General features: G+C 38.7%; 96 protein-coding genes (2 of these 96 running past the window's edge). 55 read left to right on the top strand and 41 right to left on the bottom strand.

All coding sequences use genetic code 11. The annotated features are described in order from the left end of the window. The 8 genes from I6F43_RS01190 to I6F43_RS01155 form a co-directional block, all read left to right on the top strand. On the top strand, nt 1-1,148 hold the 3' portion of the coding sequence (locus tag I6F43_RS01190; protein ID WP_197100551.1) for an MMPL family transporter. The gene continues 1,093 nt to the left of window position 1, outside the view; only the last 1,148 of its 2,241 coding nucleotides appear in the window; its start codon lies beyond the left edge, outside the window; it ends in the stop codon at nt 1,146-1,148. Between the two features lies 1 nt (nt 1,149). Further along, nucleotides 1,150-2,388, top strand: coding sequence for an NAD(P)/FAD-dependent oxidoreductase (locus tag I6F43_RS01185; RefSeq protein WP_165735808.1), 1,239 nt, complete (start codon nt 1,150-1,152; stop codon nt 2,386-2,388). Further along, nucleotides 2,376-2,936 carry a DUF3261 domain-containing protein gene (locus I6F43_RS01180; protein WP_024593016.1) on the top strand — a complete coding sequence of 187 codons (561 nt, stop codon included), beginning with the start codon at nt 2,376-2,378 and terminating at the stop codon, nt 2,934-2,936. Before I6F43_RS01185 ends, I6F43_RS01180 begins: the two co-directional genes overlap by 13 nt. After that, a complete protein-coding gene (locus I6F43_RS01175; protein WP_101216989.1) occupies nt 2,933-4,102 on the top strand; it encodes a beta-ketoacyl-ACP synthase in 1,170 nt (389 codons plus the stop codon). The genes I6F43_RS01180 and I6F43_RS01175 overlap by 4 nt, the downstream gene beginning before the upstream one ends. Then, nucleotides 4,095-4,550 (top strand): ApeP family dehydratase, encoded by a 456-nt coding sequence (locus I6F43_RS01170; protein WP_024591752.1) that lies wholly within the window; start codon nt 4,095-4,097, stop codon nt 4,548-4,550. The genes I6F43_RS01175 and I6F43_RS01170 overlap by 8 nt, the downstream gene beginning before the upstream one ends. Continuing rightward, a complete protein-coding gene (gene fabG, locus I6F43_RS01165) occupies nt 4,547-5,272 on the top strand; it encodes a 3-oxoacyl-ACP reductase FabG (protein WP_007580797.1) in 726 nt (241 codons plus the stop codon). Before I6F43_RS01170 ends, fabG begins: the two co-directional genes overlap by 4 nt. Further along, nucleotides 5,272-6,501: a beta-ketoacyl-ACP synthase gene (locus tag I6F43_RS01160; protein ID WP_121954600.1), complete on the top strand. Its 1,230-nt coding sequence runs from the start codon at nt 5,272-5,274 to the stop codon at nt 6,499-6,501. Before fabG ends, I6F43_RS01160 begins: the two co-directional genes overlap by 1 nt. 90 nt (nt 6,502-6,591) lie before the next feature. After that, nucleotides 6,592-7,896, top strand: a complete 1,305-nt coding sequence (locus I6F43_RS01155) for a DEAD/DEAH box helicase (RefSeq protein WP_002958629.1) — start codon at nt 6,592-6,594, stop codon at nt 7,894-7,896. Between the two features lie 31 nt (nt 7,897-7,927). Here I6F43_RS01155 and I6F43_RS01150 read toward each other — a convergent pair whose 3' ends face one another. Beyond that, nucleotides 7,928-9,427 carry an amidase family protein gene (locus tag I6F43_RS01150; protein ID WP_197100549.1) on the bottom strand — a complete coding sequence of 500 codons (1,500 nt, stop codon included), beginning with the start codon at nt 9,425-9,427 and terminating at the stop codon, nt 7,928-7,930. 95 nt (nt 9,428-9,522) lie between these two features. Continuing rightward, nucleotides 9,523-11,130, bottom strand: coding sequence for an NAD(P)/FAD-dependent oxidoreductase (locus I6F43_RS01145; protein WP_024593013.1), 1,608 nt, complete (start codon nt 11,128-11,130; stop codon nt 9,523-9,525). A gap of 194 nt (nt 11,131-11,324) precedes the next feature. Between I6F43_RS01145 and fdxA the strand changes: the two genes are divergently transcribed. From fdxA to I6F43_RS01130, 3 genes are all read left to right on the top strand, one after another. Continuing rightward, nucleotides 11,325-11,648: a ferredoxin FdxA gene (gene fdxA / locus I6F43_RS01140; protein WP_002958626.1), complete on the top strand. Its 324-nt coding sequence runs from the start codon at nt 11,325-11,327 to the stop codon at nt 11,646-11,648. 136 nt (nt 11,649-11,784) lie between these two features. Continuing rightward, nucleotides 11,785-14,028 (top strand): carbohydrate binding family 9 domain-containing protein, encoded by a 2,244-nt coding sequence (locus I6F43_RS01135; protein ID WP_007580789.1) that lies wholly within the window; start codon nt 11,785-11,787, stop codon nt 14,026-14,028. A 579-nt stretch (nt 14,029-14,607) separates the two neighbouring features. Continuing rightward, complete coding sequence (locus tag I6F43_RS01130; RefSeq protein ID WP_425595331.1) at nt 14,608-16,362, top strand: putative bifunctional diguanylate cyclase/phosphodiesterase; 1,755 nt, start codon at nt 14,608-14,610, stop codon at nt 16,360-16,362. Nucleotides 16,363-17,177: 815 nt separating this feature from the next. Here I6F43_RS01130 and I6F43_RS01125 read toward each other — a convergent pair. The 7 genes from I6F43_RS01125 to I6F43_RS01095 form a co-directional block, all read right to left on the bottom strand. Beyond that, nucleotides 17,178-17,882, bottom strand: coding sequence for a TorF family putative porin (locus I6F43_RS01125; RefSeq protein WP_197100546.1), 705 nt, complete (start codon nt 17,880-17,882; stop codon nt 17,178-17,180). A 9-nt stretch (nt 17,883-17,891) separates the two neighbouring features. Continuing rightward, entirely contained in the window at nt 17,892-19,109 is a 1,218-nt protein-coding gene (locus I6F43_RS01120; RefSeq protein WP_024592192.1) for a BCCT family transporter, read from the bottom strand. 158 nt (nt 19,110-19,267) lie between these two features. Continuing rightward, nucleotides 19,268-20,935, bottom strand: coding sequence for a choline dehydrogenase (betA, locus tag I6F43_RS01115; protein WP_101216984.1), 1,668 nt, complete (start codon nt 20,933-20,935; stop codon nt 19,268-19,270). 11 nt (nt 20,936-20,946) lie between these two features. Continuing rightward, on the bottom strand, nt 20,947-22,410 hold the full coding sequence (gene betB / locus I6F43_RS01110) for a betaine-aldehyde dehydrogenase (RefSeq protein ID WP_024591762.1): 1,464 nt from the start codon (nt 22,408-22,410) through the stop codon (nt 20,947-20,949). A gap of 1 nt (nt 22,411) precedes the next feature. Continuing rightward, nucleotides 22,412-22,987: a transcriptional regulator BetI gene (gene betI / locus I6F43_RS01105; RefSeq protein ID WP_010553010.1), complete on the bottom strand. Its 576-nt coding sequence runs from the start codon at nt 22,985-22,987 to the stop codon at nt 22,412-22,414. A gap of 409 nt (nt 22,988-23,396) precedes the next feature. Next, complete coding sequence (locus I6F43_RS01100; RefSeq protein WP_165725464.1) at nt 23,397-23,702, bottom strand: hypothetical protein; 306 nt, start codon at nt 23,700-23,702, stop codon at nt 23,397-23,399. Then, on the bottom strand, nt 23,702-23,959 hold the full coding sequence (locus I6F43_RS01095) for a DUF3081 domain-containing protein (protein ID WP_002958616.1): 258 nt from the start codon (nt 23,957-23,959) through the stop codon (nt 23,702-23,704). Before I6F43_RS01095 ends, I6F43_RS01100 begins: the two co-directional genes overlap by 1 nt. 146 nt (nt 23,960-24,105) lie before the next feature. Here I6F43_RS01095 and I6F43_RS01090 point away from each other — a divergent pair, with 146 nt between their 5' ends. Further along, the gene (locus I6F43_RS01090; protein ID WP_008169642.1) at nt 24,106-25,386 is read left to right on the top strand and encodes a flavohemoglobin expression-modulating QEGLA motif protein; all 1,281 of its coding nucleotides are present in this window, start codon (nt 24,106-24,108) and stop codon (nt 25,384-25,386) included. Nucleotides 25,387-25,456: 70 nt separating this feature from the next. Here the strand turns inward: I6F43_RS01090 and I6F43_RS01085 are convergent, their stop codons facing one another. Genes I6F43_RS01085 through I6F43_RS01070 form a run of 4 tightly spaced genes read right to left on the bottom strand, consistent with a single transcriptional unit; the run spans nt 25,457 to nt 30,060 of the window. After that, on the bottom strand, nt 25,457-26,260 hold the full coding sequence (locus I6F43_RS01085; protein ID WP_197100544.1) for a DUF1338 domain-containing protein: 804 nt from the start codon (nt 26,258-26,260) through the stop codon (nt 25,457-25,459). Nucleotides 26,261-26,295: 35 nt separating this feature from the next. Beyond that, nucleotides 26,296-27,762 carry a succinylglutamate-semialdehyde dehydrogenase gene (gene astD, locus I6F43_RS01080; RefSeq protein ID WP_197100541.1) on the bottom strand — a complete coding sequence of 489 codons (1,467 nt, stop codon included), beginning with the start codon at nt 27,760-27,762 and terminating at the stop codon, nt 26,296-26,298. 7 nt (nt 27,763-27,769) lie between these two features. Then, complete coding sequence (gene astA, locus I6F43_RS01075; RefSeq protein ID WP_007580762.1) at nt 27,770-28,804, bottom strand: arginine N-succinyltransferase; 1,035 nt, start codon at nt 28,802-28,804, stop codon at nt 27,770-27,772. A gap of 50 nt (nt 28,805-28,854) precedes the next feature. After that, the gene (locus tag I6F43_RS01070; RefSeq protein ID WP_007580760.1) at nt 28,855-30,060 is read right to left on the bottom strand and encodes an aspartate aminotransferase family protein; all 1,206 of its coding nucleotides are present in this window, start codon (nt 30,058-30,060) and stop codon (nt 28,855-28,857) included. A 194-nt stretch (nt 30,061-30,254) separates the two neighbouring features. Between I6F43_RS01070 and I6F43_RS01065 the strand changes: the two genes are divergently transcribed. Then, nucleotides 30,255-30,683 carry an Lrp/AsnC family transcriptional regulator gene (locus I6F43_RS01065; protein ID WP_002958609.1) on the top strand — a complete coding sequence of 143 codons (429 nt, stop codon included), beginning with the start codon at nt 30,255-30,257 and terminating at the stop codon, nt 30,681-30,683. A gap of 499 nt (nt 30,684-31,182) precedes the next feature. Beyond that, nucleotides 31,183-32,352: a cache domain-containing protein gene (locus I6F43_RS01060; protein ID WP_101216978.1), complete on the top strand. Its 1,170-nt coding sequence runs from the start codon at nt 31,183-31,185 to the stop codon at nt 32,350-32,352. Nucleotides 32,353-32,411: 59 nt separating this feature from the next. Here the strand turns inward: I6F43_RS01060 and I6F43_RS01055 are convergent, their stop codons facing one another. After that, complete coding sequence (locus I6F43_RS01055; protein WP_007580756.1) at nt 32,412-33,344, bottom strand: hypothetical protein; 933 nt, start codon at nt 33,342-33,344, stop codon at nt 32,412-32,414. Between the two features lie 383 nt (nt 33,345-33,727). Between I6F43_RS01055 and I6F43_RS01050 the strand changes: the two genes are divergently transcribed. The 10 genes from I6F43_RS01050 to rluF all read left to right on the top strand — a co-directional run bounded on the left by I6F43_RS01050 (nt 33,728) and on the right by rluF (nt 49,290). Next, nucleotides 33,728-34,030: an isoamylase early set domain-containing protein gene (locus I6F43_RS01050; protein WP_197100539.1), complete on the top strand. Its 303-nt coding sequence runs from the start codon at nt 33,728-33,730 to the stop codon at nt 34,028-34,030. Between the two features lie 9 nt (nt 34,031-34,039). Next, nucleotides 34,040-36,034 carry a 4-alpha-glucanotransferase gene (gene malQ / locus I6F43_RS01045; RefSeq protein ID WP_197100537.1) on the top strand — a complete coding sequence of 665 codons (1,995 nt, stop codon included), beginning with the start codon at nt 34,040-34,042 and terminating at the stop codon, nt 36,032-36,034. Further along, complete coding sequence (glgB, locus tag I6F43_RS01040) at nt 36,035-38,242, top strand: 1,4-alpha-glucan branching protein GlgB (RefSeq protein WP_197100534.1); 2,208 nt, start codon at nt 36,035-36,037, stop codon at nt 38,240-38,242. Then, the gene (gene glgX / locus I6F43_RS01035) at nt 38,235-40,298 is read left to right on the top strand and encodes a glycogen debranching protein GlgX (RefSeq protein WP_197100532.1); all 2,064 of its coding nucleotides are present in this window, start codon (nt 38,235-38,237) and stop codon (nt 40,296-40,298) included. Before glgB ends, glgX begins: the two co-directional genes overlap by 8 nt. Beyond that, nucleotides 40,291-42,828, top strand: coding sequence for a glycogen/starch/alpha-glucan phosphorylase (locus tag I6F43_RS01030; protein ID WP_197100530.1), 2,538 nt, complete (start codon nt 40,291-40,293; stop codon nt 42,826-42,828). The genes glgX and I6F43_RS01030 overlap by 8 nt, the downstream gene beginning before the upstream one ends. 14 nt (nt 42,829-42,842) lie before the next feature. Continuing rightward, nucleotides 42,843-44,144: a glucose-1-phosphate adenylyltransferase gene (gene glgC / locus I6F43_RS01025; RefSeq protein ID WP_197100528.1), complete on the top strand. Its 1,302-nt coding sequence runs from the start codon at nt 42,843-42,845 to the stop codon at nt 44,142-44,144. Between the two features lie 81 nt (nt 44,145-44,225). Then, nucleotides 44,226-45,761 carry a glycogen synthase gene (locus I6F43_RS01020; RefSeq protein ID WP_197100914.1) on the top strand — a complete coding sequence of 512 codons (1,536 nt, stop codon included), beginning with the start codon at nt 44,226-44,228 and terminating at the stop codon, nt 45,759-45,761. Between the two features lie 89 nt (nt 45,762-45,850). Then, on the top strand, nt 45,851-47,065 hold the full coding sequence (locus I6F43_RS01015) for an EAL and HDOD domain-containing protein (protein ID WP_165725473.1): 1,215 nt from the start codon (nt 45,851-45,853) through the stop codon (nt 47,063-47,065). Between the two features lie 30 nt (nt 47,066-47,095). Continuing rightward, on the top strand, nt 47,096-48,166 hold the full coding sequence (locus I6F43_RS01010; protein WP_165735818.1) for a DUF418 domain-containing protein: 1,071 nt from the start codon (nt 47,096-47,098) through the stop codon (nt 48,164-48,166). 86 nt (nt 48,167-48,252) lie between these two features. After that, entirely contained in the window at nt 48,253-49,290 is a 1,038-nt protein-coding gene (gene rluF / locus I6F43_RS01005; protein WP_033012488.1) for a 23S rRNA pseudouridine(2604) synthase RluF, read from the top strand. Between the two features lie 22 nt (nt 49,291-49,312). Here the strand turns inward: rluF and I6F43_RS01000 are convergent, their stop codons facing one another. Both I6F43_RS01000 and I6F43_RS00995 read right to left on the bottom strand, forming a co-directional pair. Beyond that, the gene (locus I6F43_RS01000) at nt 49,313-49,897 is read right to left on the bottom strand and encodes a hypothetical protein (RefSeq protein ID WP_197100525.1); all 585 of its coding nucleotides are present in this window, start codon (nt 49,895-49,897) and stop codon (nt 49,313-49,315) included. 58 nt (nt 49,898-49,955) lie between these two features. Continuing rightward, complete coding sequence (locus I6F43_RS00995; RefSeq protein WP_197100523.1) at nt 49,956-50,213, bottom strand: MetJ regulator of methionine regulon; 258 nt, start codon at nt 50,211-50,213, stop codon at nt 49,956-49,958. Nucleotides 50,214-50,455: 242 nt separating this feature from the next. Here I6F43_RS00995 and I6F43_RS00990 point away from each other — a divergent pair, with 242 nt between their 5' ends. After that, complete coding sequence (locus tag I6F43_RS00990; RefSeq protein ID WP_197100521.1) at nt 50,456-50,788, top strand: PBPRA1643 family SWIM/SEC-C metal-binding motif protein; 333 nt, start codon at nt 50,456-50,458, stop codon at nt 50,786-50,788. Between the two features lie 108 nt (nt 50,789-50,896). On the opposite strand, the gene I6F43_RS00985 is transcribed toward I6F43_RS00990, so the two are convergent. Further along, a complete protein-coding gene (locus tag I6F43_RS00985) occupies nt 50,897-53,965 on the bottom strand; it encodes an efflux RND transporter permease subunit (protein ID WP_197100519.1) in 3,069 nt (1,022 codons plus the stop codon). 2 nt (nt 53,966-53,967) lie between these two features. Beyond that, nucleotides 53,968-55,050, bottom strand: coding sequence for an efflux RND transporter periplasmic adaptor subunit (locus I6F43_RS00980; RefSeq protein ID WP_024592173.1), 1,083 nt, complete (start codon nt 55,048-55,050; stop codon nt 53,968-53,970). A gap of 122 nt (nt 55,051-55,172) precedes the next feature. Between I6F43_RS00980 and I6F43_RS00975 the strand changes: the two genes are divergently transcribed. Both I6F43_RS00975 and I6F43_RS00970 read left to right on the top strand, forming a co-directional pair. Then, a complete protein-coding gene (locus tag I6F43_RS00975; RefSeq protein ID WP_197100517.1) occupies nt 55,173-56,069 on the top strand; it encodes a LysR family transcriptional regulator in 897 nt (298 codons plus the stop codon). Next, nucleotides 56,059-56,370 carry an MGMT family protein gene (locus I6F43_RS00970; RefSeq protein ID WP_149605452.1) on the top strand — a complete coding sequence of 104 codons (312 nt, stop codon included), beginning with the start codon at nt 56,059-56,061 and terminating at the stop codon, nt 56,368-56,370. The genes I6F43_RS00975 and I6F43_RS00970 overlap by 11 nt, the downstream gene beginning before the upstream one ends. Before the next feature lie 119 nt (nt 56,371-56,489). Here the strand turns inward: I6F43_RS00970 and I6F43_RS00965 are convergent, their stop codons facing one another. Further along, nucleotides 56,490-56,693, bottom strand: a complete 204-nt coding sequence (locus tag I6F43_RS00965) for a hypothetical protein (protein ID WP_197100515.1) — start codon at nt 56,691-56,693, stop codon at nt 56,490-56,492. 683 nt (nt 56,694-57,376) lie between these two features. Here I6F43_RS00965 and I6F43_RS00960 point away from each other — a divergent pair. Further along, entirely contained in the window at nt 57,377-59,014 is a 1,638-nt protein-coding gene (locus tag I6F43_RS00960; RefSeq protein WP_197100513.1) for a DUF4365 domain-containing protein, read from the top strand. Nucleotides 59,015-59,775: 761 nt separating this feature from the next. Further along, a complete protein-coding gene (locus tag I6F43_RS00955) occupies nt 59,776-62,301 on the top strand; it encodes a metallophosphoesterase family protein (protein ID WP_197100511.1) in 2,526 nt (841 codons plus the stop codon). Between the two features lie 133 nt (nt 62,302-62,434). Here I6F43_RS00955 and trhA read toward each other — a convergent pair whose 3' ends face one another. After that, nucleotides 62,435-63,064 carry a PAQR family membrane homeostasis protein TrhA gene (gene trhA / locus I6F43_RS00950; protein ID WP_024591098.1) on the bottom strand — a complete coding sequence of 210 codons (630 nt, stop codon included), beginning with the start codon at nt 63,062-63,064 and terminating at the stop codon, nt 62,435-62,437. Between the two features lie 219 nt (nt 63,065-63,283). Here trhA and I6F43_RS00945 point away from each other — a divergent pair, with 219 nt between their 5' ends. The 3 genes from I6F43_RS00945 (at nt 63,284) to I6F43_RS00935 (ending at nt 67,959) form a co-directional block, all read left to right on the top strand. Next, nucleotides 63,284-65,635 (top strand): TonB-dependent receptor, encoded by a 2,352-nt coding sequence (locus I6F43_RS00945; RefSeq protein WP_197100509.1) that lies wholly within the window; start codon nt 63,284-63,286, stop codon nt 65,633-65,635. 88 nt (nt 65,636-65,723) lie between these two features. Further along, on the top strand, nt 65,724-66,074 hold the full coding sequence (locus I6F43_RS00940) for a hypothetical protein (protein ID WP_197100508.1): 351 nt from the start codon (nt 65,724-65,726) through the stop codon (nt 66,072-66,074). Nucleotides 66,075-66,474: 400 nt separating this feature from the next. Further along, nucleotides 66,475-67,959 (top strand): cellulase family glycosylhydrolase, encoded by a 1,485-nt coding sequence (locus tag I6F43_RS00935; RefSeq protein WP_197100506.1) that lies wholly within the window; start codon nt 66,475-66,477, stop codon nt 67,957-67,959. A gap of 64 nt (nt 67,960-68,023) precedes the next feature. Here the strand turns inward: I6F43_RS00935 and I6F43_RS00930 are convergent, their stop codons facing one another. Next, nucleotides 68,024-69,715 carry an alkaline phosphatase D family protein gene (locus tag I6F43_RS00930; protein ID WP_197100504.1) on the bottom strand — a complete coding sequence of 564 codons (1,692 nt, stop codon included), beginning with the start codon at nt 69,713-69,715 and terminating at the stop codon, nt 68,024-68,026. Nucleotides 69,716-70,013: 298 nt separating this feature from the next. On the opposite strand from I6F43_RS00930, the gene I6F43_RS00925 reads away from it, so the two are divergent. From I6F43_RS00925 to I6F43_RS00855, 15 genes are all read left to right on the top strand, one after another. Next, the gene (locus tag I6F43_RS00925) at nt 70,014-70,286 is read left to right on the top strand and encodes a hypothetical protein (protein ID WP_007580717.1); all 273 of its coding nucleotides are present in this window, start codon (nt 70,014-70,016) and stop codon (nt 70,284-70,286) included. A 235-nt stretch (nt 70,287-70,521) separates the two neighbouring features. Further along, nucleotides 70,522-71,100, top strand: coding sequence for an LON peptidase substrate-binding domain-containing protein (locus I6F43_RS00920; RefSeq protein WP_024591092.1), 579 nt, complete (start codon nt 70,522-70,524; stop codon nt 71,098-71,100). A gap of 68 nt (nt 71,101-71,168) precedes the next feature. Next, nucleotides 71,169-71,792 carry a sigma-70 family RNA polymerase sigma factor gene (locus I6F43_RS00915; RefSeq protein ID WP_010552978.1) on the top strand — a complete coding sequence of 208 codons (624 nt, stop codon included), beginning with the start codon at nt 71,169-71,171 and terminating at the stop codon, nt 71,790-71,792. Continuing rightward, nucleotides 71,785-72,465: a ChrR family anti-sigma-E factor gene (locus I6F43_RS00910; protein ID WP_197100502.1), complete on the top strand. Its 681-nt coding sequence runs from the start codon at nt 71,785-71,787 to the stop codon at nt 72,463-72,465. The genes I6F43_RS00915 and I6F43_RS00910 overlap by 8 nt, the downstream gene beginning before the upstream one ends. Before the next feature lie 8 nt (nt 72,466-72,473). Beyond that, nucleotides 72,474-73,427, top strand: a complete 954-nt coding sequence (locus tag I6F43_RS00905; RefSeq protein WP_024591090.1) for a YbgA family protein — start codon at nt 72,474-72,476, stop codon at nt 73,425-73,427. Then, the gene (gene phrB / locus I6F43_RS00900; protein WP_197100500.1) at nt 73,427-74,821 is read left to right on the top strand and encodes a deoxyribodipyrimidine photo-lyase; all 1,395 of its coding nucleotides are present in this window, start codon (nt 73,427-73,429) and stop codon (nt 74,819-74,821) included. The genes I6F43_RS00905 and phrB overlap by 1 nt, the downstream gene beginning before the upstream one ends. Before the next feature lies 1 nt (nt 74,822). Continuing rightward, the gene (locus I6F43_RS00895) at nt 74,823-75,251 is read left to right on the top strand and encodes a nuclear transport factor 2 family protein (RefSeq protein WP_197100498.1); all 429 of its coding nucleotides are present in this window, start codon (nt 74,823-74,825) and stop codon (nt 75,249-75,251) included. A gap of 2 nt (nt 75,252-75,253) precedes the next feature. Then, the gene (locus I6F43_RS00890; protein WP_197100496.1) at nt 75,254-75,964 is read left to right on the top strand and encodes an SDR family NAD(P)-dependent oxidoreductase; all 711 of its coding nucleotides are present in this window, start codon (nt 75,254-75,256) and stop codon (nt 75,962-75,964) included. Further along, nucleotides 75,961-77,217, top strand: a complete 1,257-nt coding sequence (locus I6F43_RS00885) for an NAD(P)/FAD-dependent oxidoreductase (protein WP_007580703.1) — start codon at nt 75,961-75,963, stop codon at nt 77,215-77,217. The genes I6F43_RS00890 and I6F43_RS00885 overlap by 4 nt, the downstream gene beginning before the upstream one ends. Next, complete coding sequence (locus I6F43_RS00880) at nt 77,210-77,947, top strand: DUF1365 domain-containing protein (RefSeq protein ID WP_197100494.1); 738 nt, start codon at nt 77,210-77,212, stop codon at nt 77,945-77,947. The genes I6F43_RS00885 and I6F43_RS00880 overlap by 8 nt, the downstream gene beginning before the upstream one ends. 37 nt (nt 77,948-77,984) lie before the next feature. Next, nucleotides 77,985-79,247, top strand: coding sequence for an SAM-dependent methyltransferase (locus I6F43_RS00875; protein WP_165735776.1), 1,263 nt, complete (start codon nt 77,985-77,987; stop codon nt 79,245-79,247). Next, nucleotides 79,225-79,725, top strand: a complete 501-nt coding sequence (locus tag I6F43_RS00870; RefSeq protein ID WP_007580697.1) for a DUF2878 domain-containing protein — start codon at nt 79,225-79,227, stop codon at nt 79,723-79,725. The genes I6F43_RS00875 and I6F43_RS00870 overlap by 23 nt, the downstream gene beginning before the upstream one ends. A gap of 54 nt (nt 79,726-79,779) precedes the next feature. Continuing rightward, nucleotides 79,780-80,268: a chalcone isomerase family protein gene (locus I6F43_RS00865; RefSeq protein ID WP_010552972.1), complete on the top strand. Its 489-nt coding sequence runs from the start codon at nt 79,780-79,782 to the stop codon at nt 80,266-80,268. 1 nt (nt 80,269) lies between these two features. After that, complete coding sequence (locus I6F43_RS00860) at nt 80,270-80,809, top strand: DUF3833 domain-containing protein (RefSeq protein ID WP_010552971.1); 540 nt, start codon at nt 80,270-80,272, stop codon at nt 80,807-80,809. Nucleotides 80,810-81,019: 210 nt separating this feature from the next. Then, nucleotides 81,020-81,295: an HU family DNA-binding protein gene (locus I6F43_RS00855; RefSeq protein WP_002962474.1), complete on the top strand. Its 276-nt coding sequence runs from the start codon at nt 81,020-81,022 to the stop codon at nt 81,293-81,295. A 92-nt stretch (nt 81,296-81,387) separates the two neighbouring features. Here the strand turns inward: I6F43_RS00855 and ilvN are convergent, their stop codons facing one another. After that, the gene (ilvN, locus tag I6F43_RS00850) at nt 81,388-81,885 is read right to left on the bottom strand and encodes an acetolactate synthase small subunit (RefSeq protein ID WP_007580691.1); all 498 of its coding nucleotides are present in this window, start codon (nt 81,883-81,885) and stop codon (nt 81,388-81,390) included. Next, on the bottom strand, nt 81,885-83,609 hold the full coding sequence (locus tag I6F43_RS00845; RefSeq protein ID WP_010552970.1) for an acetolactate synthase 3 large subunit: 1,725 nt from the start codon (nt 83,607-83,609) through the stop codon (nt 81,885-81,887). Before I6F43_RS00845 ends, ilvN begins: the two co-directional genes overlap by 1 nt. Before the next feature lie 490 nt (nt 83,610-84,099). On the opposite strand from I6F43_RS00845, the gene I6F43_RS00840 reads away from it, so the two are divergent. Beyond that, nucleotides 84,100-87,114, top strand: a complete 3,015-nt coding sequence (locus tag I6F43_RS00840; RefSeq protein ID WP_197100491.1) for an immune inhibitor A domain-containing protein — start codon at nt 84,100-84,102, stop codon at nt 87,112-87,114. A gap of 67 nt (nt 87,115-87,181) precedes the next feature. Here I6F43_RS00840 and I6F43_RS00835 read toward each other — a convergent pair whose 3' ends face one another. The 6 genes from I6F43_RS00835 to I6F43_RS00810 all read right to left on the bottom strand — a co-directional run bounded on the left by I6F43_RS00835 (nt 87,182) and on the right by I6F43_RS00810 (nt 94,277). Next, nucleotides 87,182-88,189: an isocitrate dehydrogenase gene (locus I6F43_RS00835; RefSeq protein ID WP_007580684.1), complete on the bottom strand. Its 1,008-nt coding sequence runs from the start codon at nt 88,187-88,189 to the stop codon at nt 87,182-87,184. A gap of 206 nt (nt 88,190-88,395) precedes the next feature. Then, nucleotides 88,396-90,084 (bottom strand): hypothetical protein, encoded by a 1,689-nt coding sequence (locus I6F43_RS00830; protein ID WP_197100489.1) that lies wholly within the window; start codon nt 90,082-90,084, stop codon nt 88,396-88,398. Between the two features lie 11 nt (nt 90,085-90,095). Further along, nucleotides 90,096-90,479: a DUF3192 domain-containing protein gene (locus tag I6F43_RS00825; RefSeq protein WP_024591078.1), complete on the bottom strand. Its 384-nt coding sequence runs from the start codon at nt 90,477-90,479 to the stop codon at nt 90,096-90,098. A 69-nt stretch (nt 90,480-90,548) separates the two neighbouring features. Next, nucleotides 90,549-91,322: a flap endonuclease Xni gene (gene xni / locus I6F43_RS00820; RefSeq protein WP_197100487.1), complete on the bottom strand. Its 774-nt coding sequence runs from the start codon at nt 91,320-91,322 to the stop codon at nt 90,549-90,551. Nucleotides 91,323-91,332: 10 nt separating this feature from the next. Beyond that, complete coding sequence (gene ppnN / locus I6F43_RS00815) at nt 91,333-92,676, bottom strand: nucleotide 5'-monophosphate nucleosidase PpnN (protein WP_007580678.1); 1,344 nt, start codon at nt 92,674-92,676, stop codon at nt 91,333-91,335. A 65-nt stretch (nt 92,677-92,741) separates the two neighbouring features. Beyond that, entirely contained in the window at nt 92,742-94,277 is a 1,536-nt protein-coding gene (locus tag I6F43_RS00810; protein WP_007580677.1) for a GGDEF domain-containing protein, read from the bottom strand. Between the two features lie 204 nt (nt 94,278-94,481). Between I6F43_RS00810 and I6F43_RS00805 the strand changes: the two genes are divergently transcribed. The 3 genes from I6F43_RS00805 (at nt 94,482) to I6F43_RS00795 (ending at nt 100,809) form a co-directional block, all read left to right on the top strand. Then, the gene (locus tag I6F43_RS00805; RefSeq protein WP_165735771.1) at nt 94,482-96,269 is read left to right on the top strand and encodes a M61 family metallopeptidase; all 1,788 of its coding nucleotides are present in this window, start codon (nt 94,482-94,484) and stop codon (nt 96,267-96,269) included. A gap of 179 nt (nt 96,270-96,448) precedes the next feature. Continuing rightward, nucleotides 96,449-98,539 (top strand): bifunctional diguanylate cyclase/phosphodiesterase, encoded by a 2,091-nt coding sequence (locus I6F43_RS00800; RefSeq protein WP_197100485.1) that lies wholly within the window; start codon nt 96,449-96,451, stop codon nt 98,537-98,539. 98 nt (nt 98,540-98,637) lie between these two features. Beyond that, the gene (locus I6F43_RS00795) at nt 98,638-100,809 is read left to right on the top strand and encodes a S46 family peptidase (protein ID WP_197100483.1); all 2,172 of its coding nucleotides are present in this window, start codon (nt 98,638-98,640) and stop codon (nt 100,807-100,809) included. 128 nt (nt 100,810-100,937) lie between these two features. Here I6F43_RS00795 and I6F43_RS00790 read toward each other — a convergent pair whose 3' ends face one another. Then, the gene (locus I6F43_RS00790) at nt 100,938-101,114 is read right to left on the bottom strand and encodes a hypothetical protein (RefSeq protein WP_165722958.1); all 177 of its coding nucleotides are present in this window, start codon (nt 101,112-101,114) and stop codon (nt 100,938-100,940) included. Between the two features lie 291 nt (nt 101,115-101,405). Here I6F43_RS00790 and I6F43_RS00785 point away from each other — a divergent pair. The 3 genes from I6F43_RS00785 to gntR all read left to right on the top strand — a co-directional run bounded on the left by I6F43_RS00785 (nt 101,406) and on the right by gntR (nt 105,389). Then, nucleotides 101,406-102,586 (top strand): IS3 family transposase gene (locus I6F43_RS00785; protein WP_197100482.1). Its coding sequence is split into 2 segments (ribosomal slippage): nt 101,406-101,664 and nt 101,664-102,586, totalling 1,182 coding nucleotides; the frame shifts between segments, so codons are not numbered across the junction. A gap of 295 nt (nt 102,587-102,881) precedes the next feature. Continuing rightward, the gene (locus I6F43_RS00780) at nt 102,882-104,153 is read left to right on the top strand and encodes an O-acetylhomoserine aminocarboxypropyltransferase/cysteine synthase family protein (protein ID WP_165722041.1); all 1,272 of its coding nucleotides are present in this window, start codon (nt 102,882-102,884) and stop codon (nt 104,151-104,153) included. 225 nt (nt 104,154-104,378) lie between these two features. After that, a complete protein-coding gene (gntR, locus tag I6F43_RS00775) occupies nt 104,379-105,389 on the top strand; it encodes a gluconate operon transcriptional repressor GntR (RefSeq protein WP_197100481.1) in 1,011 nt (336 codons plus the stop codon). Between the two features lie 95 nt (nt 105,390-105,484). On the opposite strand, the gene gntU is transcribed toward gntR, so the two are convergent. Beyond that, nucleotides 105,485-106,828 (bottom strand): gluconate transporter, encoded by a 1,344-nt coding sequence (gene gntU, locus I6F43_RS00770; RefSeq protein WP_197100480.1) that lies wholly within the window; start codon nt 106,826-106,828, stop codon nt 105,485-105,487. Nucleotides 106,829-106,978: 150 nt separating this feature from the next. Here gntU and I6F43_RS00765 point away from each other — a divergent pair, with 150 nt between their 5' ends. Next, a complete protein-coding gene (locus tag I6F43_RS00765; protein ID WP_076924707.1) occupies nt 106,979-107,512 on the top strand; it encodes a gluconokinase in 534 nt (177 codons plus the stop codon). A gap of 47 nt (nt 107,513-107,559) precedes the next feature. Here I6F43_RS00765 and I6F43_RS00760 read toward each other — a convergent pair whose 3' ends face one another. The 10 genes from I6F43_RS00760 to hisG all read right to left on the bottom strand — a co-directional run. Then, a complete protein-coding gene (locus I6F43_RS00760) occupies nt 107,560-107,748 on the bottom strand; it encodes a DUF1289 domain-containing protein (protein WP_002960277.1) in 189 nt (62 codons plus the stop codon). Nucleotides 107,749-107,750: 2 nt separating this feature from the next. After that, entirely contained in the window at nt 107,751-108,305 is a 555-nt protein-coding gene (locus I6F43_RS00755) for a hypothetical protein (protein WP_197100479.1), read from the bottom strand. A 109-nt stretch (nt 108,306-108,414) separates the two neighbouring features. Continuing rightward, nucleotides 108,415-109,029 (bottom strand): bifunctional phosphoribosyl-AMP cyclohydrolase/phosphoribosyl-ATP diphosphatase HisIE, encoded by a 615-nt coding sequence (gene hisIE, locus I6F43_RS00750; RefSeq protein ID WP_007580656.1) that lies wholly within the window; start codon nt 109,027-109,029, stop codon nt 108,415-108,417. Then, complete coding sequence (gene hisF / locus I6F43_RS00745; protein ID WP_197100478.1) at nt 109,020-109,799, bottom strand: imidazole glycerol phosphate synthase subunit HisF; 780 nt, start codon at nt 109,797-109,799, stop codon at nt 109,020-109,022. The genes hisIE and hisF overlap by 10 nt, the downstream gene beginning before the upstream one ends. After that, nucleotides 109,781-110,515 carry a 1-(5-phosphoribosyl)-5-[(5-phosphoribosylamino)methylideneamino] imidazole-4-carboxamide isomerase gene (locus tag I6F43_RS00740; protein ID WP_010552951.1) on the bottom strand — a complete coding sequence of 245 codons (735 nt, stop codon included), beginning with the start codon at nt 110,513-110,515 and terminating at the stop codon, nt 109,781-109,783. The genes hisF and I6F43_RS00740 overlap by 19 nt, the downstream gene beginning before the upstream one ends. Nucleotides 110,516-110,548: 33 nt before the next feature. Next, the gene (gene hisH, locus I6F43_RS00735) at nt 110,549-111,139 is read right to left on the bottom strand and encodes an imidazole glycerol phosphate synthase subunit HisH (protein WP_002960265.1); all 591 of its coding nucleotides are present in this window, start codon (nt 111,137-111,139) and stop codon (nt 110,549-110,551) included. Then, on the bottom strand, nt 111,136-112,197 hold the full coding sequence (gene hisB / locus I6F43_RS00730) for a bifunctional histidinol-phosphatase/imidazoleglycerol-phosphate dehydratase HisB (RefSeq protein ID WP_024611093.1): 1,062 nt from the start codon (nt 112,195-112,197) through the stop codon (nt 111,136-111,138). The genes hisH and hisB overlap by 4 nt, the downstream gene beginning before the upstream one ends. Next, nucleotides 112,194-113,303, bottom strand: coding sequence for a histidinol-phosphate transaminase (gene hisC, locus I6F43_RS00725; protein WP_197100477.1), 1,110 nt, complete (start codon nt 113,301-113,303; stop codon nt 112,194-112,196). Before hisC ends, hisB begins: the two co-directional genes overlap by 4 nt. Continuing rightward, nucleotides 113,293-114,594: a histidinol dehydrogenase gene (gene hisD, locus I6F43_RS00720; protein ID WP_165725515.1), complete on the bottom strand. Its 1,302-nt coding sequence runs from the start codon at nt 114,592-114,594 to the stop codon at nt 113,293-113,295. Before hisD ends, hisC begins: the two co-directional genes overlap by 11 nt. Before the next feature lie 5 nt (nt 114,595-114,599). Then, nucleotides 114,600-115,343: the 3' portion of an ATP phosphoribosyltransferase gene (gene hisG / locus I6F43_RS00715; RefSeq protein ID WP_007580644.1), read on the bottom strand. It continues 156 nt past the right edge of the window; only the last 744 of its 900 coding nucleotides appear in the window; its start codon lies beyond the right edge, outside the window; it ends in the stop codon at nt 114,600-114,602.

The following is a 115,343-nucleotide window of genomic DNA, read 5'->3' as shown; positions in this document are numbered from 1 at the left end:
CGGGTTTAGTGAGTGCTTGGCTATTTACAGTTTTAGTTTTGCCATTGTGGCAATCTACACTCAGGTTATCGCCTTCGAGTTTATTTATGAGTCAAAAGCTCATTAAGGTTTTTTTATACTGCAATAGTTTAAAAAAACCAATACTCATTACGTTATTAGTCCTTATAAGTGCGTTATTTTTAATAAAACCTATTAGCTTTAATGATGATGTAAAGCTATTAAATGCAAGCTCCGAACATTTAATGCTAAACGAAAAAAAGCATTTGTTATTACTTGGGCAATGGGACACCCAAATTGTTTTTATGTTTGCAGATAGCGACGAAGCGCTATTACAAAAGCAAGAACAGTTTTTAAAACGCTTAACCCAACTAAACCCTAATTTTAAACATAATAGCATTAGCCATTGGTTGCCTAGTTTACAAAAGCAGAGCGATAACCAAGCCTTGTTTGAACAGGCTAAAAACAAAGGGACTTTGGATATTGCAGAGCGCGTTACAGGGCAAGCGTTAACAAGTACAAAGGCACCGTTATTGACTTATGAAACACTCGCCACGAGTACATTTAAACCATTACTGCTTTCTCAAATGGTTGTTGAGTCAGAACAATCGATAACGTGGGTGTCTATTTCGGGTATTTCATCTGATCAACTAATTAATGAGGTTGAAAAAAACAATGGAATTTACCTTTATAATAAACCTAAACAAATTACTGCTTTATTAAGTGATTACCGTGAATATTTACTATTAAGCCTAGTGCTTGCGGGTTTTATTAGTTGGCTGCTTTTTAGTTGGCGATTTACGATTAAGATAGCGCTGCTGCAGGTGACCATTTTATCTGTTGTGGTGTTGAGCATGCTTTGGGTATGTAATGCGATTCAAGGTAGCTTGTCGTTATTTAATTTGCTCGGTGCGTTACTTGTTATTGCCTTAGCAATTGATTACCTCGTTTTTTATCAAATAAATAAGTTAGAGCCCAAAAATGTGTTGGCGATTAGCTTATCGGCTGCGTCATCAATGTGGGTATTTGGCATGTTGAGTGCATCTGATACACCCGCTATTTTTAGCTTTGGACTGAGTGTAATGGTAGGGATTTTAGCTATTTACTTTTTATCACCGCTGAGTGTTTTAAAGCCTCAAAAGGAACAATAATTTGAATAACCTTGAGCAGTACGATGTTGTTGTTATTGGCGCTGGGCCTTCTGGTGCATTGGCTAGTAGTCTTTTAGTTCAAAAAGGATGGCGGGTACTGGTACTTGAACAGCAGGCGTTTCCACGTTTTTCAATTGGTGAAAGCTTACTGCCGCAATGTATGGCGTACTTAGAAGACGCGGGCTTAATCGATACACTACATAACAATGCAGCGGCTTTAGGTTTTCAGTTTAAAGATGGCGCTGCTTTTCATCGGGCAGGGCAAAATACAACTATAAATTTCACTGAAAAATTTACTAAAGGCCCAGGCACTACGTATCAAGTGAAAAGAGCCGACTTTGACAAATTATTAGCAGACAAAGCACAAGGACAAGGCGTAGAAATCAGATATAAGCACACGGTGGTTGACTACTGTGATGAGCCAAATGGTGCATCATTAGTGGTACACAATGAGCAGCAGCAAGCTTATCGCGTTAATGCCCGATTTGTATTGGACGCAAGTGGCTTTGGGCGTGTATTACCAAAATTGTTAGATTTAGAGCTTCCTTCTAACTTTCCTGTTCGAAGCGCTTATTTTAGTCACTTTAAAGACAATATTAGTGATACAAGCTTCGATCGAAATAAAATTTTGATTACCGTACACCCTCAATATTCAGACGTGTGGTATTGGCTTATTCCCTTTAGTGATGGTACTGCGAGTATTGGGGTTGTGGCGCAGTCAGAGCGTTTTAATGATGATGAATCTAGCGATTTACTAAATCAATTTATAGAGCAAGACCCTTATTTAAAAACACTGTTAGCACAGCGTGAGTTATTAACTCCAGCAAAAAATATAAAAGGCTACTCGGCAAATGTGAGTAAGTTATATGGTAAGCACTTTGCTTTATTGGGTAATGCGGGGGAATTTTTAGACCCGGTATTTTCATCAGGTGTAACAATTGCACTCAAATCTGCAAATTTAGTTGCCCCACTTGTTGATCGCTATTTAAAAAACGAAGTCGTCGATTTTGACGCTCACTACGCACAGCCATTACAAGCTGGAGTCGATTGTTTTAGAACATTTGTAACAGGGTGGTACGATACGCGTTTTCAGGATGTGATATTTTACTCTGAACAAAATACTCAGGTGCGAGAAATGATTAGTGCTATTTTAGCGGGCTACGCATGGGATACAAATAACCCATTTGTTGCACAAAGTGAACGCCGTTTAAATGTGTTGGCTCAGTTATGTCAAAATTAATTAAGTATGCGGTGTGTAGTGTATTTATATTTGCTGTATTGAGCGCATGTACGAGCTTTACAGCATCTAAAAATAGAGTGTATCTATCACCTAATATTCAATTAAATATTAATAGCGTGCCAGCACAAATGTTTGATAAGTCTTGGCAGCATGTTTTGTATATTACGAATCAGCAAAACACACACACTGTATTTGCCCAATTAGCTATAAATGACAAAGGTGCAATTAAGTTATTGTTAATGACAGTGCAAGGCTTTCCGATTATGGAGCTTGAAAAACCTTTAAATGGCCCAGTAAAAACACGAAATATGCTGGCGGTAGAAGGGATAGACCCTCATTATATTTTAGCGGATATTGCATTAGTACATTGGCCAGTAGCATTTTTACAAAAGCAGTTAGAGGGTGCTTTAATAGAGCAGGTTGGCTCTAATCGGGAAGTATTTAACGATGAGGGTACATTTATCACCATTGACTATAGTGATGAGTCGACAACGTTGAACAATATTTTACATCAGTATCAAATAACATTTAAAAAGGTAGAACAGTGACATATTGGCTGAATGATTTAGGCATTGTGAGTGCGATGGGCATAGGCCAAGATGCAACCACAACAAGCTTAAATAAATATAACCCTGCAACTCCTTTATTAACTTTAAATAAAAGTTTAAGTGCTGAGCAAACCCCGCTGTATGTCGGGCAAGTTCAGTCTATTGCTTTATCAAATAATAAACGTATCAATACATTTATTGATCTAGCTTTAGAGCAGATTAAGCCAACCTTAGATAAACTTTCGCATATTGATAAGTCGCGTATCGCAATTGTAATGGGTACTAGTACATCAGGTATTCATGATGGCGAAAGAGCACGTAAAAGCTATGAAAGTACAAAACTCTGGCCTGATGACTTTAGTTACAGTGATCAAGAGTTAGCAACACCCGCTCATTACATTGCACATAAAATAGGGGCTCTAGGGCCTTGTTACAGTATTTCTACTGCGTGCACGTCGAGTAGCAAAGCGTTAATTAGCGCTCGAGCTTTGCTAAATGCTGATTTAGCCGATGTGGTAATTTGTGGTGGTGCGGATAGTTTGTGCCAATTAACAATTAATGGCTTTGACTCGCTCGCTTCTTTAAGCTCGGGTTTATGCCAGCCTTTTTCTAGCACCAGAGACGGCATTAATATTGGTGAAGGGGCCGCTTTATTTGTAATGACTAAAAATACGCCAATAACAAATAACGGCGTTATGTTACTAGGCAGTGGCGAAAGCTCAGATGCGCACCATATGTCAGCCCCCGATCCTAATGGGATGGGCGCCCAAGCCTCAATGGAAAAAGCACTAAAAAGCGCAAAGTTATCCTGTGGTGATATTGATTATATTAACGCTCACGGTACGGCTACTGTAAAAAATGACGAAATGGAAGCACTTGCAATTAATCGCGTGTTTGGCAACAATACCCCGCTTAGCTCAAGTAAGCATTTAACAGGGCATACTCTTGGTGCTGCAGGTGCCATTGAAGCCGGTATATGTTGGTTATTATTAAAAGACAGCGGCCAACATATGCTGCCGTATAATGCGATTAAAGAAGGCAGTGATTTGGCTGATATAAAAATAATAAAACAAGCGTTTAAGCCCGCTCTTAAATACTGCTTATCTAATTCATTTGCGTTTGGCGGTAATAATGCCAGCTTAATATTGGGAGTTAACGTTGACTAATTACCCTATAGAGCAAGTAGTCCCGCATGATGCGCCTATGATTTTAATAGATAGCCTTTTAACACACAGCGAAGATGAAGCTCAATGCGGCGTTACTATCACTGAGCAAAGCCCTTTTTTTAGTCCTGCAATTAACGGCGTACCTAGCTATATTGGTGTTGAGTACATGGCGCAGTCTATTGCCGCTTACGCTGGTGCGTTAGCGAATGATGAAAATAAACCTGTAAAAATTGGTTTTTTAATTGGCACGCGAAAGTATCAAACTTATCAACCGTGTTTTAAAAACGGCAGTAAGCTGACTATTGAAGTGAAAAAGCTATATCAAGAAGAGTCAGGTTTAAGTGTATTTGAATGCCAAATACTCGTGTGTGAAACTCTACTTTGCCAAGCAAAAATTAATGTATTTCAGCCTGAAAACCCGTTGGAATTTATAAGAGAAAATCAATGACAAAAAGAATTTTAGTTACGGGTTCAAGCCGTGGTATTGGTAAAGCTATTGCGTTAAAACTTGCTGAGCAAGGGTTTGATATTGCAGTACATTGCAGAGCGGGTGTTGAGCAAGCTCAAGCAACATGCGATGAAATTAATGCATTAGGTAGAGCCACCAGTTTATTACAATTTGATGTATGTGACAGAGAGCAGGCCAAAGCACAAATAATAGAAGATATAGCTCAGCATGGCGCTTATTATGGCGTGGTGTGTAATGCAGGTATTACTAACGATATGGCATTTCCTGCTATGCAAGGGGAAGACTGGGATTGTGTAATACGTACAGGCCTTGATGGGTTTTATAATGTAGTACACCCAACTGTAATGCCTATGGTACAAAGCCGTAAAGGTGGGCGAATAATTACAATGTCATCGGTGTCAGGTATTGCAGGTAACCGAGGACAAGTAAATTATAGTGCAGCAAAAGCCGGTATTATTGGGGCCACTAAAGCACTTGCATTAGAATTGGCAAAACGCAAAATCACAGTTAATTGTGTGGCACCTGGTTTAATAGAAACCGCGATGACTGATGAATTACCTATTGATGAAATGATGAAAATGATACCCCTTAAACGCATGGGGAGCGTTAAAGAAGTTGCGGGAACAGTCGCTTTTTTAATGTCTGATGATGCAGCTTACATAACACGCCAAGTGATTTCGGTTAATGGTGGCATGGTTTGATTAAACGCGTTGTTGTAACAGGGATGTCGGTGGTCACTGCATTGGGCGATGATTGGTCTGAATTCAAACAAGCCTTAATTAAAGGCGAAAATGCGGTTGTTACTATGCCAGAGTGGGATATAGCTGACGACCTCAATACTCGTTTAGCCGCGCCAGTTAAACACTTTGAGCGACCAAGTCATTATAAACGAAAACAAATCCGTTCAATGGGGCGAGTGTCACTTATGTCAACTCGTGCTACTGAATGCGCACTTGAACAAGCCAAACTACTCGAGCACGAAAGTCTAACAGATGGCTCTACGGGCATAGCGTATGGCTCATCTACGGGCTCTACTGAGCCATTACTCGCCTTTGCAAATATGATGGAAACGGGGTCGATGTCAGGTGTAACAGCCACGAGTTACATTAAAATGATGGCGCATACTGCCCCTGTAAATGTTGGTGTGTTTTTTGGTTTAAAAGGGCGTGTTATAACAACAAGCTCTGCTTGTACATCGGGATCTCAAGGAATAGGCTTCGCCTATGAAGCGATTAAGTTTGGCCGACAAAAAATAATGGTGGCTGGTGGAGCTGAAGAGTTATGTATTACTGAAGCCGCCGTATTTGATACGCTTTATGCAACATCTACAAAAAATGAAACACCAAAACAAACACCAAGACCTTTTGATAAAAATCGCGATGGCTTAGTGATAGGCGAAGGCGCGGGTACACTTATTTTAGAAGAATACGAACATGCAAAAGCGCGCGGAGCAACAATATTAGCTGAGGTGGTTGGTTTTGGTTGTAATTCTGATGGACAGCACGTTACTCAACCAACATCAAAAACAATGCAACTAGCGATAGAAATGGCACTGCAAGATGCCAATTTAGAACCAGAAAAAATTGGTTACGTTAATGCTCATGGTACATCAACAGATAAAGGTGATATTGCCGAGTCTCACGCAACGTTTAAAGCATTGGGCAGCAAACCTATTAGCTCGTTAAAAAGTTATTTGGGGCATACATTAGGTGCTTGTGGTGCAATAGAAGCATGGGCAAGCATTAATATGATGGCAGATAACTGGTTTGCACCAACAATTAATTTAGATAACGTTGATGACGAATGTGCTCAGCTTGATTACATAAGGCATCAAGGGCGTGAGATTAATACCGATTACGTGATGAGTAATAACTTTGCGTTTGGTGGTATTAACACCTCTTTAATATTTAAACGCTATAAAGTAGATTAAACACGTTAAAAGATAAGTTATGACTAACTGTTAGCTCGTTTTTACTGTATAATTTGCGACCCTTGATAATGTGGCCGTAGGTTATACAGCATGAATTTTAAATCTTTTAGTTTCGCTCCTGAAATCATCCAGGCGTTGGACGAACTTAACTATCACACCCTTACGCCCATTCAGCGCGCAGCAATTCCTGCTGTTCGTAAAGGTAAAGACGTTTTAGCCAGTGCACAAACTGGTACCGGCAAAACTGCCGCGTTTGCTTTACCTATCATCCAAAAATTGGTTGAGTCTGAACTCAGCACAACTAATGCACCTCATGCATTAGTACTTGCTCCAACGCGTGAACTTGCAGAACAAATTGCAAATAATTTTAGAGATTTTGCAAAGCATACATCACTTAAAGTCGTAAGTTTATTTGGTGGTGTTAGCACTGCCGGCCAAGCAAATGCTTTAAAAGAAGGTGTAGATATTGTTGTTGCAACGCCAGGTCGTTTATTTGATCATATTCGTTTAGGTAACTTAAGCCTTGCAAGTGTTAAGCACCTTGTTCTTGATGAAGCTGACCGTATGCTTGATATGGGCTTTATTGAAGATATGCAAAACGTTATTAAAAGCTGTGCAGAAGAGCGCCAGATTTTACTTTTCTCTGCTACATTCCCTGCAGCAATTAAACAATTTGCATCTAAAGTATTGAAACAAGCTGAAATAGTGCGTGTTGATCAAACTAACAGTACAGCAAGCACCGTTGAGCATGTTGTTTACCCAGTTGAAGAACGTCGTAAGCAAGAGCTACTTTCTGAATTGATTGGTAAGAAAAACTGGCAACAAGTGCTTGTCTTCGTAAACATGAAAGAAACAGCTGATGAGCTTGTTAAAGAGCTTAACCTTGATGGTATTCCGGCAGGCGTTTGCCACGGTGATAAATCTCAAGGTAACCGTCGTCGTGCTTTACGTGAATTTAAAGAAGGCAAGGTACGCGTATTAGTGGCTACAGAAGTCGCTGCTCGTGGTATTGATATTGATGGCTTACCTCGTGTAATTAATATTGATTTACCTTGGCTTGCAGAAGATTACGTTCACCGTATTGGCCGTACAGGTCGTGCTGGTCGCCAAGGTCAAGCAATCTCATTTGTTAGCCGTGAAGAAGAAAACACTTTGTTTGAAATTGAAACGCTAATCGGCCAAAAAATCAAACGTGTATATTTAGAAGGTTATGAAGTAAGTAACCGTGAAGTACTAATTGATAAAATTGGTAAAAAACCAGCGCATTTACGCCGTACACGTTCTAACAAGTTATCAGGACAAGCAACCGGTGAAGCGAGAGCAGTAAATCGCTCACGTATTTCAAGCGTTCGTAAAAGCTTAAAAGGCGAAAAACTGTCACTTAAAAAGTCATAGTTAACGCCGTTTAGTTTAAAAAAACCTGAGTTTACTCAGGTTTTTTTGTGCCTCGTGATAACACCTCATCAATAATATTTGCGTATAAATAAGCCGCTAGCTCGTCCTCTTTATTTGCTATTATGGACAAACCAACCGGTAAACCACTTACTTTTCCGACCGGTAGGGTTATGTGCGTTGTGCCAGCAATAGCAGATAACGAACTGCTACTGCCATTAAAATTATCACCATTAACTAAGTCAGTTTTCCAGGCGGGGGATACTGTAGGCGCTATAACAATATCAAGCTTGTTGTTTTTATATACATTAACAATGGCTGTCGTTGCTAAAGTGCGATAGCGTTCTTTAGTCTCCTGGTATTTTTGTTTGTTAGTTAAATCAATAGCCTGCGATTGAACTAGGATGTCTTGCTCAAAGTGGGGCATTTCTGTTTTTTTATTTTGAATATTAAAATTAATAAGTGCTTTTAGGCTTTTAACAGCCACTTGTGTTGGAGTGCTTGCGAGGTAGTGATTAATTTCGGCTTTAAAGTCGTAGAGTAAAATATAGTATTCATCAACAAATAGCGTATCTAAGTTATCAGTAATATCTACATTAATAACAGTATGCCCAGCCTGTTTTAATACTTGTAACTGCTTGGCATAAAGGCGCTGCGTTTCAACTGTAAATTTGTCGCTAGGCAGTGCACCAATAATAAGTGACGATTTTGGTTTTGTATTACCTGTTTTTAATTCAAACCCTGTAGTTGTCGCATCAAGGGAGTCTTCACCTTGCAAAACTGATAAAACCAGCAGCGCATCTTTAAGTGAATGCGCCATCGGCCCTACAGAATCTTGGCTACTTGAAAGAGGCACAACGCCTGAGCGTGATACTTGGCCCATACTCGGTTTTATTGCATACACTCCATTTACTGAGGCAGGGCACGTAATTGAACCGTCTGTTTCAGTCCCTAATGCTATAGGCGCAAAATTAAGTGCTACCGCAACAGCAGAACCTGCGCTAGAACCACATGGGTTACGTGTTACATCGTGCGCATTATGTGTTTGTCCGCCTACGGCACTCCAGCCTGAAGATGAATAGGATGAACGAAAATTTGCCCATTCACTTAAATTAGCTTTACCTAAAATTATAGCGCCTGCATTACGTAGCTGTTTAACAACAAAAGCATCATTATTAGTAACGTTATTTTTAAGTGCTAAAGAGCCAGCAGTTGTAGGAAGTGCACCTTTAGTTTCTATATTATCCTTAAGAAGTACAGGTATGCCGTGTAACGGACCTGCCCACGTGCCTTTGACGGCAAGTTCATCTAACGTTTTAGCTTGAACAATCGCTGTAGGCTCTAAACTAATAACCGCATTATAGTGTGGATTAAGTTTATTAATTCGGTCTATATAATTTTGGGTGAGTTGCTGTGCATTAATAGAATTATTTTTATATGCACTGTGAATTTCATCGATGGTTTTTAGCTCTTGTGCTTTAGCGTTAAAAATTGCTAATACACTAAGCAACGAAAAGGTAAATGTTTTGATCATTGTTGAGGTGCTTGAGGTGTTATTATTTTCTATACATTTAGCACAAAAAAGCCTCACAAAGTGAGGCTTTTCGATAAACGGCTTAAAAAAGAGGTTTAAGCGTTTTCTAACATAGACAGTGCGACCGCTTCAGCCGCTTTAATACCATCAATACCCGCTGATAAAATACCGCCCGCGTAGCCTGCGCCTTCACCTGCAGGGTAAAGCCCTTTGGTGTTAATACTTTGGAATGTTTTATCACGCTTAATACTAATAGGCGACGAAGTACGTGTTTCAACGCCGGTTAGTAAACCGTCGTTAGTTGAAAAGCCACGAATTTGTTTATTAAACGCTGGTATCGCTTCGCGAAGGGCATCAATAGCAAATTGTGGTAGCACTTTACTCAAGTCAGTTAACTTAATACCGGGTGTGTAAGAGGGTTGTACTTCACCTAAGTTTTCTGATGATTTACCTTTCAAAAAGTCGCCAATTAACTGGGCTGGTGCATCGTAGTTGCTACCACCAAGCTCATACGCTTGCTCTTCAAGTTTACGTTGTAAGTCTATTCCAGCAAGTGGATTACCTGGGAAATCTTGCTCTGGAGAAATACCTACCACAATAGCGCTGTTAGCGTTGCGCTCACTTCGTGAATATTGGCTCATACCGTTGGTAACAACGCGGCCCTTTTCAGAGGTTGCAGCGACTACTGTGCCACCTGGGCACATACAAAAGCTGTAAACTGTGCGGCCATTGTCGCAATGATGAACAAGTTTATAATCGGCAGAGCCTAAAATTGGGTTTCCTGCATTTGTGCCAAAACGACATTCATCGATCATTGATTGTTTATGTTCGATTCTAAAACCGACTGAGAATGGCTTTGCTTCAACATAAATCCCTTTTTTGTGGATCATATCAAACGTGTCACGTGCGCTGTGACCAACGGCTAATACAACATGGCGAGTGTTTAGTTGCTCGCCATTTGAAAGCGTTAAACCTGTTACTTGCCCGTCGTCTAAATGAATATCGTCAACACGTGTGCTAAAGCGAATTTCGCCGCCTAGTTCTATTATACGAGCGCGCATTTTTTCAATCATGGTGACAAGTTTAAACGTACCAATGTGTGGCTTACTTACGTATAAAATTTCATCGGGTGCGCCTGCTTCTACAAATTCAGTAATGACTTTACGACCGTAATGTTTTGGATCCTTTACTTGGCTGTATAACTTACCGTCTGAGAATGTACCTGCGCCACCTTCACCAAATTGTACATTTGATTCGGTATTAAGTGTGCGTTTACGCCAAAAGCCAAACGTGTCTTTTGTACGTTCACGTACCTCTTTACCGCGCTCTAATATAATGGGATTAAAGCCCATTTGAGCAAGTAATAAGCCTGCAAATAAACCACAAGGGCCAAAACCAATCACAACAGGGCGCTCTGTTATATTTTCGCTGGCTTGGGCTACAAATTTATAGTTTGTGTCTGGCGCTACTTTTACATGTTGGTCTTTTTCAAATGCCGCGAGTAGCTCGGCTTCGTTATCAACTTCTATATCGAGTGTATAAATCAGTAAAATAGCTGATTTTTTACGTGCATCATAACCACGCTTAAACACATTAAAACTGTGCAATTGTTCTGGTTGGATTTTTAGTTTATTTACAATTGCTTGACCAATTGCATCTTCGTCATGATCAAGTGGCAGCTTTATTTCGGTTAAACGTATCATTTATATCTCTTTTAGGTGTCATAGCGGGGTATTATTACCGCTCACAATAAGGGGATGCAGGGCACAACGGGTGTGCAAACATAAGGCGCGTATTTTACGTTAAAATAGGGTGATATGGCACTTATTTATTGTATTTTTGGAGTGGATGGGTATGATCCACAACTGTTGTTTAAAATCTTAGGTATTAAAATAGTATGGCGTTTGTAGTCACCGAAAATTGTATAAAATGTAAGTACACCGATTGCGTATCAGTGTGCCCAGCAGATGCATTTTTTGAAGGCCCTAATTTTTTAGCAATTAGCCCGATTGATTGTATCGATTGTGGTTTATGTGTCCCTGAGTGTTCAGCTGATGCTATATACCAAGAAGATGAATTACCAGAATCTCAAAAAGAGTTTACTGAATTGAATGCTGAACTTGCACTGGTCTGGCCGCGCATTACAGAGGTTAAACCTGCACCAGAGGACGCTGATGTATGGAATGGCATAGACGATAAACTTAAACTACTCGAAACATAATACGTAACAATTAGTTACTCCTTTATCATTAAATAGTTAATTTTTTATTTCAAAGTATTAACAAATGTACCTGGATAAATTACAATCCCCAGCTTAAGTTACTCCCTATGAGTAATTACAGTCTAAATGGATGTTTATGCAGTACTTTATAACTATAATAAAAAAATTTACCTTCCTATTTTTAAGTTTCGTTTTATTACTCTCAAGCCTTGATGTAGCGGCTAGTAAACAGCAAGTATCCTTATCTCGTATTGATTCAAATATCACTATTGATGGTGTTATGGATGAAGCGCACTGGCAAAATGCGACACGTATACCTCTACTCTACCAAGATGAGCCTAACGAAAAAGGCACACCTCCTGTAAAAACTGATGCCTTTATTTACGAAGATGGCACAAACTTATATGTTGCCTTTATTGCAGAGGATCCAAACCCTGAACAAATTCGTGCATCACTTCGTGACCGCGATACGCTATGGGAAGACGACGTAGTCATTCTTGTTATTGATACATTTAATGATGAACGCAGTGGTTATGAATTTCATGTAAATCCCCTTGGTGCACAAGGCGATATAAGAATGACCGATACCGATGGATGGAGCTCAGATACCTCATGGAATGCTATTTGGGATAGCGCGGGACAAATTAACGAGAAAGGTTACGTTGTTGAAATGCGTATTCCTTTTAAGGCACTGCGCTTTCCTGAAAATAAAAAAGAGCTAACGTGGGGTTTTTCAGTAATGAGAAACTACCAACGTGATGTTTTATATCAGCTATCAAATATGGGATTTGATAGAAATATAAAATGTAGCCTTTGTCAGTTTGATAAGTTAGTGGGTTTTAGCGATATTGAATCGAGTAAAAATATTCAATTAACACCTACATTGACAGCACTTCGTAACGATAATAAATCTGAATTACCGGGTAACTGGGATAATGGCGATATAGATACCGAAGTGGGCTTAGATTTGCGCTGGGGTTTAACCAAGGACGCTGTTTTAAATGCGACTATCAACCCAGATTTTTCGCAAGTAGAAACAGACTCTTTAGAGCTCGATGTAAATACAACCTTTTCTATTTATTATGCTGAAAAACGTCCTTTCTTTTTAGATGGGGCTTCTTACTTTAAAAGCAGCTTATTTGAGCTTTTATATACACGTACAATTGCAGAGCCTACTTTAGGTGCAAAATTAACGGGTAAAACGGGTGATCATAGTTATGCGTTAATGCTCGCTGATGACGACAATAGTAATATTTTACTGCCAACGAATCAGGGCTCTGGCTTTGCAAGCTTAAACGAAAAAACGAATGCTGCCGCAGGGCGTTATCAATATGACCTAGGTCAGCAGGGTACTATTGGCCTTTCAAGCACGCACAGAGAAAGTGATGACTATCACAACACTGTATTATCAGTGGATGGTAGCTACTGGTTTAATCAATCGGATACTCTTTTGTATCAAGTATCATCTGCTGATACACGTAACTCTGAATTTTTAATTCAAAATTATAACTTATCTGAAACTCAGTCAGATGAAGCATATGCCCTGGAACTTACCCGCGATAAACGTGATTACAAATTATTTGCATCTTATGAAAATATTGGGCAGGACTACCGAACTGATTTAGGTTATCAAGCTAAAGTCGATTATGAAAAAGTAGGCTTTGGTGGCGGACAAACATGGTACAGAGATGAATCTGATTTACTTACCTCATGGTCATACGAAGCTGACTGGGATAAAACGTGGGCGCAAAACGGCGACTTACTTGAAGAAGAATACGAAGGCTTTTTAAGCTTTAAAGGCCAAAAACAATCTATTTTTGAAATTGGTTTAGTGCATCGCTATGAAAACTATAACGACAATTTTTATAATCAAAATATTGGTTTTATTTATACGGGCTTTAAACCCACTAAAGATTTAAAGCTTTCGTTATATATTGAATACGCTAGCCGCATTGATTATGCAAATGAGCAATTAGGCGACGCGTTTGACACTCAAACCCAAGTGGTGTGGGACATTAACGACCATTGGCAGCTCGATGTAAAACATAACTACAGTCAATTAGATAACCCGCAAGGGGATCGCGTATTTACTGCTAACTTGGTCGACTTTAGGCTTCATTATAAATTTAGCATGCGTTCAATTCTTAAATTAATTTTACAATTTGAGGACATTGATAGAGACGAAAACGCCTACTTTTACCAAGTTAGTCAAATCAATAAAGACTATGGCAGCCAGCTTGTTTACTCATATAAAATTAATGCGCAAACACTGTTTTATTTAGGATATTCAGATAGAGGTTACCAAGACGATTCTCTTAAAAATATTGAGCGAGATCAACGTACATTTTTTACAAAAGTTAGCTATGCATGGCAGCTTTAAATATTAAAATAATAATTGTATCTGCGATAATTGTTACTTTCCTAGGTTTTTTAACAAGGCATGATGTTGAGGAATAATTTTAGGAAATATTGTATTAAAGCATCGGGAATGTCAGAAAGGATTATCAGAGACAGATACTAAAGGCTGTAATGGTGTGGCCTAGATTGACGCGGAAGGAAAAACAAAAGAGAGCTTATCGATGGTATGTATTAAATTTTAAACAATTAGAACCTTTTTGTTTATTTTTGTTAATGCCACCTATACTATATATCAAATATAATTAGTTAATCCGTTATTGTTACAATTTTTTTTATTCTAATGGCTTAGGATTATATCAATGCTTGCGTAGTACTAAATGCAAGCGATATAATCCGTTTTTGGTAATAGGTTTGATAGGAGAAGCAAAGTAGATGGATTTTTTTTATGAGTAAACTTAAGCCGCTCGGTTTTATTTTCCTAATCATAATTCTATTTTGTTTTTGCATAAACATAGAGTTAACGAATCAGATTAATCGTATAAATTTATTTAGTACCAGTATTGATATACGAAATTTCGAAATAACGAATACCACTCTTGATATGGCTCCTTGGTATAATCCGATCTTAAATGGCCACTATATAATTGAGCAGCCCACTGCTGACTTTTTGCTTATTAAAACCACTGACACCCAGTTTGTAGCTGCTGATTCAAGTAAGTTAATTATAATGACACTTGCATCACCTATTAATTTTTTACTTTTATGTATCTTAATATTTGGTTCTGGCCTGTACTTACGCAGAGAGCGTAGAAAGCGTCATTATAAAAATCAAATAGCGGAGCTTAATCTTCAAGCCAATAGCTTACTCACTGCATTTAATTTGCAAGTAAAATCGGCAGAGAACCCTTTGGGTGTAAGCAGCTTAAGCCAATCAATAAATAGTTTAAATACGCATGTGGCTAATTATGTAAAACAAACTCAAACCAGTATATGCCAAGATAAACTGACGTTATTAATTGACCGTCATGCATATATTGAACATATCGACAGACAAATTAATCATGCTAATCAAGAAGATCTCAAGTGTGCGCTCCTGTTTATAGACCTTGATGGCTTTAAACAAGTAAACGACTCGTTTGGTCACAGTTTTGGTGATGAAATATTAGTTCAAGTTGCTAGCCGACTTGCGAATGTATTACGCCACCATAAATTAAGTAACATAAATAGTGCTAACCAATTAGAGCAAAACTTATCAAGGTTAGGAGGGGATGAGTTCTCCATTTTTATAGAATTACTTGATGATAGCGACAGAGTCGTTGAAATTGCTAAGCATGTGCTAAGTGAGCTTGAAAAAGACTTTGTGCTTGGCAATAAAATAGTAAAAATTAGTGCCAGTATTGGTATTGCGGCTTACCCAGAAAGTGCATCAACGCCTCAAGCGCTTTTACAATTAGCCGATGTAGCTATGTATAGAGCTAAAAGTGATGGTAAGGGAATATTTAAAGTTTACTCGCCAGAAATGGGTAACAAAATGCGCCGTTACCATTATTTACTTGAAGAGTTGCGTTTAGCAGTCGCGTGTAAAGATTTTTACTTATCTTTCCAGCCAATTGTGCATGTTGAAGATTGTATGATTGATTATTTCGAAGCACTTACCCGATGGGACCACCCAGTTGAGGGCATGATCCCCCCTTCAGAATTTATTCCAATAGCAGAGGAGTCTAATTTAATATTAGAACTTGGCGATTGGATTATGCTTGAATCATGTAGGCAAATGGCTGCATGGCACAATGCAGGTATGCGTAAAGTAAAAATATCAGTAAATGTTTCGGGCATTCAATTAAAGCACCGTGACATTTATGATTGGATAATGAAGAAGCTCAAAAAAACCGGTTTACCCGCTACGTCTTTAATGCTTGAAATTACAGAATCAACATTCATTAAAGCCAGTCCAAGAATTATTAAAGAGCTAAGTAGGCTAAGAGAAGAGGGTATCACTATTGCTATTGATGACTTTGGTACAGGTTTTAGTTCTTTAAGTACATTAGCGGATTTACCAATAGATGTTATTAAAATTGATCGCTCGTTTATAGCTCAAGCTAATAAAAGCCAAAAATATAATGATATATTAAATACAATTAGTGAGCTTGGACAAAAGCTTGGCCTTAAAATTGTAGCTGAAGGCGTTGAAGAAATAGGGCAGTTTGAACTTGTTAAAAAAATGGGTGTGAGTTCTGTTCAGGGTTATTTAGTAAGTCGACCTGAGTCATCAGCTAATGTAGGTAATAAAGTATTACGCAATAACACCAGTAACCTTTCAGCATCGGGTACAAGTGCTTGGGATATTGTTAGTTAGTTAGTTAGTTAGTTAGTTAGTTAGTTAGTTAGTTAGTTAGTTAGTTAGTTAGTTAGTTAGTTAGTTAGTTAGTTAGTTAGTTAGTTAGTTAGTTAGTTAGTTAGTTAGTTAGTTAGTTAGTTAGTTAGTTAGTTAGTTAGTTAGTTAGTTAGTTAGTTAGTTAGTTAGTTAGTTAGTTAGTTAGTTAGTTAGTTAGTTAGTTAGTTAGTTAGTTAGTTAGTTAGTTAGTTAGTTAGTTAGTTAGTTAGTTAGTTAGTTAGTTAGTTAGTTAGTTAGTTAGTTAGTTAGTTAGTTAGTTAGTTAGTTAGTTAGTTAGTTAGTTAGTTAGTTAGTTAGTTAGTTAGTTAGTTAGTTAGTTAGTTAGTTAGTTAGTTAGTTAGTTAGTTAGTTAGTTAGTTAGTTAGTTAGTTAGTTAGTTAGTTAGTTAGTTAGTTAGTTAGTTAGTTAGTTAGTTAGTTAGTTAGTTAGTTAGTTAGTTAGTTAGTTAGTTAGTTAGTTAGTTAGTTAGTTAGTTAGTTAGTTAGTTAGTTAGTTAGTTAGTTAGTTAGTTAGTTAGTTAGTTAGTTAGTTAGTTAGTTAGTTAGTTAGTTAGTTAGTTAGTTAGTTAGTTAGTTAGTTAGTTAGTTAGTTAGTTAGTTAGTTAGTTAGTTAGTTAGTTAGTTAGTTAGTTAGTTAGTTAGTTAGTTAGTTAGTTAGTTAGTTAGTTAGTTAGTTAGTTAGTTAGTTAGTTAGTTAGTTAGTTAGTTAGTTAGTTTACAAATAAAAATGCCACTCTAAGTAGAGTGGCATTTTTTGTTTAATCAGTAATTATTGTATTAAAGATCAAATGTGCGTGAAACAGCAAGTACAATACGCTCATCAGCATAATCGTAATCTAAGCTTGTGTTTTCAGCAGCCACTTCAATACCAAAACCTTCGTAGCTTGTTTGGTATGCTAGACGGTAGTGATAATACGATTTGTCTCCCTTAGCTTGATCCCATTCAAACTTATCACCATCAAGTGAGTTTGAAATATCAAAGCTTGCACGTAGTGCATGATTAGGAGCTAGCTCATAAGTGTGAGCGATCATCGAAATAACGTGGCCTGTATCGTAACCAAAGTAGTCCCAGCTGTACCAAAAGTTAAGCTCAGTCTGGCCGTATTCACTTGCATAACCAAACTTAGTGTAAGCTTCAGCGTAGTTACCATCGCTGTTATTACCTTGATAAGTGTAATAAGCAATACCGTAGTCAACGCTAAATTGCTCATCAAGTTGTACATATTTACCTACGTAAGCATCAAGTTCAAAATCAGTGTCGTCACCAAAATCTACATTTGAAGCCCATACACCGGCGTAAACACCGCTATCAAAGGCATAGTCTAAGCTGCCTTGAATTGCAGGATCGCTATCTGTTTGTGTTACACCATTAAAAGTGTAGTCAGATGCTGCAGTGATTGTTGTTGACCAATCAGCAGCTGCGGTTGTTGATAAAACTGCAAATGGTAGTGCTACTACAAGTTGTTTTAGTTTGTTATTCATTATTAATCCCTAGTGTACTGTGTCTATTTTTGTGTAATCAATTTCGTTTGCTTTTGGTGAGCTGTCTATGTTTGTAACTGTTTTAAACTTGCTGTATCCGATAAAACCAGCACAGATAAAGAACAATCCAATAACCAATGCGCCTACCCACTGAATTTGTAAAAATTCTAATTTAAACAATAGTGTAAGTAACGATAAAGCGACAACATTTCCGATCATGTATTTCATTTTGCCAAAACGCTTTACGGTAAAGTTTAGGTTATCTGTATATAAACGCACTAACGAATCGAGTGAGTTAATTACAAATACAATACCTACAAATACCATTGCAAAGTTTTTAATGCCTTGAGTTGGAATACCCGCTTCATGGTAGTGATAAAGTACGCTAAACCAAATCGCAATAGGAATAGAAGGGAAAATCAACATAGCACCTAATACTTGGTATGTTTTAAGTCCACCAACAAAGCGTGATGTAAATTGACCAATCATTATGCTCCACGCAAACCACCAGAATAAGTAGAACTCATGGTAATCATTAAGCGGTAAAACAAATTCATTAATGTTCGCAAAGTAAGTACCAATAGAGCCTAAGTTATCTGTAAATGCTGACATTTGACTATCACCAATCACAAATGCGCCAGCCCACATAAAGGCGATTAAAGCTAAAAATAACCAGGTAGTAGAAATACTTAAAATACGTACATATTTAATATCAGTACTTGAGTACACAGCAAAACAGATAGCCGCAAACACAATCAAGTAAAACTCAGAAACTATACTTGTTCCATCACCTAGTTCGGGTAAATACCACGGTAGGTTTGTAAGCAGCAAATAAGCGGTAAATGCACATGTACCAATAATTACAACGTTATTGATAAATTTAACCCAAGGAATTTCGAAAAATTTCACTTTAGGTTCTATTACACAGAAATAAAAGCACGTAAGAAAGTAAAATCCCCAGATCAAAAATCCCCAGTAGCCAAACTCAATAGCCAGTGGATTTGCAAACGCGTATTCTGGGCTTGCTTTTATGTCTGCATAACCTGCAAACTCAGTTAAAGGAAACATGATAAGGCCAACATCCAGGCCAGAAGTAAATAGTATTGCTATAAACGTAAAGGTTCGAACTGGTGTTACACCTACTACGCGAACATTACCCCATTTAATTAAAATAGTGATAATGGCAAGTAAGGTAAAAATGATCCCTGCATTAAGCCAAATAGTCATTGTTACCCTCCAGTAATGAATAAAAATAATTCATAAGCACTCCGTATTTTATTGTTTTATTCTCGCATTAACACAACGTAACCTATTTACATCGTGTGCCACTGCAAGGCACGCATTGGTTTAGCCCGACGAGACTAAACCTAAGCATGTGGCTAAAGTTAGATCTCCGTACTACGTTGTGTTTCTTGCCAGTTTTTTGTTATGGCAACATTCACATCCGATTTCTGTAATGGGTCTTTACCTAAAATTATGTCAGCTGCTTTTTCGGCAACCATAATAGTAGGCGCATTCAAGTTTCCGTTAGGAACAGTTGGGAATATAGATGAGTCAACAACACGTAGTCCTTCAATACCATGTACTTGCGTATTTGAGTTAACAACGGCCATATCATCTTCACCCATTTTGCATGAGCAAGAAGGGTGGTAGGCACTTTCTACGGCTTGGCGTACAAAGGCATCTATTTCTTCATCTGTTTGAATATGTTTACCAGGTTGAATTTCTTCATCGCGGTATTCATCAAAGGCACTTTGTTCGATTATGTCGCGTGTTAAGCGAACGCACGCTCTAAAACCTTCAATATCGTCTTGGTGTTCAAGGTAATTAAATAAAATGGTTGGTGGTTGCTCAGGATTCGCAGAAGCAATAGTGACACTACCGCGACTTTTTGGTTTGTTATGACCAACATGTACCTGAAAACCATGACCTGCAAATGCACTTCTACCATCGTAACGCATAGCCGCTGGTAAAAAGTGATACTGAATATCTGGCCATTCAACACCTGGTTTTGAGCGAATAAACGCACACGATTCAAAATGATTCGTTGCACCTAAACCTGAACGCGTTAATAACCAGCGCGCGCCAATCAATCCTTTTGAAACAATGCCTAGTTTGCCGTTAAGCGTGATAGGTTGCTTACACTTGTATTGAAAGTAAAACTCAAGATGATCTTGTAAGTTTTGACCAACACCTGGTAGATGATGCTGTACTTCAACGCCTGCTTTTTCAAGCACTTGAGTATCACCAATACCAGAGAGTTGTAAAATATGTGGAGAGCCAATTGGCCCTGCACTTAGTACAACGTCTTTTGCAGCATGTGCAGTTTTAACGTCGCCATTTACTTTGTATTCAATGCCAGTGGCTTTTTTGCCATCTAAAATCACGCGTTGTGCTAGTGCACCGGTAATAATTGTTAAATTACTACGCGATTTAACAGGGTCTAAGTACTCACGAGAAGCAGAGCTGCGCACGCCGTCTTTTACGGTCATGTGCATTGGGCCAAAACCCTCTTGCTGCGACGCATTATAATCATCTGTAGAAGCATAACCGGCTTGTACACCTGCTTTGATAAAGGTGCGGTAAAGCGGGTTTTTCATTTCGTTGCCGTTATTAACGCCAAGCGGGCCTTTGCCACCACGGTAAGTATTTTCACCAAGGTAAAAGCTTTCTGCTTTTTGAAAATACGGTAAACACGATTGGTAATCCCAGCCGTTTGCACCGTGTTGCTGCCATTCGTCAAAATCTTTTGCGTGGCCACGTACATATACCATGCCATTAATAGATGATGAGCCGCCTAATACTTTGCCTCGAGGACAATGCATTTCACGGTTATCTAAATGAGGCTCAGGCTGCGTATGAAACTGCCATGCGTATTTGTCACTATTCATAGGAATAGATAACGCGGTTGGCATTTTTATAAAAATACTTTTATCGCTACCGCCAGTTTCAAGTAGTAACACGCGGTTACTTGAATCTTCAGATAAACGGTTTGCTAAAACACAACCGGCCGAACCCGCGCCAACAATAATATAGTCGTAATGATTACTCATAGTAGGGCGCCTTAAAATGGGCTTTCTATGTCGGCCATACCAACATAAATAGACTTAGTTTGCGTGTATTGATCAAGCGTTTGTATACCATTTTCACGGCCAATACCCGATTGCTTATAACCGCCAACTGGCATTTCAGCAGGTGAGTTACCGTATGCATTAATCCAACAAATACCGGCTTGTAACTTATGAATAACGCGGTGCGCACGTTTAATATCGCTAGTAAATACGCCTGCGGCTAAGCCTAGGTGAGTCCCGTTAGCGCGTGCAATAACATCGTCTTCGTCGTCAAAAACAAGCACGCTCATTACAGGGCCAAATATTTCTTCTTTAACGATAGTCATATCGTCATTACAATCAATAAACACAGTCGGTGCTACAAAATAGCCATTAGGTGCAGATTTAGGTGAAAGCGTTGTACCACCGGTTAATAGCGTTGCACCTTCTTCGATGCCTTTATTAACGTAGCTCATTACTAGTTCTTGGTGCTTTTTAGAAATAAGTGCGCCAAAGTTAGTATTTAAATCTTGTGGGTCGCCAGCAATAATGTTTTTCTCAGTGCGCGCTTTAAGCTCATCAATAAACTGCTGATATACATTTTTATGAACGTAAATACGTGTACAGTTAGTACAAATTTCGCCTTGCGTATAAAAGTTACCTAACATAGCAGCGCTAACCGCTTGCTCAATGTTGGCATCATCAAATACTAATAGTGGAGATTTACCACCAAGTTCCATCGTGACATCTTTTAAAGTACCGGCAGCACTTGCTACTACTTTTTTACCTGTGCCTACTTCACCCGTAAATGATACTTTATCAATATCGCTATGCTGCGTTAGCCACTGGCCTACATCGCCCGCGCCTTGAACAACATTAAACACACCTGCAGGTACGCCAGCTTCAACAAAGACTTCTGCAAGTTTAAGTGCGCCAAGTGGTGTTTCTTCAGATGGTTTGAATATAAATGCATTACCAGCTGCAAGGGCAGGGCCCGACTTCCAACACGCAATTTGTAGTGGGTAGTTCCATGCACCAATACCCGCACAAATACCTAATGGCTCTTTACGTGTGTAGTAAAAGTCATCACCAACCATTTGTTGTTGGCCTACTTGTGCTGGCGCAAGGCCTGCAAAGTATTCAATTACATCAGCGCCGGTTTCAATATCAACACAATTTGCTTCTTGCATTGGTTTACCGGTGTCAAGTACTTCTACAAGTGCCAGCTCATCGTTGCGCTCGCGTAAAATAGCCACTGCTTTTAATAAAATGCGGCTACGTTCAATGGGTGTCATTGCTGACCACTGAGCAAAACCTTGCTTTGCACTGGCAATGGCTGCGTTTTGAATAAATTCGTCGGCAATTTCTACTGCGTAAATAACCTCGCCCGTTGCTGGGTTTGTTACATCAAATGTTTTGCCGTTCTGGTTTGCAAGAAAATGGCCGTTAATAAAATTTTGATAGACAGGTGTAGTCACGCTAGGCTCCATATTGCTTGATAAGTGAAAGTACGTAGCTTTTTGCTAACTTTTCACTGTGTTTAAACTGATTATTGTCTGATTTACTCAGTACTGCTCTTAACCATAGGCCATCGATCATTGCGGCGCTAAGTTCTGCAGCTTGCTTTGCTTGCTCAATAGGCATTAATTGCTTAAAAGAAAATGCTAAATTACTTTGCAAGCGTTTACTGTTTACGTTTTGTAGTCTGTGTAATTCTTCATCATGCATCGATTGCGCCCAAAAACTTAACCACGTTCGGGTTGTATCATTACGCTGTTGTACAAGCGCAAAGTTGGCTTCGATAATAATCATTAAACGTTCAATGGCATTCGTTTGGTTATTTACTTTACTTATCAAGCCTTGTTTTAAGCTTGTTAGTAAGTATCTAACAGTGGCTTCAATTAACCCCTGCTTACCACCAAAATAATGACTAATAATGCCTGACGATAAACCGGCATTTTTACTAATGCTGTTTATAGTTGTGCCTTGTAGTCCATTAGTTGCAACTGACTCTATAGTCGCGTCAATTAGCTGCTGACGTCTGACAGGTTCCATTCCGACTTTAGGCATGATTTTTATTAATTGAACGTTCAATAAACATAAGCTTAAGGTAATAGCTCTAACAATTCAAGGCTGAAGTAAATATCTAGATGCCAAAATGTAGATTAATCATTAATAAAAGCGCAACTAATGCGATAAAGAAGATAAGGTTTTATTTTGTTTTATTTTATTTAAAACAAAGGCTTGTGAATTTTATTTTGAAATTAAATAATAGTAATGATTTGTTTACAGCAATAAATGAATAAAATGATCAATAATCATTAGTGCAGTAATAATTAGAGTACTAATAGTATTAATTTAATACAAAAGCGCACTAAACCTGCAATTGCTTAGTGCTCTAATAAATTTATATAGAGAGTAAACTTTGTGGTTTTATCGTTTTAAAGCGCTTGGTTTTGAAAGGTCAGGCATTATTAATAACGCCTTTAAAAAGTAGGGGGTAACGTCTTAGTCTATTGCCAATATAGTCATCAGCTAAAATTTGCTGGCAAATAAAGTCTATATCTTTGCTTGCTTCAAAAACCCAATCAAAGCGCTCTATAGCCAGTAAAAAACCACGCTTTAAATGAGTTTGAGCACGGTACTGTTCTAAATTTTCTTGAATAATTGAGACTTTGCTTGGATCAGCTCTAAGCTCTTCTACTACTTGGTTTATAAAAGTAGTATTGAGCTTACTGGTAGGGCGGTGTCTGCGTTTTCGTGGGTGCATTAGCTCTCGTTTGCAATGTTATATAATTTTTTCAAAAAGTCGTCTTTATGCTTTTCATGTTCGTAGTCAAGGTGGTAAGTATTATGAAAACCAAAGCGCAGTTCAACGCCGCTACCTTGTAGGTATACTGTGTAGCCATCTACGTCTGAATAAGCAGTAACACCTTGATAATGCTTGCCTTCATCAGTCATTTCACCTTTTTGAATTATACGTTCATATACGGCTAAAATCTGTTTATTGTCGATTTCGTTTTTCATGTTTTATGCCCTTCGTTTAGTAACTCATACGATACAGATATGAGGGTCGATCATCTTAAAAACAATAGCTAAAAAAGTGTGATATTGCTTTGTAATTTCGCTTTTTTAAATTATGCTCAAAGCTCATTTATTGTTGAGCTTAGAGCATGATAGACAAGGCGTTACTACTAAAAACTCGTGAGTTATCGGATCAATTAATTGCATTGCAAACTCCAATTAGGATACTCGATGCTATTAATTGGGATAAACAAACTAAAGAGGAGTTTTTTAGACAGAAATGTCAAAAAAACCCACTCATCGATCGTGCATATTATCAACAGCGCGACCTTGGTTTTGTACCTAGCGAGCTGCGCCAAGCATTTTCTACTTTGCACCGTAACATTATTAACCAATTGGGACAGTTAAATCCGATTGCTCAATATATGGGAAAAATGTGCACCGAGTATAAAACGGTATTAAGTATGCTTGAGTATCGTGGAACGCCAGAGTTTCATGACTTATCAGTGGAGTTATTTGGACACCCTAAAGATTTATTCCATGCTGGTGAGCCCTCACTTTCTGAGCTAGCTAATATGCTAGATAAACCGCTGCAAAATTTACTTATAGCCGACATACTGCCTGACGACCCTAAAAATATTGATGCTGTTGATGCTGTGCGTATTTTGTCTGAGCAAGTAAATGCCAGTATGGCAGGCATAAACGTAGAGGTAATGCTTAGCGATGGTATTGTCAGTGATGCAGCCGCAGGTGCTAATAATATAAAGCTTAATCAAGATGTTAAGTTTTCTCAGCGTGAACTTGATATTTTAGAAGTTCACGAAGGGTGGATACACGTAGGTACCACTCAAAATGGTTTAGCACAGCCGTATTTAACATGTTTGAGTAAAGGCACGCCTAGCTCTACTATTACCCAAGAAGGCCTAGCGGTATTAACCGAAATTATTACTTTAAAATCGACTCCGAGACGTTTATCTAAATTAGTGAATCGTATTCAAGCGGTTACAAAGGTAATAGATGGCGCTGAGTTTGTAGACATTTACCGTGACTATGTCGCGCAAGGTTTATCAAAAGATGACAGTTATACACTCGCGCAGCGTGTATTTAGAGGCAGTACGCCAACAGGTCTGCCTTTTACAAAAGACATTGCCTACATTAAAGGCTTTGTACTGGTATATAACTTAATTCGCGTAGCAATACAGCTAGGTCGAATCGATAGGCTTCCTTTATTACTCGTAGGTAAAATATCGATAGATGATTTTAGGTTAATATCGCAGCTTCATGATTTAGGTGTAATAGAGAGCCCACAATTTGTGCCACCACACTTTAAAGACTTACGTGGTTTGGCAACGTGGTTGAGCTTTGGCCGCTTTATTGGCGACTTATCGTTTGAAAAGTTAGAAAACGATTATAAACCGTTATTTTTATAATTAATCAACATAACTACCGACATAAAAAAAGCCCATAACGGGCTTTTAAAATAAAGTACTTTAGGTTTTATTATCGAGCGTTGGTGCTTTCAAATATTTTGTCAGCTGAGGCTGCAACAAAACCTGTATAAAGCTCGCCGTCTGCTTTAGGGTAACGAATAGCAAACTCATAAAAACAGCTAGGAATGCTCATATCACCGTCACTAAAGGTAACAGAGTATTCATCAGCAAGTGTTGACGATTGCTCTAGTAACACCTCTGGTGAGCCTTTGACCTCGCCGCCTGACGTGTTAAGCGAAAAGCCAGCGTCTTTCAGGGCTTGGTTAACATCATGAATGTTATCAAACTTAGCAAGCGTATTAATGTTTACGGTAAAGTGATTGGCACGGTAACCCCACGCCGACATCCACGCTGCATACTCGCTTTCAGCTAGCAGCTGCTTATAAGTATCGGTGCTTACTTGCCAATGCGTGCCTGAATACAAAAAGTTATCAGCTGTTACTGCACTTTCATCAATTTTGTCAACCATGTCGGTTACGATGGCTTGTAACTCAGGCGAGCATTTTTCAACTAATAGCTCAGAAATAAACACTTTTGGCTGGTTAGGATCGCTATGCTCGTAGTGCTTTGCATAGAGTTTTTTAGCTTCAAAATGGTACTCACCACATTCTTTGTAACCAATAGCTAAAAAGTGAGCAGCGAGCTTTTCAAGACCCACTTTTTCAATATTAAATGTACGCAGCGCAATATGATCGTTAATGATGTCATCTTTTTGCGTTGACCCTAAAAGGTCATGAATTTTGTCTGCCGATGGAGTTACGTTTAAGTAATTTTTCCAAAGGTTATTAAATAATGTATTTACATCAGTATGCATGTTAAGTCCTTAAATTTAAAATTTGGTTTTATTACTTATTCAATTATTAAGCCCGGCGCTAGGGTTTGCGGTAAGCTCACTTTGTCTGACTCAACAGATGCTACAGGGTATGCGCAATAATCGGCGGCATAATAGGCACTGGCTCTGTGATTACCACTGGCGCCAATACCGCCAAATGGAGCTGCACTAGAGGCACCCGTAATAGGGCGGTTCCAGTTAACAATCCCTGCACGAATGCGCTTTAAAAAGTGAGTGTAATCATCTTCACTGTCGCTAAGTAAACCTGCAGATAAACCAAAGCTTGTGTTATTGGCTTCAATGATTGCGCTGTCAAAGTCGTTGTAACGATACACTTTAATAAGCGGACCAAAATGCTCTTCATCTGGCATGTCGGTAATGTTTGTTACATCAATAATGCCTGGACTTACAAAACCTGTGCCTGATTTTAATTGCTTAAGTTCAACAAGGATTTGCGCGCCTTTTGAGACTAATTCACTTTGCGCAGCGACCATACCCAGTGCTGCTTTTTCGCTTATCATTGCACCCATAAAAGGCTGCTCTGTAGCAAAGCTGTCGTCTACAACTATATTTTTAGTCGCGCTTATTAGCTTTTCTAATATAGCATCGCCATTGAGCGATTTTTCAATAAATAAGCGGCGTGCACACGTACAGCGCTGACCTGAGGTAATAAAACCTGATTGAATAATATCGTGCACACCAGCGCTTACATCACTCACGTCCTTTACAATAAGAGGATTATTACCACCCATTTCAAGTGCTAAAATTTTGCCAGGGTGTCCTGCAAATTGCTTATGTAGTAAGTGACCTGTGTTTGAGCTACCGGTAAAAAACAATCCATCTATGTCTTTGTGAGAGGCAAGTGCTTTACCTGTTTCAATTTCACCTTGCACAAGGTTAATAACACCTGCTGGTAAGCCCGCTTTTAGCCAAAGTGAGAGCGTAAATTCTGCAACGTGCGGGGTCAGTTCTGATGGCTTAAATACCACGGTGTTGCCTGCTAAAATTGCAGGAACAATATGCCCGTTTGGTAAATGCCCCGGAAAGTTATACGGGCCAAAAATAGCCACAACGCCATGCGGTTTGTGTCTAATAAACGCTTTTGCACCTGGCATTGGGTTTTCGGTTGTACCGGTACGCTCATGGTATGCTTTTACAGATATAGCTACTTTGCCTGTCATTGCGCCTACTTCTGTGCGGGTTTCCCATAATGGTTTACCTGTTTCGCGTGCAATTATGGTCGCAAATTCTTCACTGTGTTCTTTTAATTGAGCTGCGAAGTTTTCAAGAATGGCTATACGCTCTTCAAGTGGTTTGTCTGCCCATTGTAATTGCGCAGCTCTGGCTGCTTTTATAGCTGAATTTACTTGCTGGGCGTTTGCGCCATTACCTTGCCATACCACATCGCCATTACTTGGATTGATTGACTCAAATGCTGGACCTTGCCCTGCATGCCACTGGTTATTAATTAGGTGTGTATTCATAAATAATTTACAGGCGGAAAAATCGCGCTGCATCTCCTTGACTTAAATTAAGTGCTTTAGCCACATCTTGGCTAATGACGAGAGTATGTTTTGCATGATTGTAATGTGCGTCTTTGGTAAATGTTGCTCTAAAGCCACTTACGCCTTGATTACATACAGCCAGCGTATCAGAGCTATTTTGTGATATGTGATCAAGCTCACCAATAGTAATAGGGCAAACTTGAGAGTCGCGAATGCTGCGAATATTACCAAGCTTTGCTTCAACCGTTGGGCCTGCGTCAAATAAGTCAACGTAGCCTCTGTGCTCAAAACCTTCTTTTTCTAATAATTTTAGCGCAGGTTTTGTTTTTTCATGCACATGCCCAATAACTGCTTGGGCTTTCTTGCTAAGCAAGTTCACATAAATAGGGTATTTAGGCATTAACTCGCTAATAAATACCTTATCGCCTAAGCCAACTAAGTGATCCGCTTCTGGAAATTCAATACTAAAAAAGTGCTCTTGCAGCCATTGCCAAAAAGGAGAATGGCCGTCTTCGTCGCTAACACCGCGCATTTCTGCGATAACAGTATCGGCAAAACGCTCGCTATGCTGAGCCATAAACAAAAAGCGTGAACGTGATAAAAATCGACCTGTTAAACCTTTACGGCTATTTTCGCGCAAAAATAATGTGCATATTTCAGAGCAACCTGTGTAGTCGTTACACATGCTCAAAATATCAACGGTGTTATATACATTTAAAGTAGGCGAGTGGTGTACTGTTTTACCTAAATGATAATGATATAAAGGCACCGATAAACCTACTGCGGCTTCTATAGCGGTTGTGCCAATAACGTCACCTGTTTCACTGTCCTCTAAAACAAATAAATAGCTTTCATCAAGTGGCTGGTTAATGTTTTTGGCAAAGCTTTTTTCAGCACGTTCAATTTTTTCTTTAAGCTGTGCATCGTCCACAGGTAAAGAGGTAAACCCATGACCGGATTCAATCGCTATTTGTTTAAGCGCGTCAAAATCATTGGCAGTAATAGGACGTAATACTTGCATTTATTGCTTGCTCCAATAGCACGCCTGTAGGCGTGCTAATTTAAACTATATTAACCGTTTACTACATCGCTAACGGCTTTTTCAAAGCGCGCTAAGCCTTCTTTAATATCTTCGAACGGAATAACTAAAGACGGTGTAAAGCGAATTACATTCATGCCAGCTACAAGGTTCATTAAACCATTATTAGCACTTGCTACTAAAAAGTCGCGTGCACGTCCTTCAAATTTGTCATTTAGTACTGCGCCAATTAATAAGCCTTTACCACGTACTTCGCTAAATACGTTGTATTTTTCGTTAATTGCGTTTAATCCGTCACGGAATAATTGCTCGCGCTCTTTAACACCGTTTAGTACGTCTGGTGTATTTACTGTATCAAATGCCGCTTCAGCAACAGCACAAGCAAGTGCGTTTCCGCCATAAGTAGAACCGTGAGTACCAATTTTTAAATGCTCAGCAATTGGTGTACGAGTGATCATAGCGCCAATTGGAAAACCACCACCCAATGCTTTTGCCGTTGTTAAAATGTCAGGAACAACGCCTAAACCTTCATAAGCGTATAAATCGCCTGTGCGACCAACACCCGTTTGTACTTCATCAAAAATAAGTAACGCGTTATGTTTAGTACAAAGTTCACGTACTTTTTTAGCAAATTCATCTGTTGGTGAAATAATACCGCCTTCACCTTGTAATGGTTCCATCATAACAGCACATGTTTTATCGCTGATCAGCGCTTCAAATGCTGCTATATCGTTAAAATCACAATGTACTATGTCAGCAGGTTTAGGACCAAAGCCGTCAGAATATGCAGCTTGCCCGCCCACAGTTACTGTAAAGAATGTGCGACCATGGAAACCTTTATTAAATGCAATTATTTGCGTTTTTTCAGCGCCATATACGTCCAATGCATAACGACGCGCTAACTTAAGCGCTGCTTCATTGGCTTCTGCGCCTGAGTTTGCAAAGTAAACTTTATCAGCGAATGTTGCTTCAACCATTTTTTGAGCTAAACGAAGTGCTGGCTCATTGGTCATAACATTCGATAAATGCCAAATTTTTTCGCCTTGCTCTTTTAATGCTTTAACTAATGCAGGATGACAGTGACCCAAACAGTTAACGGCAATACCACCAGCAAAATCGATAAACTCGTTATCATTTTGATCCCAAACGCGTGAACCTTCACCACGAACTGGAATGATTGCCGATGGATTATAGTTTGGTACCATTACGTCGTTAAATAAGTCTCTTGTTACTTGCATTTTTACACCTAAATTTAATGGGCTTAGATAAAAGATTAGTTGCTAACTCAAAGAAGAATATAGCCTTTATTCTTCAGCAAACACGTTATTATTTCTTGTAGAGGTCATTATCGAAGGTTAGCTATTAAAATTGCAGTGCTATTTTGTGAAAAATGATTAAAATAAAAGACAAAATAACGAAGAAAATAACCATTATGATAACTCCACAAGATGAAAAGCTACTTTCTGTACTAAAAACAAACGCTAGGGCGAGTATTTCTGATCTTGCTCGAATGCTTGACTTATCTCGTTCAACGGTACAAAGCCGTATGCTCAAACTAGAAGAAACGGGTGTAATTAAAGGCTATAGCGTTGATTATGGAGATGACTACCTCAGTAAAATGGTATCAGCTCATGTGTCTATAAAAGTAAGACAAAAACTAACAACTAAAACAAATATTGAGCTTAAGCAAATTGATGCAATTTCGCAGCTCTATGCCATAAGTGGTGAGTTTGATTTAATTGCTGTAGTACAGGCTCAAAATTTAGAGCAGCTTAGCCATTTACTTGACGATATAGGAAATCTGGATGGAGTAGAGCGCACAACATCTTCTGTTATTTTAGAAACTAAATTTAAGCGCTAGAGTCAGTGAGTTTTTGTTTTAGTCGTTAAGTGAACACTCGGTATACTTTAGGTAAGTAATAGAAAGGCTAGGGTTTGTTGATCTTTCAAGGTTGAATTTTCAGTAGCCTGTTTAGTATTCAGGCAAGGCAGAGCCTATGCAGTGTGGTTACTCCCCATAGGGTTCTTCCTAGGCGCTATTTACTCTTGGTTGCCTACATAGATGTAAGCTATTAGAACAACGCAGGAGCAGTTATCGAGCCCACTAGGTTACAAATCTCGCGCCGCGATTAAATAGCGCCTAGTTTGAACGAATTTTAATCCTCAAAGGTCAACAGACCCTAGATATAAATGCATTAATTTAAATATTTAAGTGTACTTTTTATAAGCTAATAGCAGTAGAGCATAGATTTAAATATTGAAGCCATTGATAAGATACAAAATTTTGTAAGGAGAATTTATGCTTTTTTAATATGCATGACTATACTCATTTTAATTTGTACAATATTTAGTAATGGATTATGCCTGCATATTTTTTTACCCTCTTATTGGGTTTAACTGAGCCTCTTCAGTTTGGAACAAACTTACCCACCACTGCACCTGATAATGCAGTCAACCAAGTTGAGTGTATTTTATTTGAAATGGGAGCCCCTTTTCAGCTACAAACCTTGCCATGGTTACGCGCACGTCGAGAAGTAAAGTTAGACCGCTTAGACGGTTATTTCACAACTCATTTAATGCCTGAAATGAAGGCCTATGGGCGCATATCATCCCCCATCTTTTTAGAAAGCTGGTACTGGTTTACTCATCCAGAGAGCATTAATAAACCAAAAAATAAAATGCGTTATGGTGCAGTAAGAGGGAGTTATCAGGCTAATTGGTTTAAAACTCAGAATATTATTGCTGAGGTAGAAGTAAATTCATTAGAAGAAATAGTAAATGTTATGCACCATAAGCGGATTGATAGAATTCTACTTGATTTAGACGATTTTGAATTAGCAGCCTCAAAGCTAGGCATTAATGAAGATGAGTATCAAAGAGAATTTTTTAGGTATGTACCTTTGGGATTATTTGCTTCGCATTCACTTATTAAACGCTTCCCTAAATTTATGCAGCAGTTTGATGAAAATATAAATACTTGCGCGCAGGCACCATTTTCACTATCAAAAAGTGAAGAAAAGCAAATACTTGATAGATTGTCAAGTAGTGCTAAAACCTTACTAAACTTACCTAGTTTAGTAGAACAAGTTCAAATAAGTAATGAGTCTCCCTTAAGTGAATCTGAAATTAAAAGACTAGACCAGCTATGGATAAAAGAAAGTAAACAAGTAAAGCACCCTGATGGATTAGCTATGCTTAATTTACCGTTATCTAAAGTATTTAAAAAATGGCAATCTCAATTCAAAGGTGTTGTTACTGAGCTAATATTGACTGATAACCAAGGAAAAAACATCGCTATTAGTAAGCTAACCAGTGACTACTGGCAAGGAGATGAAAATAAGTTTACTAAAACATTTAAACAGTCAAAAGATTTTAACTTTGATAGCGTCACATATGATGCATCAACACATCATTTTCAAGTTCAGCTAAGTTTTCCTGTTTTAGATGATAATAATAGTCATATTGGAGTGTTGATTTTAGGTGTTGATGTAGAAAAAGCACTTCATTCGTCAAATGAAAAGAGTAATTAACTCATTACCTTTCACATAAGTTAGCTAAGCTTTAATGCTTTAGCTTAGCTAACTAGATGCTATGGAAGTGTTTTTTCTGAAATAGGTTTTTTTCTTATAACTTCTTTTTTGGCTTTATCAAGCTTTATAAAATAAGCATTACCGCCTATGCCTTTAAACTCTTCATCTGTAAATACAATCGTGTTGTCATCAAAAAAGGTGACTGCTTCTTTTTGAGTAACAATCCCTAAATCTATTTTTGATACATCACCAGAGAAAAACTTATCACCTTCAAAGTTTTCAAATAACCAAAGACTTGTTGAATCAAGTAAGACTAATTTTTTACGATCGGGGCTGAGCGCCGCAGAGGTTATCCAGCATAGTTTTTCAAGCGTGGTACACGTTTTAAAAGAGTCAATTAGCTCAGCATCAAAATTTGCTGCATGATCGCCCACTTTATACACTTTAGTAATACCATCGAAAGGTTCTGTGCGGTTTTTAGTAAATAAATATAAATGACGACCTAGTGCTACAAATGCTTCTAAATCAAAATTTCGGTCGTTGGGTTTTATTGGACTGCCATCCATTTCAGGGTAGGTAAACTTAATTATTTCGGCTTGGGTTGTGTTTGTTTTTATATCTATAGGGTTTTCTATTTTATAAATAGTGAGCCATCTACGATCATTTTTGTTATTACCAAAATCCCCTAAAAAAAAGTGCCCAAATTTGTTTTGGGTCATGTCTTCCCAATCAATGTTTTTAGCGTTTTCAACCAAAATTTCTTTGGCAATAGAACCATCTTTGTTAAGGCGGTAAAGCTTGGGTTCGTTGCCTCCGTCGTTAATAGCCCATAGACGTTTTTGTTTATCAAATTCAATACCTGAGATTTCTTTTAATTTAGGATCAACTGAGATTTCTTTTTTACTATAAAGGGTATAGATTGAAGAACCAACAAGTGTGGCTATTATTAAAAAGATGATGGCTATAGTTATTAAAATGCTTTTTTTCAACATGAAAATTATGATATTTCAGAGTATTAAGATGCTGTGTATTATCGCTGATGAAAGTACAGAACAAAAGAATTTTATAAATTTAGGCAATACTTTTGGATTATTTAACTTTAAATTCGATTAAATAAATAATATGTGATGTACGCTTAGTTGGTTCAAATATTGCTCTGTACTACTGAGCTTTTTAAAAAAGATTGTTTATATACTAACCGCACTTTTTAAGTGCAGAAAAAATGAATTGTTGCACTGTAATAATGCGTAAATAAAGTTTTGGTTAACTTACAACGTGTTTAATGATTTTGAATGGAATCCACATCGCCTTTTTGTTTAGTTGTATGGCCTGTGGCAAAGATTAAGTACCCTTTTTGGTTTAGTTGGAGCCTGCTATGTTGAATAAACGTTTTTTTAAAACAAAAGATGAAGCTGAAGTAACCTTTGAATTTTCTCATCCAGAGGCAGAAGAAGTTTGCTTATTAGGCGAATTTAATGATTGGCAACCTGTGTCAATGAAGCTTAATAAAAAACAAGGTGTGTTTAAATTTAAGCAACGCTTACCTATCGATCAACAATTTCACTTTCGTTATTTAATAAATGGAGACATTTGGGATAACGACCACCAAGCTGATGGTTATATTGGCAATACATTTGGCACAGAAAACAGCATAGTAAATACTCAACGCATTAATTAAGGCGATTCAATGGATGCTCTTTCGCAGTTGTTTTACCTGCATGGTATTGGCTTTGAATTCACTAAGTATACAGGTGAACAGGTGTTTTTTAGCGAAGACACGCGTAAACGTGCTTTGCAATGTTGCGGTGTTGATACAAATAACGAAGCCGAAATAACTCAACTAACTTATGATTTAGATGCATCGCTTTGGCTGGATTTAGTACCCAGTGTGAGTTTGGTTGACCAAAAAAAATGCGCTTTAAAGCTTCGTATAGACGAACGTCAGCAGTATTTAGCCGCCAACATTAATGTCCCTTCTCTTGGGATGAATATAGCGGTTGAGAACCTTTATAATTTGGCAGTTACAGGTGAATATTACTTACATGGCGTTCGCTATATTGAGCTGGCACTACCCATAGATAATATGCCAATTGGCTATCATGACGCCAATGTTCAGGTAGGTGAGCAACACGCTATTACACAAATTTGGTGCGTGCCTGAGCAAGTCTATCAAGTTGAAGACACAAAGCGCACAGGGTTATCTATTCAGCTTTACACATTAAAAAATAAAGCGCATTTAGGTATTGGCGATTTTGACGATTTACTAACGCTTACAAAATTATGTAGCTCGCAAAATATGGATTACATATTACTTAATCCACTGCATTTGTTATTTGCTGATATGCCAGAGCGTGCAAGCCCTTATAGCCCTAGTAGTCGGGCTTTATTAAACCCTCTTTATATTTCTATAGTATTAAGCGAAGACGCACAAAATAACGCAGTTCTACATGACCTCATGCAACGAGACGATGTAATTACACTTATAAAAAGTAATGATCAATTTATAGATTATGAAAATGTAAGCCATATAAAGTATGCGTTATTTGAAGCGCTTTATAATCAGTTTGAATTAACGGCAAGTGATGAGCGTCGCCAAGCGTTTACTGATTTTTGTAATACTCATTCAACTACGTTAAATACCCTCGAATCAGATAACTTAACATTTGATTATTACCTGCAGTGGCAAGCGCATACGCAATTGGCACTGTGTCAACAAAGTTGTGCAGAGCGAGGTATGGCTATTGGCTTAATAAATGATTTAGCTGTTGGTTGTGCGGGTGATGGGGCCGAGTTTAAAAATCAAAAGCCACTGTTTAGCCAAGGTGCAAGTGTAGGTGCTCCACCAGATCCATGGGCCGAAGCTGGCCAAAACTGGGGGCTTCCAGCACTAAATCCTCAAAGTCTTAGTAATAATCACTACCAATTCTATCGCTCGCTCATTCGCGCAAACATGCAAAATGTAGGTGGACTTAGAATTGACCACGTAATGGCTATTAGGCGCCTATGGTGGTGCTTTGAAAGCAATGGTGAACAAGATGGCTGTTATGTTTACTACCCGTTTGAGCACTTACTCGCCATTTTAAAAATTGAATCACATATTAATCAGAGTATTGTTATTGGAGAAGATTTAGGCGTTGTGCCGCCAGAGGTAAGGCAGGCTTTGGCATCTAGCGGTATTTTTTCTAACAGCTTATTTTATTTTGAAAAACAACACAGTGGTGAGTTTTTATCGACAGATGAGCTAGCAACACAGTGTTTGTTAATGATAGCCAATCATGATGTACCGCCTTTTACAGGTTGGTGGCAGCATGCTGATTTAAATATTAAGCAACGATACAAGCTTATTACTTGCAATGAATACGAGCAATTAAAGCAACAACGAATAGAAGAGAAACATAGGATACTACGATTTATTAATCGCCATACCAATACAACCGAGCTTCTATTACATAGTAATTCAGTCGAAGTATATAACGCACTAGCATTATGTTTGGCGGGTTCTCAATCGCGTTTATTTGCAATACAAATAGATGATTTAGATGAGCAGAAGTATCCGGTTAATATCCCCGGGACAGACAAAGAATATCCTAATTGGCGACGTGTATTAACGCATACCAGTGAAGAAATTTTTACCAAAAATGCCTCACTTTTAGCTGCTATCGATTCAATAAGGAAAGGTTAAATGAGCAGTACAACTAATGAAAATAGTTACGATGCACAGGTGCATGCATTAAATACAGGACGATTTAAAGACCCATTTAGCTTTTTAGGGGCACATAAAACGGATGCTGAGGTTGAAATTCGTTTTTACTTACCTTGTGCAATAAGTGTGAGTGTTACATTAAATAATAAAAGTATTAAGGCGCAGCGCTACCAACAAAGTGACTTATTTATAGTCAAAGTTGATGCGCTGCCCACTGCGCCTTATCAATGCATTGCTCAGTACACAAATAGCAGCACTACCTTTTATGATGAATACAGCTTTGAAAGCACACTTGATGCAGAGGCAATGTATTTATTTAACGAAGGCAGCCTTGAACATGCGTACTCTCATTTTGGTGCACATTTTAGCACTCAACAAAATGTAGAGGGTGTGCGCTTTTGTGTATGGGCGCCTAATGCTGCAAGTGTCTCTATTATTGGTGAGTTTAATTTTTGGCAAGCTAATCGCCACTTTATGCGTTTTCATCCTGCAAGTGGTGTATGGGAGCTATTCGTACCAGGCCTTAAAGCCGACATGTGCTACAAATTTGCAATTACCGCTCAAAGTGGAGAAGTACTCGAAAAAGCCGACCCCTATGCATTTAAAATGCAACAAGCCCCGGGTACTGCAAGTGTACTGCAGTATAAACCAGAACCTATAACGCTCGGCGCTCAGGCACTTCAAAACCGACAAAAGCGTAATCATATTGATGCGCCAATTAGTATTTATGAAGTGCATTTAGGCTCATGGCAACGCGCTGAAAACAACCGCTATTTAAGTTACACAGAGCTTGCTGACAAACTGGTTAGCTACGCCCTTGAAATGAATTTTACCCACCTTCAACTTATGCCAATAAGTGAATACCCGTTTGATGGTTCGTGGGGGTATCAGCCTGTTGGTTTATTTGCACCTACCAGCCGTTTTGGCGATTACAACAGCTTTAAATACTTTGTAGAGCAATGCCACAAAGCTAATTTAGGTATTTTACTTGATTGGGTGCCTGGGCATTTTCCCAGCGATCCGCATGGCTTACATCGATTCGATGGCACTCATTTATACGAGCATGCCGATAAGCGCCAAGGTTTTCATCCTGATTGGAATACCTACATTTATAACTACGACCGCCCTGAAGTTAAAAGCTTTTTGATTTCAAATGCTATGTATTGGTTACATCAATTTGGTTTAGATGGTCTGCGTGTAGATGCCGTAGCCTCTATGTTGTATTTAGATTACAGCCGAAAAGAAGGCGAGTGGATTGCTAATTGTTATGGCGGGCGCGAAAACTTAGGTGCAATTGAGTGCCTAAAGCAAGTCAATATGCGCAGCTATAAAAACAACCCAGGCATTATGATGGTGGCTGAGGAGTCAACAGCGTGGCCGGGTGTAACCCAAAGTGTTGAGCACAACGGCTTAGGCTTTGGCTATAAGTGGAATATGGGTTGGATGAACGATAGTTTGCATTACATGCAGCACGACCCTTTATACCGTCAGCATCATCATCACGAAATGACTTTTTCGATGGTATACGCGTTTAGCGAAAACTATATATTGCCATTAAGCCACGATGAAGTAGTACACGGTAAAGGATCGTTAATTGAAAAAATGCCAGGCGATGATTGGCAGAAATTTGCTAATTTACGCGCTTACTACGCATTTATGTGGGCACACCCGGGTAAAAAACTCTTGTTTATGGGTGGTGAAATTGCTCAGAGAAAAGAGTGGGGGCACGATCATTCTATCGATTGGCATTTACTTGAGCACCAAAGTCATAACGGTATAAAGCAAACCGTAAAAGCGCTAAATACCGTTTATAAAAACCAACCCGCGTTGTATGAGTTAGATTCGAGTGCGGCTGGCTTTACCTGGATAGATAACAATAATAATCAGCAGAGTATTTTAAGTTTTGTCCGCTATGCTAAAAACGCAAAAGACTTTGTGGTTGTTATTGCTAATTTTACCCCCGCGTCATATGAAAACTATATTATTGGCGTACCGAGTAAAGGGCGTTACAAGGTTATCTTAAATACAGACAATACTCAGTTTTTTGGCTCTGGCGTTGAGGTAATTAAAGATTCATCGCAGATAGTTCACGCTACAAATGAATCAAATCATGGCTTTAAACACAGTATTTCAATTGCCATTGGTGGCTTAACAACTATTTACTTACAAAAGGTTGATGATGAGTAACCGATTTGATGTAGCCCCCGGTAATGTAGAACCGCTAGGCTCTAGTGTTATCAATAATGGAGTTAACTTCTCGCTTTATGCGCCAGGTGCAAGCCAAGCTTATGTGTGTTTGTTTGATAAAAGTGGCCATTCAGAAATCCTAAAAATGGCGATGAATATTAACGAAGGTGGCATTTGGAGTATTCATATTTCGCCATTAAACGCCGGCGCACTTTATGGTTTTAGAGTCGAGGGTGAATATAACCCTAAAAATGGCCAACTGTTTAACGAAAATAAGCTACTTATAGACCCATACGCAAAAGACTTATTTGGTGAGTTCACATGGAGCGAACGCCATTATGGGCAAATGCCAATTGGTACTAAAAGCACCGTAAATAATGCGATCGATATACCTAAATCAAAAGTAGCTGCTCCTACATTGTACGCGCATAAAAAGCCAAACCACCTTTGGTCAAACACGGTTATTTACGAGTGCCATGTTAAGGGAACAACGTGTCGTCATCCTAAAATACCTAAATCTCTACAAGGAAAGTTTTTAGGGTTAAGCCACCCAAGCTTTATTGAGCATTTACAAAGCTTTGGCATTACAGCAGTTGAGCTTTTACCTGTTCATTCTTTTATTAGTGAGCAATTTTTAACAGGAAAAGGGCTGCAAAACTATTGGGGTTATAACACGCTTAACTTTTTTACCCCCCATAAAGACTATTTGGTAAACGACGATATAAACGAGTTTAAGCAAATGGTGCGCGAGCTTCATGCAGCCGACATAGAAGTTATTTTAGACGTTGTTTATAACCATACAGCAGAGGCAGGGGCCGATGGCCCAATATTATCGCTAAGAGGCTTTGATAACTTAGCGTATTACCGCACAGTAGAGGGTCAGCCTAATGTATATATAAACGATACCGGCTGTGGAAATACCATAAATATTGATCACCCTAAAACGCTGCAACTTGTACTTGATAGCCTTCGTTATTGGGTTGAGGTAATGGGAGTTGATGGATTTAGGTTTGATTTAGCGACCATTTTAGGGCGCTCAAAAGCAGGCTTTAGCTCTGCACATACTTTTTTACAAGCAGTAGCCCAAGACCCTGTGCTTAATAAGGTTAAGCTAATAAGTGAACCTTGGGATATAGGCCCTGGTGGCTATCAGCTTGGGGCATTTCCGCCGCCATGGCGAGAATGGAACGATCAATACCGCGATGTAATTAGACGTTTTTGGCAAAGTGAAACGGGCATAATTGCCAACGTTGCAAAACGTTTGCATGGATCGTTTGATATTTTTGAGCACAGCCAACGTGGACCACTTAATAGCATTAACTTTATAACGAGTCATGATGGTTTCACGCTTGCCGATTTAGTGAGTTATGAAGAAAAGCATAACGAAGCCAATGGTGAGCAAAACAGAGATGGGCACAGTGCAAATCACTCGTTCAACTGTGGAGTAGAAGGCTTTACCAGTGACTCAAAAATAAACGTACTGCGTTTGCAACAACAAAAGAACTTTTTGCTTACTTTGATATTCTCAAAAGGTGTTCCCATGATTGCCGCTGGCAGCGAAATGGCGCACTCTCAAGGGGGTAATAACAATGCTTATTGCCAAAATAATCGCACTAGCTGGCTTGCCTGGAAAGATTCTCAGCTTAATCATTCGTTAACACGATTTATTGACGATGCTTTAAAAATTAGACGCGCGCACAGTGCGTTCAAACACAGTGTATTTTTAGATGATATAGACGAGCGTTTTACCGTTAAGTGGTTTACTGAACAAGGTAAAACCATGACTGACGCGCATTGGCATGAAGATACCAGGCAGTTTTTAATGTATAGCTTACTTGATAAGCAAAACAATCATGCATTACTGATGGTATTTAATGCCAGTAAAAAAACAGTTTTTTGCCAAATGCCGCCTTCGCCTATTAATGCGCCGTGGCAAATGGTTTTATCAAGTGTAAATAATGCATCTGTGAGTAGTAATGAAGATGCGATGGTTGAAATTTCAGCACAAAGTAGTTGGGTTTTTAGTGCTAATTTAGAGGATGTAAGTCATGGCTAAGCAAAGTGAACAAGTGTGTGTAGTAAAGGGCTGGCAAGAAGGTCCTGTTATAGATGAAAGTACGCTTAAAGATGACTTAACACGGCATTTTTATTATACCCTAGGTCGCGATAAGGTCGGTGAATCAAGACTGTATTTATACCATGCTTTAGCGCTGACTATTCGCGACAGACTTGTTGCCCGCTGCAGAGAAACTAATCAACAAATTAAGCAAGAGAAACGCCGCAAAACGGCTTACCTTTCTCTTGAATTTTTAATGGGACGTGCGCTAGGTAATGCAATACTAAACCTAGATTTAGACGACCAAGTTGCTGCTGCATTACAAGAATACTGCACAACAGTAGAAACGCTTGAAGATGCCGAGCACGACGCAGGCTTAGGTAACGGTGGTTTAGGCCGCCTAGCTGCTTGTTTTTTAGATAGTTGTGCAAGTCTAGCGTTACCTGTCATTGGTTATGGCCTTCGTTACGAATACGGCATGTTTAACCAATCCATTAAAGATGGTAACCAAATTGAGCAACCAGATAACTGGCTGCGCGAAGGCCACCCATGGGAGCTAAGCGCGCCAGAGCATGCAAAACGTGTGAAATTTGGCGGCTACGTGCAAACTTACACGGATAAATTTGGCCGAGAGCATCGTCAATGGATGAGTTCACAAGATGTATTAGCTGTACCTTACGATGTCCCAGTCCCAGGTTATAAAAACAATATTGTAAATACGCTACGCTTATGGAAATCAGAAGCGACAGATGAATTTAATTTGACCGAATTTAATGCAGGCAGTTACTCAGAAGCCGTCGCTCAAAAAAACCTAGCTGAACAAATTACCATGGTGCTATATCCAAACGACAGCAGCGAAAATGGTAAAGAGCTTAGATTGCGCCAACAATACTTTTTATCATCTGCGAGTATTCAAGACGTAGTTGATCAGTGGGTTTCCCAACATGGCGAGAGCTTTAGTGACTTTGCTGATTTTCATGTTTTTCAGTTAAACGACACGCACCCAAGTATTGCTGTTGCAGAGCTAATGCGTATTTTAATTGATGATTACGAATTAGATTGGAACGATGCTTGGCAAATCACAACTAAAACCATGGCCTATACAAATCATACGCTACTTCCTGAAGCGCTTGAAAAGTGGTCTGTTTCGTTGTTTTCAAAATTATTACCACGCATTTTAGAAATAGTTTACGAGATAAACGCACGCTTTTTAGCACAAGTTGCACAGCAATGGCCGGGTGATGTTAATAAACAGCGTGCATTGTCGTTGATTGAAGAGGGCGATGAGCCGCAAATTCGTATGGCTTACTTAGCCATTGTAGGTAGTTACTCGGTAAATGGCGTAGCAGCACTGCATACCGAACTGTTAAAAGCGGGTTTATTTAAAGAGTTTTACGCACTGTGGCCAGATAAGTTTAATAACAAAACAAATGGTGTTACACCAAGACGTTGGCTTGCACATTGTAATCCCGTTTTAAGTAAATTAATCAGCGAAAAAATTGGTCATGACTGGGTTAAAAACTTTTCAACAATTAGCGATCTACGTCGTTTTTACGATGACAAAGCATTTCATGGGCAATGGCAAAATGCTAAACGCGAAAACAAACAGCGTTTAGTTGATTTAGTTAAAGCGCGCTGCGATGTTGATTTTGACGTATCGATGATGTTTGACGTACAAGTAAAACGTATCCACGAATACAAACGTCAGCTATTAAACATACTTCATGTGATTCATTTATATGACCGTATTCGCCGTGGTGATACCCAAGGGCTTGTTCCTCGCTGTGTTTTATTAGGTGGTAAAGCTGCACCGGGTTATTACATGGCTAAAAAAATTATTAAGCTTATTAATAACGTGGCAGAAGTTATAAATAAAGATCCGTTAGCAGCCCCGTATTTACGCGTCGCCTTTTTACCTAATTACAACGTAACCGCTATGGAAGTTATTTGTCCTGCAACCGATTTGTCAGAGCAAGTATCTACCGCAGGCAAAGAAGCGTCGGGTACTGGCAACATGAAGTTTATGATGAATGGTGCATTGACGATCGGCACGCTGGATGGTGCAAACATTGAAATTAGAGACGCCGTTGGTGCAGACAACTTCTTTTTGTTTGGGGCACAAGCTCATCAAATTGATGATATTAAGTCACGTTACAATCCTGAGCATTTAATCGCGCAAAATAGCGATTTAAATAATGTAATGCAACTACTCGAAAGCGGCCATTTTAACTTGTTTGAACCATGCTTATTTGACGATATTACAAATGCAATTAAGAGCCCACACGATCCATGGCTTGTTGCACACGATTTTGAAAGTTATGTAGCAGCTCAAAAAGAAGTTGATAAAGCTTACGCAGATCAAACCTACTGGACACAAATGAGTATTTTAAATACGGCAGCCAGTGGTATGTTTTCAAGTGATAGAACCATAAGCCAATACAGTGAAGATATTTGGCATTTAGAACCCCTCAATATTAGTGAAACAGACTTAACGACAACTAAAAGCCATGCCACTAACAGCCTAGACTAAATGGAGAGAGTATTATGCCTAATTATGCAAATCGCTACATAAGTAGCCTAACCAGAGAAACTTACGCGTTAATACTGGCAGGTGGTCGCGGTTCTCGCCTGCATGAGTTAACCGATTGGCGAGCAAAGCCAGCAGTTTACTTTGGTGGTAAGCATCGAATTATCGATTTTCCACTATCAAACTGCATTAACTCGGGTGTGAGACGTGTTGGTATTGCTACACAATATAAATCGCATTCACTAATTCGTCACGTAAATCGCGCGTGGGGCCACTTTAAAAAAGAGCTTGGTGAGTCGGTTGAAATACTACCTGCATCTCAGCGCCAAGGTGATGATTGGTACTGTGGAACCGCAGATGCTGTTTTTCAAAACATAGATATTATTCGCCACGAGCTTCCTAAATATGTGATGATTTTGTCTGGAGATCATGTGTATCGCATGGACTATGGCGCTTTATTAGCTGAACATGTGCAAAAGGGCGCAGATATGACAGTGTGTTGTATTGAAGTGCCCGTAGAGGAAGCCGCAGATACGTTTGGTGTAATGACCGTTGATGAAGAAAACAGAGTGTGTCGTTTTGATGAAAAACCAGCAATGCCGAGCTCCGTACCCGGCAAGCCAGGTACATGTTTAGCATCAATGGGTAATTACATTTTTAATACTGAATTTTTGTTTGAGCAACTTAAAAAAGATTCTGAGAATGAAGGCTCTGGCCGAGATTTTGGTCACGATATTATTCCAGCAATTATAGAAAAGCATAATGTATTTGCTTTCCCATTTAGAGATCCAAACCAAGAAGGGCAGCCTTATTGGCGCGATGTAGGTACGCTAGATTCGTTCTGGGAGGCTAATATGGAATTGGTAATGCCAGAACCACAACTTGATTTATACGACCCAACGTGGCCAATATGGACATATCAAGAGCAACTACCACCTGCTAAGTTTATTTTTGATGACGAAGATAGGCGCGGTATGGCATTAGACTCAACTGTGTCGGGTGGGTGTATTATTTCGGGCTCTGCGGTTAGAAAGTCACTCTTGTTTTCTAATGTCCACGTTCGCTCATTTTGTACCATTGAGCAGTCGGTAATTTTACCCGGTGCGGTTATAAATCGAGGTTGTAAAATTAAGCGTGCGATTATAGATAGGAGCTGTGAAATACCGGCAGGTCTCGAAATCGGTTTTGACAAAAAAACAGATGAAGAAAACGGCTTTAGAGTATCTAAGAAAGGCATCGTTCTTGTTACTCGTGATATGCTCACTGAGCTTGCAAAAAAGTTAGAGCGCCAAGCGCGTGAGAATAAAAAGCTAGCGTAAAACACGTTAAATATTAAGCACGACAACAAAGCTTGCTCATTTATGAGCAAGCCCACACAGGTTAAAGGAAGTAGTAAATTAATGCATGTATTAATGGTTGCAGCAGAAAATGACGCGTTACCAGGCGCAAAAGTAGGCGGTGTGGCAGATGTAGTACGCGATGCCCCAAGGGCACTCGCAAAACAAGGTATAACGGTTGACGTTGTTATTCCTGACTACGGGTTTGAGCCGCTTGAGCGTATTTATATAGGTGAAGTAACCGTCGCATTTAATGCTCAACCCCATGTATTAACCATTTTTAAAGTACAACAAGCCCAAAATAATGTAAGCCAAATTGTTATTAGCCACCCGCTATTTAGTGAATCAGGCAGTGTATATTGTAACGATGCACCGGGGAGGCCTTTTGCTACCGACGCGACAAAATTTGCTTTATTTAATGCAGCTGTCTGCGAAGCATTATTACAAGGTGTATTAAAGCGCCCTACAGCGCTACATTTGCATGATTGGCACAGCGCCTGCGTTGCAGTTTTACTTAAGTTTGAGCCACGTTATAGCTCACTTAATACCTTACCCATTGCCTACACAGTGCATAATATTGCACTGCAAGGTATAAGACCTTTTAAACACGACGACTCAAGCTTAGAGGCATGGTTTCCGTCACTTAGTTATAATGGCCAGCAACTATGCGACCCGCGTTACCCTCATTGCTTTAATCCTATGCGCAGTGCAATAAATCTTTGCGATAAAATACATGTTGTATCACCAACCTACAGCCAAGAGGTTCTTGAACCTAGTAATTACGAGCATGGTTTTTTTGGTGGCGAAGGGCTTGAGCAAGATCTGCAAAATGCAGCAAGCCAAGGTAAGCTTGTCGGTATTTTAAATGGCTGCGAATATCCAAGCAATGCACTTGAAGGAGCAACTCTCGCTGATTTTTATAGCCAAGCAGAGAACACTTTATTTACTTGGATGGCAAATAGCGAGCAGTTACAAAGCGGCTACTATATTGCCCACCAACGACTACAGCAATTTAAAGCAACGATTAATAATGGCCCATTAGTCACAAGCGTTGGCCGACTTACAGAGCAAAAAGTGTTGTTATTGTGCCAGCAGGTTAATGGAGTATTAGCTATTGATAAAGTGTGCCAAGTTATTAATGAATATAACGGCAGACTCATTGTTTTAGGTTCGGGTGACAAAGAACTCGAAAGCATATTTACCAAAGCAATGGCGCGTAATTCTAATCTTTTATTTTTGAAGGGTTATGGTCAAGGTGTTGGCGATTTAATGTATCAGCTAGGTGACTTATTTTTAATGCCAAGCTCGTTTGAACCTTGTGGGATTAGCCAAATGCTAGCAATGCGTGCCGGGCAACCCTGTTTAGTACACAGTGTTGGCGGATTAAAAGATACAGTTAAACATCATGAAAATGGTTTTAGCTTTAATGGCGACACGTTAGCAACACAAACGAGTAATTTAATTAGCTGTTTAGACGAAACTCTCTTAATTAAAAAGCAGAATCCTAAAAAGTGGCATAAAATTAAGCACAGCGCAGAGCAAATGCGTTTTTCGTGGCCGCAAGTGGCAGCTGATTATATAACAACCTTATACCGGTAAATCGTTACTGTACTTTAAAGTTTAGTGACAATTGTGCCTGCTTAGGGTTTAATTACTTAGTATTATATAAAAACTAAGAAGTAGGTAATGTGTCTGTATTTGTTGCAAGGCAAGCAATATTCAATCGAAGTAAAAAAGTAGTAGCCTATGAGCTACTTTTTCGTGATAGTCCTAAAAATTATTTTCCAGACATTGCCGAAGGCCAAGCAACAGCAAGGCTTATTATGGAAAATCAATTAAATTTAGGTACACGTCATATTACATCAGGCAAAAAGGCACTTATTAATATAGGGCCTGAATCATTAAAACTCGATTTATGTGCTTTCCTACCATGCCAAGACGTTGTGATTGAGTTACTCGAAACCATAGAACCCACCGACGATAACTATGAACTGTGCCGAGGTTTATTTCATAGTAACTACAAACTCGCACTCGATGACTTTGTATATAAACCACAGTGGGATCGTTTTTTAAAGCTTGTGAAGCTCATTAAATTTGATATTGCGATTACACCTCTTAGCGAAATACAGCCCATAATTAATAAGTTACAAGCGCATAAACAAATAAAAATACTAGCCGAAAAAATAGAAACACAAGAAGACTATAAGCTCGCCTTTGATATGGGGTTTGATTATTTTCAAGGCTATTTTTTTGCAAAACCTACCATGATCAAACAAAATGACATTGATTATAATTATGGTTTAGTCGTCGCTATTTACGCCGAAATAATGAAAAACAGTCCAGATATAAAAGCTATATCTGGACTGTTTGAGCTTGATGCTGCACTTGCGTATAAATTACTGCGTTTAATTAACAGCGGTGTTTTTCCTATACAAAGCCAAATATCGTCATTAAAGCAAGCGCTTGTGTATTTAGGCCATGAACGCCTTAAAAAGTTTGTGAGCCTTATTGTTACTGCTCATACAGCGGGTAAAAAGCCTGCAGAGCTAATGCAAGTGTGTGTTGTACGTGCTCGTTTTTGTGAGTTGTTAGCAAAAAAGGTTAATAAAAGCCAGTCAGGCGAAGCATTTTTAACTGGGTTATTTTCACTGCTAGATGCAATCCTTGATCAACCAATGAGCTTGCTTGTTGAAAAGCTACCTTTCCCTGATGAAATAAAAACGGCATTATTAGGGGATAAAAACACACTTTATTATATTTTAAACGTTGTTAAAGCATACGAAACAGGAAGCTGGTGGGCACTTGAACAAGCTGTACTTTTGCTAAATATAGACAGTGCTATACTTCCTCCACTTTACCAGCAGTCAGTCGATTGGGCTGACAGTTATAAGAATAATATTTAACGGATAATAGCTTTAATGCGCAATTATAATATGGACTTTATTCGCGGCGTTGCCGTACTTGGCCTAGTTTACATGAATGCTTACGCCTTCGGCCTTTTTGAATACGGGTATACCTCCTTAACTAATCCTCCTGTTAGCGACTCAATTATTCACACCTTTAGCAGTTTGTTTGTAGACGGGCGTTTTAGAACACTGTTTAGTTTGCTTTTTGGTGCTGGGCTTTACATTCAGTGGCAACGTTACAAATCTGAATTGCAGTTAAAAAGCAGGCTCTATTGGTTAATCCTCTTTGGTTTAGCGCATGGTTTTTTACTTTGGGCAGGTGATATTTTATTTGTTTACGGTGTATCTGGCTGGTTTGTTATTAAATATTTAGAGAGTGATAGCACTGTTCTTTTAAAAAGAGGACTTGAGTTTATTTTGTTATCGGGTGTGGTTACCTTACTTGTTATATCTAGCGTACCCGATGAAATAATTTACCGCGATACAGCACAGTTTATAGATTTATATAACCCACACTATATTGATTACTTTATTAGTAACCTCGCCATGAACACATTGATGCTTGTTATGGTGCCAATAATGACAATGTGGATGTGCGTGGGCCTTATGCTCATTGGCATTTATTTATATAAACAAGGCGTTTTTAGTAAAGGCTTAACGACTCAGCAATTAATAGTTTGCGGTGCAATGACCCTTGTTTTTTGTGGAATCAGGCTTTATGCATCACAGCTTAATGGCAGCTTAGGATATGGGGTGCAAGAATTTGTAAATATGTTTGCGGCCCTAGGTATGGCTACGCTGTATATTCATTTAATTGTTAAATTTTGCAATAACAGCGCACACGTCGGCACGCTTATTCAACAAGCAGGGCGCTTAGCATTTACTTTATATATTAGCCAAACACTCATACAACTGTTGTTATATAAAGTGCTATTTACACACTGGGTGCTCAGTTTTGATCGTATTGACTATTGGTTAGTTGCAACGGCATTAGTTGCGCTGCAGCTCATATTTACCTTTTTATACAGCCGCTATTTTAATCAAGGTCCGCTTGAATGTGTATGGCGTAAATTAACTAAAGTAAAAATTAGTGCTTAAACGCCTATAAATAGTAAATTAGGGGCGAAAAAATAGTGTGGGTGGTTTACACTACTCGCCTTAAAAATTACTACGCTATAAGTGCCATGACCGAATTAAAACGTTTAAATAAATTTATTAGTGAAACAGGATTTTGTTCACGCCGCGAAGCCGATAAATATATTGAGCAAGGTCGTGTCAGCGTTAATGGCTACTCACCAGAAATGGGCGTAAAAGTAGCCGCTACCGATGTTGTATTAATTGATGGTAAGCCTCTTAAAGCCACGCCAAAGCGCGTTTACATTGCCTACAATAAACCCGTTGGCATAACGTGTACTACCGAAAGTAAAATTCAAAGTAATATTATTCGCGCGGTAAATTATCCTACGCGTATATTCCCAATAGGGCGCTTAGATAGACCGTCTGAAGGGCTTATATTTTTAACTAACGAAGGCGATATCGTTAATAAAATTTTACGTGCGGGCAATAATCACGAAAAAGAATACGTTGTTACGGTAGATAAACCGCTTAATCGTCAGTTTGTTACAAAAATGGCGAATGGTGTGCCTATTTTAGATACCGTTACTAAAGAATGTAAAGTAACGCAAAGTGGCCCCAAAGAATTTAAAATAGTACTTACTCAAGGTTTAAACCGTCAAATACGCCGCATGTGTGAATACTTAGGCTACGAAGTTGTAACCTTAAAACGTACGCGCATAATGAACGTAACACTTAAAGGTTTAAAAGTAGGGCAATGGCGTCACTTGTCAGATATTGAAATGGCGCAAATAAACGATTCGATTTCTGATTCTGGCAAAACCCAAGAGCACTCGCTTGATACTAATAAGCAATCAGAAAATAATGCACCTTTAGCACCTAAAAAACGTGATTTTCAGGGCGAAAACCCACGACGCTTTAATAATGGTGATCGAAATAATGAGCGTAGTACTGAGCGAAATACAAATCGTAACTCTGAGCGCAGCAACGCTAACACAGAGCGCAAAAATGAGCGCAGTAATACTCCTTACCAAAAGCGTTCTACAACGTATGTGGGTAAGCCAAAAAGCATTAAAGAGAACAAGTCGTCTAATGCTAAATCAGACTCAAAACCAAGCTCGGACCGTATTCTCAGTCTAAAAAAATAATGTGCAGCTAAGTGGTATTCTACTACCACTGTATTTCTTGTACTATATTACCAAGTGGGCTTTTAACGCCCACTAAGTTTACGTTGTTATTTTGCAAACTCACCAATCTACCTTTATCTAAATACCATCTAAAAGTGTGCTTTTTATAGCTTTTTAAATCCAGTACAGTCAGTTTTGCGCAACTGTATTCATAATCAGTTGGGCAAGTACCTACTTCGAGTAACTGATATTCTTGATGCCATATATTATCGCCGTATTTATTAGCCAGTAACTTTACTGAAATACATACTGACGTCCACAACCATAAGTAAATTAAAATAGGTAAACCGATTGGTATAAATACTGAACGGAATTTCCCGTGCTCAACAATATAATCTTTAACCGTATGTTTAAATTCAAAGTTATTATTGTATTTTTTATATAGGTGCTTAAATAAAGCAACCGATAACACGATCGTCATTATTGGAAATAACGTAAATGTTAAGGTGTTATATATACCATTGGGAATAAAAGCGGGATCAGCTTGTTCATCCCATGCAAGTAAAACCAGTGGAGGAGCCGTTGCTAAAAGTAGCAGAGCGCTGTTGAATAGTTGTTTAAAGGTCACAGGTATTCACTTATAAAATGCTGCTTGTATAAAGCCCAAATTAGCGCTTAATGTTTAGCTATTGAATGCTAAAGCCAATATAAAACAAGAGTATACCTAAATAAATTGTAATCGCCGATAATGCGTTTTTAGAGCGCAGGCGCTTAACAAGGTCGCGTGTGCCATCAACCATACCGGAAATAACCAGTAGTATGCCCCCTGTAAAACGGTAGTTGTTTAAGTTCACGTTACCACTATCGTCAGTTATAAAGCGTAAATAACCAAAAAGTATAAAAAGACTGCCTGCTATTAGTACTGCAATTTTAAAGTTTTCCAAGGCTTTTCCATAATATTGAGTTAGATACTAAAACGCCACTAAGTTGAGTCATTATAATTTTACTATATTTCGAATTTAAATTTTGCCTAAATCCATTAAATGGCCTCATTATGTCGCTATATTAGGCGTATATACGCTAAAGCCTGATTTATATTGTGCATTAGCAAGTACACCTTAGTTATATTTTGGGTAAGCTGTTAAGATGCGCCGTCTTAATAATGTAGAAAGGTTATAGAAGTAACATGTCAAAATTTTTCTTTATGGGTAAGCCCGACATAATGGGTAAAAATAACAGTAATGGATTTGCGCCAAATCGTACTGCAAAGGTAGGCACAGAGTTGCACCCGTTAACGCTAATTGTAAACTCAGCTGAACGACAATCAGAAATAGAAGCAATACTAGAAGAGCATTCGCTGTTTGCTTCAATTGAAGTTAAAGCAGACGTACCAGAAGATATTCGCGTACTAGACTTTGCGCTTAGCAAGTCAACACCACAAGTATTTGATAAAGTACCAGAGCGTAACGCACCTTGTGTATGTGGTAGCGGCAAAAAATATAAGAAGTGTTGCGGTTAGTTTCTTAACAACTAAATATGTAGCCTTTCTTTTTTCATCGGTATTAAATAAAAATGCCACTGACCTTGAGCCAGTGGCATTTTTAATGTTAACCGTTTATATGTTTAACTACTTACGTGGCTCGTAATCAATTCTAAATATAACCGTGTACAGTACTGGCACTACAATTAGAGTCAAAATTGTAGCAAAGCCTAGACCAAACATAATCGTTACCGCCATTGACTGAAAAAATACGTCAAATAGCAGCGGGATCATACCCAAAATAGTCGTTATAGCTGCCATTGCAACCGGTCGTACACGGCTCACACCAGAGTCAAACACGGCTTCATAGGGCGATTTACCTTCCCTTAATTCAAGATTTATTTGATCAACTAATACAATACCGTTTTTAATTAGCATACCGCTTAAGCTTAACAAACCAAGTAGCCCCATAAAGCTAAACGGTGCATTCATCGCTAACAAGCCCGCGCTTACACCAATAATAGCCAACGGCACAGTTGCCCAAATAACAAGTGGCTGTTTAAGTGAGTTAAAAAGTAATACCGTGACTGCAAACATCGCTAAATAACCCAGCGGTAATGAGCCAAATATTGCTTTTTGCGCTTTGCTTGATGACTCAAATTCGCCGCCCCATTCTAGTTGGTAACCACGCGGTAGTTCCATGTTCTCTATCGGACCGCGAATACGGGCAAATAGTTTTGCAGGTGTTTCATCCCCTAATACATTATTATCGGCCATTACTGTAATAGTACGTTTGCGATCGCGGCGCATTATTAGGCTGTCTTCCCACTGCACATCAAATTCGTCTACAACTTGAGTCACTGGTACAAATACACCCAATACTGGGCTGTATATTTGAAGGTCGTGTACGCTTTCTACGTTTAAGCGCTCGTTAGCAGGAGATCGAGCAATAATGGGTAGTAACTGTGTACCATCGCGATATACGCCCACTTGTTTACCCGATAAGCTCGTTAGTAATACATTGTCTAAGTCTGATTTACTAATACCTAATCGACGTGCTTTTTGCTCGTTAAATTGTGGGCGAATCATTTTGGTACGTGCGCGCCAGTCATCACGAATATTGTAGGCGCCATCGTCGTTACCAATAAGCTCTTTAGCCTTAGCAGCTAGTTGTCTTAAAATAACAGGATCAGGGCCTGAAAAACGTGCTTCTATTTTTGCATCAGTAGAGGGGCCAATTTCCATCGGTTTAATTTTAAGCTGTGCAGAGAGTGCATGATTGCTTGAGTAATCACGCACTGTTTGCATTACAGTTGCTACGGCTTCTCTGTCGGCAACACGAATAATTAATTGCCCATACGCGGGATATGATTTTTCTGGCGCGTAGGTAAGCATAAAGCGCGGTGCACCTTGGCCTGTTGTACTTGTTACTTCTTCAACAAGGTCTTCTTTTTGTAAAAACTCTTCGAGCTTTTTAACGCCCTCTAGGGTTGAGCGAATATCAGAGCCTTGCTCTTGCCAGTAATCTACATAAAACATAGGTGTATTAGAGGCAGGAAAAAACGACTGTTTTACTGAGCCAAAACCAACAACCGCAGTACACAGTAAAACAACCATTAATATAAGCGTGGTTTTTCTAAAGTGCAGCGCTAAATCTAAAATCGCTTTGTAACCGTTAAAGATAAAACCTTTATATGGGTCTTCATCTTCTTGGCCTTCTTCGTTTTTAAATTCGTTTTCTTTAAACATTAAATTGGCAAAAAATGGCGTTAGCGTAATGGCTGTTATCCAGCTTAATAAAAGCGAAATAAACAACACCCAAAACAAGCTACCGGCAAATTCACCACTGGCATCAGAGCTTAAACCAATTGGCGCAAAGGCAGTTACGGCAATTACTGTTGCACCTAATAAGGGCCATTTTGTTTGCTCAACAATATTAACAGCCGCTTTGAGTTTTGTTTGGCCACGTTTAAGGTTTATCAATATGCCTTCGGTGACGACTATTGCGTTATCAACCAGCATCCCTAGAGCAATAATAAGTGCCCCAAGCGATATACGTTGCAAGTCGATAGCAAACAACTTCATAAATATAAACGTACCCAGTACAGTAAGCAGTAAAATACCACCAATTAAAATGCCGCTTTTTAAACCCATAAATAACAGCAGTACAACAATAACAATCGCAATGGCTTCAAGTAAGCTGATAATAAAACCATCAACCGATTTTTGAACCTCTTGTGGTTGGTTGTATACAGAATTTATATGAATACCATGAGGGCGTTGATATTCAAGTGATGCTAAATGCTCGTCTATGTTTTTACCCACATCAACCACGTTAACACCCGACATAAACGACACGCCAATAAGTAAAGCTTGCTGAGAGTTATAACGAATAATGTTATTTGGTACTTCTGCGTACTCTCTGTAAACCTTTGCTACATCGCCTAAGTAAATAAGCTCATTGGCACCTGATTTTGAAATTAATAAGGTTTCGAGCTCTTTTACATCTTTAAATTCGCCAGTAGGATGCAAGCGAATTGATTCATCGCCCACGCGAATTTTACCCGCGTTAGATACCGTATTTTGCGATTGCAATAACTGGAATATATGGCTTGGCGCAATACCTAATTGAGCGAGTTTACGCGTAGAAACTTCAACCATTACTTGCGCTTGTTGTTGGCCCGCAACGGTTACTTTACTAACACCTTTAACCAATACCAGTTCGCGCTTTAAAAAATCGACGTAATCTTTAAGCTCATCATACGAATAACCATCGCCGGTTACCGAATACATAACACCGTAAACATCGGCAAAGTCGTCCAAAATAGTGCTTGGGTAAACACCACTAGGTAATGACGGAGAAAGGTCGTTAATTTTACGACGCATTTCATCCCAAATTTGGCGAAGCTGCTCTTTACGATAATTGCTTTTCATTTCTACTGAAATTTGTGATTTACCGTTAGATGAAATAGACGTAACGTAATCGACATAAGGCAATTGCTGAATCGCGTTTTCAATCGGAAAAGTAACTTCTTCTTCAACTTGTTGCGGCGACGCGCCAGGGTACATAGTAATAACCATGGCTTTTTTAAGCGTAAACTCAGGGTCTTCTAATTGCCCTAAATCAAAGTACGACACACTACCGCCAATTAATAGCAGCAGCGTAAACATCCAACTGATTACTTTTTTCTCTATGGAGAGTTGTGCAAAGCTCATAATTATAAGCCTCGCTCTTTATTCCATGCTCTTACTTTCATGCCTTCTTTTAGTGAATGCACACCGGCTGAAACCACAATTTGGCCTTCTTCAATACCACTTAATACTTCAATGCCATCGCGGTGCAACTGGCCAACCTTTACAGCTTGTTTATGCACTTGGCTAGTTTTTGAATCAAAAAGCCATACGTAGGCGTTATCTTCAATTGATTCTTGCGGCTCAGAAAACACCGACTCGATAGGTAAAATTGTATAAGCAACTTGCGAGCGCGTTACTTTACTTAAATCAATAAGCACGCTACCCGTCATACCGGCTAGTAAATTAAAGTCCTCAGGTACTGGTAGCGAAAACACAACTTTATAAGTAAGTGTTGCAGGATCTGCTTGGGTATCCCACTCTTTAATATCAAGTATGTATTCTTTGTCGTCAAAGCCATCAAACTTTACAGTAGGGTGGTAATCGGTGCCTTTTTGAAAGCGAGCGACTATTTTTTCAGGAACCTGAATTTCTACGTCCATTAAATCGCGTGTTTCTAAGCGTAATATATTTTGTTTGGCTTGAATGTTTTCAAAGTTTTTAACAAACACCTTAGCGACAGTGCCTGAAAATGGTGCGCGTAGTTCACTGTATTCAAGGTTCGTTTGTGCAATTCTAAATGCAGATTCAGCAATTTGCATATTAGCAGTGGCTTGATCTAATTCTGACTGGCTGGTGATTTTTTTCTCAAACAATTGCTCAATACGACCAAGTTGTGATTTTGCCAATTCAAAGCGCGCTTTACGTTCGTCAAACTGTAATTGAAAATCTTCTGGATCCAGTTTTGCTAATAAATCACCTTTTTCAACGTGTTCACCAGCAAGCACAGGAAACTTAACAAGTTCGCCGTTTACCCTAAAAGCAAGGTACGAGCCTTGGTTTGCAACAACTTCAGCAGGAAAACTACGAATGTTAATTTGCGTATCATGACCTATGTTGAATAATTTAACAGGGCGAATAGGCTCTTCTTTAACTTGCTGTTCTGGCTCAGAACAGGCTATTAAGCTAAGTAAGGTCGTTGTTAATAAACATAGACGAAAGAGTTTCATGTCTTCTCCGTTGCAATGATGGCAAAATAATTAAGTGCAGCATACGCTGCAAACATATAAAATAAAAATCATTAAATTTTAGAAACTCAATAAGTTTTATTTATGATGTTGCAGAGCGGTATATGAAGCTGAATCAATTAATAATTTTAGATGCCATAGTGCAAAGCGCAAGCCTAAGCGGAGCAGCACTAAAGCTACATAAAACGCAGCCAGCGCTTACACTCGCCATTAAAAACTTAGAAGCCAAAATAGGATTTGAGTTACTAGACAGAAGTAAGTACCGATTACAGCTTACTGAAAAAGGACGTGTTTTTCACCGCGAAGCGCAGCAACTACTGCATGCCAACGACGAGCTAGCACAGCTCGCTAAAGAATTGGCATTAGGTAATGAACCCCAATTTAGAGTTTGTTACGAGCAACTTTGTCATATGCAGAGTTATAACGAGATCATAAGTAATACTTTTAGGTTGTTTACCAGCACAGAGTTTAGCTTAACCAGCGGGAAGCGCTTTATTTCATTAGAGCAAGTAAACAGTGGGCAAGCCGAATTAGGCATTGGCCCGTGGTTTGATTTATTTCATGCGACAGGCGATTTAGAAAGCGTACCCATAGGCAGGCTCGATATTGGTATTGTGAGCGCTAAAGGCGTACTCCCTCAAAAACTTACCTATAGCGAACTGCAAACGTATCCGTGTTTAGCCATGTTTGAAAGTGACTTGAGTATCGACAGCGACAGGCTATCGTACTCAAAAGGCTCCGCCATGATGAAAATTGATGATGTATCGACCCTAAAATCGTTTTTACTCTCAGGCGCAGGTTGGGCAATGATGAGCCTAGAGCACTGCGACCCTGAAATAAAAGCAGGCTTACTTCAAGAAATACACATAACTGACCGAGAGCATAAATTTAGCGCGCAAATTAGAGCCTTTAGGCAGCATGCAATGCACCACGGCCCTGTAGCGCGTACTATTTGGGAGCAATTTAAAGTACTTAGTGAGGCGTATTTAAATGAACGCTGATATTGATAAAGAAACACTTATTTATACTGTTATCGCAGGCATACCAATAGGCAAAGTAGCAAGTTACGGGCAAGTTGCCGCTCTTGCGGGTTATCCTCAAAATTCACGGCTGGTAGGGCGCTTATTAAAAGTGATGCCAAACGACTCAGTTATACCTTGGCACAGGGTAGTGAATAGCCAAGGTAAAATATCATTCCCTGCAGGTAGCGAAAAATACCAAGAACAACGTGAAAAGTTATTATCAGAAGGCGTACTGTTTAAAAGCGACAAAGTAAATATGCGTGAGTGTCGGTGGGAGTGATATGACTATTATGGGCAGGTAAGTGCCATGAGCAGACATTGAATATTCTTAATGTGTGAAGTCAAGATTTGTCCGCATTTTTTAATTTGCCTTGTTAACTGGCTTTACATTGCTGTAATTTATTTAGGTGGGTTTTTACCGTACCTATGCCTGTGCTTGTAAAATAAATAAAAATGAACGATGAACATAAATATAAAATAAAGTACACCGAACAGTAACCCTTTATTTAAACCTTCCGCCCAACCAATCATGCTTCCAGAGAATAAAGCAACACCAAAGTGAGTAAGTAATATTTGAAAATGTATTTTCAAAAATGCTGACAAATTATTACTCCCTACTAAAAATATGCTCAATATTAAAGAGCCAATTAACAGTTATATCAGAGGACACTTTGCCTATTTTAGCGTGAGAACGTCCTTATTTTATGAGTTTCTATTAATAGCAAAAAGCATAAGTTATTGCTAGCTATATATATTATGCTTGGGGTGGGTTATTTAGTCATGTAGTAAAGGGGAAAGTATCCTTTTAGTATTACTTAGCTGATGGGAAATCTTCTGAATTGCCAGTTATCGCTCGACACCGACTATTAGCTGAGTGCCAAAAGCTAACCTTCAAGGCGTGAATCGATACTCTGTTGGGTGGTGCCTTCTGCTTAACCAACCTACATTTTGACGTAGGTCGGATAAGTGGCGAAGCCACGCCATCCGACACAGTAAAATACCTTGCCAATTATTATCAATATTTTATGTTGTCGGCTGGCTGGAGAGTGCCATGAGCAGACATTGACGATTCTTAATGTGTGAAGTCAAGATTTGACCCCATTCGCTCTTTTAGTTTTAACAAATTCCCTAAAATATTACTCTTACTAAGTTTTCTATTATCTTTGTTAAAGCTAAATGTAACAATATGCGGGTGTCGCAAAAGTGTCAAAAGAAGTCATTCATGATTAACTCGTTTCTGCCCCGAAGCTTGTTTTAGATGTCTTTAGCTTACTTAAAGTAATCCGATGTATCTATCACCACAATTTGTTCTATTTGATTTAAATTATTGCAGCTTCCGGTTAGAATATAAGCTCTTAAAATTATCAGGTTTTATTATGAATGCGGGTGAGATTGGCGCAGCAGCAGGGCGAATTTTTAATTATAAAGCACCTCTAAACTGGATTATCCGAAGTCAAGAAGATCAGGATGATCATGGTATTGATTGTGAGATAGAGTTAAAAGATTCGAATGGCAAAGCTCTTGGCCAAGAGAGCGTTTTTAAGATTCAGCTGAAAGGTCAAGAGAACTGTTCATTTATTGAGGGTAGACATAAGCTGTCTTTCTCAGTTTCTCGCGTCCGTCTTCAGTATTATCTCAAGTTCAATATTCCAGTAATATTGGTAGTTGTTGAAGTGTCTAACGAAGATATTTATTGGGCTTCTATTACTGATAATCAAGAGATCTTGGAGAAAGTACAAGATTCATCGACTGATACTTTGACTGTCCATTTACCTGTTGAGAATAAGCTAGAGAGAAACGATTCCGCAGCATTCGATAAATTGTTGGTAGCTGTTAAAAAATGTTGGGACTTTCTGTCTTTACGAGATCTTAAGCTTGCGGTTAACAACTGTAAAACCCTGCAACCAGAAGCCTTGAATACATGTATCGATCAAGTTGGTGATGCTTTGTTTAAGGCTTATCATCTCAAGCTAGACCAACTCTTACTAGCTGGCTCATTTAATGACCTTTATCAGCAAGCCAGTGACATTATTCAATCGCGCATTGTGCCAGCTAAAGATAGGTTCTTGGCTACACTTTACTTCGATTACGCTTTTAAGGTAGCTCCTTATAAACAAGTAAAAAATGAAAAGATTGAAGAACAACTTAAGTTATGTGAACTCTTAGTTGTCTTTGCAAGAGAGCAAAAGGAGTCAGCTTACCGTCTTACTGCTATAGCTAAGGTAAGAAGTTCTCTGTTCAATTTTAAAGTTGAACAACTACATGCGCACCATCATTCAAATGAGAACTTTAAATCCGATAGCTTTGAATACTTGTGTATGAACCGAGAAGTACACCAGCAATACCATGATGCTTGTGCTCAGTTGCAGAAGATAATAAACATGTGCCACAGGCTCGTTAGCATCAGTCAGTTTAATATCTTGGCAGATTTGATGTGTGATGTTGCTTTATCTATAGGTATGTTTAAAACCATTCATAATGCACGTGGGTCAAATGAAGCTATCGCATTCCTAGATGAGTGGGTTGAAAAGATGCTTCATACAGTATTGATGTACTCTTCAGTTGTTAGTGAGAGGAGAAAAATTGAGCTGTTGTATCTTATGGTCAATTCACAATCTGAGCTTAAAACTATTGTTAAGTTTGACGTTAGATATTTAATTCTTGAGCATTGTCCGAGTGCTAAAGAGTTATTAGACGCACTTGATAATGTAATAGCTAATAAGGATAAACCATTTTTTGAAGCCAGCATTGAAGAGCAAAAGCAATTCTTTGCTGATATGGCTAAAAACCTTGGTATGGACCCAGATGATCCTGCTTCGAGAGAAGGTAGGTTCGTCGCAATAGGTTTAGCCAACTATGACCCTACAAATGTTATTGGTCATTGTGAGCATATGTTTGTTGATTACCGACCTAGAGGGAGATAGCCCAGCAATTAGGAATGCACTCTCTGAGTATGCCATTCATGACTTGCTTAAAGCATAAGCACACAGCTGGAACTGGGAACTTGTTAATTAAAGCATTCGATAAATCTGATGGGCCAGAGTTTGCGTTAGGATTTAAACAAAGACATTGTGATAAGTGCTCTGATTGTTCACCAAGAGCGGATAATTGGGTTTGGAATTTGAAATGGCAGCAAGAAGAACGTACAAAGCATGTCGAGTGGCTTGATAAGATAGACTTTTAATCTGGTTATGCAAGTCACCTAGAAGGTAGTGTTTAGCAAATCAAAGAATAGAGGTGCCGTAGCGCACCTCTATGTAGGCAATTAAGCATCTTCTTGTCTGAAGAATCCAGATGGAACTCCTTTACCATTCCATTCGTGGAACTCAATTTTTTTCAAGCTCTGGTTTTCCATCGATAGTACGTGCTTTCGCACCATACAAGTGACTAGTATCTATCCTACGAGACGAACAGACCAAATAAATTCGAATTTAGTTATCATAACGGCAAATTAACAATTTCACCTATCCTAAATTTTGGTGTGGTTGTCTTGCTTAATTGTTGTTTAATTTGTTTGCGTATTCCTTATTGTCCCCAAATTAATAATTTTCATTTCAGGTCTATATCACGTTAATTTCTATAAAATTGTAATATTTCCCCTGTACCTTATTTACTTTATTTCTATTTGGCTGCTGTGAAGCTAAGTTGCCATAAAATTATAATTAAATAATAGGTAAATACCCTAATGAAGGCTTTAAGCAAAACCGCTTTAATAGTTGTTATTTCCAATGCTCTTTTTGCATGTGGTTCTGATAATTTAGATTCAACAGAAAATTCTGATCAAGTTGAAAATGAAAGTACGGTAAGTACTACTGTAAGTACTACGGTGACGCAAGGAGCTAATAAACTTGCAGAAAATAATAGTGATAATGTTTGGCGCTTTGCGGTTATACCCGATACTCAAGGTCGAGATGATGATGATTATAAACAAACAATTACACATACCTACGATGGTTTAACGTTATCTGTCGATATTGGTTATGACGTTAATAATGATGACATTTTTGATGGTGAAGGTTGGAAGATTGACGTATCTGACCCTTATAATGCTATTTTTGTTGATGAAAATGGAGATCCGCTTGTTGCTGGCGGCGTGCCGGTCGAAATTGCAAGTAGCGAACGTTCAGATACGCCTTATGATTTTAAACACCTTCCCGCTTTATTAGTTGACCCTATTGTTTCTAAGATAAAAGAAGAGGGAGTTTCAGTTGTACTCGCAGTAGGTGATATGACCGATGTACGCACAGAAAATGAATATGTTGAATGGATGAATAAGGTTGGCACGCCTTTAACTGAAGCCGGAATGACTGTTTTACCTGTGCGTGGTAATCACGAAATTGTAGATGGTTATGATTGGCTAAGTTGGTTTACTACTTCTGTGGATACGACAGACAATCGCTCTGTAAATAATATGGATAATGGTATTGATGCATATACCGATGCGGATTCACAGGAATTCGATCAAGGGTACAATTTGTATCAACAATACCCAGGAAAACTGTTAAGCAAAGGGCTAGAAAGCGGCGAAATAGTGGGTTACGAAGGTATTGAAGATCTTATGTACTATACAGTTCAAAACAATACACTATTTATTGCTATAGACTTTTATGCCAGTGATTTAGTGTCTGTTAACTATGAAGGTACTTGGCTTCTTATTTACGATTGGTTAAAAAATGTTTTAGAAACAAAAGGGACTACCGTTGATCATATTGTAATGTTTGGTCACGAAGCTTTATCAACTAAAAAGCGTCCGTCTGTTTATAATTATGATGAATATTTTGACTATATTAGTTCGTTAAAAAGCGATGGAACAAGTGGAGATGAGGATGAAACTGAGCCAGGCATATTAGGGCTTGATACTGGTCAATTAGGTTATTTACAGCTGCAAGATGAGTCTTCACCTGGCTTAATGGATAACGTCCTTAATTTATTGAGTGAATATAAAGTTAACTATATTGCTGGCCACGATCATCAATACTCTCGTAGCTTAATTCATCCAGATAATTCGAATCCATCTGTTGGCTTTACGCAAATTGTTGCTGGTAATGCATCTTGGAAAGCGTACAACAATCGTTATGGTATTCATGATAAATATGAAACGGGTTTAGCGCAGGATAATTTTGCTCAAGTAGGTGACTACGAAGGAACAAATAGTCAGTACACTAAAGATTTAACTAAGTATGAAAAATCAAACAAAATATCATTCGTGATTGTTGAAGTTAATGGTCGTCAAATTACGTTTAAAAACTATTATGCACCGGTTAATTTCTCAGAAGCAGATATGAACATGGGTACATATTGGGATGAACCTCAAAATGCTTGGGTGCAATATGATGTTGATTCAGCAGGCAAAACCATTGAAGAAATTATCCCTATTGAATGGAGTGTAGGTGATAGTGCAAGCTATACGAGCGATGCGCTACAGCGTGTTGTTTCTCCTTACGAATCTTATTGGGCAACAACAAAAACACCTGATGAAGCCGGTTATATTGGTACGCAAGCGGCTATTTTAGATGGTTTTAATTTAACGTATAACAGTGTTGAAATGTTAACTACCGATACCCAAGATAAAAAGCAGGTGGGCGTTGATACAAACTATCAAGATGATTTAGGGACAGGTAAAGGGGAATATACAATCTTTGCTGATGCTTATAGTATTCCTCGAGAAGAGCAAGCAATGAATGAATTGTTGTCATTAAGCTGGTTTACTGACGAGGATGCTACAACTGTATCTGATATTTTGTACATTAATGGTAATTTAAACCAAGATGGCTCATATAAAAACACAAACGGATTTGTGCAAACCAGCTCTCCTTCAGAGTTGTTTTTTGATAAAGATGCAGTGGAAACCGATAATCCAACAAATGTTATTCGAGATGGTGTGATCACCGCTGAAGATGACGCTGATGCAATGGCGATTGCAATAACAGCTCCCGAAGGCGTTGATTTATCTACTTTAACTATTGGTCGATACAATGAAGAAACGGGTGTTTGGGACGCGTTTTTAGATGAAAACTGCTTTACTGCTACCTCTTACTCGGATGACTTTAGCGTTATGTTTCAATCGGGTGCTGGTAGTGCCCCAAGTGATGTAAGCAGCAGTTGTGGGACTTATTTGTGGGGTTATAACTATAACAATAACTCTGTTTGGGGTTTTACACATAAAGACGGTCGATTTGCTTTGGTTTTAAAAGTTGATAATGCTGGGTAAAGACCTCATTATTTTTGAATTTATATAATTTAGTGTATTTTAAATCGATATAGAGCCTGACTTTATATCGATTTTACATATGTGATCCTCTAAATATTTCGATGTGCTGCTTGTTGTGCACTTTAAGTCGTTATCAATAAACGTAATTGCTAATTGAAATATAATGGCAAACACACCCAGCAATAACAAATAAGTGCCAAATAGCGTGGCTAAATTGGGTGCTTTTAGCGCTGTAAAATAATGTACCTAAACTATAAAAAATGCCGCCGGCAAGTAGCCAGTAAAGTGCTTTTACATCAACACTAGAATAAAGTGGATACACTATAGCCAGTGCAAACCAACCCATGAGCAAGTAGGTGGCGAGCGATATTTTTTTATTACCGTTTTTTACAAATACTTTGTACGCAACGCCTGCTAGTGCCACCGCCCAAATAAATGTAAGTGTGGCCCATGACCAAGCACCAGTTAATGAGATTAATAAAAAGGGAGTGTAGGTGCCGGCAATTAATAAGTATATGGCGCAGTGATCGCACTTTTTATAAAAGGCTCTTAAGCGCGGTTGAATACTGGCATGGTACAAAGTGGACGACAAAAACAGTACAAATAGACTGCTGCCATAAATTACAGTACTTACATACGCTTTAGTGCTGGTGGCTTGGCTAAATAAATCCCACATAACAAATGCGGCAAATACAATACCAAGTGCATGGCTAATTACGTTTAGTTGTTCTTCTTTTTTAGAATAGGGCGCTTCTAACGACATAACAGATCCTACCACTATTTGAATGAATTTTAGTGTACAAGTGTACGCTGAGTTTTTCAATATTATAATTTTTATATGAATACAATAATTTATTGTTTTTCATAAAGTTGAAACATCAATTTAACCAATGCGTAATTAATAAGACGTAAAAAAGTCGTAATAGTTCGTTAGATTACTGGTAATTCCTAAAAACAATTAACCGGACGAACAGTGAAAAACATGAAAAATAAATTAACAACACGGCCTTTTCTTAAACTTACTAAATTGTCTGTGGCGATGATTTGCGTTACATCAACAAATAGTTTTGCAGATCAAACCATAAATAAAGAACTTGATGAAATAGTGGTTGTTGCTCAAAAGCGTGCGCAATCAATACAAGATGTGCCCGTAACAATAAGCGCCTACGATGGCGACTTTTTAGAAAGCTTGGGTATAGGTGAACTAGACACTTTATCTGAAATAACACCAGGGCTTGTTATTCAAGAGCAAAGCCCTAACAACCCGGGCTTTGTAATTCGTGGTATTACGTCTGATAGTGGGTCGTCTCAATCATCCCCTCGTGTGTCTATTTATTATAACGGAGCAGATGTATCACGCTCTCGTGGCTCATACTTTGAGCTTTTTGATGTAGAAGGGATTGAAGTTGTTAAGGGACCACAAGCGACACTGTTTGGAACAGCAGCTTCTGTAGGTGCTATTAGTGTAGCAACACGTAAACCAGAAAAAGATTTTTCGGCTCAATTAAAAGCATCCGTTGGTAATTACTCGGCCAAAGGTGCTAGTGGCTTTGTAACGGGTGGCAATGATTTATTGCAAGGCCGTGTTGCTTTTACTTATCGTGAACGTGATGGGTTTATAAAAAATATTGCAGGAGATAGTAACTCCCAAAATCCGGCTGGGTTTAAGCAAGATGATATGCATGCTATTGAGCGTTTTTCTTATCGTCCGTCTTTACGTATTACACCTAGTGACGATGTAACGATTGATTTGGTGTATACGTATGAAAAAAATGATGACTCGGGTACATCTTTTAAAAATGGGCTTTATGCACCAACCGGTGGTGATATAAGTCCATATAGCTTTGTTGAAATGCCAGGTAGTCCGTATGCAGAGTCTGTGTTTGGAAAAAAAGACTTAGGTGTGGATCGCACAGTTAACGATTTAAATTTGACTGTAAATTGGGATGTAAGTAACGATTTAACAATCACCTCAATTACTGCAGGGCGTAATTTTGATTCTTTAGAAGTGTTTGATGCTGATGGTACGCAAGCATGGTTTTTAGAATTTGCAGAAGCTGCTGAGGGCGATCAATTTAGCCAAGAATTACGCGCTGTTTATACGCAGAATAAGTTTACTAGTATTTTTGGTGTGAGTTACTTTGAAGAAGATGGTAGCCAGCGTATTCCATTTAGTACAGAGGAGTCTATATTTTTAAATTGCTTAGGCGTATTGGGTTCAGGTGTTCCTTGTATTAATAATGATGGTAGCGTTAATATTTTAACGCCAGCATTAACAGGTGGTGTAGTAAACGAGTTGCCATATTCACTAGAGTTTACAAACTATGGTGAAAACAAAGCGTACTCAGCGTTTGCTGATGTAACTTATGCTACTACTGAAGCATTAGAGTTAACAGCGGGTCTTCGTTATATAAAAGAAGAAAAGCGCAGTGGTTATAGCTCTGCAGCACCCAATAGTGTTTTAACACAAGCGCCATTGTTTACGGTTGATACAAATGGTGAAACATTCTATGGCGATGCTGATTATGATGATTGGCTGCCACGTTTTAATGCGCTTTATATAATAAACCCTACTACAAATATGTATGCGACTGTTTCAAAAGGGCGTCGTTCGGAAGTACTTGAAGTAAGTTCGGCTAACGACGAACAAGGAAATGTCGAAGCTTCTATATCTGAAGTCCCAGCGGAAATTATTTGGAACTACGAAACCGGTATTAAAGGCAAAGCGCTTGACGGGCGTTTAGATTACTCTGTCGCTGTATTTTACCAAGACTACTCTAACTTTCAGGTTACGTTACAGGATGATGAAGGCGTTGCGTTTTCTGCTGATGCGGGCTCTGCCACTAATGTTGGCGCAGAGGCTGAAGTAAGGGCGTTAATTAATAATGAGTTTGAGATATTTGCCAATGCGGCTTACCTTGATGCTGAAATAGATGATGACAGTAATAACGGTAACCTCGCTGGCAATAAATTTAGATTACAACCAGAGTGGACATTTAGTACGGGGCTGTTTTATTCAACAGAATTGTCGAACTCACTTAATTTAACGAGCTCTTTAATATATAGCTACCGCTCTGAAGTGTTTTTTGAACCAGCAAATGCGCCAATATCAGGCTTAGATATTAGCCAACCAGGGCTTGGATTAGTCAGTGCGCGCTTAGGAATTGCAAGTGGTGATGATTGGGCCGTTAGTGTTTTTGCCAGTAACTTATTAGATAAGGAGTATTTAGTTGATGCTGGTAATACTGGAGGGGGATTTGGCAACCCAACATTTGTTGCAGGGGCACCTCGTTTTGTTGGTATTGAGTTAACTCTCGGGTTTGGCGGACAATAATACATTTAACTACTTGATATTTTAATTGAGCCACTGCAAAGTGGCTTTTTTATGTGATCACGTTAAAGTGAATTTATATTAGGTAAAAATGAAACAAGATCTAAAAGCTGCTTTACTTACCGCCATTGTTTATCCTGGAGCGGGGCATTTTTCTTTAAAAAAACACCTTATAGGCGCTATTTTTGCGGGTGTATTCTCTGTTCTTTTAATTTTAACCTTTCAAGATATATTTGCGATTGCACAGTGTACTGCAAATGAAATTGTAAACGGAAAAATCCCCATGTCGGTTACGGCCATTTTAAAAGCCGCGCAACAACCATCTAACGCCTGCGCTCAGCTCGCTGAATATAAGTACGTACCTTTAATGATTATAATTTGGGTGCTGAGCATGGTGGATGCATACCGTTTGGGCAGAAAAGCGCTACCCACTAAAAAATAAGCCACTTAATCAGAACTCGGTTTGGTTGGCTTATTAATTTTCTTCCCGCATATTTATCCCTGATATTTAGCTATTATTGATGGCGGTAATAATTATTATTACCGCCTTTTCATTTTTATACATATTTTTTGTAACCGAGATTTTTTGCCCGCATCATGTAAACATCGTGTAAATGCCTGTATATACCCAGTAAAATCCTCAAACCTCGTTAAATCGCTCACTTGTTGATATTTAGTTAATTAAAATCCTTCTCCTTGTACCTTTTTATTCATTTAATGTTAATAAATAAATGATACTTTCTGCTCGCCAAATTAACTTTGTTTAACTATTAAGTATTGGTTTGCTATCAATTTATTACGTCAAGCAATGACGACTGATAATTTCAATTTAAGGAAATACGATGAATAACAGTTCAAATAATCACAAAAGAAAGGATTTTAAAGTGGCGAGCTTATCGTTAGCTTTATTATTAGGATGCTCAACAATGGCCAATGCCGCTGTTGAAAAGTTAACGGTGAGTGGGAATCAAATTCTTGCGGGCGGAGAAAACACAAGCTTTGCAGGACCTAGCCTATTTTGGAGTAACACGGGGTGGGGCGCTGAAAAATTTTATACAGCAGAAACAGTAGCAAAGGCAAAAACTGAATTTAATGCAACATTAATTCGTGCAGCTATTGGCCATGGTACGAGTACTGGTGGTAGTTTGAACTTTGATTGGGAGGGCAATATGAGCCGTCTTGATACTGTTGTAAACGCAGCTATTAGCGAAGATATGTACGTTATTATTGATTTTCATAGCCATGAAGCACATACCGATCAAGCAACTGCAGTTCGCTTTTTTGAAGACGTAGCTACCAAATATGGGCAGTACGACAATGTTATTTATGAAATTTATAACGAGCCGTTACAAATCTCATGGGTTAACGATATTAAGCCTTACGCAGAAACAGTTATTGATAAAATTAGAGCAATCGACCCTGATAACTTAATTGTGGTTGGAACGCCTACGTGGTCGCAAGATGTTGATGTGGCATCACAAAACCCAATTGATCGCGCCAATATTGCTTACACTCTGCATTTTTATGCTGGCACGCATGGTCAATCGTATCGAAATAAAGCACAAACAGCACTCGATAACGGCATTGCACTATTTGCTACAGAGTGGGGAACAGTCAATGCTGATGGTAATGGTGGTGTTAATATCAATGAAACCGATGCATGGATGGCATTTTTTAAAACAAACAATATTAGCCACGCTAACTGGGCTTTAAACGATAAAAACGAAGGTGCATCGTTATTTACTCCAGGCGGTAGTTGGAATTCACTAACATCGTCAGGCTCTAAAGTTAAAGAGATCATTCAAGGTTGGGGTGGTGGTAGTAGCAATGTTGATTTAGATAGCGACGGGGATGGCGTAAGTAACAGCCTTGATCAGTGCAATAATACTCCCGCAGGTACAACGGTTGATAGTATTGGTTGTGCAGTAACTGACAGCGATGCCGATGGTATAAGCGATAATGTTGATCAATGTCCTAATACACCAGTAGGTGAAGCTGTTAATAATGTAGGTTGCGTTGTTGAAGTAGTTGAGCCACAAAGCGATGCGGATAACGATGGAGTGAATGATGATATTGATCAGTGCCCAGATACACCTGCAGGTACTAGTGTTGATACAAATGGATGCAGTGTTGTAAGTTCAACAGATTGTAACGGTATTAATGCATACCCTAATTGGGTGAACAAAGATTACTCAGGTGGTTCGTTTACTCACAATAACACCGACGATAAAATGCAATATCAAGGTAATGCATACAGCGCAAATTGGTATACAAACAGTCTTCCAGGAAGTGATGCTTCGTGGACGCTTCTTTATAGTTGTAATTAAGCGCGTTTAATAAAATAAACGAGAAGGTAAATAATGTGTTTACCTTCTCTTTTTATACAAAATGTTAGCCCTTATAGACACTTTGGTGTTGAGCAGCAATGTTGTAGCTTGGAGAGTTTATGTTATCTATATAGCGCCAATCGGTTGTGATTTGCTCTTTAGTAATAGTCAGTAACATATATCCACGGTGTGATAAGTCACAATAATTTAAGTCGTTTATTAGCAATGTAAGCGAGTCAGCCATTTGCTTTGCTTGTGCTGTATTAAGCGCTAAATAATGCTCCATACCCGGGGATGTAACACCAGGTGTTGCAAACTCTACTCCTACGCTTTCGCCTTTTGCATTTTTTAATGTGCCATGCCACGCATTGTGCGTATCACCTGCAACCACGACTAACTTTTTATTTAATGCGGTAATGCTTTTGTATAATGCTTCGCGCTCGCTTGGGTAACCATCCCACGCATCTAAATTATAAGGCATTAAAGTATTTACGCGTGCGAGTTGCTCGGGTGTTACCGCTTTATGAGCTAACACTGCTTTTTTAATGGTAACAAGCTCTTTTAACACCTGAGGTATTTTAGTGCGATCGGATTGCGAGAATATTTCAGTAGGTAGCCACATTTTAGTCATCAATACTTGCTGGCCCAATACTTGCCATTTTGCATTTGATTTTGTTATTGCACTGGTGAGCCAGTTTAGTTGTGTGTTACCTAGTAAATGCCTTTTTGGATTATTTAAATCACTGACAAAGCGCGCAACATCCATTTGCTTAGTCTCGGGGTTTTTGTAGTCGCTGTAAGCGAGTTGTTTATCGCGTGCTATTACGCGCGTATCTAGCATATGTAAGCTTATTAAATTACCAAAATCGAAGGTGCGATATATTTGCGGGCTTTGTTCGCCCATAGGTGGCCTAATTGGCAGCCATTCGTAATAGGCTTGAATAGCTGCTGCGCGACGCTTAAAAAAATCACCTTCATCAGGGGTATGATTTTCAGCACCACTTTTATAGGTATCGTTAGTAACTTCGTGATCATCCCATATTGCGATAAAAGGCGCTGCAGCGTGAAGTGCTTGAAGGCCTTGGTCTGTTCTGTAAATAGCATAACGTTTACGATAGTCGCTAAGGGTAATAATTTCACCGCTGTTATCGGCTGCTAATTGGCGGCCAATTTTTTCAGCATTTTCGGTAGCGTATCCGCCCATTGGGTATTCGTAAATGTAATCCCCCAAATGCAGGACCACATCTAAATCTTTTTGCTTAGCGGCATCTGTGTAGGCATTAAAGTACCCAGCAGGGTAGTTTGAGCACGACACAACAGCCATTTTAATTTGTTCAACATTGTTAATTGGTAGTGTTTTAGCCCGGCCAATTGGGCTTTGTGTATTCACACCCATAAAACGATAAAAGTACTCTGTGTTTGGAGCAAGTTCTTGCACATCTATTTTTATTGTAAAGTCTCGGCTTTTATCTGTTTGTTCTTGCCCGCTGCGAATGATGTTTTTAAATTGAGAATCACTTGCCAGTTCCCAAGCAACAGTAACTTCAAAATTTGATTGAGAAGTGGTTGCACGTGTCCAAATTATTAAAGCATGACTAAGCGGGTCGCCACTCGCTACACCGTGTTTAAATTCAATAGCCGATAGAGGTTTGTTTATTAATGTTTGAGCACAACCTGTAATGGCACTCGATACTGCGACGGTAAATATGCTTGCTGCTGAGGTTTTTAAAAAATTTCGACGTGATGAAAGAGTCATACTGCACTTTTTAAATTATTTATAGTGGTGCGTATTTTAACGATTAGATATGACGTTTTTATAAACGCTAAATGTATTTAGTGTGACGGTATTAATACATTAAAACCCTTTTATTTATTAACTAAAAAGTAGTCAAAAAATTAAATTAAATGGTTAAATTAACGAGGGATGAATTTTTCAAATTAAAGTGATGCGTGTAAAGTTGTTTAATTACAACTGGTTAAGATTTGTTTTTATGTTGGCACAACCCTTGAGTATATAACTACGTCTAAACAATACACAAACAAGGAATACCATTATGAAACATTCAATTAAAATCGCTATGGCAAGTTTATTAGTATTAGGTTCTGCGCAAGTACACGCAACAGAGGTGGACCTAGATGTAACTGATATATTAACTCAAAGTGTAGCAAGCTATGTTAAGCAAACCACAATCGAGCTTGAAAAATCACTAAAGGAAACGCTTTATTTTGATGCTAAAACTGTTTTAGAGGGGTTATTAGATGAGCCCGTTTTAACAGATAGCACAACGCTTAAAAATACTGACACTAGTATAAAAAACGTAAAATAAATCATTTAAAGGATTAAAACGATGAGCAGTGAACTTGGATTATTTGCATTAATGTTAGCACCCGTAGTCAGTATGATTAGCGCTTATTACTCGGTTCAAGTGTTTAAAGCTATGGGAGGTTGGTTTAATCTTTAGCCAATTATATAGCTGGTAATTAATTCGATTCATACAAAGCTGATCGACTTAGCAAAAGCGCACGTAAATAAAGGCAGAGTGTTTGAAATAAGTAGACTTTATGAAACGTGCGATTTTTCCATTACCCATTTTTATGTTACCTGAAGGTTATACGCGATTACGCATATTTGAGCCTCGCTACTTAAATATGGTTAAAACCGCATTAAAAAATAATACAGGGTTTGTGCTTTGTACGTTTGAGCATGACACGCCTTTTAATATAAGCGCGCAAGGTTGCCTTGTTGATATTATTGATTTTGACCAAGACGATAACGATGTATTATTAATTGATGTATTTGCATCGCAAAACGTGCAAATTAATGATGTTTATCAAGACGAAGACGAATTACGCCATGGCTTGGTATCGCCTTGTAATACGCCGTATTGGTACAAAGATTCTAACAACCAAATTGGTGAACATTACCTACTACACGATGCGCTTAAAAACGTGTTTCAAGGTAATCCGGAACTTAATTTGTTGTACAAGAAAACTCATTTTGACAAGCTTCCCTGGATTGCAGCACGTTGGCTTGAACTCCTACCTGTTTCTATTGAGAAAAAACAGCAACTTGCGTTTGAAACGAATTTTGATAACTTACTGAATTTCCTCCATACTGTGATTAATAACGAATTTGCCTAAATTTTATGATCCTAAATTAATTATTGCCCGTATTACTTAATACAAAAGCAATAACGGGATAAATTATTATGGTAAGTCAACAACAGTCACCACGTTGTGAACCTAATACAGGTAAGTACACTGCCATGCCAGAAACGCCGAGTAAAGAGCTCATGCAAGCGCTTATAGATGTTGCGCAATCACGCGATAAAAAAGCGTTTTCATATTTATTTGAATACTTTGCGCCAAAAATTAAACGCTTTGGAATTAAGCAGTTTGGTGTTGAAGCCCAAGCCATGGAGCTTGTGCAAGAGACATTAACGTCTGTTTGGCGTAAAGCACATTTGTATCATAGTGAAAAAGGCGCTGCGACTACGTGGGTTTATACCGTTATGCGTAATGCTTCGTTCGATATGCTTCGTAAAATGAAAAGTAATAAAGAAGAAAATATAAGCGAAGATATTTGGCCGTTACTAAACGACTCACAAGATACGCATCACGAATACAGTGATCATTTAGAAGATAAACAAATTAAGCGCTATTTAGACAAATTACCAATTGCTCAACGCGAAGTGGTAAGAGGCGTTTATTTTCAAGATATGTCGCAAGAGCAACTTGCACATCAACTTAATATTCCAGTAGGCACGGTAAAATCACGGTTACGTTTGGCCTTGCAAAAATTACGTAATGAAATGGGAGATCAGCATGATTAAACATCACCCGAGTGAAACTTTACTGACACAGTATTGCGATGCATCACTTGCTACATCATTGAGTTTAGCCGTTTCTATTCACGTAGACATGTGCCCTGTGTGCCAAGCTAAAGTAGCTAAAATTGAAGCAAGTAATGCAAATGCATTATTTAATGAAGAGCCTGCTCAATTTGAGAAACCTCAAACTGAGAAATCTGATTTACTTGAAGAATTTGAATTAAACGTACTTGATATGATCATGTCTGATGATTCTATTGATGAAGTTTACGAAGTAGAGCCTGTATCTATTAAAGTGAATGAGCATAACTATCAGCTTCCACGTGCTTTAACACGTATTTCTCATAGCAAATTTACACAAGTTGGTAAGCTGGCACGATCTCGCGTTTCGCTTGATGATGGTGCGCTGCGTTCTAGCTTGCTACATATTGATGCTGGTGGCGAAATTCCTGAGCATACACATACCGGATTTGAAGTTACTTTACTACTAGACGGTGAGTTTAGTGATGAAGATGGTAATTACGTACCAGGCGACTTTATTTGGCAAGATGGTAGTCATCAACATACACCTTTAACGAAAGATGGATGTTTATGCTTTACAGTTGTCAGTAGTGCGCTACATTTTAATAAGGGCTTCAGCAAGTTACTAAATCCAATAGGTAATTTGATTTACTAAGAGAATATATGCACACAGATATAATAAAAATAGGTATAAGCGCCTGCTTAGCAGGCGAAAAAGTTAGATTTGACACAGGACATAAAAAGTCAAATTTTTGTATGGATGAACTAGGCAAACACGTTGAATACACACGGTTTTGTCCGGAAGTAGCTGTTGGTTTACCGATACCTCGTCCAACTATTCGCCAAGTTAAAGTGGGCGATACTATTAAAGTATGCCGCCCAGATGGCACCGGCGAAGTAGGCCAACAACTTACTGAATATGGTAAAAAAGTTGCAACTGAACAAGCTAAAGAATTAAGCGGGTTTGTATTTTGTGCAAAAAGCCCAAGCTGCGGTATGGAGCGCATTAAAATATACAATGAAGCAGGAACAGGTAATACCTCAGAAGGCGTTGGTTTTTTTGCTGAGCAAATAATGAAGCACAACCCATTATTGCCATGTGAAGAAAACGGACGTTTAAACGACATGCATTTACGTGAAAACTTTGTAATGAGAATTTACGTATTTAAAAACTGGCAAAAATTAGCACAAGAGCCGCTTACGGTTCACAAGCTTACTCAATTTCACTCTCAGTATAAGTACTTGTTAATGGCTCATAACTATCAAGCTTATCGTGATTTGGGTAACCTGCTGGGGACTTATGTAGGCGACGATATAAATGCAGTTGCTGATGAATATATTTTAGGGTTGATGACGGGTCTTAAAAAGCCAGCTTCTCGCAGAAATAACTGCAACACGCTAATGCATTTACAAGGTTACTTTAAAACTGATTTATCGAAGGTTGAAAAACAAGAACTTCGTGATGCGATAGATGAATACCGCGAAGGTTTGGTGCCATTGTATGTACCACTTACCTTGTTAAAACATCATTTGAAGGTTCACCCAAATGAGTACCTTGAAAAACAAGTGTTTTTTAACCCTTACCCTCACGATTTAAAACTACGATTTGGTATTTAATGGATACATTATTTTGGTTTAGGCGCGATTTGCGCCTTTTTTCTAACGAAGCGTTAATTCAAGCGCTAAATAATGGCGCTAAACACGCCATTTTTTTTGTGTCTGAAAAACAGTGGCAACAGCACCAAGCTGCGCCTATTCAGATTGACTTACTCAAGCGCCGAGTTACTTATCTTCAATATCAGCTTGCTGATTACGGCATTACTTTACATATTATTGAAGCGCCTAGCTTTTCTGATTGTACGCGTGAGCTTATTAACTTTTGTAAAGCAAACGATGTAAAACACGTAATTGCTAATACAGAATATGAGCTTAATGAAGTAAACCGCGATAAAGCAATTTTGCACGAATGCGATGAGCTTTCAATTACTTTTACTTTGTACGAAGGTGATTTAATTGCACCTGTTGGAACGGTTAAAAACCAAAGTAATGAAATGTATAAAGTGTTTACTCCATTTAAGCGAGCATGGTTAAAGCAGTATCAAGATACACACTTTAGTTTGCCTCAATGGCCTTTAACTTCTGAGCCAACAAAATTTGATGAAAGCGGCTTACTAAAAAGTGATGGATGCTCAGATAAGTGGCCAGTTGACGACGAAACACTTTCTACTGTGGTCGATAACTTTATATGTGACAAACTTACAAGCTACGATGATCAGCGTGATATACCCAGCGTAAAAGGCACATCAGGTTTAAGCCCGTATTTAGCACTTGGTATTGTGAGCACAAAACAGCTGCTTATTAATATTCAGCAGCGTTATCCTGATATTTTAACTACGTCAAAAAGTAAAACGTTTACGTGGATTAACGAGCTTGTTTGGCGCGAATTTTACAGGCATTTAATTGCTGAATTTCCGAAGCTTTCGCGCGGTGATAACTTTAACGAAAAGTATAACGCCGTAGTGTGGCGTAAAAGCGAAAATGAATTTACAGCATGGTGTGAAGGGCGTACAGGTTACCCGTTAGTGGATGCTGCAATGCTACAACTAAAGCAAACCGGTTGGATGCACAATCGTTTACGTATGGTTGTTGCGAGCTTTTTAACTAAGCATTTATTAATAGACTGGCGCGAAGGTGAGCGCTTTTTTATGCAGCACCTAATTGATGGCGATTTAGCCTCAAATAATGGTGGTTGGCAGTGGGCTGCAAGTACCGGGTGTGATGCTCAGCCTTATTTTAGAGTTTTTAACCCTATCAGACAAAGCGAGCGCTTTGATCCAACTGGCAAGTTTATCCGTAAGTATTTGCCAGAGCTTGAAAACGTGCCAGATAAACACATTCATTTTCCACACACTTATTTAGCCGCAATAGGTAAAGATAAGGAATGTTACTGGCCAGCAATAGTTGATCATGAAGCGGCACGAGAACGTGCACTTGCTGCATTTAAGGTGTGATATGGATAACCAGTTACCAGTAGATAAATTTGTTGAAATATACCAACAGCTTGATAGCACTAATCTTGATTTATTGAGTGATATTTACTGTGACAACATACAGTTTATAGACCCAATGCATGCAATTAACGGCATTGTAGAATTGCGCAGGTACTTTGCTAACTTATATAGCAATGTTAAGCATTGTCAGTTTGATATTAATGATTCGTTTGATAGCGGCAACAATGCTTTTATCTATTGGACTATGCACTATGCACATCCAAAGCTTTCATCAGGTAAAACTATTTCGGTAGAAGGTCATAGCAAGCTTATTTTTGAAAATGGCAAAATTATCAAGCACAGAGACTACTTTAATGTGGGCGAGTTGCTGTACAAACATATTCCTTTACTTGGTAGTGTTATAAAGCTAATTGATAAAAGGGCAGGTTAATTATGATCACACTTATAACGGGTGCTACTTCTGGTATTGGTGAGCAGTTAGCAATTAAATATGCGCAGTTGGGAGACACTGTTATAGCTTGTGGACGTAATAGTGAAAAGCTCGCTGAGCTTGCTAAATACGACAATATTCAAGTATGCAAATTTGACGCAACTAATCTACAAGACATTAAAGAGTCGACAGTTGGCTTTCCTCATTTTGACCGTGTTATTTTAAACGCGGGTAACTGTGAATACATAGATGACGCACGAAACTTTGATAGTGCATTGTTTGAACGTGTAATAAACGTAAATTTACTCTCTATGGGGTATTGCCTTGAGGCGCTACTTCCTAAAATAAATTCAGGTGGTCAGCTTGTTTTGGTCAGCTCAAGTGTTACCTATCTTGCGCTACCTCGTTCAGAAGCTTATGGTGCATCAAAAGCGGGTGTAAGTTACTTAGCAAAAAGCTTAGCTGTTGATTTAGATGATGTTGATGTGACTTTAGTTCACCCTGGCTTTGTGAAAACTCCGCTTACTAATAAAAATGATTTCCCGATGCCTATGGCCGTTACCGCTGAAAAAGCCGCAGACTATATGATTAAGGGAATACATAAGCGCCGAAAAGATGTTCACTTTCCGTACCGTTTTACACTTATATTAAAGGCATTACGTATTTTGCCACTCCCAATTTGGCTTAAAATCGCAAAAGGATTAGCCCGTTGAAAAAAATAGCAATAATAGGAACTGGTGTATCTGGTTTAACATGTGGGCATTTGCTTCATAAACATTACGATGTAACCGTATTTGAAAAAAATGATTATATAGGTGGCCACACTGCAACGGTTGATGTTGATGTGTGCGGCATAAAATACGCAATAGATACTGGTTTTATTGTATTTAATGACAGAACTTACCCATACTTTGAAAAGTTACTATCGCGTATTGGTGTAGATAAACAAACAACGCAGATGAGCTTTAGTGTTCATAACGAAGCCACTGGCTTTGAATACAATGGCCATACGTTTACAAGCCTGTTTGCACAGCGTCGTAATATTTTTAGACCTAAGTTTTGGCGATTATTGTACGACATTGTTAGGTTTAACAAATTGTGTAAAGCACTACATGAAAAAGATGATTACCAATCTGATCAATCATTAGGGCAATTGCTTAGTGACAATCACTTTAATGACTTTTTTAAATACCATTATATTCTTCCGATGGGCGCAGCTATTTGGTCTACCAGTATTAAAGAAATGGAAAATGTAGGCGTTGAATTTTTTGTTAAGTTCTTCTTTAATCATGGCCTTTTAGATGTAACAAATAGACCACAGTGGTATGTAGTACCAGGTGGCTCTCGTCAGTATATTAAGCCACTGATCAGAGGCTTTGCTGATAAAATTAAACTTAATACAGATATTAAATCTGTTACGCGTCAAAATGATGAAGTAACAATAGAGTTTGCCAATGGTGAATTAAGTAAGTTTGATAAAGTAATATTTGCTTGTCATTCAGATCAGGCGCTTGCACTACTTGGTGATGCGACTGAGCAAGAAAAGTCAGTATTGGGTGCAATAGCTTACACTGAGAATTCAGTTGTGCTGCACACCGATACAAACCTTTTACCTGATAGAAAAGCGGCATGGGCAAGTTGGAACTACCTACTTAATAACAACACTGATAAAGCAGCTGTTGTTACTTACCAAATGAATATTTTGCAAGGTATACAATCGGATACACAGTTTTGTGTAACGCTTAATCACCTTGAAGGAATAAGCCAAAGTAAAATTTTGCGCGAGTTTACTTATCATCATCCTGTATTTAACCAAGAGTCAATTGCTGCTCAAAAGCTTAAACACAGTATTGATGGACAAAACAATAGTTATTTTTGTGGTGCTTATTGGTACAATGGTTTTCATGAAGATGGCGTACACAGTGGTGTAGATGTAGCCAAGCAACTTGGGGTCGAATTTGACTAGTGCAGTGTATTTAGGCGATGTAAAACATCGCCGTTTTGCTGTTAAAGAACATCGTTTTAGTTACCCATTGTATATGATGTGGGTAGATTTAAATAATCCTCAACAACTAAATGGTGTGCATAAACACATAGGTACGTCAGGCTTAAAAGCGTTAAAATTTAATGAAGCTGATTATCTTAAAGACACTTCACAACTTGCTAAACGACCTCTTATTGAGCGTGCGCATGATCAACTTGCCAATTTAGGTATTACTGAAACCTTTTCTCATATTTACATGCTAGGGCAGCTTCGTTGTTTTGGTGTGTATTTTAGTCCTGTTAATTTTTACTTTTTTGGCCACAACGACACCCGTTTTAAGTACATGATAGCTGAAGTGAGTAATACACCATGGAACGAACGTCATTATTATTTAGTCCCTTTAGAAAAAAAAGTGAACTTTAAGAAGGTTTTTTCCGTATCACCTTTTATGAATCTGGATATGAACTATCATTGGCATGTTAAACAATCGCCTGATAAAACATTGATACACATTGAAAATAAGCGAAATGAAGAGTTATTATTTGATGCAACACTTCGCTTGAAACGTAAAAAACTCACTAACGAAGAGATTAATAAGTTGTTTAAACGTTTTCCGGCCATGACATGGTCTATTTTCAAAGGTATTTATTATCAAGCATTAAAGTTGTTTATAAAGCGAGTGCCTTTTTTAGGTCACTCAGGTAAGCCATAAAGCACATAGGTAGTCAGGACAATTAATAGGTATTTTAATGGATAAAGTGTCGAGCTTAAATTGCGAACAAAGCACTAGTTGGTTAACTAATATATATAAAAAATTAGTGACTAAAGCCTTTTCGTCAATTGAAACAGGTCAAGTTGTTTTAATTGAAGGAAATGAGCGTACAGTTTTTGGTGATGTATCGTCTGCGTTAAAAGCAACAGTAACAGTTAATGATAAAGCTATGTATAAAGCGTTTGCGTTATCTGGGAGCGTTGGCGCTGGCGAAGCGTATATTTTGGGACATTGGTCTTGTGACAACTTAACTTCATTCATTGAGATATTTGCTATAAATGAAAAGCAACTTGATGAGTTTGAAAAAAAATTCGCATTTTTTAGTAATATCGCACACCGGTTTAATCATATAAAAAACAAAAATTCAGAATCGGGATCTAAGAAAAATATTGTTGCTCATTACGACTTAGGTAATGATTTGTACGAATCATTTTTAAGTAAAGAAATGCTTTATTCAAGTGCTGTATATCCTACAAAAGAAGCGACACTTGAAGAGGCTCAGCAATACAAGCTTAAACGCATTTGTGAGCAAGTTGAGCTTCAAAAAAATGATTCAGTAATTGAAATTGGTACAGGGTGGGGGGCATTTGCTATATATGCAGCCACACATTACGATTGCCATGTAACAACAACAACCATATCTGATGAGCAACATGATTATGTAGCTAACAAGATTGTTGAGCTTGGTCTTGAAAGTAAAATAACATTACTTAAGCTCGACTACAGACTACTAAAAGGTAAATACGACAAGCTTGTTTCCATTGAAATGATAGAAGCAGTGGGTCATGATTATTTGCCGAGCTTTTTCACTCAGTGTGGTGAGCTCCTAAAAGATGATGGCGCCATGCTTATTCAAGCAATTACTATTGGCGATCAGCGTTATAAGCACTACTTAAAAAACTCTGACTTTATTCAGCAGTATATTTTTCCGGGCGGATGTTTGCCATCGCTTAACGAAATGAGTGAGCAGATTAAAAATAATACCGATATGGTTATTCATACTGTTAATGATATTGGCGCTCACTACGCACGAACATTAGCAGATTGGCGAACTCGTTTTATAAAAAGCTGGCCTGATTTAGACCGCTCTAAATTTGATGAACGCTTTTATCGTTTATGGTTATTTTATTTTGCTTATTGTGAAGGTGCGTTTAGAGCCAGAGCAACAAGTACGGTGCATTTAATGGCGCGTAAACCTCGTTTTACTAGTGATAACGATGATATTGCGCTCGGTTACTAATTTTGTTTTATTTCAAGCAGTGTGGTTTTTATCATTGCTGCTTGAAGCCAATTCGCTACTTTTTAGTGGCTTGATTATTGTTTTAATGTTTTGTTTGTCAAAGCAGAAAAAACAAGACTCCTTACTATTAATTAAAGCCCTACCTTTAGCACTATTGTTAGAATTTATAGCGGTAAAGTTAGGCTTGTTAGAATTTAAAGTTTATCCCTTCCCTCTATGGCTCGTGTTTTTATGGGCTGCATTACTACTTTCTTTAAATACCTCAATGGTTTTTTTGAGTAAATTAAAGCTTTGGCAGGCCTTTTTGGTATGTATGGCATTTGCGCCAGCAAGTTATTGGGCTGGAGCGCGCTTTGAAGTAATAAGTTTAGGTTTACCTTTATGGCAATTCTGGCTCGTTTACGGGGCGCTTTGGTCTACAGTGTTTACTGTTATTCTTTTCATAAACCAAAAAATCAAGTTATTCATCAATCGCTGATCTTCCACAATTTCTATTTCGTAACATTACCCATTGACTCAAAGGGAGCTTATTTTGAAATTTTTACTAAAGGCAGTTACTTTTTATTTGCTTACCACTTCAATTGTTTTAGCTAACACACAATTTAATAAAGTAGGCGAAGCACGAATGGAGTATTTATTTTGGGATGTATATGACGCTGTGCTATTTACCCCTTCAGGTAATTACAGCGCAGGAACACATCCTGTTAAGTTTAAGCTTACCTATTTACGTGACTTTGACGCTAAAGAAATAGTAAAAGCAACAAATGAGCAGTGGGAACATCTTGGAAAAACAGGGCTGGCAGACAAATACGACAGTAAATTGTTGTCTATTTGGCCTGATATAAAAAAGGGTGACTCACTAACATTAGTGACAAATGAGCAAGGTATGAGCACTTTTTATCATAATGATGAAAAAATGGGTGAAATTGATGAACCTCAATTTTCGAGTGATTTTTTAGCTATTTGGCTTGATGAAAAAACCTCTGAGCCAAAATTACGAAAGCAATTATTAGGGAATTAATATGAACATATTAAACACGTTAAAAGCAGCTGTTATGAGCCTCTCGGCTCTACTTTTAATTAGCTGTTCGGCACCAAATGTTGAACATTATAAAAATACATCGCCAAATTTCGACTTTAAAACGTTTTTTAGCGGAAATTTGAAAGCCTATGGTGTTGTACAAGACTTTAAAGGCGAATTGACCCGAAAGCTTGTCGTAGATATGAATGCGACTTGGGACGGTAACCAGGGCGTTATTGAAGAAGACTTTGTTTATGATGATGGCGAAACCCAAAAGCGAATCTGGAAAATAACGTTAAATGAAGACAATAGTTTAACGGGGACAGCAGCTGATGTTATAGGTACAGCAAAAGGCAAAAGTGACGGCAGCGTATTTCATTGGAATTATGATGTAGAGCTTCCATACGATGGCAGTACTTTAGAAGTGAATTTTGACGATTGGATGTACCTGGTTACACAATCGCGCTTGATAAACCGCACATCTATTGTTAAGTTTGGAGTCGAGGTCGGGGAAGTGACCTTAGTTATCGAAAAAATATAGCTTATTTACCCAGTTGCTTAACTTGCGCCAAAATTGTACTCAAATTAAGTCTTTGTTAACCCAACACGCTGTATTCTACCGAGAATTATTTAAATTTTACTCATTTTTTAAGAATTTAAGCAAAAAATGCAATTTGCTGTTGCTAACTCTTTAAAAATGCATAAAGATAGGTTTTGCGAAGGCAAAATAATAACGAATAGGAATCTAACAATGAATAAAGCTCAATTAGTTGAAAAAATTGCTACTGATGCAGAAATCTCTAAAGCCGCTGCTACTCGTGCTCTTGACGCGTTTACAGGTGCTGTAACTTCTTCTTTAAAAGAAGGTGATTCAGTAGCATTAGTTGGTTTTGGTACTTTCTCAGTAAAAGAACGTGCAGCTCGCACTGGCCGTAACCCACAAACGGGTGCTGAGATCCAAATCGCAGCGGCAACTATCCCAAGCTTTAAAGCAGGTAAAGGTCTTAAAGACCAAGTAAACCCTTAATAGGTTTAACGAATTAAATTAAAAAAAGAGCTATTTAGCTCTTTTTTTTTATGTTTAAAAAGCCGCTATATAACGGCTTTAATAGATGAGTGTTATGCTTTTAGCGCTTTATCGCCTCGCCCAATACCAACAGCACCAGAACGTACAACTTCAATAATATCGGTTTCATGGCGAAGTGTGTCTAAAAACGATTCTATTTTGTCTGTACTGCTCACTAGTTGCAGGCTATAGCTTTGTCGGCCCATATCTAAAATAACACCCTGAAACACATCAACTACGCGGGTAACCGCTGCACGAGTCGTCTCGTCTTGAGCAAATACCTTAACAAGCAATAACTCTCGCTCAATGTGACTCATTTCTGTTAAATCGATAATTTTAAGCACGTCGACTAATTTGTTAACTTGTTTTGTGATCTGTTCAACCACTCTGTCATCACCCATGGTGGTAATGGTAATACGTGATAACGACTGATCATCAGTTGTGCCAACAGTTAGGCTGTCAATGTTGTATGCACGTTGTGAAAAAAGCCCAACAATACGCGACAGTGCACCTGGTTCGTTTTCTAATAGAATAGATAAAATACGACGCATTATGCTTTTACTCCTTTACGTAACCACATCTCATCAATGCCACCTAACTTGATTTGCATTGGGTATACATGTTCTTTCTCGTCTACAAGAATATCTAAAAAGACTAAACGATCGTTTATGCTCATAGCTTTATCGATTGCAGGTTGTAACTCATCAAGTGTGTTTACTTTAATACCCACATGCCCGTAGCTTTCAACCAACTTAACAAAATCAGGCAGTGAGTCCATGTAAGATGATGAATGACGACCGCCGTAAACCATATCTTGCCATTGGCGTACCATACCTAAAGAGCGGTTATTGAGTGATACAACTTTTACAGCTAGGTTGTACTGCAAGCAGGTAGATAGCTCTTGAATATTCATTTGAATAGAGCCATCACCTGTAATACATACAGATTCTTTATCAGGAAAGGCTAATTTTACGCCCATAGCAGCAGGTAAACCAAAGCCCATAGTGCCTAGGCCGCCAGAATTTATCCACTGACGAGGATGCTTAAATGGGTAATATTGCGCTGCAAACATTTGGTGCTGTCCAACGTCAGAACTTACGTAAGCATCGCCATTAGTGGCTTTATAAACAGCTTCAATAACGGCTTGTGGCTTAATTTTGTCGCCATCTGTGTTGTAGCTTAAACATTTTTGTTCACGCCAGCTGATAATCTGGCGCCACCAATCTTCTTGCGCGCTGCGATCTATTTTAATTGGGCTTTTATCAATACCCGTTTGTAGTTGTTCAAGTACGGTTGCTAAACAACCTACAACTGGTATGTGTGCTTTGATTGTTTTTGAAATTGAAGTTGGATCTACATCTACATGAACAATTGTGGCATTTGGACAAAACTTTTTAACGTTATTAGTTACCCTGTCATCAAATCGTGCACCAAGCGCTAAAATCACATCGGCGTTTGCCATTGCTTTGTTAGCCTCAAGCGTACCGTGCATGCCTAGCATACCTACAAAGTTTGGATGCACACCTGATATGCCGCCAAGCCCCATTAGTGTATTGGTAATGGGCGCATTTAACGACTCAACTAAATGCGTTAATTGCTCTGACGTATTTGAAATAACAATACCACCGCCAGAATAGATAACCAGTTTTTTGGCCTCTAGAATAGTTGTTACCGCTTTACGAATTTGTTTTGAATGCCCTTTAGTATTAGGGCTGTATGTTCTTAGCTCTGTTGTTTTAGGAAATTCGTATTCAAACTTTATAGCAGGGTTAAGCATATCTTTAGGAAGCTCAACTACAACAGGTCCAGGACGACCTGTACTGGCTATATAAAAGGCTTTAGCTAAGATTGTTGGGATTTCTTTAGCACTTCTACAGTTAAAGCTGTGTTTAACTATAGGGCGAGAACAACCCACAATATCAGTTTCTTGGAATGCATCGTCACCAATTAAACTTGTAGGCACTTGGCCTGACAATACAACCATAGGAATTGAATCCATGTAGGCTGTTGCAATACCCGTTATACAGTTTGTAGCGCCAGGGCCTGAGGTTGCAAGTACAACACCAACGTCTCCAGTAGCACGAGCATAACCATCAGCCATATGTGTGGCAGCTTGTTCATGACGTACTAATATATGCTCAATATCATCTTGCTGAAAAAGTGCATCATATAAGTCTAAAACCGAACCACCGGGGTAGCCAAATATGTATTTTACCTTTAACTCTTTTAATGCCTGAACTACTAGTTCAGAGCCATTATATTCTTGTTTGCTCATCCTCATTCCTCTGTGCGCTTTTTTTATGCATAAAAAAACCCCCGCGTAGTGCGAGGGTTTTTAAAAAGCAGTATCACCTTTTAATACATCCCCGCTGGGCTTATAACTAAGACCAGTACGAGTACGACTAAAAGGTTAATTTGTGTGTTCATAGTTTTTACTCTACTTAGCAAAACACTGCTTTTAAATTAAAAATTCTGTATAGGTTTATTTTTAAGGGTTTTGAACCCTTATGTCAACCTTGAAAGTGGTTTTTTGCATTTTAAATTCGTTTTGTAGCTTTTTTTAATTTAAATCTGCAGAAATGCTGTATTTAACTGAGTTAACTAGCAGAAATTATGCGTTTTAGGTTGTGTGTTTGATTTTAGTTATAAAAGAGTGTGAAAGACCATTAACTTTTATTGCACATGTTAACTATATGTTTTTATCGCATGTTTAAATTTCTATTATTAGGTATGATTACTACATAATTATGTTTGAGGAAAACACAGTGAAAAAAGTGACGTTAATTGCGCTTTTAACTACGCTATTAAGCCCTATAGTAGCGGCTAATAATTTAAGCCCGCATGATGTTGGTATAACTAACGAAGAACGTATTTTATATTGGCTTAAAAAAAGAGACCAAATATCCTCTAGTGAGTTAGATAGTTCATTTAAGTCATATATGAGTAACAAAGAAGTTGCCAATCTCTCAATTAAAAATGGCTTTAGGCAATTTAAATCCTCCTCTACGGATTTTTCAAACACAAATAAACAACAAGCCGCTTTTTCAACGTCGCTAGTGCCTGATCAAAGCGTTAATGATGTAAAAGTGTTAGCTATCTTAATTGATTTTCCTGACCTCAAACATGACGATAATCGACTTGTACAGCAAGACACCGACATGTTTTACGCTGATTATTCAACTGAGCACTATCAGCAAATGCTTTTTAATACTCAAGGTTATGCGGGCCCTGATGGACAAAGCTTATCAACGGCTGCAGATTATTACAAAGCAGCGTCTGGTAATAGCTTAAACTTTAACGGGCAGGTATATGGCTGGGTAACCGCTGATAGTAATGCAAAAATATATGGTGAACGCCAAGGCAGTACGCGTGATAAAAATGCGCCCGCTTTAGTCAAAGAGGCTGTGGAGAAGGCGGTTGCAAAGTTTAATATTAATTTAGCGGACTATGATTTAACTGATTTAGATGATGTTGATGGCGATGGAATTATTAATGAACCCAACGGTATTATTGACCATGTAATGATTTTTCATTCAAGTATTGGCGAGGAAGCGGGTGGTGGCTACCTAAGCACCGACGCTATTTGGTCGCACCGCTACTATGTATTTGATGAAAATAGCGGGCCGAGCGAGATTGCAGGCAGCAGTATTAAACTCTTTGGTTACACAATTAATCCAATTGATGCTGGGATTGGCGTGGTGGTGCATGAGTTTGGGCATGACTTGGGATTATTAGATGAATACGACTTACAATCTAACACGGTAGGTGAGCCTGTCGCGTCTTGGTCAGTTATGTCGACAGGAAGTTGGGCAGGTTCGCCACGAGGCTCAGAGCCTGTTATGTTTAGCCCTTATGCGCTTGAATATTTACAAAATCGATACCAGGGTAATTGGGTTAATCAGCTCACGCTTGATATGGATGAGATAGATGCTAACGCACAGCAAACATTAATTAATACTGCGAGTACTTCACAACTACAAAGCCAAATAAAAATAACACTGCCATCTCGACTCGAAAAATTTAAAACGCCAGTAGAAGGCGATTTTCAATACTATTCAAATACGGGCGACAATGTTAGTAACAGCTTAGTTAATACAGTAACGCTACCAAACACAACTGAGGCACTTACTTTAAGCTTTATTGCTTATTACAGTATTGAGCGCGACTATGATTTAGTACAGGTAAAAGTAAATGGGGAGCCTATTGCTAGTAATTATACCCAAGCAATAAACCCATACTATGGTGACATTGGTCCGTATATATCAGGTGATTCATTTTTTAATAGTGATGCTAAGCAGCCTAACGGCTATTTAACTCATGAGTTTGATTTATCAGCTTATGCTGGGCAAATGATTGATCTAAAAATTGAATACATAACAGATGCGAACACACATTATTATGGTTTTGTTGTGGATGATATGCGTATTGTGCAAAGTGATACCTTAATTTGGCAAAATAATGCACAAGATCAAATTAACACCGAGTTTAATGGCTTTGAAAAAATAGGTAGTTACACATATGCATCGCCATCACATTACTATTTACAATTGCGTTCATACACAGGTGTTGACAGTAGTTTGCAAGCAGAGCAGTACTCACCGGGATTATTATTGTGGTATAGCAATGAATCTCAAGCCGATAACAACACGACAGAGCATCCAGGTAGTGGTTTTGCATTAGTGGTAGATGCTGATCAGCGCTCGATAAATAAAGGCAGTACGCAAACTCCGGCTGCTTCAGCAATTCAAATTCGTGATGCTGCTTTTAGTTTATATCCACAGCGAGCTGGGTTAGGTGATGATGATTTATCAGCTATTACAGAGTTTACTGATAAAACCGACTATAGTTTTTCAGCGCAACAGCCATCGGGCGTTGTGCTTCCACAGGTTGGCTTTGGGTTTAATATTATAAGCCAGTCAGCTGATAGTGAAGATATAGAAGTAGAGCTTAATTACGATGTTACTAAAGGTATTAATTTTACCAAAACAGGTTTAATCGTTAATTTTAATGTAGAAGGTTTTGCACTCACGCCTGCGGATAAATTTACGTGGAATTTTGACGATGGTAGCTCAAGCACAGAGTTAACGCCTACTCATGAATACCAAGATTATGGCACCTATAGCGTTGAGTTTATGGCAAGTAATGATACTTCACAGCAAGTAGCTGTAGCTCAAGTTATATTAGTTGAGCCATTATCTGTAAATGAAATTGAATATGAAATAAACCAAGGAATATTAACAGCTCAAGCTTCGTTTACAGGTGGAGTCGCACCGTATACTTATAATTGGCAGCTAGGGGATGGAAGTACTTTAACGACGCAATCGCTCACTTATAATTATTTATACTCTGGTGATTACCAAGTAACGCTTACAGTGACAGATAACGAAGGCACGGAGCAAACTAAAGCGGTTGATGTAACGGCAACTGTTCCGCTTAGCATAGACGCAAACGTTACAGTAAATGATTTAAGCGCTCAATTTAATGCGCAAGTAACCGGCGGCTTTAATAGTTATACTTACAGTTGGGATTTTGGTGATGGCAGTGCGGTATCAAACTTACAAAACCCAAGGCATACTTATCAAACTGGCGGGGCATTTAGTGTAACGTTGAATGTTACTGACACTCAAACAAATGACACTTTTGCTAAAGAGTTATCTCTTACAGTGCAAAAGCAACAAAGTAGTTCGGGTTCAAGTGGCGGATCATTGGCAGGTTTATTAGGATTACTACTGTTAAGTTTATTTAGGTTTAATACTAACTATATAAGCAGGTTGGTATAAGCTTAATTAACAAATAAAAAAAAGCCCGCTAAATTAGCGGGCTATTTAAATTAATAACAAATATTAATTATAAACGGTCAATTACTGATTGAGTGAAATCAGTTGTACCGTGGCTGCCGCCTAAATCGCGAGTTGTACGGTCGCCTGATTTAATTACATCAGCAACAGCACTACGAATACGCTCTGCTGTATCGCCCATATCTAAATGCTCAAGCATTTGGATAGACGCTAAAATTACAGATGTTGGGTTAGCTAGGTTTTTGCCAGCAATATCTGGTGCACTACCGTGTACAGCTTCAAAAATTGCAGCGTCTTCACCAATGTTAGCACCTGGAGCCATACCTAAACCGCCAACTAAACCAGCACAAAGGTCAGATAAAATATCACCAAATAAGTTAGTCGTAACAATTACGTCAAACTCTTCAGGTGTCATTACCAGTTTCATACACGTTGCATCAACAATCATTTCATTTGATTCAATTTGTGGGTAACGCTCAGCTACTTCACGTGCTACTTTTAAAAACAAACCAGATGTTGATTTTAAAATGTTAGCTTTATGAACAGCAGTTACTTTTTTACGACCTTCACGTACCGCTAGCTCATATGCAAAAGTTACGATTTTTTCTGCGCCTTCACGCGTAATTATCGATTTTGCTTCTGCTTCATTACCGTCTTCACTTACTATTTGGCCTGCACCTGAGTACATACCTTGCGTATTTTCACGAATAGTAATGATATCAATATCGTCGTAACGTGCTTTAGTGCCAACAAATGATTTAACAGGGCGTACGTTAGCGTATAAACCAAATTGCTTACGAAGTGTTACGTTAATAGACGTAAAACCTTCACCTACAGGCGTTGTTAATGGGCCTTTAAGAGTGATTTTGTTTCTAGCTATTGTATCAACCGTGTCTTGTGGAAGTAACTCACCTGTTTTTTCAAGTGCAGCTAGGCCAGCATCAACAAATTCATAATCAAAGTCGCAACCTGCGGCTTTTAATATTTCAAGTGCTGAGTCGATAATGCTCGGACCGATGCCGTCGCCTTTGATCACTGTGATGGTTTGTTTGGCCATTGACTTTTCCTTTAAAGAGTTTGATTTGCACATAAATTATTACCCTGAGAGGATAATCGCTTGTTAGATCATTTATGTGTACGTGCTTGAAAATTTAAGGGCGCATTTATATCAACTTATCACCCATTTTGCTAGTTTATACAAGAAATACTGGGTATACACCAAAGTTATAATGGGTATAAAGACGTTAAATAGGGTCCCATAAATTAAATACTATTAAATAACGCGAGAGATTCTAATTTTTGATTAAAATCAGTTGGGTTTTGCCAATTTAGTATTTTCAGCTGTTCGTTTAATGTTTGCAGTTGCCACGCTGTTAGCGCAAGTTCTGGTTTAAAAACACTCTGTGCAACAATTTTAAGTGTGATCCAGAGTTTATGAGAATCAGTTAAGTGTTTTTTAGGTGTTTGCTCTGCTTCTAAAAGTGCCGTTGTCCATGGGTTGTCACTTAATAAATGAGTAAGCTGTTGCGTTAGTTGCTCGTTATTAATTGAATCCACACCAAAAAATGAGCAAATAGGGGCACTCAATGTTTTATTTGGTGTGTCGTCAATCAGCGTTTTACGAGAAAGCTGTGTACTGCATTGCGTTAATAAAAAATGAGCATAAGCATATAAAGGTAATGTAATGTGTTCAAACTGGTCATGTTTATTTTTACTGACTAATAAGGCCATTATTTTCACTAAACCATTTAATCTGTTAGTAACGTAGGCTTGCAGAGGGTGTGGGGTAACATTAACTAATTGCTCAAAAACAACTCTTTGAATTATCGCAGGCGCATTATAATAACCGACCATCGATAAACTATGCTTTAAGTCTTTAGCGGCCTGATGCTCCTTATTATAAGGTTTTACTGCCTCACATAAATTAGCAACTACCTGAGGGTGAGCCGCCATTAGCTGGCTTAGCCCTTTATAGCTATATTCGTGCTGTGACTTAATATTACTTATTAGTTCAAGTAAAGACTGTGCTTTATCAACGTCAACCACACTTTTTGACTTAACATGTTCACTGTTAAACACTTTGAAGCTAATGGTTTTATCAGCGCAATGCCATTGTTTTGGGTTATCGTTAAGCGTTGCTTTAACGCTAAACCAAGCCAATTTATTTGGATTAGCGGTACTAATTAAAATATGTTTTTGCTGCGCATCAGTTGCTAAATAAATCATGGTTTGCTCGGCATAAAAAACGCGGCTTCCCGGTAACAGTGGCCCCAAATGGGATATAAGTGATTTGATTAGCTGCAGTGCAAACAAATTTGGTGTGCGAATGTACAAGTCAGTAAGTGCTTTAAATAAACTCATGTGTTTATTAGCCGTATTACTAGTAATGTTCATACTAATAATATTTGCTAAAGCAATTAGTGTTATGCCCCCATAGTAAAGCATTATTTTAGGAGCACTTACCAATGCTTGTTTATATTTACTTAACTTAGCTAATAATTGCGTAACGGGTTTGGCAGAATCGCCACCGGATAACATTACTTTTGCAGCTAACTGATGACGCATTTTCCATATGTTTTTATCAGAGTCTTGAAAAGGTGTTTGCTCACAGAGCTTGTTTAATTGCGCTCCAACACATAAATGCTCAATGAGTGAAGCCGTTATGTATAGCTCGCTTAGGGCATTGTTATAGTGTTGAGATTTACAAAGTGCAGCGGTTATTACACTCTGACTAACAACTAAGTTGGTGGCATAAGAATAATTAGGATTATAAAGTGTTAAACGAGCTTGTAATGCGAATGGCTGTTCACTATAGAGCACTCTATATTGCTCAGCTAGCTTACTTGCCATGGGGTATAAGGCTGTCCATTTTTGTTTATTGTTATAATAGCTTAAAAACAGCTGCGTATTATTAAGCAGCTGCTCTAAAGTAGTTGAAACAGCTTCATCCATTAAACCTTCACCTAATTTTGTTCTTGATATTTATTATATGCACTAGGACCCCATAAAAATAGCTGCCCATTTTTAAATAATAACCCAGTACATTCATCCATAGTGGTTATACCGTCAGATGTTTTATGCTGTGTGCGGTAAAAAACAATCTGAAATACCTGTTCACCATCTCGTTTGGCATAAGTAAGGTCGGGGCTGCCTAAATAATCAAGCACAGTATTTAGTGTTGTTGGCTGCTCAAGTGATAGTTTTTCGATATAACGTTTATTAAAAGCTTCTCGGTCTTGCCAGATCATAGCCTGAGGATCGTCTTTATAAAAAGTGATCACCAACGCTGCTATCAGTGCATATAGCCCTAAACCTAAGATTAAATATCGGATAAATTTTTTCAATATGGTTTACTCTGACTCCGGTAACTAATAATAGTATACGTTTTGTAATGTTTAGAGGCTATTAACTTGCGACTAATTAAGTCTTAACTGCTTTAAACTAAAGCCTAAATTTATATCGGTGCGTAAACTAACCAAGTGCTTTGAGATTACGTACATATCCATATTAGCGGCTAACTTTGCTTTAATACTCGGGCTTAGAGACTCATCTTCGGCCGCATGCTCAATTGAATTATAGTTATTAACTATTTGCTGCGCAGACTTAGTACCTATTCCTTTTACTCCCGGAATATCATTTGTTTTATCACCAGCCAAAGCCCAAAAATCAACGAGCTTATTTTGCTCAACACCAAAACGCTCTTTTATACTTGTCTCATCTAAATAGAGTTTTTTAAAGTAATCATAAACTGTAATGTAGGGGCCTAAATAGGGTAAAAAACCTTTATCAGTAGAAACAACAGTATTAGCTATTTGATTATTTGATGCCTTAAATGCAAGCGTTGCAATAATGTCATCGGCTTCATCGTTAATAGGCTCAAATACAACAATACCAGTTTCTTCTATTGCGGTTTTAAAGTGCTCTAAGGCATTTTTTAGCACTTGAGGCATTGGGGCACGGGAGTGTTTGTAGTCTTTATAAAAATGATAACGCCAGCTTTTGTCACCATCAAATACCGCAATCGCATGGGTTGCATTACTTGTATTTAAAAGCTTTTTACACGCATGAGCTACACGTGCACAGCACGTTTGTATCATTTGCTCATCACTGTGATGTTTTTGATTAGCGTCAACGGCGTAAATGCGCCTAATTAAATTAAGCGCATCAATAAGAAGTAAATGGGGTTTCAAACTATAAAACTCATGCTTTTATTTTGTAACACGGAATGTATTTGCTGCCAGGGAGTTTCATACGGCCTTGATCAACAAATGCTTGTAATAACGTATCCATATTTTCCATAAGGGCAGGCTCGCCACTTAAAATGTATGGACCGTTTTGCTTAATGGCTTTAACGCCTTCGTCTTTTACATTTCCAGCTACAATACCTGAAAAAGCTCTGCGTAAATTAGCCGCTAATAACTGCTTTGGTTGATCAAGATGTAAATCAAGACTTGCCATATTTTCGTGTGTTGGTGCAAAAGGTTGTTGAAAATCGTTATCGATTTTTAACGTCCAGTTAAAGTAGTAGGCATCGCCTTCACTTTTACGGTAATCACGAACATTGGCCATAGCCGATCTTAGCTTTTGTCCAACTAACTCAGGATTATCAATAATAACTTCAAACTTATCTAATGCTTCTTTACCAAGCGTCATTTCAACAAATTCACACAGCTCTTTAAAGTACGCTTCACTTTCTTTAGGGCCAGTTAAAATCACAGGCAAACATTGTTTGGTGTTATCTGGATGAAGTAATATGCCTAATAAATATAGCAATTCTTCAGCAGTACCTGCGCCACCAGGAAAAATGATAATAGCGTGAGCTGTTCTTATAAAAGCTTCAAGGCGCTTTTCAATGTCAGGTAAAATAACTAATTCGTTAACAATAGGGTTTGGTGGCTCTGCAGCAATAATGCTTGGCTCTGTTAGGCCTAAGTAACGGTTATTGGTATTGCGCTGTTTTGCATGGCCAATAGTGGCACCTTTCATTGGGCCTTTCATAGCACCAGGGCCACAACCAGTACAAATATTTAATCCACGTAAGCCCAGTTCGTAACCTACTTGTTTTGTGTATTTATATTCAACTTCGTTTATAGAGTGTCCGCCCCAGCAAACAACCATACTTGGCTCGCTATTAACACGCAAAGCACCGGCATTTCTGAGCATATCGAACACCATATGAGTAATGGCTTTTTGCTCTTTTAAATCTTTTTCGTATTTTTGACAAATAAACAAAATATCGCGAATAACAGAAAATATATGCTCGTGAATTCCGGTAATTATTTCGCCATCAACAAATGCGGTTTCGGGTGGGTTTTCAAGCTCAATTTTAATGCCTCGTTCGCGGCTTACTAAACGAATATCAAAATCTTTGTATTTGTCGTATATATCGCTACTTTCGTCGGTATGGCTACCTACATTAAGCACTGCTAGTACGCAGTTTCTAAATAACTTATAACGCTCACTAGCAGAAGATTGCTCTAATAAATCAACTTCTAATTGCGACAGTAAATCTAAAACCCCAGTTGGGTTTAACTGTATTAACATAGACGTTCTCCTTACTGCTAAATCGTAAAAAACTACTTGTCATAAAATTTATAATGGCTATGACATTATTTACTGGTACAAAGTCTATCTCGTCCTGAATTTTTGGCCTCGTAAAGAGCATCATCTGCTCTATCAAATGCCTTTAACAGAGTATCGCCTTTTTTGAACTGAGTTGCACCTACCGAGATTGTGATCTCAATTTGTTTTTCTCTAAATTTAAAAGGTATATTTTTAATTACCTTTCTTACTTTATCCAGAGGTAATGTTGCGTTTTCAAGCGACACACCTGGCATTAACAGCACAAATTCTTCACCGCCGTAACGCGCTATAAAATCGGACTTTCTTACCGATTTTTGCAACGCTTTTGATATAACCTGTAAGGTAATGTCACCTGCGGTATGGCCAAATCTATCATTGATAGATTTAAAGTGGTCAACATCAATAACCGCAAGCGTAACATCTGATGGCTGCACATTAAACAAATGCATTTCGTGATTGTAACGTTCATCAAATGCAGCTCGGTTAGGCAGTTTTGTAAGCCCATCAAGTAAACTTTTAAAGCGCTGTTCGTTTAAGCGTTTTTTATACGTTGTTAACTTATCTTCTAAAGTAACAATTCGTTTGTTTATTTCACTAAAGCTAGTGCTAAGCATTTCTCTGTCTTTTCGTTCTAACTTTTCTTTTGCTAGAAAATCTTCGCTTAGTGATTTTAATTCGTTATCTACGAGTTCTTTTAAAGATGAGATTGACGTTGCTTTTTGTGTTTGTTCGTTGAGGTTTTTAATTTTTAGTTCAATGCTTTTATTCAACGAATCAAACTCAATACTCATCGATTCTGAGTGTCTACTAGTAGAGACAATAGAATTATGTAGATCTTCGAGGGTTTGATTTAATGAAACTAAAAAGCTTTGTGCAGATTTACGCTCTTTGCTAATGTTTTTTACTACGACTTCAATTATGTTAATCGCAACATCGAGTAATGCATCGATTGTGTCACTTTCTGTAATATTATTTTTTATACTATTAATTTGTAGTGTAGCTTCTTCTTCAAGTATAAGTTCGTTAGCTAGCTCAAGTAGTTTTTTTGCACGAGCTTGTTTTACAGGGCGCTGATTATCGGCTTGAGGGTCTTGCTTAGTTAGCAATGCTTCATGATAAAAGAGAATAAGTTGATCAAGTAGCGGAATATAACCATGGGTTGACTGAACGTTATTAATCTCTTGATCGAGTAAATTTCTCAGGGCTCTGCGAGTATCGTCAGGTAAACCTTTAGTTTTTTGTAACTGTTTACCTGCATTTTGTACACTGTTGAATAAATCACGTTGCTGAGCTTGCTGAATCGATTCTTGATTTTTAAGTAATATCAAAGTTTCACTAACAAGGGGGGAGAGGTCTTCAAAGCTCATACCTTTATTGAGTGCACTTCTAAATTTAGCAAGGCGATTATCTAACTCAATATCAAGCCCTTTACAGCTTAGCGAAAGTTTAGCTGCAAAGTCGCACAAAATATCCACTTGATGTTTGCGTGCACTCTCAATAGCCATACGAGCATCAATTGCTTGTTTGAGTTTTTTATCTGTTGGATTAGATCTTTCAGACACCTAAGCGTACCGCCATCAAATTAATTTTATTATCTTCAGTTTACAACAAATTTTTATTATGTGTAGTTATCTAGTAAAAAACTTAGAAATTTTAATAAGCTACTACGTATAAACTCGTATACGGGGCAATTTGTCGTATTTAATTCACTTTTAAATAGGGGCTTGCTAGTCTTGCAGGCAATTAAGTTTCCACTAAGAGTCTCTATGAAAAAGTTATTAGCCCTATCTATTTTAGCTGCATGTTCAGCACCTGTATTTGCCGATGTAAATTATTCTTTAGAAATTTCGCAACCACAACATCATTTAGGCGATGTAAGTGTTGAGTTTCCAAAAACAGCGCAAGCACATCTTGATATAAAACTTCCTGCATGGCGAACGGGTCGCTACGAAATGCTAAACCTTGCCAATGGCATTCGCTACTTCAAAGCCAAAGATGAAGATGGCAAAGAACTAAAATGGGAAAAAATTGATCACAGTACATGGCGTGTACACATTAATGAGCCAACCGAAGTTAATGTTGACTACCAGGTTTATGCAAATGAGCTTGGTAAGCGCGCTCGCCACATTGACGACAGCCATGCATTTATAGATGCATCAGGCTTTTTTATGTTTAGTGAATCATTTCGCCAAGAGCCAGTAACCGTTAATTTAGAGGTGCCTAAAAAGTGGCGCTCTGTATCGGGTATGGATAATTTAAAAGGCAAAAATTCATTTAAAGCAGCAGATTACGACGTACTTGTTGATTCACCAATCGAAACGGGTATTAACCAACTACACACATTTGAAGTAGGTGGCCGTGAATACGATTTAGTTATATGGGGCGATGGTAACTACGATGTAGAGCAAATGCTTACTGATCTTAAAAAATTGGTTGCTACTGGTAATGTAATTTGGGATGGCTATCCATATGAACGTTATGTATTTATGGTTCATGCTACGTCGGGTGCTGGTGGTGCAACAGAGCATTTAAACTCAACAATTATTCAACGTCCACGCGATAGATTTGGTAGCCGCGAAGATTACCTAGCCTTTATTAGCACCGCTGCGCATGAGTTTGTTCATACGTGGAATGTTAAAGCATACCGCCCTCAAGGTTTAGTGCCGTACGATTACACTAATATGAATTACTCTAAACTGCTTTGGATTGCAGAGGGTTCAACAAGTTATTTTGAAGATCATTTAATGGTTCGCTCTGGTATTGAAACCACAGATGAATTTTTTAAAGTGATGAGTAAAACCATTAATCGTCATCTACAAACCCCAGGCCGTGAAGTGCAAAGCGCAAGCGAAACAAGCTTTGATAAATGGATTAATCAAGGTGGTGATCATGCACGTAACTACAGCACCAATATTTATTCAGAAGGTTCATTACTTTCATTAGTTTTAGATATCGACTTGCTAGAAAAAAGCCAAGGTAAAATAAGCTATCGCGACGTACACAAAGCACTTTATAACAATCATAAAATGCCAGCTGGTTTTACAGATATAGATGTACTTAATATCTTAAAAGATTTGACCGGGCGTGATTACTCAAGCTGGTGGCAAGAAAATGTTGAGTCGCCTGCAAGTATTAACTTTGACGACTTACTTACTAAAGTAGGCTTGAAATTTGAACGTCCTGAAAAAGCAAAAGCGCTTGCAAGCATTGATGCTATCGCTAAAAACACAGGCGAGTTACTTACGTTAAGTTACGTTCGCCGTGGTGGCAGTGCGTGGAAAGCAGGTTTAACTACCGATGATAAAATTGTCGCTATAAACAAACATCACGTAGGTAAAGATTTAAAAACTAGCTTAGAAACGTTTAAAAAAGGCGATAAAGTAACCATTGACTATCTTCGTCGCGATGCTCTTGAAAGCTTAACATTAGTATTATCAGAAGATTTTGATAAGCCTAAAAAAGTAGTTGCTGATAAAGAGGCAACGCCTGAGCAAAAAGCACTATTCAAAGCATGGATTGGCGTGGAACATCCAAATGATGTGACAAAAAAATAAATTCAGTTTTTATAGCGTTTAAATATAGTTAACAATTATTAAAAAAGAGCTTCGGCTCTTTTTTTGTTTTGTATAATGGCGTATATAATGTACATGGAAATTTAATATTAAAATTAAATTTAATTATTATTTAGTATTTCTCTATTATTAAATAAAATTATTTATGGATATAGCCTCAAATGAAATTAGATAACCCGACTTCAAACTTAACCCATCAATTTGTAATTAACGACTATTTGCATCAGTTATTTGATGCGGTAAATGTTATTTCTGTTCAAGGTTATGACAATGAACGTCGTGTTATTTATTGGAATGAAGGCAGTGAGCGACTTTATGGATATACCAAAGAAGAAGCCATAGGACAAAAAATAGAAGACCTTATAATTCCAGAGCCAATGTGTGAATTAGTTATTAACGCACATAGTGATTGGGTAAAAAAAGATATAGAAATTCCAGCATCTGAAATTATCTTACAAGACAAGGATGGAAACAATGTATCGGTTTTTTCCAGCCATGTTATGTTTACAAATCAATATAATACAAAACAAATGTACTGTATTGATATTGATTTATCTGAGGTTAAAAAGGCACAAGCAGATGCGTCATTTAATGAGCATATGCTAAAAACTATTTTTGGAGCAATTCCTGACTTATTTTTCTTGATGGAAAATGATGGAACTATTATTGAATATCATGCCAGTAATGAGACCGATCTCTACACCAAGCCAAAGCAATTTATTGGTAAAAAAATGGGTGATGTACTCCCTCAAGATGTAGCCAAAAAATTTGAAACCTATATCAGCCTTGTATTAGAAAAAGAGCAGATGATGAGCTTTAAATACGAGCTAGCTTTGCCCCATGGGCTCGTTTTTTTTGAAGCAAGAATAAATAAAATAACAGAACATAACCAGTTAATGGTTATTATTCGAGATATTACAGAACAGCATAAATCAGATGAAATAATTAGACATCAAGCGTATTACGATAGTCTAACTTTACTCCCAAATCGTTTTTTAGCACTTGATCGTTTGTCGCAATTACTTATTGAAGCACAAAGAAATAACGAGAAAGCGGCAGTACTGTTTTTGGATTTAGATGATTTTAAAAAAATAAATGACTCTTTAGGCCATGAAACAGGAGACAAACTTTTAATTGAATCAGCGCAAAGGCTGCAAGAGGCACTGCGAAAAGACGACACAGTAGGGCGACTCGGTGGAGATGAGTTTATCGTATTACTACGAGGTATAACTGATCACCATGCAGCGCTAAAAATTACTGAAAAACTGCTCAATAACTTTAGAGCCCCTTTTAAAATTGAGGGCCGGGAGCACATACTTACAGCGAGTATTGGTGTAGCCATATACCCAGAAAATGGTACAACCGTTGCTGATTTATTACGAAATGCTGACACTGCAATGTATCAAGCAAAATCATATGGTCGTAATACCTATTCATTTTTCACTAAAAAGATGAACGTAATTATTCAGCGCCGACTAGTAATAGAAGAGCAGATGCGTGGCGCCCTTGAGCGTAATGAATTTGAGTTATTCTACCAGCCCCAATTTGACGCCAAAAATAAACACATCATTGGTGCAGAAGCTTTATTACGCTGGCATAACCCTGTGCTAGGTAACGTAACACCCGATGAGTTTATACCTATTGCCGAAAATACAGGATTAATTGTACCTATTGGCAAGTTTGTCATTAGCCAAGCTTTACACTTTTTAAACACATGGCAAAGTACCTGTAAACGCCAACAAAAATATACAATGGCTGTTAACTTATCTCCTCGCCAATTTAGAGACGTAGGGTTGCTCAGTTTCATTCAAAACTCATTGAGTGAAGCAAACGTAAATCCCGAAAGTTTAGAGCTTGAAATAACTGAAGGTGTATTGATGAGTTGCCACACTAATGTTGTAGATATACTGACTGAAATTACTGCATTAGGCATTAACTTATCGATGGATGACTTTGGCACAGGTTATTCATCATTAAGTTATTTGAGAGAATACCCTTTTAATGTACTTAAAATAGATAGAAGTTTTATTGATGGTATTGTACTAAACAATGAAGATTGTAATCTCGTAAAGGCAATTATTGCTATGTCGCACAGCTTAGGACTGACAGTGGTAGCCGAAGGTGTAGAAACAAAAGAGCAGCATACTTTATTGAACGAATTGGGTTGTGATTTTATGCAAGGCTTCTATTTTAGTAAACCAATACCAGCAAAACAGTTTCTTGATTTTTCGATGAATTTTGATAAAAAGTAAGATTAAACACTCGATTGTAACAATTCATTGCACGGCTATTGACCTTATTGTCCTATCGCGAGTAACCTGTTATAGAAACAAATAAAAAGGATTCTATAATGCGTTTAAAACCTCTTGTAGCTACATTAGTAGCTACATTTTCTTTATCACTTTCAAGTAGTGCCATAGCCGACGAAGGCATGTGGCAACCACACCAACTTCCAGAGTTAGAATCAATTTTAAAAGCCAAAGGGCTTGAAATTGATGTTGAATCTATTTCTAAATTAACCGAATTCCCAATGAATGCGGTAATTAGCCTAGGTGGCTGTACAGCATCGTTTGTATCGCCTAAGGGTTTAGTTGTGTCAAACCATCACTGTGTTTATGGCTCGGTACAATACAACTCAACGCCTGAAAACAATATTTTAGAAAATGGCTTTTTAGCTAAAAGTCCTACAGAAGATTTACCTGCAGCGCCGGGCTCACGCGTCTATGTAACAAAAACGGTTACCAACGTAACAGATGAAGTAATTAAAGGTACTAACGAGCTAACAGCAAAAGCACGCTACGACGCACTCGAAAAAAATGAAAAAGCGCTAGTAGCCCAGTGTGAAGCCGACGAAAGCTATCGTTGTAATGTGTATTCGTTTCATGGTGGTTTAGAGTTTTACCTAATTAAGTCACTTGAAATAAAAGACGTACGTTTATCTTACGCACCAGCTATGGGCGTAGGTAAATACGGCGGCGATATAGATAACTGGATGTGGCCGCGCCATACTGGCGACTTTGGTTTTTACCGCGCTTATGTAGGCAAAGATGGAAAACCTGCAGAGTACAGCGAAGACAACGTACCTTACGTACCTGACTCTTACCTAAAAGTAAGTGCCAAAGGCGTGCAAGAAGGCGACTTTGTAATGGTTACAGGCTACCCAGGGCGTACTAACCGATACCGCATTGCAACAGAGGTAGATAACGTATTTAACGACAGCTACCCTAAAGCACGCGTTCATAACTCAAAATACGTGTCGCTTATTGAAGAAAATTCAGAAGACGGCAGTAAAGCGCGTATTGCTTACGAAAGCACCATTGCAGGTTATAACAACTATATTAAAAACTATGGTTCGATGATCGAAAGCTTCAAAAAAGGCACTATGCTTGAGCGCAAAAAACAGTTTGAGCAAGAGTTAACACAATGGATCAATAGTGATGGTGAGCGTAAAGAACAATACGGAAGCGTATTAGGTGAGCTATCTGAGCTAATTGCGCAATCACAAGAGCACAGTGAACGCGACCGCATGTTAGGTTATGTACATCGCTCACAAATGATCAGTACAGCACGACGTTTATACCGCTTAGCTTACGAAAAACAAAAGCCAAATAGCGAACGTGAATCTGGTTATCAAGAACGTGACTTACCTCGCATTAAAGCAGGGCTTGAGCGCATGACGCGCCGTTATGATAGCAAAGTAGACAAAGCTATTTTACTGCACTTTTTAGAACTGTATGCAGCACTTCCAAAAGAAGAGCGTTTTAGCGACGTTGATAACGTATTTAAAGTACAAAATGGGTTTGATAAAGCAACCCAAAGCGCGTTACTTGATAGCATGTATGAGCAGTCAAGACTCGATAATGCCACTGTTCGCAATTCATTATTTGAGCAATCGTTTAGCCAGCTAAATCAAAGCCAAGACCCATTTGTGCAGTACGCTAAAGCAATCTTTAAAGTAATGAAAGCTGAGGAAGATAAATCAAAGGCACTGGCAGGTAAATTACAAGCCGCTCGCCCAGAGCTAATGAGCGCAATCATTGCGTTTAACAAAGCTAAAAACAAACCGGTATACGCCGATGCTAACAGCACATTACGAGTAACCTATGGCACTGTAGGTGGCTATTCACCTCAAGATGGCTTGGTAGCAACACCGTTTACATCGCTTGAAGGATTACTTGCTAAAAACACCGATGTTGACCCATTTAATGCACCTAAAAAGTTACAAGAGCAAATTAAAGCCAAGCTTTACGGTGATTACACGGGTGGCATGAATACAGTACCCGTTAACTTTTTATCAAATGTAGACACTACCGGTGGTAACTCAGGTTCGCCAACACTTAACGGTAAAGCAGAGCTTGTAGGCTTACTGTTCGACGGTGTTTACGAAAGTATTATTGGTGACTGGGATTACAACCCTGAGCTTAATCGCTCAATCCACGTTGATTCACGCTACATGCTGTGGGTAATGGATAAAGTAGATAATGCACAAAACTTATTAGACGAAATGACAATCGTAAAATAAGTAATTAGTGAGATAAGAGAAGGGCGCTTACCGTAAAGGAAGCGCCTTTTTTGTTGGTATTTGATTCGCTTATTTATGACTGCTAAGTGCCATGATCGGATAATCGAAACCTTAGTCGCTTGTTATATTTAAATTTTACGCTCAAAGGCTAGATATAAAGTTGCAAATAAAAAACCACTAAAGCCTTTTTCCATTTTTGATAACACCCACCCATCTCTTGCCAACTCGTTTGCTTTAGCGTTTGCTCTATTTAACATACCACCTGTAGCCCAGATTTGAGAAACTGCAATAAACTTATACTCCATGTAACACTCCTTTAAATATAACTGCTTTATCAGAGGACTCTTTCTCTATTTTTAAGCGAAAACGTCCTTATTTTATGAGCTTCTATTAATAGCAAAAAGCATAAGTTATTGCTAGCTATATATATTATGCTTATGATGGGTTATTTGAACATATAAAAAAGGGGGGGAAGTAGTCATTAATTAATTACTCACTCAATGACTAATTCTCGCTCACTGTAGTGGTAAAGTGATTTTGGCCACCCATTAAGAAAGAAATGTTATGCTGATAAGCATACAAATTTGGGTGAAAAAATGACGAAATTAAAACGTGCAACGTATTCTGCAGCAATCAAATTAGAAACAGCTCAGCTTGTAGTTGACCAAAGTTATACTCAAGAAGAAGCAGCCAAAGCGATGGGTGTGGGTAAATCAACCGTTAGTAAGTGGGTTACTCAATTAAAGCAAGAGCGTAATGGCCAGCCACCATCGGCTTCGCCAATGACGCCCGAACAAATTGAAATCCGCGAACTTAAAAAGCAAATCCAACGCATCGAATTAGAAAAGGATATATTAAAAAAGGCTACCGCTCTCTTGATGTCCGACTCCCTGAACAATTCTCGTTAATTGAGAAACTAAATCAACGAGAGCGTTACCCAATTAGCGTGCTGTGTAACGTATTCAATGTGCATCGTAGCAGCTATAAATATTGGGCTATAAGGGATACAACGCCGACACTAGAACAAATAAGGCTAGAGGCTGAAGTTAGAGCAATACATGCAATGAGCGGCGGCTCAGCTGGGGCGCGGACAATCGCGGCAATAGCAACGAACAATGATTTTGAATTGAGTCGTTATCGTGCTGCTAAGCTAATGGTTAAATTAAAGCTTGAAAGCTGCCAAGTACCTCAACATTCATATAAACGCGGCGGTAATGAGCACCTTAAAATTCCAAATCTGCTTGATAGACAATTTGATGTTGTTGAGCCAGATACCGTGTGGTGCGGTGATGTGACGTATATTTGGGTAGGTAATCGCTGGGCTTATTTAGCCGTTATTATTGATTTATTTGCACGTAAAATAGTTGGCTGGGCCATGTCGTTGTCGCCAGATACTAATTTAACGCTAAAAGCGCTTGAACTCGCGTATGAAAGCAGAGGAAAACCGACAGGACTGATGTTTCATTCAGACCAGGGTAGTCACTATACCAGTTTAAAATATCGTCAACGTTTATGGCGCTATAAAATCAAACAAAGTATGAGTAGGCGTGGAAACTGTTGGGATAATGCACCAATGGAGCGATTTTTTAGAAGCTTTAAAACGGAATGGATGCCAAAGGTTGGATATGGAAATTTTATAGATGCTAAATATAGCGTTAGTGATTATATCAACGGATATTACAACAACGTTAGGCCGCATCATTATAATGCCGGTTTAGCGCCAAATGAATCTGAGGTTAGATATCAAGATTCCAAAACTGTGGCCAAATTTTATTGACCACTACAACCACAATAATCTAAGCTCGCCCACACAACCTGCTAACTCCAAGCTAAGAATGGTATGCATGAAGAGTGATTTGACTTTTCCATACTTAAGTTAATTCATCAATTACTAATAGTAGGTTTTTCGAAACGCATTTCTGTCCAAAAATGAGTTTGATCGACCGTCTGCTTCTCGCTCCGAGCTGCCTTTAACTTAAATCAAATCACCTTAACACCCTTTAATATATTTCATGTGCATTTTATAACCAAGAAGTGCTAGCTTAGTGGTAAATTAATTGAAGGAAATAATTATGAAATTAGAGTCATTAGCACTGCACCACGGTTACGAATCTGAGCCTACGACCAAATCGGCAGCCGTGCCTATCTATCACACTTCTTCTTATACATTTGATAATACGCAGCATGGCGCTGATTTATTCGATTTAAAAGTACCTGGAAATATTTACACCCGCATAATGAACCCAACTAATGCCGTACTTGAACAACGTATTGCTGCAATGGAAGGGGGTATTGGTGGGCTAGCTGTTGCCTCTGGGATGGCCGCTATTACTTATGCTATTCAATGCTTGTGCGAAGTAGGCACTAATATTGTAAGCACCAGCCAAGTATATGGTGGCACGTATAACTTATTTGCACATACCTTACCTAGGCAAGGTATTGAAGCGCGCATGATTAAAGCCGATGACTTTACCGCGTTCGAGAATGCAATTGACGATAACACCCGCGCTGTTTTTTGTGAATCTATTGGTAATCCTGCAGGTAATATTGTTGATATTGAACGTTTAGCACGTATTGCACACAGTAAAGGTGTGCCGCTTATTGTTGATAATACTGTGGCTACGCCGTATTTATGCCGCCCATTTGAGCTGGGCGCCGATATAGTGGTTCACTCACTTACAAAGTATATAAACGGGCACGGTACTGCCATTGGCGGCATGATTGTCGACTCAGGTAAATTTGATTGGAAAGCGAATGCTACGCGTTTTGCAATGATGAACGAGCCCGATCCGTCGTATCACAATGTGGTGTATACCGAAGCTTTTGCTGAAGCTGCATTTATTGGACGTTGCAGAGTAGTGCCACTTAGAAATACCGGCGCAGCGCTTGCGCCTAAAAACGCATCTGACATTTTAATCGGCCTTGAAACCTTAGGCTTAAGAATGGATCGCCACTGCGAAAATGCACAGCAGTTAGCTGAATATTTAGAAAATCATCCAAAAGTACTTTGGGTTAATTACGCAGGGCTTAAATCAAGCCCGTATAACGAAATGAGTCAAAAAATTACCAGTGGTAAAGCATCGGGTATTTTAAGTTTTGGTATTGCTGGTGGCCTAGAAGCGGGTACTCGTTTTATTGATGCGCTAAACATGATTTTACGCTTAGTTAATATTGGCGATGCCAAGTCGCTTGCATGTCATCCAGCGTCAACCACACACCGCCAATTAAATGATGAAGAGCTTGCTAATGCGGGCGTAAGTCGCGATTTAATTCGTTTGTCGGTCGGTATTGAAAACATTGTAGATATAATTGCCGATGTAAGCCAAGCGCTCGATAAAGCTTAAAATTACATTAATTAGAAATGCTTGTTCAGCTTTACTGTAAATACAGTATTGTTTGTTAAAAAGGTTTAGGTTTTCTAAACCTTTTTAGCCATTCATTTAGCTACAGTTTAAATACAGGCGGTAGGCTAAATATTTATTACTTTAACCTAAATAAAATGGGCTAAAAGTAGTGATTTTTCACAATAGTTGGTATGTTACAAGTAACATTTTATTTAATTGTGTGTGATGAAAAAAAACAAACGTTCTTCTCTTCAAGATATTGCCGATGCGGTTGGTGTAACCAAAATGACGGTGAGTCGTTATCTACGTAATCCCGAAAAAGTATCAGAGTCTACTCGCACAAAAATTAGTGCAGCTATTGATACGCTAGGTTACATTGCAAATAAAGCCCCAGATTTACTCTCTAATGCTAAAAGCTACTCTATTGGTGTACTAGTTCCATCGTTAACGAACCACGTATTTGCTCAAGTTATAAGAGGCATTGAAGATGTAACAGGGCCTGCAGGGTATCAAACAATGTTGGCCCATTATGGTTACAACCCTGAAATTGAAGAAAAACGGGTTGAGTATTTATTGTCGTACCACGTTGATGGTTTAATTTTATCAGAAACCACACATACAGACAGAACGCTAAAAATGATTGAAATGTCAGGCGTACCTGTGATTGAAATAATGGATACTCATCACTCTCCTATGCAGCAAGCGGTTGGTTTTGATAACGTTAAAGCCGCTTTTGATATGACGACGGCACTTTTAAATAAAGGCTATCGCAATATTGTTTATATAGGTGCAAGGCTCGATGTACGAACACGCCTAAAATTTCAAGGTTATTCAGATGCTATGTTAGCTAAAGGCTTTACGCCTAAAAGTGTGATGACTGATCAAGCTTCATCTTATAGTTTAGGCGCTGAACTTTTACAAAAAGCGCGTACTGACTACCCAAATACTGATTGTTTGTTTTGTACTAATGATGATTTAGCAATTGGGGCTATTTTTGAGTGCCAGCGAAACAATATTTTAGTGCCTAGCCAAATGGGGATTGTGGGTTTTCATGGTCATGATATTGGCCAAGCAATGGTGCCTCAATTAACAAGTGTGATCACCCCTCGTTATCAGATAGGTAATGTTGCGGGAAGAGAGTTGTTGAGCCGGATTAATTCCGATTTGGATGCTAGCATGAATTATAAGCAAGTAATTGATACTGGTTATATAGTTCATCTAGGTGAAAGTGTTTAAATACTCTAATTATATGAGCCTAATTACCTGAGCCTAAATAACAAAAGGCTCAGGTAATTTTTATATGTGTGATGATAACTCTACGCACTGTAAATTTACAAAAACAGAGAAATAATCATAGCGACAAGTGCGCCAACAGTACCAATAATGGTTTCCATTACTGTCCACGTTTTAAGAGTTTGCATTTCGCTCAAACCGAGATAGCGACTCGCTAACCAAAATCCTGAGTCGTTTACATGGGAGAGCACAATAGATCCCCCACCAATAGCGATGGTAACAGCGGCAAGCTGCGCTCCATCAAGACCTAAAGGCTGAAGCATTGGAATAATTAAGCCACACGCTGTAAGCATAGCTACTGTCGCTGAGCCTTGAATAACCCGCACAGCGGCTGATAATACAAAAGCGAGTATTACAATCGGTAAGCCTGAGCCTGCTAAGTAATTACCCAGTGCCGTACCTACTCCTGAATCAACTAATACTTGTTTAAATACCCCACCGGCACCAGTGACAAGAATAATAATTCCCGCAGGTTGTAAGGCACTACCACAAATTTCCATGATTCTAGCATTAGGGACACCGCGCCTTGCGCCGAGCAAATAAAATGCCATTAAGCAGGCAACTAAAATTGCTGTAAATGGATGACCTATAAAGGCTAACCAATTATATAAATCAGAGTCTTTTTCAACAAAGCGGCTACCAATAGTATTTAAACTAATCATAATTAATGGCAGAGCAATTAAACCTAATGCTAATCCAAAACTAGGCGTGCCTTTACCAACTCTTTGGTTATCGTCAATTTGTTCGTGCTGTGGGAGTTCTACATGAATAGATTTAGAAATAATAGAGCCCCAAATTGGACCTCCTATAATCATTGCCGGTATGGCAGCAATAAGGCCAAATAAAATCATATAACCATAGTCAGCGCCTAATTGAGAGGCAACCAAAATCGGCCCTGGCGCAGGAATAAGAAACGCCTGACAAGACGCTATCCCAGCAAGTAGCCCAATACCAATTTTAACAACGCTGCCACCGCCTTTTCGTACCACAGCAAAAACAATACCGATTAAAAGTACAACGGCCACATCAAAAAAGAGGGGGAGGGCACAAATAAAGCCCGTAAAGGTAAGCGCCCAATTAGCGTTTTTTTCTCCAAAACGGTGTAAAAGTGTGTGGGCAATACGATCCAGTGCGCCGGTTTCTTCCATTACTTTGCCAAACATGGCGCCTAAAGCGACCACCACCGCTACAAAGCCTAGTGTTCCAGCCATTCCTTTTTGAATTGTAGCGGCAATTATTTCAGGGCTCATTCCTGAGAGTAATCCTGCAATCATAGAAACAAGGATTAAAGAGACGACAGCATGTAGTCGTACTTTCATTACTAAGAAAAGCAATAAAAATATGGAGCCTGCCGCTGTTAGTATTAATGATAAATCTGACATTTTTCCCTACTTATATTCAGTGTGAATTATGATGTTTAGTGTGTGTTTAACTTCACTTTCGTATTTGTTACGGGTAACATGTTACCCGTAACTCAATATAATATATACATTGAAAATAATTAATTATTAAATTAAGGCGAGGGTAAATACATGAGTAACACAAATGTAGGTCGTGTTTATATTGTAATGGGGGTTTCAAGCACAGGAAAGTCAAGTGTGGGTGATGCATTAGCAAAGCGCATTGGCGCTAAATTTATCGACGGAGACGACTTACATCCCAAGGCTAATATATTAAAAATGTCATCTGGGCAGCCTTTAAACGATGCTGATCGTGTGCCTTGGCTAGAAAGAATACGTGATGCTGCATTTAGCATTGAAAAGAAAAATGAAATTGCGGTAATAGTCTGCTCTGCATTAAAAAAGAAATACCGAGAACAAATATGTGACGGAAATATAGGTATTACCTTTTTACATCTTTATGGTGATTTTGAACTGGTTAAAAGCCGTATGCAGGACAGAAAAGGACATTTTATGCCTGTTGATTTACTCAAAAGCCAATTTGAAGCGCTAGAAGTACCAAAAGAAGATGAGCCCAATGTTATAAATATAGATATTAATAACTCATTTGAGCAAGTAGTCGAAAGTTGTATTAGCGCAACTAAAATGAATAGCCACAACAAGTAAAAAGTTTTTAGTTAACTGTTACTTTTAACCTTTAGGGGCTTTATTTGTTATGAGTTAGCATCTGCTCGTGGTGTTTCTAAAATCGCTTTTTTTTCATCTTCAGATAATATTATCCAATCAAAAATTTCTTCGTTGGTACGCCCACACCCGGTGCAGTAACCGCTGCGCCTTTCGCATATTCCTAGGCAATCGGTTTTAAATTTAGATGGTTTTTTGTTTTGATTTAATTGGCGCATTATTAAAGTCCTAACGGTGGAGCAATTTCAAAGCGAGTAGAAAACCCATTACCTTCTTGATTAGTAGAGAGTGTAATGACAGGGGTTTTAGTATCAAGTACAAAGGTGCTGTAAATTGAACTTGCTGTTTCTTTTTGGCTTTCAAACCAACCTGTTTTGGTTAAGCATTGGCGTAATTGCTTAGCCAGTTTTTGATGAGACTTTACGGTTTGCGTTTGTGTATTAACAGGTGTTTGGCATTGGTAGCTTGCTTGCTCTGACTTATTTAAAGTAACCGTACAGCTTGCTCCAATAATATGAGTATTAGTACGCCATTGATTAGTAAACTGGTTATTTACTTTATCTGTTTTGATTGAATTAAAACCAGACTCATAACCATTTATTAGGTTATTTATGGTGCTGCATTCATCAAGTGTTACTGTGGTTTTTACAGACTGATTCGTTGTAGTAGTGGTTGCTGTAGTTGTAGTCTGATTAGTTTTGCTGGTACAGCCCGCTAAAATAAACGCGATAACTAAAATAAATGCGACAATAGAAGGAGTAATATAGTTTTTCATAGTTCACAGTAACCGATTAATTTAGCCACGCACTATATCACACGTGATTTACTGTAAAAATAAAAAGACCCATAAGATATGAGCCTTTTTCAATTTGCTTTAGCAGGTGCTATTTATGGCGACCTTGCAAGCATTTAACTACATCTTCAAGGGCTAAGCCTTGGCGTTGTAGCAATACGGTAAGGTGATAAATTAAATCAGCAGACTCGTTTGTTAGCTCATCGTTATCGTGTTTCATAGCGGCAAGGGCAACTTCTACGCCTTCTTCACCTACTTTTTGACAACTACGGCTTAAGTCTTTTGCAAATAATGACGCTGTGTAGCTTTTTTCAGGGTCGTCATTTTTACGCGCAACAATCACATCTTCTAACTGTGCTAAAAAGCTTAAACTTGGTTTTGCTTCATCACCAAAACAGCTTTGTGTGCCTAAGTGGCACGTTGGGCCTTCTGGATTGGCAAGTACTAAAATTGAATCGTAGTCACAATCGGTATGCACAGATACTACGTTTAAGTAGTTTTCTGATGACTCACCTTTAGTCCATAAACGCGATTTTGAACGCGAGTAAAACGTTACTTTATTACTCTCAAGCGTAACGTTTAGTGCTTCGCTGTTCATAAAGCCTTGCATTAAAATAACACCAGAGCGGGCATCTTGAATAATAGCAGGGATCATTTCACTTTTAGCGAAATCGACTTGAGCTTGGTTTTGTTGTGTTACTTGCATAATCTTGCTGCCACTTGGTTGTCTGTTAAAAATTGTTTTAGTTCGCCAATGTTAATCACATTTTTATGAAAAACGCTGGCGGCTAATGCACCATCTACTTTGCTTTGTTTAAATACATCAACAAAATCTTGCATTCTACCCGCACCGCCAGAGGCGATTAAAGGAATATCACACAGCTCGCGAATTTTACTGAGTTGCTCGTTGTCGTAACCGTTACGAACGCCATCTTGGTTCATACAGTTTAATACAATTTCGCCTGCGCCTAAGTCTTGTACGCGTTTAACCCATTCTTGTGTTTTATAACGCGTACGGCTTGATGCATTAGGATCGCCAGTTAATTGATACACTAAATATTCACCAGTCGTTTCATCAAAAAAGCTGTCTATGCCAACAACAACACATTGCTTGCCAAACTCATCGTGTAATTCTTTAATAAGTTCAGGACGCGCAATAGCAGGGCTGTTAATACTTATTTTGTCAGCACCGCGCTCTAAAACACGCGCTGCATCAGCGACCGATTTAATACCGCCAGCTACACAAAATGGAATATCGATATTGCGTGCAATGCTCTCTACCCAGTTTACATCAAGTAGGCGTTTTTCAACGCTTGCACTGATCTCGTAAAAAACCAGTTCATCTGCGCCGGCTTCGCTATAAGCTTTAGCCATTGTTAAAATATCGCCAACAACTTCATGGCCTTTAAACTTAACGCCTTTAACTACTTGGCCGTCTTTAACGTCTAAACACGGAATTATGCGTTTTGATAACATGCCAGTGCCTCCTCAACGCTAAATGCGCCATCAAGCAGAGACTTGCCTAAAATAACGCCGCCAACACCTAGCTCTTTAAGCTTTTTAATGTCGTCAAGTGAGCTTACGCCCCCTGAGGCTTGCACTTTAATTGTGCTGTTGTGGCGAGTTAGATCTTCGTAAAGCTCAAACGATGGACCCGTCATGGTGCCATCTTTACTGATGTCCGTGCATAAAAAGTCGATAACACCTAAGCCTACATAAAAATCAACGAGCTCAAGCAAACCAAATTCAGATTCACTTAACCAACCGTGTGTAGCAGGTGCCCAGCCCGTGGCTGTTTTATTTACATCAAGGGCAATTACAAAGTGCTCTGCGCCAAATTGTTCAATCCACGCTTTTACTTGTTCGCGTTTTTCTACTGCCATTGAACCAATAACAACTTGGTTTGCACCGGCTTTTAGCCAATCACTTACATCTTGCTCTGAGCGAATACCGCCGCCCACTTGATATGGTACGTTAAGTGCTTTGGTTGCAGCTTGAATATGTTTCCACTGCTTTTTACTTGGATCGCGTGCACCTTCTAAATCAACAAGGTGTAGTTTACCTGCGCCGCTGTCGGCGTATTCTTTTAAACGCGCGCCAAGTTCGAAAGGGTAAAACTGTGCTGTGTCGTATTTACCTTGGTACAAGCGCACAATTTGATTTTGTAATACGTCTAATGCTGGAATAATCACAAATAATCTCTTTTTTGTTAGTTAATGGGCAGCTTATAACTGCCAATCAACAAAATTTTGTAATAAACGTGCGCCAACTTTTGCGCTGCGCTCTGGGTGAAATTGCATGCCCGCGTAATTGTCTTTAGCAACAATGGCTGAAAAGGTTTGACCATATTCGCCGCTCACTAGTGTGGCGTCGTTTACGGTGTGCGCAAAGCTGTGAACAAAATACACTTGCTCATCGAGCGTCAGCCCTTTAGTTAATGCATGCTCTTTATTAACGCTTAAGTTATTCCAACCCATATGCGGCGACGTTAAATTGCCTACATCAAGCGCTTTTACTTGCCCTGGTATTTTACCTAGGCACTGTACGTTACCTTCTTCGGTGCTTTCGCACAGTAACTGCATACCTAAACAAATACCCATAAGCGGGCGCTGGTATTCATTTATAGCTTGTTGCCAGCCGTTATCGACTAGGCGTTTCATGGCAACCGACGCGTGACCTACACCTGGCAATATAGCGCGCTCAAAACCCGCTAATTGCTCTGGTGATGTAATTACTGTTGGCGTTTGCCCTAAGCGTTCAAACGCAAAACGTACTGAATTTATATTGGCACAACCGGTATTAATTATGGCAATCATAAACATCCCTTAGAGCTGGCTGTTTGTTGGGTCGTGTCTTGTGCTACTGCCATGCGAAGTGCACGTGAAAATGCCTTAAATAAGCCTTCTACTTGGTGATGACAGTTACCGTCGCTTACCGATAAAATAAGGCTAATAGCAGCGTTATCACTTAAGCTTTTGAAAAAGTGCTCAACCATTTGTACGTCTAAATCACCGGCTTTTTCGCGGCTAAAGTTAGCGTTTAATACAAATGATGCACGACCCGATAAATCAATTTGTGCTTCAGCTTTACATTCATCCATAGGAAGCGCAAAACCATAGCGTGCAATTTGCGATTTAGTGCCAAGCGCTTGTTTAAGTGCAACACCAAGAGCAATACCAATGTCTTCAACAAGGTGGTGCTCGTCTATGTGTAAATCGCCTTTGGCTTTAATGTTTAAACCAATGTTTGCGTGGGTGCGAATTTGATCAAGCATGTGATCAAAAAAGCCAAGCCCGGTGTCTATGCTGCCATTTTTAGTTTGATCTAAGTTTATTGCCACATCAATTTGGGTTTCTTTTGTGTTGCGTGTAACACGACCTTCGCGGTTGGCAGTGGTCAATTTAGTTACTATCGCACTCCAATCGCCGTCGTATAAAATACCTTCACAACATAGGTTTTGAGCAAGGCCAATATCAGTTTCACGGTCGCCAATAACAAAAGAGCGCGCTAAATCTACTTTGCCTGAGCGCATAAGTTCGGTGAGTAAGCCTGTTTTAGGTTTACGGCAATCGCAGTTTTGCTCGTTAAAGTGAGGGCAAATTAATACTTCGTCAAAGCTAATGCCTTGGCTTTGCATTATGTCCATCATTTTGTCTTGTGCTATATCAAAGTCAGCAATAGGGAAGCTATCTGTGCCCAAACCATCTTGGTTAGATACCATAACTAAACGGTAACCTGCAGCTTGTAATTGTAACAACGCAGGGATAACGCCAGGTAAAAATGCTAGCTTTTCAAGGCTATCTACCTGTTTGTCGGTAATTGGCTCTTCAATGATAGTGCCGTCGCGGTCGATAAATAAATAGGGGTTACTCATGATACTTCGTTTCCTGCTAAAGATGCTGCGGTAGCTGGCGTTTGTAAGCCATCTAACCAAATTTTTACTTGTTCAAGTTCTTGTTCACTGCCAATTGAAATTCGTAGCCAGTCGTCTTCACCGTATAGCGTAAAAGCCCGCATAACCAAACCTTGCTCAAGTGCAATTTTAAAATAGTTTTTATCGGCTAATTTTAAAGTAACAAAGTTACCTTCACCAGTGAGAATTTTTAATGCAGCAGGGGAGGCGTTTAGCCAATCCACTAATTTAGCTTTTAAGCTATTTAAAATAGTAACTTGGCGGCGCATTGATGTAATTGCATCGGGTGCAATTGCTTGCGCTGCAATACTTGCTACAACACCTGATACCGGATACGGCGCAATGACTTTACGAATTGGCGCAAGAGTTGCTGCTTGTGCAAGGGTAAAGCCGGTTCTAAGGCCCGCTAGCGCAAAGGCTTTAGAAAGCGTACGCAAAACCACTACATTACTAAACTCATTAATAAGCTTAGTCGCGCTTTGCTCTGGGCAAAACTCTATATAGGCTTCATCAACAATAACTAATGCAGAACCCGCAAGTGCTGTAGCAATCGCTTTTACTTTATCAAGTGGTGTTAGGCTGCCCGTTGGATTATTTGGGTTACAAATAAATACTAGTTTTGAGCTGCCAACAGCTGCGACTATTTCGTCAGCACTGCCACTTAATAATAATTCTTGGGTAAGCGCGTTAATACCAACGTTGTGTGTATCGGCGGTAACTTTGTACATACCGTAGGTTGGTAAAAATAGCGCAATACTATCTTTAGCTGGCTCACAGTATGTGCGCACTAAAAGCTCAATGCCTTCATCTGCGCCGCGCGTCATTAATACATTTCCGCTTTCAAGCTCTGTATAAGCGGCGTAACGGTCAATAACCAGTTGCGGTTGTGGATCAGGATAGCGATTTAAATCTTCAATACTCAGTTCAAGGTTTTTAGCATAAGGGCTTTCGTTAGCATTTAGCCACGTAGTACCGGTTAGCTTTTCACTTTTTGCAGAGCTGTATGCAGCAAGGGCTGCAATATTCTTAGGTAATAAGCTAGACGCTTGTGCGCTCTCATTGCTCATTTTTAATTGCCTCTAAACGAATTGAAACCGCATTAGCGTGGGCATCAAGGCCTTCTGCATCTGCAAGTGGTAAAATAGCTTTCGAAAGCTGCGTTAAACCACTTTTGGTAATTGTTTGCACTGTGTATGTACGAAAAAAATCAAGTAAGTTTAAGCTAGAATATGTTGCACTGTAACCATATGTTGGTAACACGTGGTTAGTACCTGATGCGTAATCGCCTGCAGATTCTGGCGTGTAGTCACCTACAAATACTGAGCCTGCATTTTTAACCTTATCTAGGTATGGTGTTGCATCGCCTAGTTGTAAAATTAAGTGCTCTGGCCCGTATTGCGCCGATACATCAAATGCTTGCTCAATTGAATCAACTAAAATAAGCGATGAATTAGCGAGCGCTTGCTCGGCTGTTTCTTTGCGACTCAAATTAGCCAACTGGCGTGTAAGTGCCTGCTGAGTTTGTTCTATAATACTCTCGCTGTTACATAATAAAATAACTTGCGAGTCTGCACCGTGCTCTGCTTGTGAGAGTAAATCGGCGGCTATAAATTCTGGGTTTGCACGTTCATCTGCAATAACTAGTACTTCAGACGGACCTGCTGGCATATCAATTGCCATACCTGGAATAGTTTGCGCAACGAGCTGTTTAGCCATTGTTACAAAGCTATTTCCTGGACCAAATATTTTGTTCACTTTAGGAACCGATTCGGTGCCATAAGCCATTGCTGCAATTGCGCCTGCGCCACCACTTTCTATCAAAGTAGTAATGCCACATAACTTAGCTGCATATAAAATAGCAGGGTTAATTGCTTTATCACCTTGTACCGGCGTAGCAAGTACAACGGTTTTAGCGCCGCTTAACTGTGCTAATACACCTTGCATAATAACCGACGATGGCAGTGGAGCACTGCCACCGGGTACATATATACCGACTGCTTCGATGGCTTGATATTTCAGTTCACATACAACGCCTGGTTGGGTCGATAATTTAATATCTTTTGGCAATTGCGCTTCGTGAAAACGTTTAACGTTTGCATAAGCGGTATCAATTGCGTATTTAAGCTCTGCACTTAGTGCTTGCTCAGATGCGCTAATTTCATCAAGCGGAACACATAAGCGAGGGTTAGATCTATTATCAAACTCTTTAGCCATGCTAAGTAAGGCTTCATCGCCTTGCTCTTTTACGTTAGCTAAAATAGTTTTGCATATAGCTTCAACCTTGGCACTGGCAGAAACTGCAGGGCGCATTAGCGCCGCTGCTTGTACTTGTGAAGATTCCTCATTCCAACGAAGCATGGCACTTACTCCATCATTTTTTCAATTGGCATAACTAAAATAGAGTTAGCGCCTAAGGCTTTTAACTGCTCCATTGTTTCCCAAAATAATGTTTCGCTGCTTACCATGTGAAGTGCTACGTATTCATCGTTACCAGCAAGGGCAAGTAGAGTAGGTTGACCAGAACCAGGTAAAATTTCACAAATTTCATCAAGTTTGTTTTTTGGTGCGTGTAGCATGATGTATTTGCTTTCTTTAGCTTGTCTAACACCACGTAGGCGCGGCATAAGCTTATTGATTAGTGCTAGTTTGTCAGCATCTTGAAGATCTTTATTTTGAATTAAACACGCGTTTGATTCTAAAATTGTTTCGCCTTGAATCAAGCCGTTAGCTTCAAGTGTTGCGCCAGTAGATACTAAATCACAAATTGCATCAGATAAACCCGCACGCGGTGCTACTTCAACAGAACCCGTAAGCATTACTGTACTTGCGTTAATACCTTCGCGCTTTAACCACTGAGTTAAGATTTCTGGGTAGGTAGTAGCAATACGTTTGCCTTCAAACCAGCTCTTATCGCGAGCGCCAAGCTCTTGTGGCCATGCAAGTGCAAGACGACAGTAACCAAAGTCTAGTTTTGAAAGTTTGGTTACTTCACTTGGAACACCTTGTCGTTCACGTTCTGCTTGAACTTCTACAAGTACGTTTTCGCCAACTATGCCTAAGTCACATACACCGTCCATTACTAAACCCGGAATATCGTCATCGCGCAC

It is taken from the genome of Pseudoalteromonas sp. NZS71_1 (genome assembly GCF_015864305.1).
Lineage (GTDB): Bacteria > Pseudomonadota > Gammaproteobacteria > Enterobacterales > Alteromonadaceae > Pseudoalteromonas > Pseudoalteromonas arctica.
The sequence above is the reverse complement of the archived record's forward strand: the minus strand, read 5'-3'. Positions and strand labels throughout refer to the sequence as shown.

What these genes read in the sequence shown, in the direction of transcription:
- I6F43_RS01180 (WP_024593016.1), top strand. Translation starts at nt 2,376, where the DNA reads ATGTCAAAATTAATTAAGTATGCGGTGTGTAGTGTATTTATATTTGCT.
- fabG (WP_007580797.1), top strand. Translation starts at nt 4,547, where the DNA reads ATGACAAAAAGAATTTTAGTTACGGGTTCAAGCCGTGGTATTGGTAAA.
- I6F43_RS01155 (WP_002958629.1), top strand. Translation starts at nt 6,592, where the DNA reads ATGAATTTTAAATCTTTTAGTTTCGCTCCTGAAATCATCCAGGCGTTG.
- I6F43_RS01150 (WP_197100549.1), bottom strand. Translation starts at nt 9,427, where the DNA reads ATGATCAAAACATTTACCTTTTCGTTGCTTAGTGTATTAGCAATTTTT.
- I6F43_RS01145 (WP_024593013.1), bottom strand. Translation starts at nt 11,130, where the DNA reads ATGATACGTTTAACCGAAATAAAGCTGCCACTTGATCATGACGAAGAT.
- fdxA (WP_002958626.1), top strand. Translation starts at nt 11,325, where the DNA reads ATGGCGTTTGTAGTCACCGAAAATTGTATAAAATGTAAGTACACCGAT.
- I6F43_RS01135 (WP_007580789.1), top strand. Translation starts at nt 11,785, where the DNA reads ATGCAGTACTTTATAACTATAATAAAAAAATTTACCTTCCTATTTTTA.
- I6F43_RS01130 (WP_425595331.1), top strand. Translation starts at nt 14,608, where the DNA reads ATGGCTCCTTGGTATAATCCGATCTTAAATGGCCACTATATAATTGAG.
- I6F43_RS01125 (WP_197100546.1), bottom strand. Translation starts at nt 17,882, where the DNA reads ATGAATAACAAACTAAAACAACTTGTAGTAGCACTACCATTTGCAGTT.
- I6F43_RS01120 (WP_024592192.1), bottom strand. Translation starts at nt 19,109, where the DNA reads ATGACTATTTGGCTTAATGCAGGGATCATTTTTACCTTACTTGCCATT.
- betA (WP_101216984.1), bottom strand. Translation starts at nt 20,935, where the DNA reads ATGAGTAATCATTACGACTATATTATTGTTGGCGCGGGTTCGGCCGGT.
- betI (WP_010553010.1), bottom strand. Translation starts at nt 22,987, where the DNA reads ATGGAACCTGTCAGACGTCAGCAGCTAATTGACGCGACTATAGAGTCA.
- I6F43_RS01100 (WP_165725464.1), bottom strand. Translation starts at nt 23,702, where the DNA reads ATGCACCCACGAAAACGCAGACACCGCCCTACCAGTAAGCTCAATACT.
- I6F43_RS01095 (WP_002958616.1), bottom strand. Translation starts at nt 23,959, where the DNA reads ATGAAAAACGAAATCGACAATAAACAGATTTTAGCCGTATATGAACGT.
- I6F43_RS01090 (WP_008169642.1), top strand. Translation starts at nt 24,106, where the DNA reads ATGATAGACAAGGCGTTACTACTAAAAACTCGTGAGTTATCGGATCAA.
- I6F43_RS01085 (WP_197100544.1), bottom strand. Translation starts at nt 26,260, where the DNA reads ATGCATACTGATGTAAATACATTATTTAATAACCTTTGGAAAAATTAC.
- astD (WP_197100541.1), bottom strand. Translation starts at nt 27,762, where the DNA reads ATGAATACACACCTAATTAATAACCAGTGGCATGCAGGGCAAGGTCCA.
- astA (WP_007580762.1), bottom strand. Translation starts at nt 28,804, where the DNA reads ATGCAAGTATTACGTCCTATTACTGCCAATGATTTTGACGCGCTTAAA.
- I6F43_RS01070 (WP_007580760.1), bottom strand. Translation starts at nt 30,060, where the DNA reads ATGCAAGTAACAAGAGACTTATTTAACGACGTAATGGTACCAAACTAT.
- I6F43_RS01065 (WP_002958609.1), top strand. Translation starts at nt 30,255, where the DNA reads ATGATAACTCCACAAGATGAAAAGCTACTTTCTGTACTAAAAACAAAC.
- I6F43_RS01060 (WP_101216978.1), top strand. Translation starts at nt 31,183, where the DNA reads ATGCCTGCATATTTTTTTACCCTCTTATTGGGTTTAACTGAGCCTCTT.
- I6F43_RS01055 (WP_007580756.1), bottom strand. Translation starts at nt 33,344, where the DNA reads ATGTTGAAAAAAAGCATTTTAATAACTATAGCCATCATCTTTTTAATA.
- I6F43_RS01050 (WP_197100539.1), top strand. Translation starts at nt 33,728, where the DNA reads ATGTTGAATAAACGTTTTTTTAAAACAAAAGATGAAGCTGAAGTAACC.
- malQ (WP_197100537.1), top strand. Translation starts at nt 34,040, where the DNA reads ATGGATGCTCTTTCGCAGTTGTTTTACCTGCATGGTATTGGCTTTGAA.
- glgB (WP_197100534.1), top strand. Translation starts at nt 36,035, where the DNA reads ATGAGCAGTACAACTAATGAAAATAGTTACGATGCACAGGTGCATGCA.
- glgX (WP_197100532.1), top strand. Translation starts at nt 38,235, where the DNA reads ATGAGTAACCGATTTGATGTAGCCCCCGGTAATGTAGAACCGCTAGGC.
- I6F43_RS01030 (WP_197100530.1), top strand. Translation starts at nt 40,291, where the DNA reads ATGGCTAAGCAAAGTGAACAAGTGTGTGTAGTAAAGGGCTGGCAAGAA.
- glgC (WP_197100528.1), top strand. Translation starts at nt 42,843, where the DNA reads ATGCCTAATTATGCAAATCGCTACATAAGTAGCCTAACCAGAGAAACT.
- I6F43_RS01020 (WP_197100914.1), top strand. Translation starts at nt 44,226, where the DNA reads ATGCATGTATTAATGGTTGCAGCAGAAAATGACGCGTTACCAGGCGCA.
- I6F43_RS01010 (WP_165735818.1), top strand. Translation starts at nt 47,096, where the DNA reads ATGGACTTTATTCGCGGCGTTGCCGTACTTGGCCTAGTTTACATGAAT.
- rluF (WP_033012488.1), top strand. Translation starts at nt 48,253, where the DNA reads ATGACCGAATTAAAACGTTTAAATAAATTTATTAGTGAAACAGGATTT.
- I6F43_RS00990 (WP_197100521.1), top strand. Translation starts at nt 50,456, where the DNA reads ATGTCAAAATTTTTCTTTATGGGTAAGCCCGACATAATGGGTAAAAAT.
- I6F43_RS00985 (WP_197100519.1), bottom strand. Translation starts at nt 53,965, where the DNA reads ATGAGCTTTGCACAACTCTCCATAGAGAAAAAAGTAATCAGTTGGATG.
- I6F43_RS00980 (WP_024592173.1), bottom strand. Translation starts at nt 55,050, where the DNA reads ATGAAACTCTTTCGTCTATGTTTATTAACAACGACCTTACTTAGCTTA.
- I6F43_RS00975 (WP_197100517.1), top strand. Translation starts at nt 55,173, where the DNA reads ATGAAGCTGAATCAATTAATAATTTTAGATGCCATAGTGCAAAGCGCA.
- I6F43_RS00970 (WP_149605452.1), top strand. Translation starts at nt 56,059, where the DNA reads ATGAACGCTGATATTGATAAAGAAACACTTATTTATACTGTTATCGCA.
- I6F43_RS00960 (WP_197100513.1), top strand. Translation starts at nt 57,377, where the DNA reads ATGTATCTATCACCACAATTTGTTCTATTTGATTTAAATTATTGCAGC.
- I6F43_RS00955 (WP_197100511.1), top strand. Translation starts at nt 59,776, where the DNA reads ATGAAGGCTTTAAGCAAAACCGCTTTAATAGTTGTTATTTCCAATGCT.
- trhA (WP_024591098.1), bottom strand. Translation starts at nt 63,064, where the DNA reads ATGTCGTTAGAAGCGCCCTATTCTAAAAAAGAAGAACAACTAAACGTA.
- I6F43_RS00945 (WP_197100509.1), top strand. Translation starts at nt 63,284, where the DNA reads ATGAAAAATAAATTAACAACACGGCCTTTTCTTAAACTTACTAAATTG.
- I6F43_RS00940 (WP_197100508.1), top strand. Translation starts at nt 65,724, where the DNA reads ATGAAACAAGATCTAAAAGCTGCTTTACTTACCGCCATTGTTTATCCT.
- I6F43_RS00935 (WP_197100506.1), top strand. Translation starts at nt 66,475, where the DNA reads ATGAATAACAGTTCAAATAATCACAAAAGAAAGGATTTTAAAGTGGCG.
- I6F43_RS00930 (WP_197100504.1), bottom strand. Translation starts at nt 69,715, where the DNA reads ATGACTCTTTCATCACGTCGAAATTTTTTAAAAACCTCAGCAGCAAGC.
- I6F43_RS00925 (WP_007580717.1), top strand. Translation starts at nt 70,014, where the DNA reads ATGAAACATTCAATTAAAATCGCTATGGCAAGTTTATTAGTATTAGGT.
- I6F43_RS00920 (WP_024591092.1), top strand. Translation starts at nt 70,522, where the DNA reads ATGAAACGTGCGATTTTTCCATTACCCATTTTTATGTTACCTGAAGGT.
- I6F43_RS00915 (WP_010552978.1), top strand. Translation starts at nt 71,169, where the DNA reads ATGGTAAGTCAACAACAGTCACCACGTTGTGAACCTAATACAGGTAAG.
- I6F43_RS00910 (WP_197100502.1), top strand. Translation starts at nt 71,785, where the DNA reads ATGATTAAACATCACCCGAGTGAAACTTTACTGACACAGTATTGCGAT.
- I6F43_RS00905 (WP_024591090.1), top strand. Translation starts at nt 72,474, where the DNA reads ATGCACACAGATATAATAAAAATAGGTATAAGCGCCTGCTTAGCAGGC.
- phrB (WP_197100500.1), top strand. Translation starts at nt 73,427, where the DNA reads ATGGATACATTATTTTGGTTTAGGCGCGATTTGCGCCTTTTTTCTAAC.
- I6F43_RS00895 (WP_197100498.1), top strand. Translation starts at nt 74,823, where the DNA reads ATGGATAACCAGTTACCAGTAGATAAATTTGTTGAAATATACCAACAG.
- I6F43_RS00890 (WP_197100496.1), top strand. Translation starts at nt 75,254, where the DNA reads ATGATCACACTTATAACGGGTGCTACTTCTGGTATTGGTGAGCAGTTA.
- I6F43_RS00875 (WP_165735776.1), top strand. Translation starts at nt 77,985, where the DNA reads ATGGATAAAGTGTCGAGCTTAAATTGCGAACAAAGCACTAGTTGGTTA.
- I6F43_RS00870 (WP_007580697.1), top strand. Translation starts at nt 79,225, where the DNA reads ATGATATTGCGCTCGGTTACTAATTTTGTTTTATTTCAAGCAGTGTGG.
- I6F43_RS00860 (WP_010552971.1), top strand. Translation starts at nt 80,270, where the DNA reads ATGAACATATTAAACACGTTAAAAGCAGCTGTTATGAGCCTCTCGGCT.
- I6F43_RS00855 (WP_002962474.1), top strand. Translation starts at nt 81,020, where the DNA reads ATGAATAAAGCTCAATTAGTTGAAAAAATTGCTACTGATGCAGAAATC.
- ilvN (WP_007580691.1), bottom strand. Translation starts at nt 81,885, where the DNA reads ATGCGTCGTATTTTATCTATTCTATTAGAAAACGAACCAGGTGCACTG.
- I6F43_RS00845 (WP_010552970.1), bottom strand. Translation starts at nt 83,609, where the DNA reads ATGAGCAAACAAGAATATAATGGCTCTGAACTAGTAGTTCAGGCATTA.
- I6F43_RS00835 (WP_007580684.1), bottom strand. Translation starts at nt 88,189, where the DNA reads ATGGCCAAACAAACCATCACAGTGATCAAAGGCGACGGCATCGGTCCG.
- I6F43_RS00830 (WP_197100489.1), bottom strand. Translation starts at nt 90,084, where the DNA reads ATGGATGAAGCTGTTTCAACTACTTTAGAGCAGCTGCTTAATAATACG.
- ppnN (WP_007580678.1), bottom strand. Translation starts at nt 92,676, where the DNA reads ATGTTAATACAGTTAAACCCAACTGGGGTTTTAGATTTACTGTCGCAA.
- I6F43_RS00805 (WP_165735771.1), top strand. Translation starts at nt 94,482, where the DNA reads ATGAAAAAGTTATTAGCCCTATCTATTTTAGCTGCATGTTCAGCACCT.
- I6F43_RS00800 (WP_197100485.1), top strand. Translation starts at nt 96,449, where the DNA reads ATGAAATTAGATAACCCGACTTCAAACTTAACCCATCAATTTGTAATT.
- I6F43_RS00795 (WP_197100483.1), top strand. Translation starts at nt 98,638, where the DNA reads ATGCGTTTAAAACCTCTTGTAGCTACATTAGTAGCTACATTTTCTTTA.
- I6F43_RS00790 (WP_165722958.1), bottom strand. Translation starts at nt 101,114, where the DNA reads ATGGAGTATAAGTTTATTGCAGTTTCTCAAATCTGGGCTACAGGTGGT.
- I6F43_RS00780 (WP_165722041.1), top strand. Translation starts at nt 102,882, where the DNA reads ATGAAATTAGAGTCATTAGCACTGCACCACGGTTACGAATCTGAGCCT.
- gntR (WP_197100481.1), top strand. Translation starts at nt 104,379, where the DNA reads ATGAAAAAAAACAAACGTTCTTCTCTTCAAGATATTGCCGATGCGGTT.
- gntU (WP_197100480.1), bottom strand. Translation starts at nt 106,828, where the DNA reads ATGTCAGATTTATCATTAATACTAACAGCGGCAGGCTCCATATTTTTA.
- I6F43_RS00765 (WP_076924707.1), top strand. Translation starts at nt 106,979, where the DNA reads ATGAGTAACACAAATGTAGGTCGTGTTTATATTGTAATGGGGGTTTCA.
- I6F43_RS00760 (WP_002960277.1), bottom strand. Translation starts at nt 107,748, where the DNA reads ATGCGCCAATTAAATCAAAACAAAAAACCATCTAAATTTAAAACCGAT.
- I6F43_RS00755 (WP_197100479.1), bottom strand. Translation starts at nt 108,305, where the DNA reads ATGAAAAACTATATTACTCCTTCTATTGTCGCATTTATTTTAGTTATC.
- hisIE (WP_007580656.1), bottom strand. Translation starts at nt 109,029, where the DNA reads ATGCAAGTAACACAACAAAACCAAGCTCAAGTCGATTTCGCTAAAAGT.
- hisF (WP_197100478.1), bottom strand. Translation starts at nt 109,799, where the DNA reads ATGTTATCAAAACGCATAATTCCGTGTTTAGACGTTAAAGACGGCCAA.
- hisH (WP_002960265.1), bottom strand. Translation starts at nt 111,139, where the DNA reads ATGATTGCCATAATTAATACCGGTTGTGCCAATATAAATTCAGTACGT.
- hisB (WP_024611093.1), bottom strand. Translation starts at nt 112,197, where the DNA reads ATGAGTAACCCCTATTTATTTATCGACCGCGACGGCACTATCATTGAA.
- hisC (WP_197100477.1), bottom strand. Translation starts at nt 113,303, where the DNA reads ATGAGCAATGAGAGCGCACAAGCGTCTAGCTTATTACCTAAGAATATT.
- hisD (WP_165725515.1), bottom strand. Translation starts at nt 114,594, where the DNA reads ATGCTTCGTTGGAATGAGGAATCTTCACAAGTACAAGCAGCGGCGCTA.